Annotated in this window: 76 protein-coding genes, 1 tRNA gene and 1 pseudogene (1 of these 78 cut by a window edge); 43 read left to right on the forward strand and 35 right to left on the reverse strand. The window is 65.8% G+C overall.

The annotated features are described in order from the left end of the window. The 12 genes from PSK12I2_RS0104675 to PSK12I2_RS0104735 form a co-directional block, all read left to right on the forward strand. Positions 1 to 699, forward strand: the end of a protein-coding gene (locus tag PSK12I2_RS0104675) for an acyl-CoA dehydrogenase C-terminal domain-containing protein (RefSeq protein ID WP_027597499.1). 1,071 nt of this gene lie to the left of the window's left edge; the window shows 699 of its 1,770 coding nt (coding positions 1,072-1,770); its start codon lies beyond the left edge, outside the window; it ends in the stop codon at positions 697 to 699. A 359-nt stretch (positions 700 to 1,058) separates the two neighbouring features. Further along, positions 1,059 to 1,217 carry a YqaE/Pmp3 family membrane protein gene (locus PSK12I2_RS24500; RefSeq protein ID WP_007159763.1) on the forward strand — a complete coding sequence of 53 codons (159 nt, stop codon included), beginning with the start codon at positions 1,059 to 1,061 and terminating at the stop codon, positions 1,215 to 1,217. A 263-nt stretch (positions 1,218 to 1,480) separates the two neighbouring features. Further along, entirely contained in the window at positions 1,481 to 5,017 is a 3,537-nt protein-coding gene (locus tag PSK12I2_RS0104685; protein WP_027597500.1) for a response regulator, read from the forward strand. A 3-nt stretch (positions 5,018 to 5,020) separates the two neighbouring features. Further along, positions 5,021 to 5,839, forward strand: coding sequence for a protein-glutamate O-methyltransferase CheR (locus PSK12I2_RS0104690; RefSeq protein ID WP_027597501.1), 819 nt, complete (start codon positions 5,021 to 5,023; stop codon positions 5,837 to 5,839). Between the two features lies 1 nt (position 5,840). Next, positions 5,841 to 6,428 carry a chemotaxis protein CheB gene (locus PSK12I2_RS0104695; RefSeq protein ID WP_007159760.1) on the forward strand — a complete coding sequence of 196 codons (588 nt, stop codon included), beginning with the start codon at positions 5,841 to 5,843 and terminating at the stop codon, positions 6,426 to 6,428. After that, positions 6,421 to 7,617 carry a hybrid sensor histidine kinase/response regulator gene (locus tag PSK12I2_RS0104700; protein WP_027597502.1) on the forward strand — a complete coding sequence of 399 codons (1,197 nt, stop codon included), beginning with the start codon at positions 6,421 to 6,423 and terminating at the stop codon, positions 7,615 to 7,617. Before PSK12I2_RS0104695 ends, PSK12I2_RS0104700 begins: the two co-directional genes overlap by 8 nt. Positions 7,618 to 7,713: 96 nt before the next feature. Beyond that, positions 7,714 to 8,532: an NAD(P)-dependent oxidoreductase gene (locus PSK12I2_RS0104710; RefSeq protein WP_027597503.1), complete on the forward strand. Its 819-nt coding sequence runs from the start codon at positions 7,714 to 7,716 to the stop codon at positions 8,530 to 8,532. An 11-nt stretch (positions 8,533 to 8,543) separates the two neighbouring features. Further along, complete coding sequence (locus PSK12I2_RS0104715; RefSeq protein ID WP_027597504.1) at positions 8,544 to 9,422, forward strand: SMP-30/gluconolactonase/LRE family protein; 879 nt, start codon at positions 8,544 to 8,546, stop codon at positions 9,420 to 9,422. Between the two features lie 161 nt (positions 9,423 to 9,583). Next, positions 9,584 to 10,843 (forward strand): acyltransferase, encoded by a 1,260-nt coding sequence (locus PSK12I2_RS0104720; protein ID WP_177324636.1) that lies wholly within the window; start codon positions 9,584 to 9,586, stop codon positions 10,841 to 10,843. A gap of 58 nt (positions 10,844 to 10,901) precedes the next feature. Then, positions 10,902 to 11,483 carry a DUF4337 domain-containing protein gene (locus PSK12I2_RS0104725; protein WP_027597506.1) on the forward strand — a complete coding sequence of 194 codons (582 nt, stop codon included), beginning with the start codon at positions 10,902 to 10,904 and terminating at the stop codon, positions 11,481 to 11,483. 135 nt (positions 11,484 to 11,618) lie between these two features. Further along, positions 11,619 to 11,870, forward strand: a complete 252-nt coding sequence (locus PSK12I2_RS0104730) for a helix-turn-helix transcriptional regulator (protein WP_026083668.1) — start codon at positions 11,619 to 11,621, stop codon at positions 11,868 to 11,870. Continuing rightward, a complete protein-coding gene (locus PSK12I2_RS0104735) occupies positions 11,870 to 13,057 on the forward strand; it encodes a type II toxin-antitoxin system HipA family toxin (RefSeq protein ID WP_027597507.1) in 1,188 nt (395 codons plus the stop codon). Before PSK12I2_RS0104730 ends, PSK12I2_RS0104735 begins: the two co-directional genes overlap by 1 nt. Positions 13,058 to 13,138: 81 nt before the next feature. On the opposite strand, the gene PSK12I2_RS0104740 is transcribed toward PSK12I2_RS0104735, so the two are convergent. The 4 genes from PSK12I2_RS0104740 to rpsU form a co-directional block, all read right to left on the reverse strand. Next, positions 13,139 to 13,215 (reverse strand) — tRNA-Ile (locus PSK12I2_RS0104740). Positions 13,216 to 13,319: 104 nt separating this feature from the next. Further along, positions 13,320 to 15,173: an RNA polymerase sigma factor RpoD gene (rpoD, locus tag PSK12I2_RS0104745; RefSeq protein ID WP_027597508.1), complete on the reverse strand. Its 1,854-nt coding sequence runs from the start codon at positions 15,171 to 15,173 to the stop codon at positions 13,320 to 13,322. A gap of 76 nt (positions 15,174 to 15,249) precedes the next feature. Then, entirely contained in the window at positions 15,250 to 17,157 is a 1,908-nt protein-coding gene (gene dnaG / locus PSK12I2_RS0104750; protein WP_027597509.1) for a DNA primase, read from the reverse strand. 151 nt (positions 17,158 to 17,308) lie between these two features. Continuing rightward, positions 17,309 to 17,524 carry a 30S ribosomal protein S21 gene (rpsU, locus tag PSK12I2_RS0104755; RefSeq protein ID WP_007159750.1) on the reverse strand — a complete coding sequence of 72 codons (216 nt, stop codon included), beginning with the start codon at positions 17,522 to 17,524 and terminating at the stop codon, positions 17,309 to 17,311. Positions 17,525 to 17,729: 205 nt separating this feature from the next. Here rpsU and tsaD point away from each other — a divergent pair, with 205 nt between their 5' ends. Beyond that, entirely contained in the window at positions 17,730 to 18,755 is a 1,026-nt protein-coding gene (gene tsaD / locus PSK12I2_RS0104760) for a tRNA (adenosine(37)-N6)-threonylcarbamoyltransferase complex transferase subunit TsaD (RefSeq protein ID WP_027597510.1), read from the forward strand. Positions 18,756 to 18,800: 45 nt separating this feature from the next. On the opposite strand, the gene plsY is transcribed toward tsaD, so the two are convergent. Next, complete coding sequence (gene plsY, locus PSK12I2_RS0104765) at positions 18,801 to 19,370, reverse strand: glycerol-3-phosphate 1-O-acyltransferase PlsY (RefSeq protein WP_007159748.1); 570 nt, start codon at positions 19,368 to 19,370, stop codon at positions 18,801 to 18,803. Positions 19,371 to 19,480: 110 nt separating this feature from the next. Between plsY and folB the strand changes: the two genes are divergently transcribed. Both folB and folK (PSK12I2_RS0104775) read left to right on the forward strand, forming a co-directional pair. Continuing rightward, on the forward strand, positions 19,481 to 19,834 hold the full coding sequence (gene folB, locus PSK12I2_RS0104770; protein WP_007159747.1) for a dihydroneopterin aldolase: 354 nt from the start codon (positions 19,481 to 19,483) through the stop codon (positions 19,832 to 19,834). Further along, positions 19,831 to 20,364 (forward strand): 2-amino-4-hydroxy-6-hydroxymethyldihydropteridine diphosphokinase, encoded by a 534-nt coding sequence (gene folK / locus PSK12I2_RS0104775; protein ID WP_027597511.1) that lies wholly within the window; start codon positions 19,831 to 19,833, stop codon positions 20,362 to 20,364. The genes folB and folK (PSK12I2_RS0104775) overlap by 4 nt, the downstream gene beginning before the upstream one ends. Positions 20,365 to 20,607: 243 nt before the next feature. On the opposite strand, the gene PSK12I2_RS0104780 is transcribed toward folK (PSK12I2_RS0104775), so the two are convergent. The 11 genes from PSK12I2_RS0104780 to PSK12I2_RS0104830 form a co-directional block, all read right to left on the reverse strand. After that, entirely contained in the window at positions 20,608 to 21,735 is a 1,128-nt protein-coding gene (locus PSK12I2_RS0104780) for a multifunctional CCA addition/repair protein (protein ID WP_027597512.1), read from the reverse strand. Positions 21,736 to 21,787: 52 nt separating this feature from the next. Beyond that, positions 21,788 to 23,329: a SpoVR family protein gene (locus PSK12I2_RS0104785; RefSeq protein ID WP_027597513.1), complete on the reverse strand. Its 1,542-nt coding sequence runs from the start codon at positions 23,327 to 23,329 to the stop codon at positions 21,788 to 21,790. Continuing rightward, positions 23,326 to 24,597, reverse strand: coding sequence for a YeaH/YhbH family protein (locus PSK12I2_RS0104790; protein WP_007159743.1), 1,272 nt, complete (start codon positions 24,595 to 24,597; stop codon positions 23,326 to 23,328). Before PSK12I2_RS0104790 ends, PSK12I2_RS0104785 begins: the two co-directional genes overlap by 4 nt. Before the next feature lie 76 nt (positions 24,598 to 24,673). Beyond that, positions 24,674 to 26,596: a PrkA family serine protein kinase gene (locus PSK12I2_RS0104795; protein WP_007159742.1), complete on the reverse strand. Its 1,923-nt coding sequence runs from the start codon at positions 26,594 to 26,596 to the stop codon at positions 24,674 to 24,676. A 378-nt stretch (positions 26,597 to 26,974) separates the two neighbouring features. Then, positions 26,975 to 27,301, reverse strand: coding sequence for a thiosulfate sulfurtransferase GlpE (gene glpE, locus PSK12I2_RS0104800; protein WP_027597514.1), 327 nt, complete (start codon positions 27,299 to 27,301; stop codon positions 26,975 to 26,977). Next, positions 27,298 to 28,119 (reverse strand): symmetrical bis(5'-nucleosyl)-tetraphosphatase, encoded by an 822-nt coding sequence (locus tag PSK12I2_RS0104805; protein WP_027597515.1) that lies wholly within the window; start codon positions 28,117 to 28,119, stop codon positions 27,298 to 27,300. The genes glpE and PSK12I2_RS0104805 overlap by 4 nt, the downstream gene beginning before the upstream one ends. A gap of 8 nt (positions 28,120 to 28,127) precedes the next feature. Continuing rightward, a complete protein-coding gene (gene apaG / locus PSK12I2_RS0104810) occupies positions 28,128 to 28,514 on the reverse strand; it encodes a Co2+/Mg2+ efflux protein ApaG (RefSeq protein WP_007159739.1) in 387 nt (128 codons plus the stop codon). Positions 28,515 to 28,548: 34 nt separating this feature from the next. Next, positions 28,549 to 29,340 (reverse strand): 16S rRNA (adenine(1518)-N(6)/adenine(1519)-N(6))-dimethyltransferase RsmA, encoded by a 792-nt coding sequence (rsmA, locus tag PSK12I2_RS0104815; RefSeq protein WP_027597516.1) that lies wholly within the window; start codon positions 29,338 to 29,340, stop codon positions 28,549 to 28,551. A 231-nt stretch (positions 29,341 to 29,571) separates the two neighbouring features. After that, positions 29,572 to 30,567, reverse strand: coding sequence for a 4-hydroxythreonine-4-phosphate dehydrogenase PdxA (pdxA, locus tag PSK12I2_RS0104820; protein WP_027597517.1), 996 nt, complete (start codon positions 30,565 to 30,567; stop codon positions 29,572 to 29,574). 50 nt (positions 30,568 to 30,617) lie between these two features. Continuing rightward, positions 30,618 to 31,913 carry a peptidylprolyl isomerase gene (locus tag PSK12I2_RS0104825; RefSeq protein ID WP_027597518.1) on the reverse strand — a complete coding sequence of 432 codons (1,296 nt, stop codon included), beginning with the start codon at positions 31,911 to 31,913 and terminating at the stop codon, positions 30,618 to 30,620. Continuing rightward, on the reverse strand, positions 31,894 to 34,698 hold the full coding sequence (locus tag PSK12I2_RS0104830) for an LPS-assembly protein LptD (protein ID WP_027597519.1): 2,805 nt from the start codon (positions 34,696 to 34,698) through the stop codon (positions 31,894 to 31,896). The genes PSK12I2_RS0104825 and PSK12I2_RS0104830 overlap by 20 nt, the downstream gene beginning before the upstream one ends. A 119-nt stretch (positions 34,699 to 34,817) precedes the next feature. On the opposite strand from PSK12I2_RS0104830, the gene PSK12I2_RS0104835 reads away from it, so the two are divergent. From PSK12I2_RS0104835 to PSK12I2_RS0104845, 3 genes are read left to right on the forward strand one after another with little or no spacing between them, the layout of a single operon-like run. Further along, positions 34,818 to 35,840, forward strand: coding sequence for an aminoglycoside phosphotransferase family protein (locus tag PSK12I2_RS0104835; RefSeq protein ID WP_027597520.1), 1,023 nt, complete (start codon positions 34,818 to 34,820; stop codon positions 35,838 to 35,840). Next, positions 35,837 to 36,502, forward strand: coding sequence for an N-acetylmuramate alpha-1-phosphate uridylyltransferase MurU (murU, locus tag PSK12I2_RS0104840; protein ID WP_027597521.1), 666 nt, complete (start codon positions 35,837 to 35,839; stop codon positions 36,500 to 36,502). The genes PSK12I2_RS0104835 and murU overlap by 4 nt, the downstream gene beginning before the upstream one ends. Beyond that, positions 36,499 to 37,263, forward strand: coding sequence for a DnaJ domain-containing protein (locus PSK12I2_RS0104845; protein ID WP_027597522.1), 765 nt, complete (start codon positions 36,499 to 36,501; stop codon positions 37,261 to 37,263). The genes murU and PSK12I2_RS0104845 overlap by 4 nt, the downstream gene beginning before the upstream one ends. Here the strand turns inward: PSK12I2_RS0104845 and PSK12I2_RS0104850 are convergent. Then, complete coding sequence (locus tag PSK12I2_RS0104850; protein ID WP_027597523.1) at positions 37,238 to 38,248, reverse strand: DUF3530 family protein; 1,011 nt, start codon at positions 38,246 to 38,248, stop codon at positions 37,238 to 37,240. The two genes, PSK12I2_RS0104845 and PSK12I2_RS0104850, sit on opposite strands and share 26 nt — an antisense overlap. 138 nt (positions 38,249 to 38,386) lie before the next feature. Here PSK12I2_RS0104850 and rpe point away from each other — a divergent pair, with 138 nt between their 5' ends. The 7 genes and pseudogenes from rpe (at position 38,387) to PSK12I2_RS23685 (ending at position 45,992) form a co-directional block, all read left to right on the forward strand. Next, the gene (gene rpe / locus PSK12I2_RS0104855) at positions 38,387 to 39,064 is read left to right on the forward strand and encodes a ribulose-phosphate 3-epimerase (protein WP_027597524.1); all 678 of its coding nucleotides are present in this window, start codon (positions 38,387 to 38,389) and stop codon (positions 39,062 to 39,064) included. Further along, positions 39,061 to 39,911, forward strand: a pseudogene (locus tag PSK12I2_RS0104860) (phosphoglycolate phosphatase). The gene rpe and the pseudogene PSK12I2_RS0104860 overlap by 4 nt, the downstream one beginning before the upstream one ends. Before the next feature lie 72 nt (positions 39,912 to 39,983). Next, positions 39,984 to 41,462, forward strand: a complete 1,479-nt coding sequence (gene trpE / locus PSK12I2_RS0104865) for an anthranilate synthase component I (protein ID WP_027597526.1) — start codon at positions 39,984 to 39,986, stop codon at positions 41,460 to 41,462. 10 nt (positions 41,463 to 41,472) lie between these two features. Next, positions 41,473 to 42,066 (forward strand): aminodeoxychorismate/anthranilate synthase component II, encoded by a 594-nt coding sequence (locus PSK12I2_RS0104870; RefSeq protein ID WP_027597527.1) that lies wholly within the window; start codon positions 41,473 to 41,475, stop codon positions 42,064 to 42,066. Continuing rightward, positions 42,067 to 43,116, forward strand: coding sequence for an anthranilate phosphoribosyltransferase (gene trpD / locus PSK12I2_RS0104875; protein WP_027597528.1), 1,050 nt, complete (start codon positions 42,067 to 42,069; stop codon positions 43,114 to 43,116). Then, positions 43,113 to 43,940: an indole-3-glycerol phosphate synthase TrpC gene (gene trpC / locus PSK12I2_RS0104880; protein ID WP_027597529.1), complete on the forward strand. Its 828-nt coding sequence runs from the start codon at positions 43,113 to 43,115 to the stop codon at positions 43,938 to 43,940. Before trpD ends, trpC begins: the two co-directional genes overlap by 4 nt. Positions 43,941 to 44,210: 270 nt before the next feature. After that, positions 44,211 to 45,992, forward strand: coding sequence for a BCCT family transporter (locus tag PSK12I2_RS23685; protein WP_037007509.1), 1,782 nt, complete (start codon positions 44,211 to 44,213; stop codon positions 45,990 to 45,992). A 58-nt stretch (positions 45,993 to 46,050) separates the two neighbouring features. Here the strand turns inward: PSK12I2_RS23685 and crp are convergent, their stop codons facing one another. Then, positions 46,051 to 46,695, reverse strand: coding sequence for a cAMP-activated global transcriptional regulator CRP (gene crp / locus PSK12I2_RS0104890; protein WP_027597530.1), 645 nt, complete (start codon positions 46,693 to 46,695; stop codon positions 46,051 to 46,053). Positions 46,696 to 46,904: 209 nt separating this feature from the next. On the opposite strand from crp, the gene PSK12I2_RS0104895 reads away from it, so the two are divergent. Then, a complete protein-coding gene (locus PSK12I2_RS0104895) occupies positions 46,905 to 47,327 on the forward strand; it encodes an OsmC family protein (RefSeq protein WP_007159722.1) in 423 nt (140 codons plus the stop codon). Positions 47,328 to 47,591: 264 nt separating this feature from the next. Continuing rightward, positions 47,592 to 48,386 (forward strand): adenosylmethionine decarboxylase, encoded by a 795-nt coding sequence (gene speD, locus PSK12I2_RS0104900; RefSeq protein ID WP_007159721.1) that lies wholly within the window; start codon positions 47,592 to 47,594, stop codon positions 48,384 to 48,386. A 55-nt stretch (positions 48,387 to 48,441) separates the two neighbouring features. Here the strand turns inward: speD and PSK12I2_RS0104905 are convergent, their stop codons facing one another. From PSK12I2_RS0104905 to PSK12I2_RS0104915, 3 genes are all read right to left on the reverse strand, one after another. Beyond that, positions 48,442 to 49,701 (reverse strand): sodium:proton antiporter, encoded by a 1,260-nt coding sequence (locus PSK12I2_RS0104905; protein ID WP_027597531.1) that lies wholly within the window; start codon positions 49,699 to 49,701, stop codon positions 48,442 to 48,444. Between the two features lie 202 nt (positions 49,702 to 49,903). Then, on the reverse strand, positions 49,904 to 50,095 hold the full coding sequence (locus PSK12I2_RS0104910; protein ID WP_027597532.1) for a hypothetical protein: 192 nt from the start codon (positions 50,093 to 50,095) through the stop codon (positions 49,904 to 49,906). A gap of 88 nt (positions 50,096 to 50,183) precedes the next feature. Beyond that, on the reverse strand, positions 50,184 to 53,690 hold the full coding sequence (locus PSK12I2_RS0104915) for an EAL domain-containing protein (RefSeq protein WP_027597533.1): 3,507 nt from the start codon (positions 53,688 to 53,690) through the stop codon (positions 50,184 to 50,186). A 368-nt stretch (positions 53,691 to 54,058) separates the two neighbouring features. On the opposite strand from PSK12I2_RS0104915, the gene PSK12I2_RS0104920 reads away from it, so the two are divergent. Both PSK12I2_RS0104920 and PSK12I2_RS0104925 read left to right on the forward strand, forming a co-directional pair. Continuing rightward, on the forward strand, positions 54,059 to 54,418 hold the full coding sequence (locus PSK12I2_RS0104920) for a BON domain-containing protein (RefSeq protein WP_007159717.1): 360 nt from the start codon (positions 54,059 to 54,061) through the stop codon (positions 54,416 to 54,418). A gap of 78 nt (positions 54,419 to 54,496) precedes the next feature. Beyond that, entirely contained in the window at positions 54,497 to 54,949 is a 453-nt protein-coding gene (locus PSK12I2_RS0104925; RefSeq protein WP_007159716.1) for a PA2169 family four-helix-bundle protein, read from the forward strand. A gap of 54 nt (positions 54,950 to 55,003) precedes the next feature. Here PSK12I2_RS0104925 and acs read toward each other — a convergent pair whose 3' ends face one another. The 9 genes from acs to PSK12I2_RS24800 form a co-directional block, all read right to left on the reverse strand. Then, complete coding sequence (acs, locus tag PSK12I2_RS0104930) at positions 55,004 to 56,947, reverse strand: acetate--CoA ligase (protein ID WP_027597534.1); 1,944 nt, start codon at positions 56,945 to 56,947, stop codon at positions 55,004 to 55,006. A gap of 125 nt (positions 56,948 to 57,072) precedes the next feature. Then, positions 57,073 to 58,737: a glucose-6-phosphate isomerase gene (gene pgi / locus PSK12I2_RS0104935; protein WP_027597535.1), complete on the reverse strand. Its 1,665-nt coding sequence runs from the start codon at positions 58,735 to 58,737 to the stop codon at positions 57,073 to 57,075. Between the two features lie 181 nt (positions 58,738 to 58,918). Next, the gene (gene panC, locus PSK12I2_RS0104940) at positions 58,919 to 59,776 is read right to left on the reverse strand and encodes a pantoate--beta-alanine ligase (protein WP_027597536.1); all 858 of its coding nucleotides are present in this window, start codon (positions 59,774 to 59,776) and stop codon (positions 58,919 to 58,921) included. Then, positions 59,773 to 60,573, reverse strand: coding sequence for a 3-methyl-2-oxobutanoate hydroxymethyltransferase (panB, locus tag PSK12I2_RS0104945; protein ID WP_027597537.1), 801 nt, complete (start codon positions 60,571 to 60,573; stop codon positions 59,773 to 59,775). The genes panC and panB overlap by 4 nt, the downstream gene beginning before the upstream one ends. Positions 60,574 to 60,702: 129 nt before the next feature. After that, entirely contained in the window at positions 60,703 to 61,206 is a 504-nt protein-coding gene (folK, locus tag PSK12I2_RS0104950; protein WP_371100301.1) for a 2-amino-4-hydroxy-6-hydroxymethyldihydropteridine diphosphokinase, read from the reverse strand. Further along, positions 61,203 to 62,594, reverse strand: coding sequence for a polynucleotide adenylyltransferase PcnB (locus PSK12I2_RS0104955; protein WP_027597539.1), 1,392 nt, complete (start codon positions 62,592 to 62,594; stop codon positions 61,203 to 61,205). Before PSK12I2_RS0104955 ends, folK (PSK12I2_RS0104950) begins: the two co-directional genes overlap by 4 nt. A 698-nt stretch (positions 62,595 to 63,292) precedes the next feature. Further along, positions 63,293 to 64,711: a sigma-54 dependent transcriptional regulator gene (locus PSK12I2_RS0104960; RefSeq protein ID WP_007159709.1), complete on the reverse strand. Its 1,419-nt coding sequence runs from the start codon at positions 64,709 to 64,711 to the stop codon at positions 63,293 to 63,295. 115 nt (positions 64,712 to 64,826) lie between these two features. After that, positions 64,827 to 67,775, reverse strand: coding sequence for a sensor histidine kinase (locus tag PSK12I2_RS0104965; protein ID WP_027597540.1), 2,949 nt, complete (start codon positions 67,773 to 67,775; stop codon positions 64,827 to 64,829). Further along, on the reverse strand, positions 67,759 to 67,935 hold the full coding sequence (locus PSK12I2_RS24800; RefSeq protein WP_007159707.1) for a hypothetical protein: 177 nt from the start codon (positions 67,933 to 67,935) through the stop codon (positions 67,759 to 67,761). The genes PSK12I2_RS0104965 and PSK12I2_RS24800 overlap by 17 nt, the downstream gene beginning before the upstream one ends. Before the next feature lie 104 nt (positions 67,936 to 68,039). On the opposite strand from PSK12I2_RS24800, the gene PSK12I2_RS0104975 reads away from it, so the two are divergent. Then, positions 68,040 to 68,456 (forward strand): VOC family protein, encoded by a 417-nt coding sequence (locus PSK12I2_RS0104975; protein ID WP_027597541.1) that lies wholly within the window; start codon positions 68,040 to 68,042, stop codon positions 68,454 to 68,456. Here PSK12I2_RS0104975 and gluQRS read toward each other — a convergent pair. Further along, positions 68,453 to 69,343 (reverse strand): tRNA glutamyl-Q(34) synthetase GluQRS, encoded by an 891-nt coding sequence (gene gluQRS / locus PSK12I2_RS0104980; RefSeq protein WP_027597542.1) that lies wholly within the window; start codon positions 69,341 to 69,343, stop codon positions 68,453 to 68,455. The two genes, PSK12I2_RS0104975 and gluQRS, sit on opposite strands and share 4 nt — an antisense overlap. 84 nt (positions 69,344 to 69,427) lie before the next feature. After that, positions 69,428 to 69,871 carry an RNA polymerase-binding protein DksA gene (dksA, locus tag PSK12I2_RS0104985; RefSeq protein WP_007159704.1) on the reverse strand — a complete coding sequence of 148 codons (444 nt, stop codon included), beginning with the start codon at positions 69,869 to 69,871 and terminating at the stop codon, positions 69,428 to 69,430. A gap of 291 nt (positions 69,872 to 70,162) precedes the next feature. Here dksA and PSK12I2_RS0104990 point away from each other — a divergent pair, with 291 nt between their 5' ends. The 6 genes from PSK12I2_RS0104990 to deoA all read left to right on the forward strand — a co-directional run bounded on the left by PSK12I2_RS0104990 (position 70,163) and on the right by deoA (position 76,246). Then, positions 70,163 to 71,338: a pyridoxal phosphate-dependent aminotransferase gene (locus PSK12I2_RS0104990; protein WP_027597543.1), complete on the forward strand. Its 1,176-nt coding sequence runs from the start codon at positions 70,163 to 70,165 to the stop codon at positions 71,336 to 71,338. Next, entirely contained in the window at positions 71,335 to 72,060 is a 726-nt protein-coding gene (gene sfsA / locus PSK12I2_RS0104995; RefSeq protein WP_027597544.1) for a DNA/RNA nuclease SfsA, read from the forward strand. Before PSK12I2_RS0104990 ends, sfsA begins: the two co-directional genes overlap by 4 nt. Positions 72,061 to 72,147: 87 nt before the next feature. Then, complete coding sequence (locus PSK12I2_RS0105000; RefSeq protein ID WP_027597545.1) at positions 72,148 to 73,410, forward strand: NupC/NupG family nucleoside CNT transporter; 1,263 nt, start codon at positions 72,148 to 72,150, stop codon at positions 73,408 to 73,410. Between the two features lie 151 nt (positions 73,411 to 73,561). Further along, complete coding sequence (locus PSK12I2_RS0105005; protein ID WP_042138292.1) at positions 73,562 to 74,497, forward strand: nucleoside-specific channel-forming protein Tsx; 936 nt, start codon at positions 73,562 to 73,564, stop codon at positions 74,495 to 74,497. 13 nt (positions 74,498 to 74,510) lie between these two features. Beyond that, positions 74,511 to 74,924, forward strand: coding sequence for a cytidine deaminase (locus PSK12I2_RS0105010; protein WP_007159699.1), 414 nt, complete (start codon positions 74,511 to 74,513; stop codon positions 74,922 to 74,924). Between the two features lie 11 nt (positions 74,925 to 74,935). After that, positions 74,936 to 76,246: a thymidine phosphorylase gene (deoA, locus tag PSK12I2_RS0105015; RefSeq protein WP_027597547.1), complete on the forward strand. Its 1,311-nt coding sequence runs from the start codon at positions 74,936 to 74,938 to the stop codon at positions 76,244 to 76,246. Between the two features lie 179 nt (positions 76,247 to 76,425). On the opposite strand, the gene PSK12I2_RS0105020 is transcribed toward deoA, so the two are convergent. Together PSK12I2_RS0105020 and PSK12I2_RS0105025 are read right to left on the reverse strand one after the other, a co-directional pair. After that, on the reverse strand, positions 76,426 to 77,238 hold the full coding sequence (locus tag PSK12I2_RS0105020) for a cyclic nucleotide-binding domain-containing protein (protein WP_027597548.1): 813 nt from the start codon (positions 77,236 to 77,238) through the stop codon (positions 76,426 to 76,428). A gap of 130 nt (positions 77,239 to 77,368) precedes the next feature. Next, positions 77,369 to 78,916 (reverse strand): bifunctional aminoglycoside phosphotransferase/ATP-binding protein, encoded by a 1,548-nt coding sequence (locus PSK12I2_RS0105025; RefSeq protein WP_027597549.1) that lies wholly within the window; start codon positions 78,914 to 78,916, stop codon positions 77,369 to 77,371. A gap of 153 nt (positions 78,917 to 79,069) precedes the next feature. Between PSK12I2_RS0105025 and mrcB the strand changes: the two genes are divergently transcribed. The 3 genes from mrcB to PSK12I2_RS0105040 are packed head-to-tail and all read left to right on the forward strand — an operon-like array spanning position 79,070 to position 82,526. Further along, on the forward strand, positions 79,070 to 81,412 hold the full coding sequence (mrcB, locus tag PSK12I2_RS0105030; protein WP_027597550.1) for a penicillin-binding protein 1B: 2,343 nt from the start codon (positions 79,070 to 79,072) through the stop codon (positions 81,410 to 81,412). Between the two features lie 35 nt (positions 81,413 to 81,447). Next, entirely contained in the window at positions 81,448 to 82,200 is a 753-nt protein-coding gene (locus PSK12I2_RS0105035; RefSeq protein ID WP_037007511.1) for a M48 family metallopeptidase, read from the forward strand. Further along, a complete protein-coding gene (locus tag PSK12I2_RS0105040; RefSeq protein ID WP_027597552.1) occupies positions 82,200 to 82,526 on the forward strand; it encodes a YqcC family protein in 327 nt (108 codons plus the stop codon). Before PSK12I2_RS0105035 ends, PSK12I2_RS0105040 begins: the two co-directional genes overlap by 1 nt. 1 nt (position 82,527) lies before the next feature. Here the strand turns inward: PSK12I2_RS0105040 and PSK12I2_RS0105045 are convergent, their stop codons facing one another. Beyond that, positions 82,528 to 82,992 carry a DUF4124 domain-containing protein gene (locus PSK12I2_RS0105045; protein WP_007159692.1) on the reverse strand — a complete coding sequence of 155 codons (465 nt, stop codon included), beginning with the start codon at positions 82,990 to 82,992 and terminating at the stop codon, positions 82,528 to 82,530. Positions 82,993 to 83,390: 398 nt separating this feature from the next. On the opposite strand from PSK12I2_RS0105045, the gene PSK12I2_RS0105050 reads away from it, so the two are divergent. The 4 genes from PSK12I2_RS0105050 to pssA all read left to right on the forward strand — a co-directional run bounded on the left by PSK12I2_RS0105050 (position 83,391) and on the right by pssA (position 87,672). Then, positions 83,391 to 85,115 (forward strand): acetolactate synthase 3 large subunit, encoded by a 1,725-nt coding sequence (locus PSK12I2_RS0105050; RefSeq protein WP_027597553.1) that lies wholly within the window; start codon positions 83,391 to 83,393, stop codon positions 85,113 to 85,115. Between the two features lie 2 nt (positions 85,116 to 85,117). Then, positions 85,118 to 85,609: an acetolactate synthase small subunit gene (gene ilvN / locus PSK12I2_RS0105055; protein ID WP_007159690.1), complete on the forward strand. Its 492-nt coding sequence runs from the start codon at positions 85,118 to 85,120 to the stop codon at positions 85,607 to 85,609. A gap of 26 nt (positions 85,610 to 85,635) precedes the next feature. Continuing rightward, on the forward strand, positions 85,636 to 86,652 hold the full coding sequence (ilvC, locus tag PSK12I2_RS0105060; protein ID WP_007159689.1) for a ketol-acid reductoisomerase: 1,017 nt from the start codon (positions 85,636 to 85,638) through the stop codon (positions 86,650 to 86,652). A gap of 165 nt (positions 86,653 to 86,817) precedes the next feature. After that, on the forward strand, positions 86,818 to 87,672 hold the full coding sequence (gene pssA / locus PSK12I2_RS0105065; protein WP_007159688.1) for a CDP-diacylglycerol--serine O-phosphatidyltransferase: 855 nt from the start codon (positions 86,818 to 86,820) through the stop codon (positions 87,670 to 87,672). Positions 87,673 to 88,240 lie beyond the last annotated feature (568 nt).

Raw genomic sequence — 88,240 nt, forward strand, 5'->3', positions numbered from 1 at the left:
AACGAAGGTGGCCGGCTGTTCTCCAGCTATGTGGCCCTGCAACTCGACACCGCCAAGTACAGCCCCGAGCCGGCCGAACGCGAGCGCGCCGAAGCCCTGGTGGCGCTGCTCACCCCGGTGGCCAAGGGCTTCCTCACCGATCTCGGCCTGGAACTCTGCGTCGCCGGTCAGCAGGTGTTTGGCGGCCACGGCTATATCCGTGAATGGGGCCAGGAGCAGCTGGTGCGCGACGTGCGCATCACTCAGATCTACGAAGGCACCAACGGCATCCAGGCCCTCGATTTGGTCGGCCGCAAGCTGGCCGGCAGTCGTGGCGCCCTCTACCGGCCCTTCAGCGAAGAGGTCCATGGCTATCTCGCCAGCCTGCCGGCGGACAACGAATTCGCCGCGCCCCTGCGCCAGGCCCTGGATCAGCTGGACGGCGCGACCGAGTGGCTGCTGCAGGCCGGCGCCAGCGACCCCCATGAGCTCGGCGCCGCCTCGGTGGACTACCTGCACCTGTTCGGCTATGTCGCCTATGCCTATCTCTGGGCACGGGCCGCGGCTGCCGCGGCGGAGCAGGACGCGGCCTTCGCCGAAGCCAAGCTGGCCACCGCACGCTTCTATTTCGCCCGCCTGCTGCCGCGCACCCTGAGCCTGGCGGCCGCCGTGCGCAGCGGCGCCCAGCCGCTCTACGCCCTGGCCGAGGAGGCCTTCTAAGCTGTTGACGGAAAAGGTGAAAAGCCATGTCGTGTAAGCTTTGGCTTACATGACATCGCCGCGATAAGCCATCGCCTACACCCGGGTAGCTGCGTAATCTACACCCATCGGATCGCGGTACAGGATGTACCCAGCGCTCCAGATGACTTCAAGGAAATGTGGCCAGGATGGCCCCCCGGCAAGGATGTCGGGCAGAGACTTACAGGGATAGATGGCCAAGGATTGGCGGCCCGACAAGGATGTTGGGTCAAGTCTGCGAAACCCCGCTTCGGCGGGGTTTTTTATTGCCTGCCGGAACCTGATTCAGGCCCTGCCAGTCTTAGAGGCATCTTCTTGCCTGCCTGCTACTGGAGCCTGAAATGGACCTCATCCGCCTCATCTTCGCCATCATCTTGCCGCCCGTGGGCGTCTTTCTCCAGGTCGGCTTCGGCGGCGCCTTCTGGCTGAACATCCTGCTGACGCTGCTGGGTTACATTCCGGGTATCATCCATGCCGTCTGGGTGATTGCTCGTCGCTGAACCCACGGCCGGATCGCGGCCCCGGTGCCGCAATCGACTGGCTGACCTAGGGGTCAGCGCCAACCGAAGCGGCAGGGGCTTGAGGGCAAGAGGTCCGCGCTAGGCGAGGGCGCTTCCTGCAGCCCTGTTCGAGGCCTGCCGGTCCATCACGCCGGTATCCTTGATCGACCGCCGGTGGTGCCACGGTCAGTGACGACACCCCTCCGCAGGCCGAGGCTTTGCCGTCGCCGACCGTTTTGTCCCGTACAAGGCTTTCAGACCCCATGAATCGCGAGTCGCCCCTCGATCAGAAGCATTTCAGCCAGATCCTCAAGCGCAATCTCTCCCTGCCTCTGAGCATCGGTGTCTTCAGCGCGATCTTCTTTATCGCCATCATCTATTACCTGCTGAAGGTCACCCAGTGGGTCGAGCATACCGACCGCGTCATCAGCGAGGCCAATGCCAACTTCCGCCTGGTGGTCGACCTGGAAACCGGGATGCGCGGCTATCTGCTGAGCGGCAATACCGCGTTCCTGCAGCCCTATGAACGCGCGCTGCCCAATGTCGAGCCGCAGCTCGATGAGTTGAAGAATCTGGTCAGCGACAGTGCCGTGCAGATCCGGCGCCTGGAACGGATCGAAGCGGTGCATCGCGAGTGGCGCGACTATGCGAGCCGGGTGATCGATGCGCGGCGGTTGGGTGGCGATTTCCAGACGCCGCTGAACGATGGCCAGGGCAAGAACCGCATCGACAGCATCCGCCGCGACTACACCGATTTCATCGCCTACGAAGAGCAGATGCGCGCCGAGCGCACCGAGACGGCCAGTCGCATGACGGTGATCTTCGTCGCCGCCTTCCTCATCGTCAGCCTGCTGCTGTCGGGCATCATGGCCTTCTTCGGGCGCCGTGAGCTCATGCGACTCTCCGCGACCTATACCCGGCTGCTCGATCAGCAGGCCGAGCACACCGACAATCTGGAACGCCAGAGCTGGTTCCGTTCGGGCCAGAATCAGCTGTCGGAAGCCGTCATCGGCCAGGCGTCACTGGCGCCCTTGGGCCAGAGCATCCTGCAATTCCTGGCGCGCTATCTGGGTGCCGCGGCCGGCGCCCTCTATGTGCGACTCGACGACGGCAGTCTGGAGCGCGTCGCCGACTACGCTCTGGACGATGAGGGCCGTCGTCGGCGCCAGCGCCTGGCGCCGGGCGAGGGTCTGGCCGGTCAGGCGGTGCTGGACGGTCGCGTCATGGCGCTGGAGCAGTTGCCCGCCGACTACCTCAAGGTCAATTCGGCCCTGGGTGAGCGCCAGGCCAGTGCGGCGCTCATCGTGCCCATCGAGAACGACGGCCGGGTGAATGGCGTGGTCGAGCTGGGCTTCCTGCGTGCCCTGCGGCCGCAGGATGAGGAGCTGCTGACCCTAATCGCCGATTCCATCGGCTCCTCGGTGGAAGCCGCGCGCTATCGCCAGCGCCTGCAGCAGGTCCTGGCGGAAACCCAGCAACTCAACGAAGAACTCCAGGTGCAGCAGGAAGAACTGCGCACCGCCAACGAAGAACTGGAAGAGCAGTCCCAGGCGCTCAAGGAATCCCAGGTCCATCTGGAGCAGCAGCAGGCGGAGCTGGAGCAGACTAACGAGCAGCTCTCCGAACAGGCCCAGGAACTGCTGCAGCAGCGCGACGTGCTGGATGACCGCAACAACCGCCTCAACGAAGCCCAGCAGATGCTGGAAGATCGGGCGCGCGAGCTGGAACGGGCCAGTCAGTACAAGTCCGAATTCCTGGCGAACATGTCCCACGAATTGCGCACACCGCTGAACAGCTCGCTGATCCTGTCCAAGCTGCTGGCCGACAACCCGGCCGGTAACCTGAGCGGCGAGCAGGTGCGCTACGCCGAATCCATCTATTCGGCGGGCAATGACCTGCTGACCCTGATCAACGACATCCTCGACATCTCCAAGGTCGAGGCCGGCATGCTGGAGATCCGCCCGGAGCAGATGTCCGTGCGCCGCCTGGTGGAAGCCCTGAAGACCGCCTTCGAGCCGGTGGCCCAGAACAAGGGTGTCGCCTTCGTGGTGGAGCTGGACGCGCGGATGCCGCCGGCCTTCTTCAGCGATCGCCAGCGGGTCGAGCAGATCCTCAAGAATCTGCTGTCCAACGCCTTCAAGTTCACCGAGCACGGCCAGGTGACCCTGCGCCTTTCGCTGGAAGACGGCCAGCCCAGCTTCGCGGTGAGCGATACCGGCATCGGCATCGCCGCCGAGCAGCAGGAGCTGATCTTCGAGGCCTTCCGCCAGGCGGATGGCGCCATCACCCGGCGCTATGGCGGCACCGGCCTGGGGCTGTCGATCTCCCGTGACCTGGCACTGCTGCTAGGCGGCACCCTGAGCGTCACCAGCCAGCCGGGGGAGGGCAGCACCTTCACCCTGCGCCTGCCGCTGGAGTATCAGGAAGCCGTTGCGCCTGCTCTACCCATCACCCCGGTTACCGCCCCTGCCGCGAACATTGCGCCGGCCGCGGCATCCGCGCCCCTGCCGGCCCTGGCCGCCACCCCGCGTCCGCCGGCTGCACCGCCGATCACCGAGGCGGCGGCTCCTGTGGGAGCGGCCTTCGCCGACGACCGGGACGACTGGCCCTATCCGGATCGCCGGGTCCTGGTGATCGAAGACGAGGTGCCCTTCGCGCAGATCCTCTTTGATCTGGCCCACGAACTGAAATACAGCTGCCTGGTGGCCCATCGCGCCGAGGAAGGCTTCGCCGCGGCCCTGGAATACCGTCCGGACGCCATCCTGCTGGACATGGGCCTGCCCGATCATTCCGGTCTCACGGTGCTGGAACGGCTCAAGGAAAACCCGCTGACCCGCCACATCCCGGTGCACGTGGTCTCGGCCTCGGATCGCATCGAGACGGCCATGCACATGGGCGCGGTCGGCTACGCCATCAAGCCCACCACCCGCGACGAACTCCGCGAGGCCTTCAATCGCCTGGAAGCCAAGTTCGCCGCCGGCATCAAGCGGGTGCTGCTGGTGGAAGACGACGCCCTGCAGCGCGACAGCATCGCTAAGCTGATCGGCGATGTGGACGTGGAGATCACCGCGGTGGAGATGGGCAGTCAGGCCCTGGAGCTGCTGCGCGACGAGGTCTACGACTGCATGGTCATCGACCTCAAGCTGCCCGACATGGAAGGCGGCGAGCTGCTCCAGCGCATGGCCAGCGAAGACATCTGCTCCTTCCCGCCGGTGATCGTCTATACCGGGCGCAGCCTGACCCGCGACGAAGAGGCGGCGCTACTCAAGTATTCGCGCTCCATTATCATCAAGGGCGCGCGTTCGCCCGAACGGCTGCTCGACGAGGTGACCCTGTTCCTGCACAAGATCGAGGCCGACATGCCGCTCGATCGCCAGCGCATGCTGGAAAGCGCCCGCAGCCGCGAGAAGGCCTTCGACGGCCGCACCCTGCTGCTGGTGGACGACGACGTGCGCAACATCTTCGCCCTCACCAGCGCCCTGGAGCAGAAGGGCGCCAAGGTGGAGATCGCCCGCAACGGCCTGGAGGCGCTGGAAAAGCTCGACAACAGCGACACCATCGACCTGGTGCTGATGGACATCATGATGCCGATGATGGATGGCTACGAAGCCATGCGTGAGATCCGCAAGCGGCCGCACATGAAGAAGCTGCCGATCATCGCCATCACCGCCAAGGCCATGAAGGACGACCAGGAGCGCTGCCTCGCCGCCGGCGCCAGCGACTACCTGGCCAAGCCCATCGACCTGGACCGGCTGTTCTCGCTGATCCGCGTCTGGATGCCGTCGCTGGAGCGGCTGTAGGTCATGAGCGAACGGCTGCAGGACATCGAGCTGAGGTTGCTGCTGGAAGGCATCTTCCTGAGATACAGCCACGACTTCCGCAACTACTCCAAGGCCTCGCTCAAGCGTCGGGTGCTGCAGGCACTGACGCGCTTCGACTGCCCGAGCATTTCGGCGCTGCAGGAGCGTGTGCTGCGTGATCCGGCGCTGTTCGCTGAGTTGCTGCAGTTCATCACCATCCCGGTCAGCGAGATGTTTCGCGATCCGGGCTACTTCCTCGCCCTGCGCCAGCAGGTGGTGCCGGTCCTGCGCACCTATCCCTCGCTCAAGGTGTGGATCGCCGGCTGCAGCACCGGCGAGGAAGTCTTCTCGATGGCCATCCTGTTCCAGGAGGAAGGGCTGCTCGACCGCACCCTGTTCTATGCCACCGATATCAATCCGCGCTCCATGGAAAAGGCCCGCCAGGGCATCTTTCCGCTGGAGCGGATGCGCGCCTATACCGCCAGCTACCAGAAGGCCGGCGGCACCCGGGCGTTTTCCGACTACTACACCGCAGCCTATGATGGCGCGCTGTTCGACAAGTCGCTGATCGCCAACGTGACCTTCGCCGATCACAGCCTGGCCACCGACAGCGTCTTTTCCGAGACCCAGCTGGTGTCCTGCCGCAACGTGCTCATCTACTTCAACAAGAATCTGCAGAATCGGGCGCTCGGGCTGTTCCACGAGTCCCTGAGTCACCGCGGCTTTCTCGGGCTGGGCAGCAAGGAGTCGCTGGACTTCTCCGCCTATGCCAACCACTTCGAGCCGGTGGTGAAGCAGGAACGGCTGTTCCGCAGGCTCTAGCATGTTCCCGCCCCGCAAGCCGTTGCGCCTCATTGTCATCGGAGCCTCTGCCGGCGGGCTGCAGGTCCTGCTGCGCCTGCTCTCGACCCTGCCGGCCAGCTACCGCCTGCCGCTGGCCGTGGTGCTGCACCTGCCGGACGATCGCACCTCGCGCCTGGCCGAGCTGTTCCAGGCGCGCTTGGCCCTGCGGGTGCGCGAGGCCGAGGACAAGGACGCTATACTGCCGGGCACCCTGTATTTCGCGCCGCCGGGTTATCACCTGCTGGTAGAGGATGACTTCACCCTGTCGCTGTCCCGCGACGAGCCGGTGCAGTTTTCCCGGCCGTCCATCGATGTCCTGTTCGAAAGCGCGACCGACGCCTTGGGCGAGCAGGTCTGCGGCATCCTGCTGACCGGTGCCAACCATGACGGTGCCAGTGGCCTGCACGCCCTGGCGCAGAACGGCGGGGTCACCGTCGTCCAGTCGCCGCAATCGGCCGAGGTGCCGACCATGCCCGAGGCGGCCTTGAAGAGATTCCACCCGGATTTCGTGCTGGATGTGCCGGGCATCCATCTATTGCTCATCGAGCTGGAACGCGACCATGGCTGAAGTACCCGTCGAACAGGCGAAGCTCCTGCTCGTAGACGACCTGCCGGAAAATCTCCTGGCGCTGGAAGCCCTGCTGCGCAGCGAGGCGCTGGAGATCTTCCAGGCCAGCTCCGCCGAGGCCGCGCTGGAGCTCCTGCTGATGCACGAATTCGCCCTGGCGATCCTCGATGTGCAGATGCCGGGCATGAACGGCTTCGAACTGGCGGAGATGATGCGCGGCCTGGAAAAGACCCGGCACATCCCCATCGTCTTCGTCAGCGCCGCCGGCCGTGACCTCAACTATGCCTTCAAGGGCTACGAGAGCGGTGCGGTGGATTTCCTGCACAAGCCCCTCGATGTCCATGCGGTGAAGAGCAAGACCCGGGTGTTCGTCGACTTTTACTGGCACCGCAAGCGCCTGGCCGAGCAGCTGGTGGCCCTGGAGCAGAGTCGCCAGGAGCAGGAGATCCTGCTGGCCGAGTTGCGCCAGACCCAGGTCGAGCTGCAGCAGGCGGTGCGTACCCGCGACGACTTCATGTCCATGGTCTCCCACGAACTCAAGACGCCGCTCAACACCTTGATGCTTGAAGCCCAGCTGCGCCGCATGTACCTGGACAAGGGCAAGCTGGAAGCCTTCACCCCCGACAAGCTGGCCGGCATGGCCGAGCGCGACGAGCGGCAGATCCAGCGCCTGGTGCACCTGATCGACGACATGCTCGACATCTCGCGCATCCGCACCGGCAAGCTGTCGATCCGCCCCTCGCAGTGCGATCTCGCCGCCCTGGTCAACACCGTGGTCGACAGCTTCGCCTCGCAATTCGCCGCGGCCGGCTGTCCGGTGGAGTTGCACGCCGAAGGCCCGGCGCCCGGCTACTGGGACGAATTCCGCATCGAGCAGGTGATCACCAACCTGCTGACCAATGCCATGAGATACGGCGCCGGACGTCCGGTGGAGATCTCCCTGCGCAGCGACGGCGCCGACGTGGAGCTGAGCGTCAAGGACCACGGCATCGGCATCCCGGTGGAGCACCAGGCCCTGATCTTCCGCCAGTTCGAGCGCGCCAGTGGCACCGAGAACATCGCCGGCCTGGGCCTGGGCCTCTATATCGCCGACCAGATCGTCAAGGCACACCACGGCAGCCTGCACGTGGAAAGCATCGCCGGGCAGGGTGCGACCTTCCGCCTGCGGCTGCCCTGTCTGCCGGCCTAGGTAGCATTGACAGGACCCCGGGCGCCCGCGAGAATCGCGAAAAGAGGTGAGATGTCGTACCTCTTGCCAGATAACTCCATAAGAAGGCGCCCGCTCATGTCCGAAGTCTCCTCGTCACCCTTCCATCGACTCCTGCTCACCGGTGCTGCCGGTGGCCTGGGCAAGGAGTTGCGCCAGCGGCTCAAGCCCCATGCCGAGATCCTGCGGCTGTCCGACATCGCGCCGATGGCTGCGGCCGAAGGCCCGGCGGAAGAGGTGGTGACCTGCGACCTGGCGGACAAGGCCGGCGTCCATGCGCTGGTGGAAGGCGTCGACGCCATCCTGCACTTCGGCGGGATTTCCACCGAGCACGCCTTCGAGCCCATCCTCGAAGCCAACATCCGCGGCACCTTCAACCTCTATGAGGCCGCGCGGCGCCACGGGGTGAAGCGCATCGTCTTCGCCAGCTCCAACCATGTCATCGGCTTCTATCGCCAGGATCAGCGCATCGACGCCAGCGTGCCCCAGCGTCCGGACAGCTACTACGGCCTGTCCAAGGCCTTTGGCGAGGACCTGGCGTCCTTCTATTTTGATCGCTATGGCATCGAGACGGTGAGCATCCGCATCGGCTCCTCCTTCCCCGAGGCGCAGAATCGCCGCATGCTCGCCACCTGGCTGAGCTACGAAGACCTGACCGATCTCATCCTGCGCAGCCTGACCACGCCGGACGTCGGCCACACCATCGTCTATGGCGCCTCCGCCAACCGTGACAGCTGGTGGGACAACCGCCTGGCCGCGCACCTGGGCTTCCAGCCCAAGGACAGCTCCGAGCCATTCCGCGCCAAGGTCGAGGCCCAGCCCATGCCGGCAGCGGACGATCCGTCGATGGTCTACCAGGGTGGTGCCTTCGTCGCCACCGGTCCCTTCGACGACTGAGGAGGGCCGCCATGACTGCCGAATTGCTCGTCGATGCCCGCAACGCCACCGGTGAGTGTCCGGTCTGGCAGGTCGCCGAACAGGCCCTCTACTGGGTCGATATCCCGGCCAAGCGGCTGCACTGCTGGACCCCGGCTGGCGCCCTGGACAGCTGGAGCGCACCGGAAATGCTCGCCTGCATCGCTGCCCGCGAGGGTGGCGGCTGGCTCGCCGGTCTGGAAAGCGGCCTCTTCGCCCTGCAGGCCGAGGCTTCCGGCCAGCTGAGCGGCGAACGCCTGGTCGCTCTCGACCATGCCCAGCCGGCCATGCGATGCAACGACGGTCGCTGCGATCGCCAGGGCCGGTTCCTGGTGGGCACCATGGTGCAGGACATGGCGCAGGGCGCGCCGGCCGGACGGCTCTACAGCCATGCGGCGGGCGAGGGCGCCCGACTATTGCTGGACGACCTCATCGTACCCAATGGCCTGGCCCTGAGCCCCGATGGCCGCACCCTCTATCTGTCCGACTCCCATCCCAGCCGTCAGCTGATCTGGGCCTTCGACTACGATCCGGATACCGGCACACCCAGCAACCGGCGGCTGTTCGTCGACATGAACGCCCATCCCGGCCGACCCGATGGCGCCGCGGTGGATGTCGACGGCTGCTACTGGATCTGCGGCAACGATGCCGGCCTGATCCACCGCTTCACCCCCGACGGCCGCCTGGATCGCTCCCTGAGCGTACCGGTCAAGAAGCCGGCCATGTGCGCCTTTGGCGGGCGCAATCTGGATACCCTGTTCGTGACCTCCATCCGTCCGGGTGGAGATCTCAGCGACCAGCCGCTGGCGGGTGGACTCTTCGCCCTGGACCCCGGGGTGCAGGGATTGCCGGAGCCTGCGTTCGCCGGGTGAATCAATCCCGGTTTCAGGGACCGCAGGGCTTCCAGGCTGCGGAGCCCTGAGCGGTGCATGGCAACCTTGGGAAACCAGTTGTCATGCTTTTGTCATGAAGATCGGCAGGGGTCCCGCCCGGGCGGCTTATAATCAGATTCTATCCGCCGTAATTCGCCGCCATGACCTCTTCAACCGCAAGCCGCCCCACCGCCCGTTACTACGGCCTGGAATGGCTGAGATTCCTCATGGCGCTGTACATGGTCGTCTACCACCTGGGCGGGCTCTACAGCGATCTGCCGGACGCCTTTCGCCGGCTGGCCGGCATGGGCTTCTTCGCCACCAGTACCTTCTTCCTGCTGTCGGGCTTCCTGCTGGCCCATGTCAGCCTGGATCGCCAGGGCGCGCTCAAGGGCAGCTCCCGTGGCTTCGTCCTGCGGCGGCTGTGCAATCTCTATCCCATCCACCTGCTGACCCTGCTGGTCGCGCTGGGGCTGTCCTACTGGCTGTCCCAGGATTCCTGGCTGGAACACGGGGTGCCGGTCTACTACAACCAGCACCCCTATCTGCAGCTGGAAGAGGGCAGCGAGCTGGACGAGATGCTGCCGCTGTCCTGGCTGGCCGCCACCACCCACGTGCTCCTGCAACTGCTGCTGTTGCAATCCTGGGAGCCACGCTTCCTCTGGCTCAACGGCGCCGCCTGGTCGATCTCGGCGCTGCTGTTCTTCTACCTGCTGTTTCCGCTACTCGGTCCGCGGCTGATGCGCCTGCGCCGCTGGGCCCTGGCCGCCGCCGCGCTCTGGGGGCTCTATCTGCTCGGTCCGCTGGTGGCCACCTGGGCCCAGGCCTTCGATACCGTGACGGTGGGCGTCATCCACCGCAATCCGCTGATCCGCCTGCCGGAATTCCTGCTCGGCATCCTGCTCTATCGCGCCGTGCAGGATCCCTGGGTGGCCGAGACGACCCAGCGCCTGCGCCTGCCGCTGCTGCTGTTCGGCCTGACCGGCCTGTGGCTGGGCGCCCTGCTGCTGGAAGGCGATGGCCGCCGCTGGTTCTACCTGGTCCACAACGGCCTGCTGACACCCTTCCAGGCCGCGGTGCTGCTGGCCTGCGCCACCTTCGGCGAACCCGGTCGCGCCGGTGTGCGCCGCCTGGCCCAGCGTCTTGGCGAGGCCTCGCTGTGCATCTTCGCCGTCCACACCCCGCTGATCGGCGTGCTCGAACCCTGGACCCGCACCCTGCTGGGCTGGATGCACCTGGCCGGCGACAGCCTCGAAGACCTGGCCGAAGACGTCGGCGAGGCGCTGGCGCTGCCCATCCCCATTCCCGGCTGGATGCTGCCGCTGCACCTGGTGCTCATCGTCCTGCTCGGCCTGGCCATGCAGCGCTGGGTGGCCGGTCCGCTGCGCCGCTGGCTGCAGGCGCGCTTGCCCCAGTCTTAAGGAGGCGTTAAGTAGACCCGGCTAGCCTCGCCGCAGGAATCCGCAGCGGAGCTGAGCCTTGTCCAGCGAATACGAAGTCCACGGCCCCCACGACCACGAGGTGGAACACGCCGCCCATGGCGCCCATCGCCGCGACAGCCTCACCGGCCGCATCGCCGTCACCACCGCCATCCTGGCGACGCTAGGCGCCCTCTGCGCCTACCAGGGCGGCAATGCCGAGAGCCTGGCGCTCTACTACAAGAACGAAGAAGCCATCGCCAAGACCGAAGCCGCCAACCAGTGGGGCTACTACCAGGCCAAGGGCGAAAAGCAGAACCTTGCCGACCTCGGCGCCGCGCTTGCGACCAACCCCGACACCGCCCAGCGCTTCACCCAGGACAGCCAGCGCTACGCCCAGCAAAAGGCCGAGATCCGCACCAAGGCCGAAGCCCTGGAAGCCAAGGTCAATGCCAACGAAGCCCTGAGCGAAACCCAGCTCCACCGCCACCACCGCTGGGCGCAGGCCACCATGCTGATGCAGGTCGCCATCTCCCTGGCCGCCATCACCCTGCTGACCCGGCGGCGCTGGTTGCAGGCGGCGGTGTATGGGGTGGCGGGGGGAGGAGTGGCGGTTGGGGTGTTGGCGTTGCTGCACGTCTAGCCATTTAGGTGATGCCAGAGAGCGACCACCAGGCACGCAAAAGGCACGTCTTGCCACAACGATAGAATTGGCTTTACTGGAAGCTTCAGGTTCCGTATACGTTACAAACCATCAAATTTGTTACGTATGCAGAACATGGATAGCGAGCTGATCAGCCAACGTCTCGGCAGCCAACTCCGCCAGCGGCGTCTTAATCGAGGCCTTACGCAAGCGAGCCTCGCCGAGCTGGCAGGCCTTACCCGGCAAAAGATCATCGCCGTGGAGCGAGGAGACTCCCGTGTCGGTATGGCAGCCTACGCACGAGCGCTCGCAGCCTTGGATTGCGAGCTGGCAATAATCCCTGCCGCCTTGCCGACCTTGGACGAGATTCAGGGGGTATTCGACTGATGAAGACTCGGCTGCGCGTCGCAACCCCTGCAGGCGGGAGCGGAGCGCTCATGGCTCAGGATGGCGACTACCTGTTCCGCTACCAGGACGATGCTTCGGCAAGGGCTGCCATCAGTCTGCTGATGCCGGTGCGCCTGGATGACTATCGCCGCCGCGAACTGCATCCGATCTTCCAGATGAATTTGCCGGAAGGCTATGTACTGGAGCAGCTACGCAACAGGTTGGCCAAGCTGGTACCTCTGGATCCCATGGCTCTGCTGGCCCTGACAGGCAGTAGTTCGCCCATCGGTCGCGTGACGGTGACATCGCCTGAGATCGATACACTGCTGGAGCGCCAGCGCTTTCCAGGCGAACGGCTCAGCGAGATTCTCGCCTGGGATGGCACGGAAGACCTGTTCGTCGAGTTGGTGGATCGCTACATCCTGCGCGCCGGTATCTCCGGCGTACAGCCCAAGGTCTTGGTGCCCGAGCGGGAGGATGCCCGCTTCACCTCGAGAACCGCCGAGTTGATCATCAAGAGTGGTCGAGACGAATTTCCGGGCCTGGCGATCAACGAATACCTCTGCATGTCCGTGGCCCACGAGTCAGGCATTCCGGTGCCGGAATTTCACCTTTCCAGCAACGCCAAGCTATTCGTCATGCGCCGGTTCGACCGCGACGAACATCTTGAACCTCTCGGCTTCGAAGATATGGCTGCCCTGATGGGGCTGACAGCAGAGCAGAAGTACAGCAAGAGCTATTCGGCGATCGCCAAGGCCATCCGCCTGTTCTGTGCGCCCGAACATGTCCGCTCTTCGCTGGCGCAACTCTTCGCCACGGTGAGCCTGAGCTGCATCCTCGGCAATGGCGATGCGCATCTGAAGAACTTCGGATTGCTCTATGCCGACCCTGCCCAGCGCGATGCACGGCTGGCGCCCGCCTATGACATCGTCAACACCACCGCTTACCTTCCCGAGGATGTTCTGGCGCTGGAGTTGATGGGCAACAAGTCGCTGTTTGCCTCGCGCCAGGGTTTGCTGGATTTTGCGGAAGTCTGCGATGTGGAGCGACCCACCGAGATGATTCGCTCCCAGTTGGAGGCGCTGGAGCGGGTCCTAATGCGTGCAACTGACCTTTGCGAGCAGGCGCCACAGATCGTCGCTGCCATCCGGCACAGCGCTGCGCCCTTCGTGCAGACGTTCGGCTAAAGCACGAGGACTCGGAAAAGGCAGGGCAAAAGCCCAAAATCCAGGCACAAAAAAGCCGCGCAACGCGCGGCTCCTGAAAACTGGTGGGCCCACACGGACTCGAACCGTGGACCAAAGGATTATGAGTCCTCTGCTCTAACCAACTGAGCTATAGGCCCTATAGCGCGGTGGAGTATACCGGGGGTGGCAGGGATCGCCAAACCCTTGTCGGGCATAAAAAAACCGGAGCCTGGGCTCCGGTTTTCTGTACTGCGCTGGCGCCTTACTCGTCGAGGAAGGAGCGCAGGTGTTCGCTGCGGGACGGGTGGCGCAGCTTGCGCAGGGCCTTGGCTTCGATCTGGCGGATACGCTCGCGGGTGACGTCGAACTGCTTGCCCACTTCCTCGAGGGTGTGGTCGGTGTTCATGTCGATGCCGAAACGCATGCGCAGGACCTTGGCTTCACGGGCGGTGAGGCCGGAGAGCACGTCGCGGGTGGCTTCCTTGAGGCTTTCGCTGGTGGCCACTTCGATCGGGGACTGCATGGTGCTGTCCTCGATGAAATCGCCCAGGTGCGAATCCTCGTCGTCGCCGATGGGCGTCTCCATGGAGATCGGTTCCTTGGCGATCTTGAGCACCTTGCGGATCTTGTCCTCGGGCATCTCCATGCGCTCGCCCAGCTCTTCCGGGGTCGGCTCGCGACCCATCTCCTGCAGCATCTGGCGGGAGATCCGGTTCAGCTTGTTGATCGTCTCGATCATGTGCACCGGAATCCGGATGGTGCGCGCCTGGTCGGCGATGGAGCGGGTGATGGCCTGGCGAATCCACCAGGTGGCGTAGGTGGAGAACTTGTAGCCACGGCGGTATTCGAACTTGTCCACCGCCTTCATCAGACCGATGTTGCCTTCCTGGATCAGATCGAGGAATTGCAGACCGCGGTTGGTGTACTTCTTGGCGATGGAGATCACCAGACGCAGGTTCGCCTCGACCATTTCCTTCTTGGCACGGCGGGCCTTGGCCTCGCCGATGGACATGGCGCGGTTGATGTCCTTGATCTGCGAGACCTTCAGCTCGTAGTCACGCTCCAGCTCGGCCAACTGGGCCTGCTTGGCCTGGATGTCGGCCTGGAAGCGCTCGAGACCTTCGGCGTACTTGGGCTTGCCCTTGAGCAGGCCGGCGGTCCACTCGGTGTTGGTCTCGTTGCCGGGGAAGTGGCGCAGGAAGTCGGCACGCGGCATGCGCGCATCGCGCACGGCCAGCTGCATGATGGCGCGCTCGAGGCCGCGCACACGCTCCAGGGACTCGCGCACGCGGGTCACCAGGGCTTCGTACTGCTTGGGTACCAGCTTGATCGGCGAGAACAGCAGCGCCAGGGCGACGAATTCCTCCACGGCGCGATCGTCGTCGCGGCCGTGCTTCTTCAGCACCTTCTGGGTCTTTTCCAGCTGCTCGGCGACCGCGCCGAAACGCAGGCGAGCCTCTTCCGGATCCGGGCCGCCGTCGCCTTCTTCCTCGGCGTCGTCGTCGCTCTCTTCCTCGTCGTCCTTCTCGTCGTCCACGGCCTTGGCATCGGCGGCCTTGTTCGGGACGGGCAGCTCGTCGCTCTCGTTCGGCAGGCTGCCGTCGTCGGGATCGATGTAGCCGGCGAGGACGTCGGACAGGCGACCGCCTTCGGTGGTGACGCGGGTGTATTCGCTGAGGATGTAGTCGACGGTGCCCGGGAACTGGGCGATGGCGCCCATGACTTCGCGGATGCCTTCCTCGATGCGCTTGGCGATCTCGATCTCGCCTTCGCGGGTCAGCAGTTCCACGGTACCCATTTCACGCATGTACATGCGCACCGGGTCGGTGGTGCGGCCGACATCGCTCTCGACTGCGGCCAGGGCGGCAGCGGCTTCTTCGGCGGCGGCTTCGTCGGTATCCGTCTCGGCCAGCAGCAGGGCATCGGCGTCCGGCGCGGTCTCGAATACGTTGATCCCCATGTCATTGATCATGCGGATGATGTCTTCCACCTGTTCCGGATCTGAAATATCCTCCGGTAGGTGGTCATTGACCTCCGCGTAAGTCAGGTAACCCTGCTCACGACCGCGGGCGATCAATTCTTTCAGACGGGATTGCTGTTGCGCTTTTCCGGACATAGGTACCCTTCCACTGAAGGCTTAGGCGGGCAAAAATAGCTGAACATTATAGCCGGTTAGACGGTTGTCGTGCCAGTTAGGTCACGGACCCCGCCGGACGGCTGAGGAGTTCACGTAGGCGGTCCTTGTCTTCGGAGCTCAGTTCGCTCTGTCGCGCCTTGCGTAGGAGTTGCTCCAGCAGGCGATCACGCTGGCTGGCGGCTAACCTCGTTATGGTGTCGAAAAACTGTTGTTCAAGGTTGTCCCCGGCAATCAGCCATTCTTTTTCCGCCAGAGCGCGCAGCAGTCGACCCTGTTCGGTGCCGTGCCAGCGAGCGATGAGCGCCAGGGTGCTCTGCCCGGGCTTCTTCTGCAGCGCCTCGACCAAGGCAACCAGCAACTGGGCGTACTGATCGCTTTCCTCGGCCAGGTTGCGGGCGTCCTGCACCGCCTGGGCCAGGGTCGGGTGGTGCAGCAGGCTGCGCAGCGCGGCCAGCACCGGGGTCTCCACCTTGACCGGTGGCTGACGGGGAATACGCTCGCCGCCGCCCTTGCCGTTGAAATCCTTTTTCCAGCCCTTGCCGTCACGCCCCCCCTTGCCTTCGCGGCGGGGCGTCCACTGCTGCTGCGCCGGGGCTTCCTCGGCATGGGCATAGGCGTAGTCGCCATAGTCCGGGGGCGGGGCATCCTGCGGCGGGGCGGACGGCGCCAGCTGGCTCAGCGCATCGTTGCCGAGGCCGGTGAGTTCGCTCAGGCGCTGGCGCATCAGCAGGCGCAGGTTGTTACCGGGAATCTTCTCGATCAGCGGCGCCGCCAGGGTGGCCAGGTGCGCCTTGCCTTCCAGGGTGGCCGGATCGGCCTCGATCATCAGTTGCTGGAAGAAATACTCGGCCAGCGGCTGGGCCTGCTGGACGAAGCGCGCCTGGAAGGCGTCCGCCCCCTCGGCGCGCACCAGGGTGTCCGGGTCCTCGCCCTCGGGCAGGAACAGGAAGCGCACCCGGAAGCCGTCCTTGAGCACCGGCAGGGCCGATTCCAGGGCGCGCCAGGCGGCGCTGCGACCGGCCTGGTCGCCGTCGAAGCAGAACAGGATGCTCGGCACGATGCGGAACAGCCGCTTGATGTGCTCTTCGCTGGTGGCGGTGCCCAGGGTGGCCACGGCATTGCGGATGCCTTGCTGGGCCAGGGCGATGACGTCCATGTAGCCTTCCACGACCAGGATCTCGTCCAGGTCGCGGTTGTGCTTGCGCGCCTCGAACAGGCCGTAGAGTTCCTGGCCCTTGTGGAACACCGGGGTCTCCGGCGAGTTGAGGTACTTGGGCTTGTCGTCGCCCAGTACCCGGCCGCCAAAGGCGATGACCCGGCCCCGGCTGTCGCGGATCGGAAAGATCACCCGGTCGCGAAAGCGATCGTAACGCTTGCCGCTCTCGGCGTTCTCCACCAGCAGGCCAGCGTCGAGCATGGCCTTCTGCTGCAGGTCGTCGCCGCCCAGGTGCTTGCTCAGGTTGTCCCAGCCCGGCGGGGCGAAGCCCAGGCCGAAGTCCCGGGCGATCTCGCCAGTGAGGCCGCGCTTCTTCAGGTAGTCGACCGCTGCCTGGCGCTTGGGGTGGTTGCGCAGCGCCAGGCGATAGTATTCGGCGGCAGCGGCCAATAGCGGGTAGAGCGGGGAGTCCGTGGGTTGCCGCGGCTTGCGTCGACCACCGCTCTCTTCGCGCGGCACGTCCACGCCGGCCTTCTTGGCCAGCTCCTCGACCGCCTCGGGGAATTCGAGGTTGTCGTGGTCCATGATGAAGCCCAGGGCGTTGCCGCCGGCACCGCAGCCGAAGCAGTAGTAGAACTGCTTGTCGGGGCTGACGCTGAAGGAGGGCGTCTTCTCGTTATGGAAGGGGCAGCAGGCCATCCAGTTCTTGCCGGCCTTCTTGAGCTTCACCCGCGCGCCCACCACCTCGACGATGTCGGTGCGATTGAGCAGGTCGTCGATGAAGCCTTGCGGGATGAGTCCGGCCATGGTCAGCGTCTGGATAGAGGGGCGAAGAGCGGAGGATGAAGCGAGGAGGGCAGTCTAGCGCCAGAGTGCGCCAGGGCGAAGCGGGAAGGCCAGAAACAGACAACCCGACCAGAGGTCGGGTTGTTTGATGACGCCAGAGGAGCGCTGTAACTCAGTACAGACGCTCGCGACGGCGCTGCTCGCGCTGTACTTTCTTGGCGTGGCGCTTGACCGCGGCGGCAGCTTTACGCTTGCGCTCGGCGGTGGGCTTTTCGTAGAACTCGCGGCTACGCACTTCGGCCAGTACACCGGCCTTCTCGCAGGAACGCTTGAAACGACGCAGCGCTACGTCGAAGGGTTCGTTTTCTTTGACTTTGACGTTGGGCATCCAGGTCGTACCTTCAAATTTACCGAGGTTTAATCCAACGCTAGCGGCAAAAGGGCACGGGAAGCGTCGGTTTTTAAGGGTTGCGGATAGTAACGCTTCAACTGCCCCGCTGCCAAGCCCCGGCGGACGAAAAGCGCTGGCCGGTGCTGGAAGCGGCGCTTATCATGCGCAGCCTGACATTCTATACCCTCGAAGGCTTATCTCCATGCGTGTTCTGGGACTGGAAACGTCCTGCGATGAAACCGGCGTCGCCCTCTACGACAGCGAGCGCGGCCTGCTGGCCGATGCGCTGTTCAGCCAGATCGATCTGCACCGCGTCTACGGTGGCGTGGTACCGGAGCTGGCCTCGCGCGATCACGTCAAGCGCATGCTGCCGCTGATCCGCGAAGTGCTGGACGCGGCGGGCAGCCGTCCCGCGGATGTGGACGCCATCGCCTACACCGCCGGCCCCGGCCTGGTCGGCGCCCTGCTGGTGGGCGCGGCCTGTGCCCAGGCGCTGGCGCTGGCCTGGGGCGTGCCCGCCCTGGGCGTCCACCATATGGAAGGTCATCTGCTGGCGCCCATGCTCGAAGAGCAGCCGCCGCAATTTCCCTTCGTCGCCCTGCTGGTCTCCGGTGGCCATACCCAGCTGGTGCAGGTCGATGGCATCGGCCGCTACAGCGTGCTGGGCGAGTCCCTGGACGATGCCGCCGGCGAAGCCTTCGACAAGACCGCCAAGCTACTAGGCCTGAGCTATCCCGGTGGACCGGAGATCGCCCGCCTGGCCGAGCGCGGCGTGGCGGGGCGCTTCGTCTTTCCGCGCCCCATGACCGATCGGCCCGGCCTGGAATTCAGCTTCAGCGGCCTCAAGACCTTTACCCTCACCACCTGGCAGCGCTGCCGGGCGGCCGGTGACGACAGCGAGCAGACCCGCTGCGACATCGCCCTGGCCTTCCAGACGGCGGTGGTCGAGACCCTGGCGATCAAGTGCAAGCGCGCGCTGAAGCAGACCGGGCTCAAGTCGCTGGTGATCGCCGGTGGCGTCAGCGCCAACCGCGCGCTGCGCGAGAACCTGGAGCAGATGCTCGGCGAACTGGGTGGTCACGTCTTCTATGCGCGGCCGCGCTTCTGCACCGACAACGGTGCCATGATCGCCTATGCCGGTTGCCAGCGGCTGCTGGCCGGCCAGCAGGAAGGCCCGGCCATCGCCGTCAAGGCGCGCTGGCCCATGGAGCAGCTGGCGGCGCTCTGAGACGGGCGGAGGGCGCCAGCGGGCAATCCCCGGACGGCGCCAGGGTCAAAAATGACGCTCGGTCCCCTGGCGCAGGGCGCGCAGGTTGTGGCGGTGGCGAATCAGGATGAGCAGGGCGAGCAGCAGCATCGGCGCCAGCAGGTCCGGACGTTGCCAGGCGAACAGCGGCAGGATGCCGAGCACCGCGACCAGGGACGCCAGGGAAGCGATCCTCAGGCTGGCGAATACCGCGGCCCAGAGCACCAGCCCTAGCAGCGCCGCTGGCGGATAAAGGCCGAGCAGCAGCCCGGCCGCCGTGGCGACGCCCTTGCCACCGCGGAAATGGAAGTACAGCGGATAGAGATGGCCGACCACGGCGGCCAGCCCGATCCAGGCCTGCTGCAGGGGTGCAAGCCCCAGTTGCTGGGCGATCAGTACGGGGATCAGGCTCTTGCTCAGGTCGCCGGCGAGGGTCAGCAGGGCCAGCTTGCGTCCGGCTAGGCGCAGCATGTTGCTGGCGCCGGGATTGCCGGAGCCGTCGTGACGCGGGTCGCGGGTGCCGAACAGGCGACTGAGCAGCACGGCGAAGGACAGCGAGCCCAGCAGATAGGCCAGCAGGAGCAGCAGCCAGAACATGGTAGGGTTCCGCGCCAGGAGAAGGCTCGATTCTACCGACAGCCCGCCGCCCGACGATAGGCCGGCGGTGACGATCACACAGAGCACGACAAAGGTGCGAGGCAAAGGCAGTGGACAAGGTTTTCATCGAGGGACTCGAGGTCGACACCGTGATAGGGGTGTACGACTGGGAGCGTGACATCCGCCAGTGCCTGCGCATCGATCTCACCATGGGCTGGGACATCCGCGCGGCGGCGGCGAACGACGAACTCGAACATACCCTGAACTACGCGGCAGTGGCCGAGCGCATCACCGCCTTTGCCCACGAGACCGCCTTCGAATTGGTCGAGACCTTCGCCGAGCGCCTGGCCGCCCTGCTGCAGGCGGAATTCAAGCTGCCCTGGCTGCGCCTGCGCATCACCAAGCCCGGCGCGGTGCCGACCGCTCGTGGCGTGGGCGTGGAGATCGAGCGGGGGCAGGCGTGACCCGGGTCTATCTGGGGCTGGGCAGCAACATCCAGCGCGAGCAGCACCTGGGCATGGCCCTGGACGAACTCGCCGAGCTGCTGACCGATCTGCACTGCTCGCCAGTGTTCGAAAGCGAGGCAGTAGGCATCCGCAGTGCGCCCTTCTTCAATCTCGTCGTAGCCGGCGACACCGACCTCGATCCCGCCACCTTGAGTCAGAGACTCAAGGCCATCGAAACCCGCAGCGGGCGCTATGCACCGGATCGCCAGGGTCTGCCACTGGACATCGACATCCTGCTGCACGGCGACCTGACCGGCGAGTTCGCCGGCCTGACCCTGCCGCGCGCCGAGATCCTGCGCAACGCCTTCGTGCTCTGGCCACTGGCCCTGCTGGCCGGCGAACGACGGCATCCGGACAACGGTAGGCGCTTTGACGAGCTGTGGCAGGTGATGTGTGGCCAGACCCCCCAGGTGCTGCGGCCGGTGGCGTTCCGCTGGAAGGGTATGGAACTGACGCCAGACGCGTTGCTGGGCGCCGATCGAGTGTAGCGCGACGGTCGTTGGGCTTCGCTGCGCTCAACCCAACCTGCGGGAACTCTTCTCCCTCTCCCTTTGGGAGAGGGCTGGGGTGAGGGCACGCCTCGCGAAGGCTCCCCAGTGGAAAAGGCTGCGCCGTTTTCCACGCTACGGCTCTAGCACAGGCTTCGCTTCGCTCGGACAACCCCCTCTCCCTCAGGGAGAGGGTTGGGGTGAGGGTCGCTGGGGAAGAGCTGCGCTGTGCTCAGCGCCAACCTACGAAAGCTGCGCCAGGGCCTCGATGCGGGCTTGCTTGAGGGCCTCGCCCAGGGCGGCACCCTTGAAGCCCTGGGCGACCAGCGGCTGGACCGCGACCCCGCGCACTACCTCGGCCGCCTGACGCAGCAGCGCCAGCGGTGGCTCGCCCTCGGCGGGCCTGACCGCTGCGGCACAGGCGCAGGCCTGGAGGAACTCCTCGAAGCGCGCCGGGCGGCGCAGCACGTCGAAGCCCTGCAGCAGCTCGAACCAAGCCTCCGGGGTCAGCTGTCGGGCCTGCAGCGCCGTGGGCCAGTGGCGCGCCAGCAGCAAGGCCAGCTCGGCGGGATCGCGTGGCACCTTGAGGCGGGCGTTGAGGGCGGCGTGCTGCTCTTCCGGTACGTCCAGCAGCAGGCAGGCCCAGCGCACGTTCAGCGAGGCCTGGACCTCGGCGCTCTGGCGCAGGATGGCATAGACCCGGGCACCCGGCTCGGGCTGCTCGCCGGCGAAGCTGGCAGTCACCTCCGGCAGCAGCGCGGCCAGGGCGCCGCAGTTGTGCAGCACCCGAATGAAAACATCGGGTCGCTCTTCGAGCAGGGCGCGGGAGATTTCCTTCCACAGTCGTTCGGCGGTCAGGGCATCCAGCTCGCCACTGGCGACCATGTCCTGCATCAGCAGCAGCGTCTCGGGCGCCACCTGGAAACCCAGGCTGCAATAGCGGGCGGCGAAGCGGGCGACCCGCAACACGCGCAGCGGATCTTCGGCGAAGGCGGGAGAGACGTGGCGCAACAGGCGCGCCTGGAGATCCGCGCGTCCACCGTAGGGATCTATGACCTGGCCATCGTCGTCTTCGGCCATGGCGTTGACGGTGAGATCGCGGCGGATCAGATCCTGCTCCAGGGTGACATCGGGCGCGGCATGAAAGGTGAAGCCGCCATAGCCACGCCCGCTCTTGCGTTCGGTGCGGGCCAGGGCGTATTCCTCGCCGGTCTGGGGATGCAGAAAAACCGGGAAGTCGGCGCCCACCGGGCGATAGCCCTGGGCAGCGAGGGCTTCGGCGGTGGCACCCACCACGACCCAGTCGACCTCCGTTACCGGGCGACCGAGCAGGCGATCCCGTACGGCACCGCCCACCTTGTAGATTTGCATAGAAAAAGACCTCCTTTCGGAGGTCTAGGATAGCCCGAAAGATTGGCTCGGCTCAGATCGGCGAAGCCAGATCCAGACGCCGGTCGTGATCGCGGCTCTCGTGGCGGGGTGGAACCTGGAAGCTCTGGGCCACGTCGTCGCCCCTCATGCTTTCCAGGCGGATATCGAAACCCCAGAGTCGGTGCAGGTGCTTGAGCACCTCGTCCGTGGAGTTGCCCAGCGGCTTGCGGTCATGCTGGAAGTGGCGAAGGGTGAGCGAACGATCGCCACGCCGATCGACATTCCAGATCTGCACATTGGGCTCGCGATTGCCCAGGTTGTACTGGGCGGCGAGTTGCTCGCGGATCAGCCGATAACCGCCGTCGTCGTGGATGGCCGCCACTTCCAGTTCGTCGCGCTGGTCGTCATCGAGGATGCTGAACAGCTTGAGGTCGCGGATCACCTTGGGCGAGAGGTATTGCAGGATGAAGCTCTCGTCCTTGAAGCTCTTCATGGCAAAGGTGACGGTGGCCAGCCAGTCGCTGCCGGCGATCTCGGGGAACCAGCGGCGGTCTTCGTCCGTGGGGTCCTCGCAGATGCGGCGGATGTCGCGGAACATGGCGAAGCCCAGGGTGTAGGGGTTGATACCGCTGTAATAGGGGCTGTCGAAGCCCGGCTGGTAGATCACCCCGGCGTGGGATTGCAGGAATTCGAACATGAAGCCTTCGGTGACCAGGCCCTCGTCGTATAGATCGTTGAGCAGGGTGTAGTGCCAGAAGGTGGCCCAGCCCTCGTTCATCACCTGGGTCTGGCGCTGGGGATAGAAGTACTGGGCGATCTTGCGCACGATGCGGATCACTTCGCGCTGCCAGGGCTCCAGCAGCGGCGCGTGCTTTTCCACGAAATAGAGGATGTTTTCCTGAGGTTCGCTGGGGAAGCGCGCCCCTTCGTCGTGGGCTTCCTTGCCGGCCATCTTGGGAATGGTCCGCCAGAGGTCGTTGACCTGGCGCTGCAGCTGCTCCTCGCGCTCCTTCTGCCGCTGGCGTTCCTCGGCGGCGGAGATGGGATAGGGCCGCTTGTAGCGGTCCACCCCGTAGTTCATCAGCGCATGGCAGGAATCCAGCAGTTCTTCCACGGCATCGATGCCATGGCGTTCCTCGCACTGGGTGATGTACTGCTTGGCGAACACCAGGTAGTCGATGATGGAGCTGGCATCGGTCCAGGTGCGGAACAGGTAGTTGCCCTTGAAGAAGCTGTTGTGGCCGTAGCAGGCGTGGGCGATCACCAGCGCCTGCATGGTCATGGTGTTCTCTTCCATGAGGTAGGCGATGCAGGGATCGGAGTTGATCACGATCTCGTAGGCCAGCCCCATCTGGCCGCGGCTGTAGTGCTTCTCGGTGTGGAGGAAGTGCTTGCCATAGGACCAGTGGTTGTAGCCGATGGGCATGCCGACGGAAGCGTAGGCGTCCATCATCTGCTCGGCGGTGATCACCTCGATCTGGTTGGGATAGGTGTCCAGCGCATAGCGCTTGGCGATCCGGGCGATCTCCCGGTCATAGGTCTGGATCAGCTCGAAGGTCCATTCCGAGCCGGTGGAGATGGGCTCACGTTTCATGACACGAGTCTCCGCTGGAACAGTTCGCGGAACACGGGATAGATATCCCCCGCCGAGACGATCTGCTGCTGCGAGAAGGAATCCGGGAAGCTGCCCCGGACGTTCTCGTATTCGTACCACAGCGCCTGGTGCTCGCGTGGGGTGATTTCCACATAGGTGTAGTACTGCATGAACGGCAGGATCTGCTTGGTCAGGATCTCCCGGCAGATGGGCGAGTCGTCGTTCCAGTTGTCGCCGTCGGAGGCCTGGGCGGCATAGAGATTCCATTCGTTGACCGGATAGCGCGCGGCCATGACCTCCTGCATCAGCTTGAGGGCGCTGGAGACGATGGTGCCGCCGGTTTCGCGGGAGTAGAAGAACTCTTCCTCGTCCACTTCCTTGGCGCTGGTGTGGTGGCGGATGAACACCACCTCGATGCGCTCGTAGTTTCTCTTGAGAAAGAGGTAGAGCAGGATGTAGAAGCGCTTGGCGATGTCCTTGGTCGCCTGGGTCATGGAGCCGGAGACGTCCATCAGGCAGAACATCACCGCCTTGGAGCTGGGGCTGGGCTGCTTGGAGAGTAGGTTGTACTTGAGGTCGAAGGTGTCGAGGAAGGGCACCTTGTCGATACGCGCGCGCAGCCGTTCGATCTCGGCTTCCAGCGCCTGGATGTCACCGAGGTTGTCGGGCTCCTCCACCCGCAGCCGCGCCAGTTCGGCCTTGGCCTCGCGCAGCTTGTTGCGGCTGCCGCCGGAGAGGGCGATGCGCCGGGCATGGGAGGCACGCAGGGTGCGGATGATGTTGATCCGGGCGGGGTTGCCCTCGTTGCTGATGCCGGCGCGGACCGTCTTGAAGGTGTCGGTGCCGGTCAGCTGCTTCTTGACCAGGTTGGGCAGCTCCAGATCCTCGAACATGAAATCGAGGAATTCGTCCTGGGTGATCTGGAAGGCGAATTCGTCCATGCCTTCGCCGCTGTTGCTGGCCTTGCCCTGGCCCTGACCACCGCCGCCGCCCTGGGGCCGCGGGATGCGCTCGCCGCTGACGAATTCCTTGTTGCCCGGATGGACGATGGTCTGGCGTCCGCCCTTGCCCTGGTACAGCGCGGGTTCGTCGATGTCGCGGGCAGGAATGCTGATCTGCTCGCCGTGCTCCATGTCGGTGATGGAGCGCCGACTCACGGCTTCCTCGACCGCCTTCTTGATGTGCTCACGATAACGCCGCAGGAAACGCGTGCGGTTCACCGTGCTCTTGTTCTTGCCGTTTAGACGCCGGTCGATGACATAACTCATACAGGCCCTCCGGGCTATTGCAGGACGCCACGACGACGCGGCAGGCGCGTCGTCGCGGGTTCAGCCTCAGGCTGCCTTACTGCGACTTGCGTACCCGTGAATACCACTCGGACAGCAGTCGCACCTGCTTCTCGGTGTACCCGCGCTGGACCATGCGGGTCACGAAGTCGCTGTGCTTCTGCTGGTCTTCCTTGCTGGCCTTGGCATTGAAGCTGATGACCGGCAGCAACTCCTCGGTGTTGGAGAACATCTTCTTCTCGATCACCGCACGCAGCTTCTCGTAGGACAGCCAGCTCGGATTCTTGCCGTTATTGTTGGCACGGGCGCGCAACACGAAGTTGACGATCTCGTTGCGGAAATCCTTCGGATTGCTGATGCCGGCGGGTTTTTCGATCTTTTCCAGTTCCTCGTTGAGGGAGGCGCGATTGAGGATCTCGCCGGTTTCCGGATCGCGGTATTCCTGGTCCTGGATCCAGAAGTCGGCATAGAGCACATAGCGGTCGAAGATGTTCTGGCCGTATTCGCTGTAGGACTCGAGGTAGGCGGTCTGGATCTCCTTGCCGATGAATTCCACGTAGCGCGGCGCCAGGTATTCCTTGATGAATCTCATGTAGCGCTCGCGGGTCTCGGCCGGGAATTGCTCGGCTTCGATCTGCTGCTCCAGCACATAGAGCAGGTGCACCGGGTTGGCCGCGATCTCGTTGGCGTCGAAGTTGAACACCCGCGAGAGGATCTTGAAGGCGAAGCGGGTCGAGAGGCCGTTCATGCCCTCGTCGACCCCGGCGCTGTCGCGGTATTCCTGGATCGACTTGGCCTTGGGATCGGTGTCCTTGAGATTCTCGCCGTCATAGACGCGCATCTTCGAATAGATGTTGGAGTTTTCCGGTTCCTTGAGGCGCGAGAGCACCGAGAACTGGGCCAGCATCTTCAGGGTATCCGGCGCGCAATGGGCGCTGGCCAGGGAGCTGTTGACCAAGAGCTTGTCGTAGATGTGGATCTCGTCGGAGACGCGCAGGCAGTAGGGCACCTTGACGATGTAGATCCGGTCGATGAAGGCCTCGTTGTTCTTGTTGTTGCGGAAGGTGTGCCACTCGGATTCGTTGGAGTGGGCCAGGATGATGCCGCTGTAGGGCAGGGCGCCGAGGCCTTCGGTGCTGTTGTAGTTGCCTTCCTGGGTCGCGGTCAGCAAAGGGTGCAGGACCTTGATCGGGGCCTTGAACATCTCCACGAATTCCATCAGGCCCTGGTTGGCCCGGCACAGGGCGCCGGAATAGCTGTAGGCGTCCGCATCGTTCTGCGGGTATTCCTCCAGCTTGCGGATGTCCACCTTGCCCACCAGCGCGGAGATGTCCTGGTTGTTCTCGTCGCCCGGTTCGGTCTTGGCGATGGCGATCTGGTTGAGGATGGAGGGGTAGAGCTTGACCACCCGGAACTTGCTGATGTCGCCGCCGAATTCCTGCAGGCGCTTGGCCGCCCAGGGCGACATGATGCTGCGCAGGTAATGACGGGGGATGCCGTAGTCCTCTTCGAGGATCTGGCCGTCTTCGTCGGGATTGAACAGCCCGAGAGGCGATTCGAATACCGGCGAGCCCTTGATGGCGTAGAAGGGGATCTTCTCGATCAGGTGCTTGAGTTTCTCCGCGAGGGACGACTTGCCGCCGCCCACCGGGCCGAGCAGATAGAGGATCTGCTTCTTCTCTTCCAACCCCTGCGCCGCATGGCGGAAGTAGGACACGATCTGTTCGATGCAGTCTTCCATGCCATGGAAGTCGGCAAAGGCCGGATAGCGGCGGATGACCTTGTTGGAAAAGATGCGCGACAGGCGTGAATCACTGGTGGTGTCCACCAGTTCGGGTTCGCCGATGGCCATGAGCATGCGCTCGGCGGCACTGGCAAAGGCGGTACGATCCTTCTTGCAGATCTCAAGGTATTCCTGAAGGGAATACTCTTCCTGGCGAGTCGCTTCAAAACGCCCCTGGAAGTGACTGAAAATGCTCATGACGTCTCCTCGCTGGATACCCTGGACCAGCTTGGAATCGATGCCTGGAGCCTTGCCTTGCTGCCGGTGGGGAGCGGTCATGCCGGGCGACGAAAGATAACGTCTCTAATACCTTCGCGGTCGTCTTGCCTAATCGATCCTTACACGCCTGCAGAATTAGGGGCGGGTTTCGAGAGACGCACGAAGGAGACCGATGGAAACGGTCCCCCTGGAATTCCCCCGAATCTCCAGTGGTTACACCGATGGTCCAAAGCCGGTTATCGAGCCCGCCGTTTCCGGAGGGCCTGATTCCAGAATAGTCCTATCTGCGAGATGTGGAAGAGCCAATTCGGTTTATTCTTGTAACGACAGCGTCAATCGGCTGTGCTAGAGGCCCGCTCAGGCCTGGCCGCTGGCGGTCTCGTCGGGATAGCGGGTGCGCCAGTTTTCGAAGCCGCCGTCGACGCTGTAGACCTGGCTGAAGCCCTGGCCGGCCAGGAAGGCGGCCGCACTCTGGCTGGAGTGACCGTGGTAGCAGAACACCAGCAGCGGCGCGTCCAGATCGGCGGCGGCTATGAAGTCGTGGATGTTCTGGTTGTCGAGCCGCTGCGCCCCGGCGACGTGCAGGGAGGCGTAGCTGTGCGGATCGCGGATGTCGACGATCTGGGCGCCCTGGCTGCGCAGCTCCAGGGCCCGCTCGGGGGAGATACAGGTGAATTCGCTCATTTCTTCTCCTTGCAACTGCAGAGATGACGGCGGTTGCCGTCGACGTCGAGCAGGGTCATGTCGCCGCCCCAGACGCAGCCGCTGTCGAGGGCCTCGACATTGGGTGCTGCGCAGCGACCCTTGAGCGCGGCCCAGTGGCCGAACAGGATGCGCACGTCGCGGGTCAGCCGGTGCTCATGGCTGAACCAGGGGGCGAAGCCGGCCGGTGCGCTGTCCAGGCCTTCCTTGCTCTTGAATTCCAGACGACCTTCGGCGCTGCAGAATCTCATGCGCGTCAGGTAGTTGGTGATCAGGCGCAGGCGTTCCTGGCCTTGGAGATCATCTTGCCAGAGCGCCGGCTCGTTGCCATACATCTGCTCGAGAAAGGGCACATGGGCCTGGTCATCGCGCAGCACGGCTTCCACTTCGCCGGCCAGACTCAGCGCCTGACCCAGCGTCCACTGCGGCGGCAGGCCGGCGTGGACCAGCACGCAATTGCGCTCCGCATCTTGCTGGATCAGCGGCAGATGGCGCAGCCAAAGCAGCAATTCGTCGCGATCGGGGGCGGCGAGGATGTCGCTCAGGGTGTCCTGTTTCTTCAGCCGGGCGCCGCCCAGGGCCACCGCCAGCAGGTGCAGGTCGTGGTTGCCCAGGACGCTGACCAGCGAATCGCGCATCGCGTACAGGTATCTCAGGGTTTCCAGGGACTGAGGTCCGCGGTTGACCAGATCCCCTACCAGCCAGAGGCGGTCCTGCGCAGGATCGAAGCGGACCTCGTCGAGGAGGCATTTGAGCGGGTCGAGGCAACCTTGCAGATCGCCAACGGCGTACAGCGTCATCGGGACTCCTAGTGCAGCGAGCCGGGTACGGCCAGGCGGAAGGTGGGGATGGCGGCTTCGAAGAGATGGCCATCGCTGGCGACCATCTGGTAGCTGCCCCTCATGCTGCCGACCTGGGTCGGCATCAGGGTGCCGCTGGAGTAGCTGTGGGTTTCGCCCGGGGCGATCAGCGGCTGTTCGCCCACCACGCCCGGTCCGCGCACTTCCTGCGCCTCGCCATTGCCATCGGTGATGATCCAGTGGCGGCTGAGCAGCTGCGCCGGGAGCTGGCCGTCGTTGCGGATGCTCACGTCGTAGGCGAAGGCGTAGCGCTCCTGGCTGGCACTGGATTGCTCGGGCAGGTAGCGGGTGGTGACCTGCACGGTGATGAGATAGCGCGGATCGGGCTCGGTCACGGGAGAATTCTCTGCGGAGGCGGGTGGAAAGGCTTCAGCTGGACGCCAGCTGGTTGGCCAGGCGCACATAGGCGGCCAGGTCCAGCTGCTCGGGGCGCAGCCCCGGATCGACGTCGGCGGCCTCGATGGCGGCGCTGTCCAGGGTACCCTTGAGGGTGTTCCTGAGGGTCTTGCGGCGCTGGCCGAAGGCCTCGCGGACGACGCGCTCCAGCAGCACCGGATCGCGGGCCACATGGGGCCGCTCGGTGTGGGGCACCAGGCGCACGATCGCCGAATCCACCTTGGGCGGCGGATTGAAGGCGCCTGGACCGACGTTGAACAGGTGCTCCACGCGGCAGTGGTACTGCACCATGATCGACAGCCGTCCCCAGTCGCCATTGCCCGGCACCGCGGCCAGGCGTTCCACCACTTCCTTCTGCAGCATGAAGTGCATGTCGGCGATGATGTCGGCGAAGCTGAGCAGGTGGAAGATCAGCGGCGTGGAGATGTTGTAGGGCAGATTGCCCACCACCCGCAGTCGATCGCCGGCGGCGATGCTGGAGAGGTCGTATTTCATGGCGTCACCCTGGTGCAGGGTGAACAGCGGATTGAGGCCGAACTTGAGTCGGAGCAGGGGAATCAGGTCCTGATCCAGCTCGATGACGTCGAGCCGGGCGCCGCTGCCGAGCAGGCCCTCGGTCAGGGCGCCCTGGCCCGGACCGATTTCCAGCAGGCGCTCGCCGGATCGCCCGTGGATGGCGCGCAGGATGCGATGGATCACCCCGGCGTCGTGCAGGAAATTCTGGCCGAACCTCTTGCGGGCGCGGTGTTGGTAGAGCTCGGTCATCAGGTGCTCCGGCGCAGGCAGCGGGCCTGCGATTTCAAGACGGCAAAGACCCACCAGTTTAGCAGACCCTTGGCCGTCACCGGAGCGCTCAGAGTCTCTTCATAACCTGCTGCGCGTCGGCCAAACTGCGTTGAAAAGACCTTCGGAATGCTCATTTACCATTCGTAAACTCCGCTTCCTCAGGGCTTTTCGCCTTGTTTGGCTCTAGCTCGCGAGGTTATGAATAGCCTCTTAGGTCACCGAACGGCGATGGGCCGCCATGCTGTAGGCGGTCTCCAGGGCCACCTTCAGACTGCCGGTGTCGATGCGTCCGCTGCCGGCCAGGTCGAGGGCGGTGCCATGGTCGACCGAGGTGCGGATGATCGGCAGGCCCAGGGTCACGTTGACCGCCGCGCCGAAACCCTTGTGCTTGAGCACCGGCAGGCCCTGGTCGTGGTACATGGCCAGGACGGCATCGCAGTGCTCGAGGTGCTTGGGGGTGAAGAGGGTGTCGGCGGGCAGCGGTCCGACGAGATCAAGGCCTTCGGCGCGCAGGCTGTCCAGCGCCGGCTCGATGATCTCGATCTCTTCCCGGCCCAGATGACCGCCCTCGCCGGCATGGGGATTGAGACCGCAGACCAGGATGCGCGGCCGGGCCACGCCGAAATAGCGCTGCAGATCGCCATGCAGGATGCGGGTCACGTCCAGCAGCGTCTGGTGGTCGATGGCATCGGCCACTTCGCGCAGCGGCAGGTGGGTGGTGACCAGGGCCACTCTCAGGCCGGCGGTCGCCAGCAGCATCACCACCTGCGGGGTGTGGGTCAGTTCGGCGAGGAATTCGGTATGGCCGGAAAAGGCCACGCCCCCGTCGTTGATCACGCCCTTGTGCACGGGCGCGGTGATCATGCCGGCGAAGGTGCCGTCGAGGCAGCCCTGGCCGGCGCGCGTCAGGGTGTCCAGGACATAGGCGGCGTTGGCGGTGTCGAGCTGGCCGGTCACCACCGGCGCACCCAGCGGGGTGTCCCAGACATAGAGGGCACCGGCGGGTGCCGGGCGGTCGGGCCAGGCCGCGGGGGCGACCTTGATGAGCTCGATGGCGAGTCCCAGTTCGAGCGCGCGGGCGGCCAGGAGGTCGCGGCTGGCGATGGCGATCAGGGCGTGGGGCTGGGCCACGCGGGCCAGCAGCAGACAAAGGTCGGGACCGATACCGGCGGGCTCACCGGGGGTCAGGGCGAAGCGCAGGGCCATGGCGGGCTCCGGAAACAAGAAGGCCGCAGGGGGTGCCTGCGGCCTCGGGGTTACTGCTTGATCTCGACGTAGGCTTCGTCGCGGATCTGCCGCAACCAGGTCTGCAGCTCCTGGTCGTACTTGCGGCTACGCAGGAGATTCAACGCCTGCTGCTCGCGGGCCTGCTGGGTATTGTCGGTGGCCCGACGACCCAGGACTTCCAGGATGTGCCAGCCGAAGGCGGTGCGGAACGGCTGCGACAGCTGGTTGACCGGCGAGTTGTTCATGACCTCGCGGAATTCCGGGACCAGGGATTCCGGATTGATCCAGCCCAGGTCGCCGCCATTGAGCGCCGAGCCCGGATCTTCCGAGAAGCTCTTGGCCAGGGTGGCGAAGCTCTCGCCGTTCTGGATGCGCTCGCGCAGGCGCGCGGCCAGACGCTGGGTCTCGGCATCGCTGCGCACGGCATTGGGCTTGAGCAGGATGTGCCGGACGTGCACCTCGTCGACGATGCTGGCCTCGCCTCCGCGCTTCTCTTCCACCTTGAGGATCACGAAGCCGCCAGGTACGCGCACGGGCTGGGTGATGCCACCGACGCCGACACTGCCGATCAGGCGGTCGAAGGGCGGGGGCAGTTGGGCAGCCTTGCGCCAGCCGATCTCGCCGCCGTCGAGGGCGTTGTCCCCGGCCGAGCGGGCGATGGCCAGCTGGTTGAAGTCGGCGCCCTGACGCAGCTGGTTGTAGGTGTCCTGGGCCTGGCGCGCGGCGGCGTCGAGACCGGCATTGCCGGCGTTGTCGGCCACCGGGATCAGGATGTTGGCCAGCCGGTATTCTTCGGACAGCTGCAGCTTGCCCAGGTCCGAGGCGAGGAAGTTCTGCACCTCCTGCTGGGTGACCTGCACGCGCTGACCGACCTGGCGCTGGCGCACCCGGCTGATCATCATCTCGCGACGGACCTGCTCGCGCGCGGCATCGTAGGAGAGACCGTCGCGGGCCAGGGCCTGGCGGAATTCGGCCACGCTCAGGCCATTGCGCTGGGCGATGGTGGCGACGGCCTGATTGAGTTCCTCGTCGGAGATCTTCACGCCCATGCGGCCGGCCAGCTGCATCTGGATGTCTTCCAGGATCAGCCGCTCGAGCACCTGCTGGCGCAATTCGCTTTCCGGCGGCGCCGCGGCGCCGCGGCGGGTGATGTTCTGCTTGACCTCGTTGAGTCGCTGATCGAGCTGGCTCTGCATGACCACGTCGTTGTCGACGATGGCCACGACCTTGTCCAGCGGTACCACGGCAGCCTGAGCCAGGGGGGTGAGGGCGAGCGCCGCGCCCAGGGCGAGCGGGCGCAGGGCGTTACATAGCTTGGTCTTCACGTTCACGATAGCCTTGAATGCCTCTGTCCAGGAAGCCTTCGGTCTTGCCGCCGAAGACGTTGCCGAGTCCCTTGAGCACGATCTGCAGGAAGATCCCGCGATCGGCTTCGGAGCTCTGGGCGGTGTAGAAGACGTCGTCTTCGCTCTTGAGCCAGTAGCGGCTGATCAGGCGCAGCTTCCAGCAGCAGTTGTCGTACTCGAAGCCACCGAAGGCTTCCAGGGTACGGCTCTTGTTGTAGTCGAACTGCCAGCGGGCGATGGCGGACCACTGGGGTACGATCGGCCAGATGAAGGAGATGTCGTGCTGGTCGACCTTGTAGTCGTCGCTGTTGTAGGTGAAGCGGCCGAAGTTCGGATCGAACACCCGGACGTTGTCACGATAGCGATAGCCGACGTTGAGGATCTTGCCCGGCTCGGCTTCCGGCTGGTAGTGGAACATGACGCTGCCGGAGTCGGTCTGGTGCAGGGTCGGATCCCAGTTGAATTCGCCGTTCACGCGCCAGTCGCGGTTGAAGCGATACATGCCGGCCAGGGCATAGGGCGAACGCGAGGTGGTGGCCTGGGGATTGTCGATGTTCTGACCCAGGCTGCGGGCATAGGCCAGGTCGTCCTTGGTCAGGCCGGGCAGCTGGACATCGCGGTCGCGGAAGTAGAACAGCTGGCCGAAGCTGACGTTGGCGCGCTCGAAGCCGTTGGGCTCGATGAAGCGGCTGGTGGCACCCAGGGCCAGCTGGTTGGCGTCGCCGATGCGGTCGCGACCGGTGAAGCGGTTGTCGCGCCACAGCGAGCTGTAGCTGAAGGTGTATTCGCCGGTATCGAACACTGGCAGATCGTCTTGGTCGCGATAGGGTACATAGAGGTACTTGGCGCGGGGTTCCAGGGTCTGCTTGCCGCCTTCGCCGAACAGATTCGAGGTGCGGTCGAAGTAGAGGCCGCTGTCGAGACTGAAGATCGGCACCGAACGGGTCGGGCTGTCGTTGAAGCTGGTCACGCTGGAGCCGGCCGAGGCGCGACGACCACCGCCGACCAGCGGCGAATTCAAGTCATTCTGGCCGGTGCTGTCCAGGTCGAGGTCGTAGCGGGTGTAGGCATAGCGCACCGACGGCGTCAGGAAGCCCCAGGACGCGGTCATCGGGCGGGCGATGCCCGGCTCGACGTGGTAGCGATTGCCTTCGGCGCGGGTCAGGCCGAAGAGATTGACGTCCGGGCGGTTGCGCACGTTGGTGCGATTGCCGTTGTCGTCCAGGTCGAAGTAGGTGTTGTCGTCGAAGCTGCGGGTGAAGCGCACCGCCTCGGTGTCGTAGGTGAAGTCCAGGCCGCCCGGGTTGTAGGGCAGGGCGCCGGTCAGGGTCAGCTGTGGCAGGCGGTTGTAGGGCGTCACGTCGGAGACCGTGGCCAGCTGGTAGGCCTGGGCGTTGAGGCCGGCGACAAAGGTGTCGCCACGGTAGGTCAGGCGGCCCTGCTGGTTGACGTAGGTCGGCTTGTTGATGCCGAGGTCGGTGTCCAGGTCCTGGAAGTAGTAGGGATCGCTGATGCGGGTGTAGTCGACCTCGGCCATCAGGCGCGAATCCAGGCCGCTGCGGTTCTTCCAGCCGTACAGCCAGCGGTTGTCGGTGGCTTCCGGTTCGCCCTCGTGCTCCGGATCGGTGTCCTTGAGGTAGGAACCGTAGACCTCGCCTTCGCTGCTGCGGGTCAGGTAGCGGAAGTCACCCTCGGTCTGCAGGCCATGCTTGGCCATGTAGCGCGGATAGAGGGTGGCGTCATAGTTGGGCGCCAGGTTGAAGTAGTAGGGCGTGGTGATCGCGAAGCCGGTGTCGCTGGAGGTGCTGATCGAGGGCGCCAGGAAGCCGGACTGCCGACGGTCGTCGATCGGGAAGTAGATGAAGGGCGTATAGAGGACCGGAATGTCCTTGACCCGTAGCGTCGCGTTGGTCGCATAACCCAGGCCGGTGGCCGGGTTCAGGGTCACGGTGTTGCCCTTGACCTGCCAGGCGTTGCTGCCCGGTTCGCAGGTGGTGTAGGTGCCATCCTTGAGGCGGATGATGGCGTCGTCGCCACGCTTGGCATAGAGCGCGCTGCCGCGGGCGCGGCTCTGGTGCATGACGAATTCGGCGTTGTCGACCTGGACCTGGCCGTTGTCCAGCTGCAGATCGGCCTTGTCGCCGACCATCAGCAGGCCGTTGTCGCGGAATTTGACGTTGCCCTTGAGCTCGCCGCGATTCTCCAGCTGGTGCAGGTTGGCTTCCTGGGATTCCACCTGCATGCCGCCCTGCCGCAGTACCACGTCGCCGGCCAGGGTGGCGACCTGCTGCTCCTGCTCGTAGCGCGAGGCCTTGGCCGAGACGTAGGTCGGGGCCTTGGACGTCGGGGTGTCGTCGTACATGCCCGGGCGCTGCGGCTCGACATAGGCGCCACTGCAGTAGGGGCCGGTCTCGGCCAGCTGGGCCGGGGTCAGCTGATCGCGCGGGACCCAGTCCAGGTGACTGTAGTCGGCGCTGCGGGACTTGAGGGCACGACCCTTGCTCTCGGTCACCAGCACGGCATCGTCGCCCTTGCGGGCGGCCGGCTCGGCGGCGACGCCCTGGGTCTCGCCCTTGCTGGGACGGGGCGGGATGGCCGCGGTCGGTGCCTGGGTGTTGCACGACCAGCCACCACCGGCGCCGGCACTGCAGCTGAACTGCTCGGCGGGTGCGGCGATAAGGGCGGTGACGGGCTGCATGGCGAGCAGGCTGCCGGTTACCAAGAGGGGGAATTTTCTGCGAAACGCGGGGGTTTTCACGGCCATCCTTAAAGTCGTCCTGCACGCCGGCCATTAAGGGGCCGCGGCCTCTCGATGGGCTCAAAAAGATAGCGGATAATAAAACATGACCTGCGCATCGGCTAGGGCCGGGGGATCCGCTGTAAATGACTGAAGATGTTCGCTTAAACCAGATAGAAGACTGGCTGACCACCGTTCTACCGGAAATTTTCCGGGAGCAGGCCTGGGGTGAGGTGCCCGCGGGCAGCCTGACCGCGGCCAGCAGCGATGCCAGCTTTCGCCGTTATTTCCGCTGGGCGGGCGAGGGCCGCAGCCTGATCGTGATGGATGCGCCGCCGCCGCAGGAGGACTGCCGTCCGTTCGTCCAGGTGGCCGCGCTGCTGGCCGCCGCCGGGGTCCATGTGCCGCGCATCCTGGCCGAGGATCTGGAGCGGGGATTCCTGCTGCTGAGCGACCTCGGCACCCTGACCTACCTGGAGGTGATCAATGCGGCCAATGCCGACGATTATTTCCAGGCGGCCATCGACGCCCTGCTGGCGTTTCAGGGCAGGCAGCCGACGAACGGCAGCCTGCCGCTCTACGACAGGGCTCTGCTCGCCCGCGAGTTGAGTCTGTTTCCGGAGTGGTACGTGGGCCGCGAGCTGGACACGACCTTGAGCGCCAGCCAGCTCGATCGCTGGCAGGCCATCTGCGAGGTGCTGATCGACAACGCCCTGGCGCAACCCCAGGTGTTAGTCCATCGGGACTTCATGCCGCGCAACCTGATGCTCAGCACGCCCAATCCGGGGGTGCTGGACTTCCAGGATGCGGTCATCGGCCCGGTGACCTATGACATCACCAGCCTGTTCAAGGACGCCTTCCTCAGCTGGCCGGAGCCGCTGGTGCAGCGCTGGCTGCTGGGCTACTGGGAGCAGGCCCGCGCCGCCGGCATTCCGGTGCAGGCCGAGTTCGCCGATTTCCAGCGGGCCTCGGACCTGATGGGCGTGCAGCGCCATCTCAAGGTAATGGGCATCTTCGCCCGCATCTGGCACCGCGACGGCAAGCCGCGCTATGTCGCCGACACCCCGCGCTTTCTCGCCTATATCCGTACCGTGGTGGCGCGCCGCCCCGAGCTGGCCGACCTCGGCGCCTTGCTCGACGAGCTGCATGCCGAGCGGGCCGAGGCATGAAGGCCATGATCCTGGCGGCGGGCAAGGGCGAGCGGATGCGACCCCTGACGCTGAGCCTGCCCAAGCCGCTGATCGAGGTGAACGGCCGGCCGCTGATCGAGCACCACATCCGGGCCCTGGCGGCGGCGGGCATCACCGAGCTGGTGATCAATCACGCCTGGCTGGGCGCCCAGCTGGAAGCCGCCCTAGGCGATGGTAGTCCGCTGGGGGTCGCCATCCGCTTCTCCCCCGAGGGTGAGCCGCTGGAAACCGGGGGCGGCATCTTTCGCGCGCTGCCGCTGCTGGGCAGCGCGCCCTTCGTGCTGGTCAACGGCGACATCCGTACCGACTTCGCCTTTGGCAGCCTGACCCTGCCGGCCGGTTGCCTGGCGCATCTGGTGCTGGTCGACAATCCGCTGCATCACCCGAGCGGCGACTTCGGCCTGGTGGACGGGCGGATCACCCTGGACGCCCCGGAGAAGCTCACCTACAGCGGCATCGCCGTGCTTCATCCGCACCTGTTCGCCAGTTGCACGGCCGGAGCCTTCAAGCTGGTGGACGTGCTGCGGCCGGCCATTGCCGCCGGGCAGGTCTCGGGCCAGCGACTGGACGGTCGCTGGGTGGACGTCGGTACCCTGGAGCGGCTGGCGGAAGCGGAGCGGCTGTTCGAGGCGGCTTCTTGAAGATCTGGTTCTGGCCGCTGACGCTGCTGGGTTTCCTGGCCGGCTGGGCGGTGGCCAGCATTCCCGGTGCGCTGCTGGTGGCGCTGCTCGCCCATGCCGGCGAGCGGCAACTGGGACTGACCTCCCTGGCGGGCTGGAAGGCGCGCTGGCAGGGGCGCCCCGGGCGCTTCGAGCACCAGGCGCAATTCCAGATGCTCGGCCGGCTGGCCAAGCGCGGCGGGCGGGTGCTGACCGCCCACATCCGCCAGGCCGAAGGCGAGATCGAGCGTCTGGGGCTGGGCGCCGACGACCGCAAGAAGGCCATCGCCGCCTTCGAGCAGGGCAAGGGTGGCACCCTGCCGTCGACGGCCGATCTGCAGCGCCTCAGCGAGCGCAGCGAAGGCATCCTGCGCGCCTGCTGGCGCATGGTCTGGATCAGCGGCAGCGTGCGCCCCGGCGATCGCGACGAGATCCTCGGCTGGGGCCAGGCGATGGGCCTGGCCCCAGCCGAGGTGCTTGCCTTGCAGCCACCGGTACAGACGGCGCCACGCCAGCCCAGCAACGAAGAAAAGTATCGCAAGGCGCTGCAGTTGCTCGGCGTCACCGATGACGCCGACGCCGCCACGGTCAAGCAGGCCTATCGGCGGCTGCTCTCGCGCCATCACCCCGACAAGAAAGCCGGCGCCGGGGCCGGCCAGTCGGCGGTCTATGCCGCTGCCCAGCGCACCGCCGAGCTGCATGCCGCCTACCAGGTGATCAAGACGCGGCGGGGCTTCCGCTAGCGGCCGGTGGCAGCCGATCCAGCCAGGCGCGCAGGCGACGGACGGTCTGTTCCTGCTCGGCGGCCCGGTCGCCGGGAATCACCGGCAGATCGATCTGCCGATAGCCCTTGTTGGCCTTTTGCGCCGCGCGTTCCTTGCGCCGCTGGGCGGCCGCTCCGGGGGCGTGCACCAGATCGGCGATCTGCAGGTCGGTCTTGCCCATGGTGGCGTCCAGCCGCGGCGGCATGCCCTGGGGTTCGCGGGCGTCGATGAGCACCAGTTGCTTGACCTCGGCCGGTTCCTTTTCCGCCAGATAGCGCGCCGCCCAGTAGGCGCCGGTGCCGTGACCGACCAGCACGATGGGGCTGGCGCCCTGTTGCAGCGCCAGGTCGATGCCGGCGGCGATCCGCGCCAGTACCCGGGTGGCCTGGGCATTGGCCGCGGCTTCGGGATCCACCGGTGCGACCGCCGCCTGGGCCGGTTCGCCGCTGCCGGCTTCGGCCTGGGTCGGGGCGGCGGGCGCCGTACCGCTGCCGCCGGTCACCGGCGGTGCCGCCTGCTCACTGTTGGCCTGGGCGTCGGTGTCCGCCGGCGCGGTGTCCCGCTCGATCGCCACCACGGGGTCATAGGGATCGGGCAGGCTCAGGCTGATGGTCTGCCAGCCGAAGGTGGGCAACTGCTGGCGCACGGGCGCCACCACATTGGGCCAGTCGGCCGATTCGCCATCGCCCGGCACCAGCACTACCGTTCCTGCCGCCTTGGCCCGGGCGGCGGGCATCAGCAGGGCGAGAAAGGATTCGTCGCCGGCCTGCAGGGTCTTCTGCTGCTCGGCGGGCAGTTGCCGCATCAGCGCCTGCTGCTGCTCCTGGCTGCGCTCCAGCGCCGGGGCCACGGCGGCCGGCGCCGCCGGCGTTTCCGGTGCCGGGGTGGGCGCCTCTTCGGCAAGCACCGGGGCGGCAAGGCCGAGCAGGAGGAGGCAGAGCGGCAGCAGGGCGGGCGACGACATCGACGGGAATCCTCGACAGGGGGACGGTTGACCCTGGCGAGCCTACCGCCGTTCGCCCCGTCGGGGCAGCGGGAACGCCCGAGCCGCAGACGGATCTCCGTTACAATACCGCCACTTAACCTTCGCCGAGGCTATCCCATGCAACCCTTCGCCATCGCCCCCTCGATCCTGTCCGCCGATTTCGCCCGCCTGGGCGAGGAGGTCGACAAGGTCCTCGCCGCCGGTGCCGACATGGTCCATTTCGACGTGATGGACAACCACTATGTGCCCAATCTCACCATCGGCCCCATGGTCTGCAAGGCGCTGCACAACTACGGGGTGACCGCGCCCATCGACGTGCACCTGATGGTCAAGCCGGTGGATCGCATCATCGGCGATTTCATCGAGGCCGGCGCCACCGACATCACCTTCCACCCCGAGGCCTCCGAGCACATCGATCGCTCGCTGCAGCTGATCAAGGACGGCGGTTGCCGGGCCGGCCTGGTGTTCAATCCGGCCACCTCGCTGGATGCCCTGAAGTACGTCATGGACAAGATCGACATGGTGCTGCTGATGAGCGTCAACCCCGGCTTCGGCGGCCAGAGATTCATTCCCGGCACCCTTGACAAGCTGCGCGAGGCGCGCGCCCTGATCGACGCCTCCGGCCGGCCGATCCGCCTGGAGATCGATGGCGGGGTCAACGTCAAGAACATCGGCGAGATCGCCCGTGCCGGGGCCGACACCTTCGTCGCCGGCTCGGCCATCTTCGGCCAGCCCGACTATGCCGCGGTGATCCAGGCGATGCGCGCCGAACTGGCCAAGGCCCGCTCGGTATGAGCGCTCTGGTACGCCTCGGTGGCGGGCATCCGCCCGCCCTGGTGATGTTCGACCTCGACGGCACCCTGCTGGATTCGGCGCCGGACCTGGCCGCCGCGGTGGATGCCATGCTCGAACGCCTGGGCCGCGCGCCGGCGGGGCTGGACAAGGTGCGGCTGTGGATCGGCAATGGCGCCCGGGTGCTGGTACGCCGAGCACTGGCGGATGACATGCGGCATGACGCGGTGGACGATGCCGCCGCCGACGAGGCCCTGGCGCTGTTCATGGCGCTCTATGGCGGCAGTCACGCCCTGACCCGCGTCTATCCCGGCGTGCTGGACAGCCTGGCGCTGCTGCGCACCCTGGGCGTGCGCCTGGCGGTGATCACCAACAAGCCGGAGCGCTTCGTCGCGCCGCTCTTGGCCGACATGGGCCTGGGCGACTTCGACTGGATCGTCGGTGGCGATACCCTGCCGCAGCAGAAGCCCGATCCGGCGGGCCTGCTGTGGGTCATGCAGCAGGCGGGGGTGGCGGCCGGCCAGGCGCTGTTCATCGGCGATTCGCGCAACGACATCCGCGCCGCCCGCGCCGCCGGGGTGCGCTGCGTGGCCCTGAGCTACGGCTACAACCATGGCGAGCCCATCGCCAGCGAGCAGCCGGATCTGGTCGTCGACGATCTGCGCGAACTGTTCATCTAGCACGCCGAGGTGGCCGGCCGGTTGCCATGCCGCGCCGGCTAGGCTAACGTGGCCCTTCAACCCCCGCCCCAAGAGCAAGAGATCGCATCGTGGTGGTCACCCGCACAGGCTCCTCGCGAGCATGGATGAAAGTCATCAAGGCCCTGGCCCGTTGGCGCTGGCGCGCCTGATTTCGTCCCTGCCGGTATCAGACCGGCACGCTGTGCACCCGACCTTTCGTTTTCCTCGCCACGAGGCTGATCATGACCCGCGACGATTTCCTGCGCCTGGCCGCTCAAGGCTATAACCGCATTCCCCTGGCCTTCGAAACCCTGGCCGACTTCGACACCCCGCTGTCCATCTACCTGAAGCTGGCCGACGGCCCCAATTCCTATCTGCTGGAGTCGGTGCAGGGCGGCGAGAAATGGGGGCGTTACTCCATCATCGGCCTGCCGTGCAGCCGCGTCCTGCGTGTCCATGGACACCGCGTGGTGGTCAGCGACGCCGGTCGCGAGGTCGAGGTGATCGAGCACTGCGACGATCCCCTGGCCTTCGTCGAAGCCTTCAAGGCGCGCTATCGCGTGCCGACCCTGGACGGCCTGCCACGCTTCAATGGCGGCCTGGTGGGTTATTTCGGCTACGACAGCGTGCGCTATGTGGAGCGGCGCCTGGCGGCCTGCCCCAATCCCGATCCGCTGGGGACGCCCGACATCCTGCTGATGGTGTCCGATGCCGTGGTGGTGTTCGACAACCTGGCTGGCAAGATCCACGCGATCGTACTGGCCGATCCGGACGAGGCCGAGGCCTTCGACGCCGCCCAGGCACGCCTGGCCGACATCCTCGACCGCCTGCGCCAGCCCATCGTGCCGCGCCGCGGCCTGGATCTGTCCGCCCCGGCCGGTCCGGAGCCGAGCTTCCGTTCCAGCTTCAGTCGCGAGGATTTCGAAGGCGCGGTGCAGCGCATCAAGGACTACATCCTGGCCGGCGACTGCATGCAGGTGGTGCCCTCGCAGCGCATGTCCATCGCCTTCCAGGCGGCGCCCATCGACCTCTATCGGGCGCTGCGCTGCTTCAACCCCACGCCCTACATGTACTTCTTCAACTTCGGCGACTTCCATGTGGTGGGCAGTTCGCCCGAGGTGCTGGTGCGGGTGGAGGACGGCGAGATCACCGTGCGCCCCATCGCCGGGACCCGTCCGCGCGGCGCCACCGAAGAAGCCGATCTGGCGCTGGAGCGCGATCTGCTGGCCGATGCCAAGGAGCTGGCCGAGCACCTGATGCTGATCGACCTGGGGCGCAACGACGTGGGCCGGGTTTCCAGCACCGGCAGCGTGACCCTGACCGAGAAGATGGTCATCGAGCGTTATTCCAATGTCATGCACATCGTCAGCAATGTCACCGGCCGGCTCAAGCCCGAGCTCTCCGCCATGGACGCCCTGCGCGCCATCCTGCCGGCCGGCACCCTGTCCGGGGCGCCGAAGATCCGCGCCATGGAGATCATCGACGAACTGGAACCGGTCAAGCGCGGCATCTACGGCGGCGCCGTGGGCTACCTGGCCTGGAACGGCAACATGGACACCGCCATCGCCATCCGCACCGCGGTGATCAAGGACGGCGAACTGCACGTGCAGGCCGGGGCAGGCATCGTTGCCGACTCGGTGCCGGCGCTGGAGTGGGAAGAGACCCTCAACAAGCGTCGCGCCATGTTCCGCGCCGTCACCCTTGCCGAACAGTCCGTCTGAGGAATCCACCATGCTGCTGATGCTCGATAACTACGATTCCTTTACCTACAACCTGGTGCAGTACCTGGGCGAGCTGGGCGCCGAGGTCAAGGTGGTCCGTAACGACGAGGTGCCGGTCGAGGCGCTGGACGACCTGGCGCCGGAGCGCATCGTCGTCTCCCCCGGTCCCTGCACGCCCAACGAGGCGGGCATCTCCCTGGCCACCCTGGAGCGCTTCGCCGGCAAGCTGCCGGTGCTGGGCGTCTGCCTGGGCCACCAGAGCCTGGGCCAGGCCTTTGGCGGCGAGGTGGTGCGGGCGCGCGAGCCGATGCACGGCAAGACCAGCCCGGTCTACCACAACGGCGAGGGCGTTTTCGCCGGCCTGCCCAATCCCTTCACCGTGACCCGCTACCACTCGCTGGTGGTCAAGCGCGAGACCCTGCCCGAGTGCCTGGAGATCACCGCCTGGACCCAGCATCCGGACGGCAGCATGGACGAGATCATGGGCCTGCGGCATCGCGAGTTCATGATCGAGGGGGTGCAGTTCCACCCCGAGTCCATCCTCACCGAGCATGGGCACGACCTGCTGGCCAACTTTCTCCAGCAACAGGGAGGACGGCGCTAGATGGACATCAAGCAGGCCCTGAACCGCATCAGCGGACAACTCGACCTCAATGTGGTCGAGATGCAGGCGGTGATGCGCCAGATCATGACCGGTGGCGCCGACGAGGCGCAGATCGGTGCCTTCCTCATGGGCATGCGCATCAAGAGCGAGACCATCGACGAGATCTGCGGCGCGGTCAGCGTGATGCGCGAACTGGCCACCCCTGTGGTGCTGCCGAGCCTCGATCATGTGGTCGACGTGGTGGGCACCGGTGGCGATGGCGCCAACATCTTCAACGTCTCCTCGGCCTCGGTGTTCGTGGTCGCGGCGGCCGGCGGCAAGGTGGCCAAGCACGGCAATCGCGCGGTGTCCGGCAAGAGCGGCAGCGCCGATCTGCTGGAGGCCGCGGGCATCTACCTGGAGCTGACGCCCGAGCAGATCGCTCGCTGCGTCGAGCAGGTGGGCGTCGGCTTCATGTTCGCCCAATCGCACCACAGCGCCATGCGCCATGCCGCCGGGCCGCGTCGCTCCCTGGGGCTGCGCACCCTGTTCAACATGCTCGGCCCCCTGACCAACCCGGCCGGCGTGCGTCACCAGGTGGTCGGGGTGTTCAGCGCCGCGCTGTGCCGGCCGCTGGCCGAGGTGCTGCAGCGCCTGGGCAGCCACCACGTGCTGGTGGTGCACTCCCGCGACGGCCTGGACGAATTCAGCCTGGCCGCGGCGACCCAGGTGGCCGAACTCAAGGACGGCAGCATCAGCGAATACCAGGTGCTGCCGGAGGATCTGGGCATCAAGAGCCAGACCCTGGTCGGCCTGACGGTGGACGGCCCCGAGGCCTCCCTGGCGCTGATCCGCGACGCCCTCGGCCGACGCAAGACCGAAGCCGGGCAAAAGGCCGCCGACATGATCGTGCTCAACGCCGGCGCGGCGCTCTACGCCGCGGATCTCGCCCATAGCCTGCATGAAGGGGTACTCTTGGCCCACGACGCGCTCTACAGCGGCCTGGCCCGGGAAAAGCTGGACGAGCTCGCCCATTTCACATCCGTCTATCGCGAGGAGGGTCGCCCGTGAGTGTGCCAACCGTGTTGCAGAAGATCCTGGCCCGCAAGGCCGAGGAAATCGCCCAGCTCAAGGCCCGGACCAGCCTGGCCGAACTCGAGGCCCAGGCCCGTGCCGCCGACGCCCCGCGCGGCTTTGCCCGCGCCCTGCAGGCCCAGGTGGCGCGCAAGGAGGCAGCGATCATCGCCGAGGTGAAGAAGGCCTCGCCGAGCAAGGGCGTGATCCGTGAAAACTTCGTGCCGGCCGAGATCGCCCACAGCTACGCCCTGGGCGGCGCCACCTGCCTGAGCGTGCTCACCGATGTGGACTTCTTCCAGGGTGGCAACGCCTATCTGCAGCAGGCGCGCGCCGCCTGCCAGCTGCCGGTGATCCGCAAGGACTTCCTCGTCGATCCCATCCAGGTGGTGGAAGCCCGGGCCATTGGCGCCGATTGCATCCTGCTGATCGTCGCGGCGCTGGACGACGGCCTGATGGGTGAACTGGCCGCCACGGCCAAGGACGTTGGCCTGGACGTGCTGGTCGAGGTGCATGACGGCGCCGAGCTGGAACGCGCCCTGACGGTGCTGGATACCCCGCTGGTGGGGGTCAACAACCGCAACCTGCACACCTTCGAGGTCAGCCTGGAAGCCACCCTCGATCTCCTGCCGCGCATCCCCCAGGATCGCCTGGTGATCACCGAGAGCGGCATTCTCAATCGCGCCGACGTGGAGCTGATGGAAACCAACGAGGTGCGCGCCTTCCTGGTCGGCGAAGCCTTCATGCGCGCCGACGAACCGGGCCAGGAGCTGCAGCGTCTGTTCTTCCCGGATCGCCGCTTCCCGCTCAGAGACGCCTGAGACCAAGGTCGTCCGCACGAGGCCCCGGGGACCACCCCGGGGCCTTTTTCTTTCCACAGGGTGATCCAGGTCGACTCGCGCCCACCCTGGGCGGCGGGAACGACCTCCGTGTGCCCGCTGCCGACGCAGGGCTTTGTTTCTGTAGGGATAAACCCGGTTAATGGCCTCCGACTCGTTGCACCGTGGCGAGTCGCGGAGGCGGCTGGCCGTCGCAGGACGAGCCAGGACTCCGCCGTACCAGGCCATCCATAACCAGGGCATGCGAGAACCATGGCAACGGAAGAAAAAAGCGAAACACTTGATATCAGCGTCACCGATCCTTCCCGGACCGAGGAGGCGCGACGGGATCGGCGACTCGCCGGCACCACCGACTGGGTGGTCTTCGGCGTCACCAGCATCGCCGCGCTGGCCTTCGTGATCTGGGGCTTCGTCAGCCAGGCCAGTCTGGCCAGCAGCGCCTCGACCGCCCAGGGCTGGGTGATCACCCATTTCGGCTGGCTGTTCGTGCTCACCTCCACCGGCTTCGTGGTCTTTGTCATCTGGCTGGCCGCCAGTCGCTATGGGCGGATCCCCCTGGGGCGCGACGACGAGCAACCGGAATTCCGCACCCTTTCCTGGGTGGCGATGATGTTCAGCGCCGGCATGGGCATCGGCCTGATGTTCTTTGGCGTCGCCGAGCCGCTGTCGCACTATCTCAATCCGCCGCCCGGCGGCGCCGCGGGACAGAGCAGCGCCGCCCTGCAGGTGGCCATGGCGACCACGCTGTTCCACTGGACCCTGCATCCCTGGGCCATCTACGCCGTGGTCGGCCTGGCCATCGCCTATGGCACCTATCGCCGCGGCCGCTGCCAGCTGATCTCGGTGGCCTTCCGCCCGCTGATCGGCGAGCACGCCAACGGCCCCCTCGGCCGCGTCATCGACATGATGGCGATCTTCGCCACCCTGTTCGGCTCGGCCGCTTCCCTGGGCCTGGGCGCCCTGCAGATCGCCGGCGGCCTGGAGCACAACGGCTGGATCGAGCAACCGGGAAAGATGCTCTACATCAGCATCATCACGGTACTGACGGTGGCCTTCGTCATCTCCGCCGTGTCCGGGGTCGAGAAGGGCATCCAGTGGCTGTCCAACACCAACATGGTGCTGGCGGTGGCCCTGGCGGTGTTCGTCTTCGTCGTCGGCCCGACCCTGCTCATGCTCAACCTGCTGCCCACCGCCATCGGCGACTACATCGACCTGCTGCCGGAGATGATGGCGCGTACCAGTGCCAGCGGGGGCGAGGCCATGGGCAACTGGCTGTCCAGCTGGACGGTGTTCTACTGGGCCTGGTGGATCTCCTGGACACCCTTCGTCGGCATGTTCATCGCCCGCATCAGTCGCGGCCGCACCATCCGCCAGTTCGTCACCGGGGTCCTGCTGGTGCCGAGTCTGGTCAGCGTGGTCTGGTTCGTCATCTTTGGCGGCGCGGCCATCGATGCCATGCGCCAGGGCGCCTTCACCCTGGTCGACGGCGCGGTGAACAGCAACTTCGCCCTCTACGACCTGCTGGCCAGCTATCCCTGGGTCTCGGTGACCTCGGTGCTGGTCATGGTGCTGGTGGCGATCTTCTTTGTCTCCGGCGCCGACGCCGCCTCCCTGGTGATGGGGACCCTGTCCGAGCGCGGTACCACCGAGCCCTCGCGGCGCACGGTGATCTTCTGGGGCGCCCTCACCGGCGCGGTGGCGGCGATCATGCTGGCCATCGGCGACCCGGGCAATCCGGGCGCGGCGCTCAACGGCCTGCAGAATCTGACTATTGTGGTCTCGCTGCCCTTCGTGGTGGTGATGGCGCTGCTGTGCCTGGCGCTCTATCGCGATCTGCGCAGCGATCCGCTGATGCTGCGGCATCTGCGCGGTACCGAGCTGATCGAGAAGGCGGTGCTCTATGGCGCGGTCAAGCACGGCGAAGAATTCCATTTCGTCGTGGGTGAGCCCAAGGCCAAGGGGAGCGAAGAGAAGACCGTCGACGGGAAGGCCACGGTGCGGGTGGAAAAGGTGTCGCGCAAGGTCGAGGGTTGAAGCCCTGGACGGGCGGGGGCCGTGGCCCCCGCCAGCAGGCAGGGGCTAGCAGAGGGGCTCAGCGGGTGCCGAACACCACCATGGTCTTGCCCTTGACGTGGACCAGACCCTGTTCTTCGAGGGACTTCAGGACCCGACCGACCATCTCGCGGGAGCAACCGACGATGCGGCCGATCTCCTGGCGGGTGATCTTGATCTGCATGCCGTCCGGGTGGGTCATGGCATCGGGCTGCTTGCACAGGTCGAGCAGGGTGCGGGCCACGCGACCGGTGACGTCGAGGAAGGCCAGGTCGCCGACCTTGCGGGTGGTCTGGCGCAGGCGCTCGGCCATCTGGCGACCCAGGGAGAACAGCATGTCCGGATCCTGCTGGCTCAGTTCGCGGAACTGGCTGTAGCTGATCTCGGCGACTTCGCACTCGGTGCGTGCGCGGACCCAGGCGCTGCGCTCGGGCTCGCTGCCTTCCTTGGAGAACAGCCCCATCTCGCCAAAGAAGTCTCCGGCGTTGAGATAGGCGATGATCATTTCGCGGCCTTCATCGTCTTCGATGAGGATGGTCACCGAACCCTTGAGGATGAAGAACAGGCTTTCGCTGTTGTCGCCAGCGTAGATGATGGTGGTTTTTGCCGTGTAACGGCGACGCGAGCAATGCGCTAGCAGCTTGTCGATGTGCTGTAACTTCGCGGGTGGGATGATAGCGGCCATGCTGATTCCTGAGGTTGAAAGCTAACCTGAGTCGGGGGCACCGATGTCCGAACCGGTGCATGCACAGGCTGCGCCGGTTCCAATTCAAAGACCGGATAAGAACATGCGCAGCTTAAATGCGAGCTGAATAACCCTTCACTGCTTACCAGTTTACGCCATCCAGCATGTTAAGCTGATCACCATTTGTATATATAAGTAGGACGAAAGCGATGAAAGCGCGCATCCAGTGGGCAGGCGAGGCCATGTTCCTCGGTGAATCCGGCAGCGGCCATGTGGTGGTCATGGATGGCCCGCCGGAAAGCGGCGGGCGCAACCTCGGCGTACGGCCGATGGAAACCGTGCTGATCGGCCTGGGCGGTTGCGCCAGCTACGACGTGGTCAGCATCCTGCGCAAGGCGCGGCAGCCGGTGGAGAGCTGCGAGGCCTTCCTCGAGGCCGACCGGGCCGACACCGAGCCCAAGGTGTTCACCCGCATCCACCTGAAGTTCGTGGTCAAGGGCCGCGGCCTCAAGGAAGCCCAGGTCAAGCGCGCCATCGAGCTGTCGGCGGAAAAGTACTGCTCGGCCTCCATCATGCTCGGCCGCGCCGGCGTCGAGATCAGCCACAGCTACGAACTCGTCGACCTCGCCTGACCCCCGCCCGCGACGCCCGCCCGGGCGTCGCTGTCCGCCTCGTCTCCCTCCTGCCGACATCAATTCATCACCTGGGCCCGGCAGACTCTGGCCCCAACCGCTGCCGATCTGCATAATGCGCCGCTCTTAAGGGGCAAGGGCCCCGAAAGCACAGCCAATCGCCATCGCGAAGAGGTGTTCGCCGCCCTACGCAGCTTGCGCAATCCGCAACTGACGGGCATTCAGGACCGCGGTCAGAGACCGCACGACGGGAGCTTTACCACCGTGAAAAGCAAACTCAGGCTCCATGGTTTCAATAACCTGACCAAGACCTTGAGCTTCAACATCTACGACATCTGCTACGCCGAGACGTCGGAAGATCAACAGGCCTATGTCCAGTACATCGACGAGGAATACGACGCCGAGCGTCTGACCCAGATCCTGACCGACGTGGTCGACATCATCGGGGCCAACATCCTCAACATCGCCCGCCAGGATTACGATCCCCAGGGTGCCAGCGTGACCATCCTGATCTCCGAGCAACCGGTCGAGCCGACCGAGAGCCAGATCGAGGAGTCGCCCGGTCCGCTGCGCGAGACCATTCTCGGCCACCTGGACAAGAGCCATATCACGGTGCATACCTATCCGGAGATCCATCCGGACGACGGCATCGCCACCTTCCGCGTCGATATCGACGTCTCCACCTGTGGCGTGATCTCTCCGCTCAAGGCCCTGAACTACCTGATCCACCAGTTCGACTCGGACATCGTCACCGTGGACTACCGGGTGCGCGGCTTCACCCGCGACATCGAAGGGCGCAAGCACTTCATCGACCACGAGATCAATTCGATCCAGAACTACCTGTCCGAAGACACCCGCGCGGCCTACCAGATGACCGACGTGAACGTGTACCAGGACAACCTGTTCCACACCAAGATGCTGCTCAAGGAATTCGAACTGGACAACTACCTGTTCGGCGACGCCTCCCGCAGCCTCTCGTCCGAGCAGCGTCAGCAGATCACCCAGCGTCTCAAGCACGAGATGCGCGAGATCTTCTCCGGCCGCAACCTGCCGCGCTGATCGCTCGGCTGTTGCCCAGAGAACCCCGCCACGGCGGGGTTCTCTCGTTTTGGAGTCAGTGGTGGTCGTCGCGTGCGACCGGGGCGCCACCGGTGACGCTCTTGACCACCCGGCCGATGGTCAGGCCCTGGCCGAGGATGGAGACCAGCACCACGATGTAGGTGAGAGCCAGGATCAGATCCCGCTCCGGACCGGCCGGCAGACTCAGCGCCAGGGCGACCGAGACACCGCCGCGCAGCGCGCCCCAGGTGAGGATGCGCGCCGTGCCGCGGGTCATGTTGCGCCAGTGCGGGCTGAGCAGCACCACCGGCGCCACGCTGATCCAGCGGGCGAAGAGGATCGCCAGGGTCACCAGCAGCGCCGCGCCCAGGTGGGTCCAGCTGAAGGGCAATACCAGCAGCTCCATGCCGATCAAGGCGAACAGCAGGGCGTTGAGGATCTCGTCGATCAACTCCCAGAAGCCGTCCAGGTAGCGCCGGGTGAAGTCGTTCATGGCCTTGGTACGACCCAGGTTGCCGATGATCAGACCGGCCACCACCATGGCGATGGGACCCGAGACGTGCAGGTGGCTGGCCAGGGTCGAGCCGCCGATCACCAGGGCCAGGGATAGCATCACCTCGATCTGGTGCTGCTCGATGCTCAGCATCAGCCAGTAGCAGACGAAGCCGATCAGCAGGCCGAACAGGATGCCGCCGCCGGCTTCCTCGACAAACAGCCAGAGCGCGGCGTTGACCGTAGGCGTCTCGCCCAGCTGGATCACCCCCAGCAGCACCGAATAGACCACCACGGCCACGCCGTCATTGAACAGCGCCTCGCCGACGATGGTGGTCTCCAGCGACTTGGGCGCCCCGGCCGAGCGCAGGATGCCGAGCACGGCGATGGGATCGGTCGGTGAGATCAGGGCGCCGAAGATCAGGCAGTAGAGAAGGTCGACGTGCCAGCCCAGCCAGCCGAAGATCCAGTGGCTGAGATAGCCGATCAGCACCGTCGAGATGATCACCCCGAGGGTGGCCAGACCGCCGATGGCCCATTTGTAGTCGCGCAGGTCCTTGAGATTGACGTGCAGGGCGCCGGCGAACAGCAGGAAGCCGAGCATCCAGTTCATCAGCAGATCGTTGAAGTCGATCTGCCCGAGGAGTTCGCCGATGCGGTGTTCCAGACCGGGAAAGCCCAGCCAGGACAGACTCTGCAGACCGACCGAAAAGATCAGGGCGATGACCATGACGCCGATGGTCGGCGGCAGGCCGACGAAGCGGTAATTGAGGTAGGTGAGCAGGGAGGTGAAGCAGATGAAGGCAGCAGCGAGTTCAAGCATGGGCGTTCCAGATCCATCAGACAGCGAGTCCCTGCGAACGCAGGGCCTAGAGGTAGGATGGGGCGGACGCCGCAAAAGTTACATGTTCGATAGCTGCCTAGCCAATTGTTCGCGCAAGCAGCGCTGTGAATCACCCTGGCCCGCCGCTGAACGGGCGGTGCCAGGGCGATCCGCAAGACCAGCGGTCAGGGCGGCGTGAAGCCTAGAGCGGCGCGGCCAGGCCTGTTGCAGCTTCGCGCAGGGGCAACGGATGGGGTGCGGCGATGCGCGCCTCCAGCGTCGCGACATAGCTGCGGGCGTCGGCTTCGCTGAGAAAGGTGATGGCCTGCTTGTCGATGCAGACCTGCCAGGCACTGGTGGTGGACTTGCGCAGGGGACGAACCACGATCTTCATGCTGATACCCTCGGGGACAGACGAAAAGTGGAAGCCCGAGTCTAGAGCGGTTTTGATTACAGTACAGTGACATTCGTCGGTCAGGGCGCTAGGCGCGCGCCTTCTGCCGTTCGGCGTACCAGACCTCGAACTCCTCCGGCGGCAGCGGTGGGCTGAACAGGAAGCCCTGGCATTGCTGACAGCCCAGCTTGCGCAGGATGTCCCACTGTTCGGTGGTCTCCACCCCTTCGGCCAGGACGTCCAGGTCCAGACCCTGGCCCAGGGCGACGATGGCCGCGGCGATGGCCTGGCTGCTGTGGGTACCGCTGTCACTGCGCAATTCGTGCATGAAGCTCTGGTCGATCTTGAGCTTGTCCAGCGGAAAGCGGCGCAGATAGGCCAGCGAGGAATAGCCGGTGCCGAAGTCGTCCACGGCGATGCGCACCCCCAGGGTCTTGAGGGTCGCCAGGGACAGCAGCGCCTCCTCGACATTGCCCATCAGGGTGCCTTCGGTGATCTCCAGTTCCAGGTGCTCGGCCGGCAGGCGACTGCGCGCCAGGGCGCGGGAAATGGTGCTGGCCAGGTCGCGCTTGGCGAATTGCCGGGGCGAGATGTTGATCGCCAGGGTTTCCAGTTCCAGTCCCTGGGCGAGCCAGCTGTGCATCTGCTGGCAGGCGCTCTCGATGATCCAGTCGCCCAGGGGCACGATGAGCCCGGTTTCCTCGGCCAGCGGAATGAATTCGGTGGGCGGGATGAGACCCAGCTCCGGATCCTGCCAGCGCACCAGGGCTTCCACGCCAATGGTCTGGGCGGTGCTGACGCTCATCAGCGGCTGGTAGTAGAGGACGAAGTCGCCGCGCTTGAGCGCCGTACGCAGCCGCGACTCCAGATTCAGCCGCCGGCGCGACTGCTCGGTAAGGGCCTGGGTATAGAAGCGGAAGGTGTCGCGGCCCTGATCCTTGGCCTGGTGCATGGCCGTGTCGGCATTGCGGATGAGGTCATCGGCGGTGGCGCCATCGTCGGGAAAGAGGCTGATGCCGATGCTGGCGTTGAGATAGATGTCGTGTTCGCCGAGGTGGAAGGGCTGTTCCAGCTTGCCCAGCATGGCCTGGGCGATCTGGGCGGCGAATTCGGGTCGATCCAGCCGCTCGATGATGACCAGGTACTCGTCGCCACCGATGCGCGCCAGGGTGATGTCCTCGCTGAGCAGGGCGCGTAGCCGGGCGGCGAATTCCACCAGCAGTTCATCGCCCAGGGCATGGCCATGGCTTTCGTTGACCGTGCGGAAGTAATCGAAGTCGAGGATCAGCACGGCGACCAGATATTCCTGGGGCTCGGCCAGGGCCAGGGCATGTTCCAGATGGGTGCGCGCCAGCAGGCGATTGGGCAGGTCGGTCAGCGGATCGTGATGCGCCAGATGACTCAGGCGCGCCTCGCTCTCGCGCAGGCGGGTGGTGTCGCTGACGGTGACCGTGTACTGCCGGGTCTCCCGGGGGTAGAGGGTGTCGATGGCGGTCCAGGCCGGAAAGGTGCTGCCGTCGAGGCGCGGCCAGAGCAATTCGCCTTCCCAGCGGCCCTCGCGGCGCACGGTGCGCCAGAGATCGCGATAAAAGCGCTGGTCCTGGCGACCGCCACCGGGCAGTCCCAGGCGCTGGCCGAGCAGGATGCCTTCCTGGGTGCCCAGCAGGCGGGCGAAGGCCGGATTCACCGCCAGGATCCAGCGGCGCTCGTCGAGCAGCAGCAGGCCGTCGCGACTGTTCTGGAACATGGCCGCGGCCTGGCGCAGGCTTGCCTCCTGCTGCTTGCGCAGGGTGATGTCCTGGGCGGTGCTGATGAAGTACTGGGGCACGCCTTGATCGTCGCGGATCAGGCGGGTGGTGACGTTGGTCCACACCGGCGTGCCGTTGCGGTGCAGATAGCGTTTTTCCAGGGTGTAGCGGTCCTGGCCGGTGTCGACCAGCTGCTTGCGCAGGGCGGCGCCCAGGGCCCGCTCTTCCGGATGCGTCACCGAGGCGGTGTCCTTCTGCAGCAACTCCGGTTGCGAGTAGCCGAGCATCTGGCAGAAGTGGTGGTTGACGCTCAGCCAGCGGCCATCCAGATCGCTGAGCATGATGCCGGTATAGGCCTGCTCGAAGATGCCGCGGTAGCGCGCCTCGCTGGCGCGTTGCGCCTGGACCACGCGCTGTTGCCGGATGGCCAGCACCGCCAGGCGGGTGAATTCGGTGATCAGCGCCTGGGTCTCCGCTTCGGGCAGTCGCGCCTCGCCGTAGTAGATGCCCAGGGCGCCCACGGCGCGCTGCTGCTCGTCCTGCAGCGGCAGGGCCCAGGCGCCGCGAATGCCGGCTGCCTGGGCGACCGGCAACAGCGGCTGCCAGGCCGGATCCAGTTCGACATCGATGGTGAACACCGGGGCATTGGCGGCGACGGCGCTGCAGCAGCCCTGGTCGTGGCGACTGCGCGGCACGCTTTCCAGCGCTGCCTGGAAGGCGGGGGGCAGACTGGGCGCCGCGGCGACCCGCAGATGCTCGCCCTGGTCGTCCAGCAGCAGGGCGACGCGCATCTCCGGGTAGATACGCTCCAGCCGCAGGGCGATGCCCTGCTGGATTTCCGCCAGCGGCAGGCCGGTGAGCAGGTCGTCGAGGACATCGCTGCGGGCCTGCTGCAGTTGCTGCGCCTGGTAGTCGTGGTGGATGTCGGTCAGGGTACCCTGGATCTCGCCATCGAGGCCGGCGCGCAGCTCCATCTGCATCCAGCGATGACTCTCCACCGACAGCCGCAACCGCACCACGCCGTTCCAGTGCAGGCGCTGACCCGCGGCGAATTCCGCCACCAGCTGGCGCAGTCGGGCGCCGTCCTGGGGATGGAAAGCCTGATCCAAGGGATGGTTTAGGGGTTGGGTGGCGGGTTGGCCGGTCAGGGCTTCCCAGGCCGGATTGAGAAATTGCCAGCGACCACGGTGGTCGCTGGCGAACACCACCAGCGGCAGGTGCTGGACCAGCTCGCGATAGCGTCGCTGGCTGTCCTGCAGTGCCTGTTCGGCCAGCTTGTAGCTGGTGATGTCGACCAGGGCACCGCGAGTGATGCCGGCTTCGTCGAAGTCGCTCTGCCAGTTGAGCCAGCGCCAGCTGCCCTGGCCGTCATCGAAGTGCGCGGAGAAATTCAGCGGGCCCTGCATGTGCTGCAAACGCTCCAGCATGCTGCGCACATGGTCACGGTCGTCGACCCGAGCGCAGGCGGCGATGGTGGCGAAATCCAGCGGATCGCTGCCCTTGGGCTGGTGCAGCATCACCAGGGTGCGTTCGGAGCAGAGCAGACGGCCATCGTCCAGCAGCTGCCAGTCACCGGTATTGGTCAGCCGCTGGACGAAATCCTGGGTGGCGCGCTGGTTCTGCAGCTCGCCGATGAAGCCTTCGCGATAGCTGGCCTCGCGCCGCAGCAGGCCATAGAGCACCAGCGACAGCAGGCTCATGAAGGCCAGGCCCTTCAGGGTGTGCCACAGATAGGCGTTGTCCCGATCGCTGAGCAGCAGATACAGCAGCCCATCGCTGCCGATCACCCAGAGGGCGCTCAGCAACAGATAAACCAGGGCAATGCGCGCGGGAGAAAGAGGCCGCATCCCGGATCCTCAAGGCCCGATCGCAGGTGTCGGGTTCAATTCAGCATTGACCGGATAAAGGTACGGCAGTTCGGGTCGGGTCACCTGGAAACCTACTTCTTTCGTCCGCCTTTATCGGCTTTGGCACCCTGGACGACAGGGCGTCCAGGCTTGGGCTCAAGAGTCGTCTGACCTCGTGCAAATTACCAGGCCTATTCGCCAGGAAGTTGCATTTTGCCCGCCCTTCACTCACGTCGAATTTATATAAGTCATTGATTTTTACAGTCTTTAACAAGTCTTGGAATTCGGCGCAGCCGTTGCGCTCTACATCTAGGTCGCTGCTGCCAGGACCTGGGCGCAGTACAACCAAGGAAAACAGGAGTCATCTCATGAAAAAGACTTTCGGTACCTTTGCCCTCGCTGCCGTCACCGCTTCCGTACTGAGCCTGCCGCTGGCCGGCGGTGCCTTTGCTGCCACCAGCCAGAACATGACCCTGGCCGCCAACAACACCGTGGACAAGACCGAAGAAGCCGCGTCCGACACCTGGATCACCAGCAAGGTGAAGGCGTCCTTCCTGGCCGACGAACACATCAAGGGCACCGCCATCAAGGTCGAGACCAACAAGGGCGTCGTGTCCCTGTCCGGCACCGTGGCGACCGAAGCCCAGCGCGACCTGGCGATCAAAGAAGCCAAGGCCATCAAGGGCGTGAAGGCCGTATCGGCTGACGCCCTGAAAGCGGCTCAGTAACGACGCCCGCTAATACCCGGCACGATGGCGGCGCCAGATGCCGCCATCACCCCTTGCCCTTCGCCCCGGAGAACTGCCATGACCAGCACGACCGAAACCCTCAACGATCTGATCGAGATCGCCCGTGACGGCAAGAATTTCTACGAGCACGCCCTCACCGAAGTGAAGAACCCCGAATTGAAGGCCCTGTTCACCGAGATCGCCCAGAGCAAGGCCGAGATCATCAGCGCCCTGAGCAGCCAGGTGTCGGCTGCCGGTGAGAAGCCCGCCGAGCAAGGCACCTTTGCCGGCAGCTTCCGCAAGTACTACACCGACGTCAAAACCTCCTTTGCCAGCAAGGAAAAGGAAGAGGTCACCTACGTCAGCGAACTGGAAGAGCAGGAAGACCGCCTGCTGCACGCGCTGGAGCGTGCCGTCAACGAACACGCCACCCCGGATGCCCAGGCCAATCTGCGCAGCCAGCTGGAAAAGGCCCGTGCGACCCACGATCGCATGCGTGACCTGAAGCACCGCATGCAAGCCGCCCACTAAGGTCGGCAGCAGCAAAAAGCCCCGCCTAGGCGGGGCTTTTCTTTGGGTCCCCGGCTAGCCGTGCGGGGCGCGATTGAGGCGGGCGTCGATCAGGCTGTCGACCACCGATGGATCGGCGAGGGTCGAGGTATCGCCCAGGCTGTCCAGCTCGTCGCAGGCGATCTTGCGCAGGATGCGTCTCATGATCTTGCCGGAGCGGGTCTTGGGTAGCGCCGGCGCCCATTGCAGGAACTCCGGCTTGGCGAAGCTGCCGATCTGGTCGGCCACCTGCTGGCGCAGTTGCGCCTTGAGTTCGTCGCTCGGCGTCACTCCGCCCTTGGTGGTGACGAAGGCATAGACCGCCTGGCCCTTGACCTCGTGGGGGCAGCCCACCACCGCCGCCTCGGCCACGTCCGCATGCTCGGTGAGCACGCTTTCCACCTCGGCGGTACCGATGCGGTGACCGGAGACGTTGAGCACGTCATCCACCCGCCCGGTGATCCAGTAGTAGCCGTCTTCGTCCCGGCGCGCCCCGTCACCGGTGAAGTAGTAACCCGGGTAGGCGCTGAAATAGGTGTCGATCAGGCGCTGGTGATCGCCATAGACGGTGCGGATCTGGCTTGGCCAGCTGGATTTGATCGCCAGCACGCCGCTGCCGGGCCCGTCGATTTCCTGGCCCTGCTCGTCCAGCAGCACCGGCTGCACGCCAAAGAAGGGCAGGGTGGCCGAACCCGGCTTCAGCGCCAGGGCGCCGGGTGGCGGGGCGATGAGGATGCTGCCGGTCTCGGTCTGCCACCAGGTGTCGACGATGGGGCAGCGCCCTTCGCCCACCACCCGGTGATACCACTCCCAGGCCTCGGGATTGATCGGCTCGCCGACGCTGCCCAGCAGCTGCAGACTCTTGCGCGAAGTGCGCTGTACCGGGCCGTCGCCTTCGCGCATCAGGGCGCGCAGGGCGGTGGGGGCGGTATAGAAGATGTTGACCTGGTGCTTGTCCACCACCTGCCAGAAGCGACTGGCATCGGGATAGCTCGGTACCCCTTCGAACATCAGGGTGGTGGCGCCATTGGCCAGGGGGCCGTAGACGATGTAGCTGTGGCCGGTGACCCAGCCGACATCGGCGGTGCACCAGAAGACCTGACCCTCGTGATAGTCGAACAGGTACTTGAAGCTCAGGGTGGCCCCCAGCAGGTAGCCGCCGGTGGTGTGCAGCACGCCCTTGGGTTTGCCGGTGGAGCCGGAGGTGTAGAGGATGAACAGCGGATCCTCGGCGTCCATGGGCTCTGGCGGGCAGTCGGGCGAAGCCGCGGCCACCGCCTGGGCATAGGGCAGGTCGCGCCCCTCCTGGCGGGCCACGGCGGTGCCGGTGCGCTCGACCATGATCACGGTATGGACCTCCGGGCACTTGGCCAGGGCCTTGTCGACATTGGCCTTGAGCGGGACGCGCTTGCCCCCGCGCACGCCTTCGTCGGCGGTGATCACCACCCGGCAGTCGGAATCGAGGATGCGGTCGCGCAGCGCCTCGGGCGAGAAGCCGCCGAACACCACCGAATGCACCGCGCCGATGCGGGCGCAGGCGAGCATGGCGTAAGCCGCCTCGGGGATCATCGGCATATAGAGGCAGACGCGGTCGCCCTTCCTGACCCCACGCTCCTTGAGCACGTTGGCCAGGCGGCTGACCTGCTCGTGCAACTGGCGATAGCTGATGGCCTGGCTGTCGGCGGGATCGTCGCCTTCCCAGAGGATGGCGGTCTGCTCGGCCCGGGCCCCCAGGTGGCGATCGATGCAGTTGTAGGCGACGTTGAGCTGGCCGCCGCTGAACCAGCGGGTCTGGCCCTGGCGCATATCGCCGCTATGGACTTCGTCCCAGGTGCGCGACCAGTCGAGCAGGGCGCTGGCCTGTTCGCTCCAGAAGCGTTCCGGCTGCTCCACCGAGCGCTGGTAGAGCTCGCGATAGCGGGCTTCGTCGAGGTGGGTACGGGCACTCAGGCTCTCGGGCACGGGGTAGCGTTGGCTCATGGCCGGCTCCTTCTTGGTGTTGTTGTGCTCCCAGTTTAGGCCGCGGATGCCCTGCCGGGGTTCAGCGAGGCGACAAAACGAAAAAGCGCCGCAGAGCGGCGCCTTTCGGAACGGACCGGAGACGATCAGCCGCGATGACGACCGCGGAAGTAGTCGATCAGGCCCTGGGTGGAGCCGTCGTCGGCCTTGCCTTCGCTGCGGCCGATGATGTGCTGGTAGACGTCCTTGCCGAGCTCCTTGCCCAGCTCGACGCCCCACTGGTCGAAGCAGTTGATGCCCCAGATGACGCTCTGCACGAACACCTTGTGCTCGTAGAGGGCCACCAGCGCACCCAGGCGCCGCGGCGAGATGCGCTCCAGCACCAGGGTGTTGCTCGGGCGGTTGCCTGGAATCACCTTGTGCGGCGCCAGCTTGGCGATCTCGGCTTCGCCCAGGCCCTTCTCGCGCAGCTCGGCCTCGGCTTCCTCGCGGGTCTTGCCCAGCATCAGTGCCTGGCTCTGCGACAGGCAGTTGGCATACAGCCACTGCTGGTGATCGGCCACCGGGTTGTGGCTCACCACCGGCACGATGAAGTCGCCGGGGATCAGCTGGGTGCCCTGGTGCAGCAGCTGGTGGTAGGCGTGCTGACCGTTGCAGCCGACGCCGCCCCAGATCACCGGACCGGTCTCCAGGCTCACCGGCGAGCCGTCCTGGCGCACGCTCTTGCCGTTGGACTCCATGTCCAGCTGCTGCAGGTGCTTCACGAAGTTTCGCAGGTGGTGGTCGTAGGGCAGGATGGCGTGACTGGTCGCGCCCCAGAAGTTGCCGTACCAGACCCCGAGCAGGCCCAGCAGCACCGGCATGTTCTCTTCGAAGGGAGCGCTGGTGAAGTGCTGGTCCATGGCATAGGCGCCGGCCAGCAGGTCCTTGAAGTTGGACATGCCGATGGCCAGGGCGATGGGCAGGCCGATGGCCGACCACAGCGAATAGCGACCGCCGACCCAGTCCCACATCGGGAAGATGTTCTCTTCGGCGATGCCGAATTCCACCGCCACCTTGACGTTGCTGGAGACGGCGATGAAGTGCTTGTGCAGCTCCGGCTCCGGGCAGCCCTGGGCCAGGCACCAGGCACGGGCGGCCTGGGCGTTCTTCAGGGTCTCCAGGGTGCCGAAGGACTTGGAGGAGACGATGAACAGGGTGGTGTCGGCGGCGAGCTTGGAGGTCACCTCGCGGAATTCGCTGCCGTCGATGTTGGCCAGGTAGTGGCAGCGCACGCCGCGCTGGGTGAAGGGCACCAGCGCCTCGGAGACCAGCTGCGGACCGAGGAAGGAGCCACCGATGCCGATGTTGACCACGTCGGTGATCGGCTTCTCGGTGTAGCCGCGCCAGAGGCCGTTGTGGATGCGGGTGACCAGCTGGGTCATCTGGTTCAGGACCCGGTGCACCTCGGGCATGATGTCCTGGCCGTCGATCCGGACGCTGTCGCCCACCGGGCGGCGCAGCGCGGTGTGCAGGGCGGGGCGGTGTTCGGAGGAGTTGACGTAGGCGCCATCGAACAGGGTGCGGATGGCCCCTTCCAGGCCCGCTTCCCGGGCCAGATTCACCAGCAGGTCACGGGTCTGCTCGGTGATGAGGTTCTTGGAGTAGTCGAGGAACAGACCACTGCTGCTCAGGGAGAACTGCGAGAAGCGCTGCGGATCGGCGGCGAAGGCATCGCGCATGCGGAAGTTCTGCATGGCCTTGCGGTGTTCCTGCAGGGCTTTCCAGGAGGCGAGCTGGGTCACGTCGAGGGGGTGTTGAAAGTACTCCATGGCTAGGCTTTTCCTTGGTGGCTCTTGTTTGCTGTTGTGCCCCACAAGCCGCTGGCTTGCAAGAGAAAGTCGGTGACCGCGAGACGCCGGTCGTGGCGCCGCGCTTCGAGCATGAAAAAGCCCGGTATGTTCCGGGCTTCCAGGGTTCAGGCGGGGTCGGGTGAGCTAACCTTCGGTTGCGTCACACTCGGACCCTGCGGCGAAAGCTCAGATTGTCGATCAGGCGGGTCTGGCCGAGGTAGGCCGCCACCAGCAGGACCAGCGCGGTGGTGTCCGTCCCGGCCGGTTGCAGACTCAGTTGCTCGCGCAGTTCCAGATAGTCGACCTTGAGCCCCTGAGCTTGCAATTCGGTGACACCGGCGGCGAGGGTCGGCTCGACCGCGGCGCCGGCGGCGAGCTGATCGGCGAGGCGCCTGAGCAGGCTGTACAGGCAGGGCGCACTGGCCCGCTGGTGGTCATCGAGATAGCCGTTGCGCGACGACAGCGCCAGGCCGTCGGTGGCCCGTACCGTGGGCTGGGCGACGATCTCGATGGGCATGTCCAGGTCCTGGACCAGCTTGCGGATCACCGCCAGCTGCTGATAGTCCTTTTCGCCAAACACCGCCACGTCCGGTTGCGCCATCTGGAACAGCTTGGTGACCACCGTCGCCACGCCTTCGAAATGCCCGGGCCGGCGCGCACCGCACAGGCCTTCGGACACTACGGGGACATTCACCCGGGTCAGGCCGTCCATGCCATTGGGATACATCTCGGCCACCGCCGGCGCGAACAGCAGGTCGCAGTGGGCCTCGTTCAGCTGGCGACTGTCTTCCGCCAGGGTGCGCGGATAGGTGTCCAGATCCTCGGTGGGACCGAATTGCAGCGGATTGACGAAGATGCTCGCCACCACGAAGTCGGCGTGACGCCGCGCGGTGTCGACCAGGGCGATATGCCCGGCGTGCAGATTGCCCATGGTGGGCACCAGGCCGATGCGCAGGCCCTGGCGGCGCGCGGCGGCGACGGCGGCGCGCAGTTCGCGGACGCTATGGACCGTTTTCATGCGGAGAATCCGTGTTCGGGAGCGGGAAAGCTGCCGTCCTTGACGGCAGCGACATAGGCCGCCAGGGCAGCCTGGATGCTGTCCTGGCCGGCCATGAAGTTGCGCACGAATTTCGGCGTGCGCCCGCGCAGGGCGAGGCCGAGCATGTCGTGCAGCACCAGTACCTGGCCATCGGTGGCAGCCCCGGCGCCGATGCCGATCACCGGCACCCGGGCGGCCCGGGTGATTTCCTCGGCCAGCGCCGAAGGCACGCATTCCAGCAGCAGCATGGCCGCGCCGGCTTCCTCCAGCTCACGCGCCGCCTCGCGCAACTGCTGCGCCCGGGCCGGATCGCGGCCCTGTACCTTGAAGCCGCCGAAGACATTGACCGACTGGGGCGTCAGGCCCAGGTGGGCGCAGACCGGCACGCCATTGGCGGCCAGGCGGCGAATGGGGTCGGCCAGCCAGGCATCGCCCTCGAGCTTGACCATCTGCGCGCCCGCCTGCATCAGGCGACCGGCGCTGGTCAGGGTCTGCTCCAGGGTGGCATAGGTCATGAACGACAGGTCGGCGACGATGAAGGCACCCGCGTGGCCGCGCTTGACGCAGGCGGTGTGGTAGACCATGTCGTCGAGGGTCACCGGCAGGGTGCTGTCGTGACCCTGCAGCACCATGCCGAGGGAATCGCCGATGAGCAGCATCTCGACGCCGGCCTGACTGGCGGCCTGGGCGAAGGTGGCATCGTAGGCGGTCAGCATGGCGATCTTTTCGCCGCGCTGCTTGAGCCCCTGAAGGGTCGTGAGGCTGATATCAGGCATGCAAGGGGTCCTCGTGGGACGGCGCTATGGTTATTGTCTGGGCGCCGCGGGCGCGGGGTGGCCGCGCGCAAACGGCTGCTATAGTCCCGGCGCATCCGGCGCAAGTCAATGCTCGGTGTTACGGCTGTGTTACCGCGTGGATGACGACGGTAGCAGCCGCTCCAGGCCTTCGAAAGGGCAGGCGGACAGCAGGTCCGGCAAGCGGCGGCCATCGGGCAGGTGCAGCGCGGGGGCGAGATCGGCCAGCGGATAGAGGACGAAGGCACGGGCCTGGAGGTGGTAGTGCGGCACCTGCAAGCGTGGCTCGTCGATCAGTCGCTCGCCGAATAGCAGGATGTCGATGTCCAGGGTCCGCGGACCCCAGCGTTCATCCTTGCGCACGCGGCCCTGCTGCTGCTCTATGGCCTGGGTGGCGTCGAGCAGCGCCAGGGGCTCGAGCCCGGTGTCCAGGGCGGCGACGGCGTTGACGTAGCGCGGCTGATCGGGTGGTCCCAGGGGATCGCTGGCATAGAAGGCGGAGACCGCCACCAGCTCACTGTGGGGCAGCTGGGCCAGGGCCTCGAGGGCCGCGTCCAGCTGGCGCCGCGGCTCGGCCAGGTTGCTGCCCAGGCCGAGATAGACCCTTTCCATCATTCGTCGCCGGCGGTGGGCGCATCCGAGGTGCGCCGCTTGCGATTGCTGCCGCCGCGGCGGCGCCGCTTGGCCGGTGCGCCTTCGTCGCGGCTGAGGTTCTTGATCATCTCGCGCCGCTGGCTGTCGCCGACCTCCTGGTAGCGGGTCCACCAGTCGCCCAGGCCACCGGTTTCCTCGCCGGCGCTCTCGCGCAGCAGCAGGAAGTCGTAGCCGGCGCGAAAGCGCGGATTCTCCAGCAACTGATCGGCGCGCTTGCCCTGGCGGCGTGGCAGGCGTTCCTGCATGTCCCAGATCTCGCGCATGGGCATGGTGAAACGCTTGGGGACGGCGGTGCGCTGGCACTGCTGCTGGGTGAGGTCGTGGGCGGCTTCCTGCATGGCCGGAATCGGCGGCAGGCCGAGGTCCTGATGATGACGGACGCGCTCGGGCAAGGCCGGCCAGAGCAGGGCGGCGAAGAGGAAGGCCGGGGTGACCGGCTTGCCTTCGCGGATGCGGGCATCGGTGTTGGCCAGGGCCTGGCGGATCAGGCTGCCGGCGTAGTCGGGATCGCGTTCCAGGGCTTCGCCACTGGCCGGAAACAGCGGGGCGAACAGCCCGTACTGGCAGAGCAGCTCGAAGGTGCGCTCGGCCTTGCCACCCAGCAGCAGCTTGATGACCTCGTCGAACAGCCGCGGTGCCGGAATGTCCCGCAGCAGCGGCGCCAGGCGGCTGATGGGTTCGGCGGTGGCGGCCTCGATCTCGAAATCCAGCTTGGCGGCGAAGCGCACGGCGCGCAGCATCCGCACCGGATCTTCCAGGTAGCGCTGCTCCGGATCGCCGATCAGCCGGATCTGCCGCAGGCGGATGTCTTGGGTGCCGTTGGCGTAGTCGAGGATGCGTTCGCCGCTGGCGTCGTAGTAGAGCGCGTTGATGGTGAAGTCGCGCCGCTGGGCATCCTGCTCCTGGTTGCCATAGATGTTGTCGCGCAGGATCCGGCCGCTTTCATGGCGCGAGCCCTGGGTCTCGTCCTCGGCATCCCCGGTAGGGTGATTGGCGCGGAAGGTCGCGACCTCGATGATCTCGCGGCCGAAATGCACATGGACCAGCTTGAAGCGCCGCCCGATGACCCGCGCATTGCGGAATTCGGCCCGCACCTGCTCGGGCGTGGCGCTGGTGGCGACGTCGAAGTCCTTGGGCTCGAAGCCCAGCAGCAGGTCCCGGACGCAACCGCCCACCAGGTAGGCCTGATAACCCGCCTTTTCCAGCCGGTCGACGACACTCAGGGCGTAGCGACTGATGCGCTCTCGTTCCAGAGCATGCTGACTGCGGGGCAGTTCGATGGGCAAGGCAGGCGCGGGCGGAGTACGCCGCAGGGGCGAGCGCAGAGTCTGGATCAGCTTCTTCAGCATGCGAGTTTCTGTTCGGAGAGACGGCTATACGCAATCTGGACCACAGCGGGAGCCGTTGCGCAATAGATAAGGAGGGGATCTTGAACGAGGGAGGGGAGGCTGTCAAAGGCACTGGGGGAGCCGAAGCTCCCCCCCAAAGTGGTACGTGCTTTGTTTTTATTGTCTATCCAGACCTCTTGTTTTTCTTGTGTGGTCTGTCCCGTGCGGATACCGGCCGCCGGAAAGGCTCTGAAGTCTAGAGCCAAGAGCAAACGGATTACTTTGGAAGCTGATGTCGTCAGGATCATTCCTGCTCTGCCTGGTACGGGTGCTGCCTCGGGGCAGTTTTATTGTTCTCTGGCCTGACATCGCGGGACCATCCCGCAAGACGACTCTTCTCCAAAATGATCAGTTAGCTACGCCTCCGCCTGCTTGTTCTTGTTGTGCTGGAGTCGCTACGTCTTGTTTTTGTTATGGAGGGGGTACGTTTTTATTGTTCTTGTGCCAGAACATAAAGCAGATGCCGTGCCAGTTTTGAAAAATCCTTTTATTTCAGTGGCTTACGAAAAATGTAGCCTTTTTACCTGGTGGCTACAGAGAGATTTTCGTTACCGCTGAACCCGCCTCCTGTTACGGCGGTAACACATTGCAAAGGATGGGGAGGCGCGGCGGGAGGGTGTTACCGCGGGACGTGCAGGGCTGCCGCGTCCCGGCGTGGATCAGCTGGCGTCGCTGCTGGCGCTGGCCTTGCGCCGTGGAATGCCCAGGCGCTGGCGACGTTCCCACAGGCACTTGCGGCTGACGCCGAGCTTGCGCGCCAGCTCGGTCTCGGTCATGTGATCCTGATGCTCGAGCACGAAGTGCTGGAAGTAGTCCTCCAGCGAGAGGTCCTCGGTGGGCTCGTGGGCGCCGTTGCCGTTCCCCAGGCCCGCGCTGGGCAGCGGATCCAGGTAGCTGTCGGCCAGCTCCAGCTCGCCGAGCTCGACGTCGATGCCCAGCTGGTCGGCATTGATCTCCTGGCCTTCGCTGAGGATCACCGAGCGCTCGATGGCGTTCTCCAGCTCGCGCACGTTACCCGGCCAGCTGTAGTGGCGGATGGCGGCCTCGGCTTCGGCGCCGAACTTGAGCCCCGGGCGACTCATGCGCGCGGACTGACGGGCGAGGAACACCCGGGCGATCTCCATGACGTCGCCACCGCGCTCGCGCAGGGCCGGCAGGCGCAGGGAGATGACGTTGAGGCGATAGAAGAGGTCTTCGCGGAACTGACCGATCTTGGCCAGGCCCTTGAGATCCCGGTGGGTCGCGGCGATCAGGCGCACATCGACCTTTTGCGACTGCACCGAGCCGACCCGGCGGATCTCGCCCTCCTGCAGCACGCGCAAGAGGCGCGCCTGGGCTTCCAGCGGCAATTCGCCGATCTCGTCGAGAAACAGGGTGCCGCCGTCGGCCGCTTCCACCAGGCCGGTACGGCTGGCGCTGGCGCCGGTGAAGGCGCCCTTCTCGTGGCCGAAGAGTTCGGATTCGATCAGGGTTTCGGGAATGGCCGCGCAGTTGACCGAGATCAGCGGTGCCTTGGCTCGGCGCGACAGGTTGTGCAGCGCCCGCGCCACCAGTTCCTTGCCGGTGCCCGACTCGCCCTGGATCAGCACGGTTGAGTCGGTGGGGGCGACCTTGCGGATCTTGCCGAAGAGGTCCTGCATTGGGGCGCAGTTGCCGATGATGCCGATCTCGCCGGTGGCCGGCGGCGGCGCGACGCTTTCCTCGACGGCGGCAGCCGGCTGGCGCTGTTCACGCTCGACCAGGATGCGCGCCACGGCCTGCAGCATCTCGTCGTGATCGAAGGGCTTGGCGATGTAGTCCACCGCGCCCTGCTTCATGGAGTCGACCGCCGATCTCAGGCTGGCGTAGCTGGTCATGATCAGCACCGGCTTGCCCTTGGCGAGATCGATCATCTCGGTACCGGGGGCGCCGGGCAGACGCAGATCGCTGATGACGAGATCGAAGCTCGAGACATCGTAGAGATCCTGGGCTTCCTGCACGGAGCCGGCTTCGCTGACGCGGAACTGGTTGCGCTCCAGCAGACGGCGCAGCGCCGAACGGATGATCTTCTCGTCTTCGACAATCAGGATATGGGCCATCAAGTGCGCTCTCTTACGGGAAGGCAAGACGACCCACGCCAGGCAGCGTGTCTTGTCGCGGTCGTCTGGACTTCCGAATGCTTTAGCAGATCCATCCAGCAGGCGGATGGGTCCGTCACGGCGCCTCCGGCAACCCGAGATAGCGCGGCAGCAGTACCCGGATGCGGGTGCCCTGGCCGGTCACGGGGTCGGTAGGACTATCGATCATTATCTGACCATAATGCTCTTCTACGATGGAATAGACCAGCGCCAAGCCAAGCCCCGTCCCCTTGCCCGGATCCTTGGTGGTGAAGAAGGGTTCGAACAGCCGGCTGACGATGGCCTTGGGAATGCCGCTGCCCTCGTCCTCGACGCTCAGGGTCACGGTCTGGCCCTGGGCCTCGCTGCGCACCCGGATCGGCGCACCGGGCGGCGAGGCGTCCCGGGCGTTGGACAGCAGGTTGATCATCACCTGCACCAGCCGCTGGGGATCGCCCTGCACCAGGTGTTCGGGATCGCAGAGATTGAAGAAGTCGACGTCCACGCTCTGGCGGTTGAGGGAGAGCAGGGCGATGGCCTCCTGGGCCGCCTCGGCCACGCACACCGGTTCGTGGGCCTGCTGGCGACCGCCGGCATGGGCGAAACTCATCAGCGACTGGACGATGCGGGTGATGCGCCGGGTCTGCTCGATGATCTGGCTGCTGATCTCGTCGATCTCTTCGTCCGCCTCGCGCTCCTCGCGCAGGTTCTGCGCCAGGCAGGCGATGCCGGTGACCGGATTGCCGATCTCGTGGGCGACGCCCGCGGCCAGCCGGCCGATGGAGGCCAGGCGCTCGGAATGGATCAGGCGGTCTTCCAGCAGCTGGGTCTCGCTGATGTCTTCCACCACCAGCACCGTGCCGTTGCTGCCCACCGCCAGGGGTTCGTCGATGGTCGCCTTGTGCAGGTTGAGCCAGCGTTGCTCGTGTTCCTGGGGCAGCCGCTGCTTGTAGAGGTGCTGCTGCGCCGGTTCGGCGAGAAAGCGCTCGAACAGGTCCTGCCAGGGATCGGGCAGGGCGCTCAGGCGCGAACCCACCACCCGGGCGCCGTCGATGCCGGTGAGTTCTTCCATGGCGCGGTTCCACATGAGGATCTCGCGGTCACGCGCCAGGGAGCAGACGCCCATGGGCAACTCCTGCAGGGTCTGGCGGTGATAGCGGCGCAGGGCGTCCAGCTCGGCGGCCAGGCCGGTCAGGCGCGACTGGTAGTCTTCCAGGCGATTCTCGATGAAGTGGATGTCTTCGGTGGCATAGGCCTCGCTTTCCGCCTTGAACGGCAGAAAGGTCTCGACGATGTCCTGGGCGACCCGCGGACCCATCAGGCCGGAGAGGTTGGCCTCGATGCGATCGCGCAACCGGCGCAGGGCATAGGGGCGGCGTTCGTCATAGGGCAGCAGCAGATCGGCCAGGGCGCGCTCGACTTCCTTCTGCGCGGTCTTGGCGCCCAGCGGCTTGGCCAGCTGGGCGGCGAAGTCCTGGGGCGAGCTGGCCGCCAGTTCGCGGCGCTGCGGACGGCGGACGTTGTCCACGGCGCAGGCCTCGGCGGCGCTCTTCTCTTCTTCGCTGGCCTCGGTGAAGAGCGAGACCAGGGCGAACACCAGCACGTTGACGGTCAGCGAGGCCACGGCGGCGAGGTGCCAGTTGCTGGCGCTGATGCGATAGCTGAAGACGCCGATATGCAGCGGATTGATGTCGGCCACCAGCGGCATGAGCATGCTCAGGAACCACAGGCCCAGGCCGCACAGCAGGCCGGCGATGAAGCCCTTGCGATTGGCCGTCTGCCAGTAGAGCACCGACAGCGCACCGGGCAGGAATTGCACGGTGGCGACAAAGGAGACGATGCCCAGGCTGGAGAGATCGCCATGGCCCTGCAGCAGGCGATAGAAGCCATAGCTGCCGAGGATGATGGCGGCGATCAGCATGCGCCGGGTCATGCGCAGCCAGCGATAGATGTTGCCGTCGGTGGGCGGCTGGTAGAGCGGCAGCACGATGTGGTTGAGCAGCATGCCCGACAGCGCCATGGTCACCACGATGATCAGGCCGCTGGCCGCCGACAGCCCGCCGACGAAGGCCACCAGCGCCAGCAGCGGATTGTCCAGCGCCAGGCCCACGCCCAGGGTGAAGTACTCCGGCGGCGTCGGCGAACCCAGCGCCAGGCCACCCCAGAGAATCGGCGGCACCGCCAGGCTGATCAGCAGCAGGAACAGCGGCAGGCCCCAGCTGGCACTGACCAGCGCCTGGGGACTGAGATTCTCGGTGAAGGCCATGTGGTACATGTGCGGGGTGACGATGGCCGCGGCAAAGAACACCAGCAGCAGGATCCGCCAGGGACCTTCCTGCAGCGGGGTGTGCAGGGTGGAGAGGGCGCTCTGGTTCTGCTGCAGCCAGGTCTCCAGGCCGTTGGGGCCGCCGAACACGGTATAGAGGGTGACACCGCCGACGATGCCCAGGGCCAGCAGCTTGACCAGGGACTCGAAAGCGATGGCCACCACCAGGCCTTCATGGCGCTCCTTGGAATTGATCTGGCGCGCGCCGAAGAGCATGGCGAACAGGGTGATCAGCAGGCAGAAGCCCAGCGCCGGGGCGTCCTGGGCGCGGGCCTGCACCAGGATGCCGGTGCTGGTTGCCACCGCCTGGATCTGCAGCGCCAGCAGCGGCAGCACGGCGATCAGCATGCCCAGGCTGGTGAGGGCGCCGGCCCAGGTGCTGCGGAAACGGAAGGCGAAAAGATCGGCCAGGGACGCCAGCTGGTAGGCACGGGTCAGGCGCAGGATGGGATAGAGCAGCACCGGCGCCAGCAGGAAGGCGCCGCACAGGCCCAGGTAGTAGGCGAGAAAGCCGTAGCCGTAGTCGTAGGCCAGGCCCACGGTGCCATAGAAGGCCCAGGCGCTGGCGTAGACGCCCAGCGACAGGGTGTAGATCAGCGGATGGCGCACCAGCCGGCGCGGCACCCAGCCCTTCTCGGTCATCCAGGCGACGCCAAAGAAGATCAGCAGGTAACCGGCGCTGATCAGCACCAATTGGGACAGACTAAAGCTCGTCGGCATCGCGCTGGCTCTGCAGGATAAAGGTCACCACGATGAGGATGAGCCACAGCAGGTAGGGGCGATACCAGGCGCCGCTGGGAGCGATCCACCAATCCATGATGGCGGGGGAGAACAGATAGATGCCTACCACGAGGAGCAGGACCAGCCGGTAGATGTACATGCGCGGTTCCCGAACGGCGATGGCGCCATGGTAATGCAAAAGCGCTGTACCCCGGAGAGGGAGGCCTCTACCGTGAAGGCTTCTTTCCCCGCCGGAGTTCGCCGATGACCAGGCCCCGTCTCGCCGCCGTGCTGGAAACCGCGCTCTATGTCGCCGATCTGCCCCGGGCCCGGCGCTTCTATGAAGAGCTGCTGGGGCTCACGCCGATGTTCGCCGACGAGCGCCTGGCCGCCTATGCGGTGGGCGCCAGCGTCCTGTTGCTGTTCCAGCGGGGTACTACCGAACAGCCCGTCAGGCTGCCGGGCGGCTGCATTCCGCCCCATGGCGCCCAGGGCTGTCAGCACCTGGCCCTGGCCGTGGCGGCGGATGAACTGGAAGCCTGGGCCGCACACCTGGTGGCTGCCGGGGTCGCCATCGAAGAACGCACCCGCTGGCCGCGTGGCGCGATCAGCCTGTATTTCCGCGATCCGGACGGACATCTGCTGGAACTGGCCACGCCCGGCCTCTGGCCCAACTACTAGTCCGGCAATCGGGCTTCGGCCAGGTGCGGCACCCGCGGGATCAGCGCGGCATCCCAGTGAGCGACACCCCAGGCCAGCACCCCGGCCGGGGTTTCCCGGGCCAGCTCCGCATGCGTCGGCTGGCCCAGGGTGCGCAGGGCGCGCACCAGCAGGGCGCCGGCCTGCTCGGGTGGCAACGGCGGCGAGCGGTAGCTCTTGCCCAGCTTGTGGCCATCGGGCTGGATCAGCAGCGGCACGTGCAGATAGCGCGGCGCCGGATGACCGAGCAATTCCTGCAGATAGAGCTGGCGGGGCGTCGAGTCCAGCAGGTCGGCGCCCCGCACCACGTCGGTCATGCCCTGCAGGGCATCGTCCATCACCACCGCCAACTGGTAGGCGATCAGGCCGTCGCGGCGCTGGATGACGAAGTCGCCCACCTCGCGGCCCAGGTGCTGGCGGAATTCGCCCTGCACCCGGTCGACGAAGCGGTAGTCCAGCTCAGGGACACGGATGCGGATGGCGGCGTCCGTCGCCGGCAGGCCGCGATTGCGGCAGTATCCGGGGTAGAGGCCGCCACTGCCTTCGAGCTGCTTGCGCGAGCAGTCGCAGGCATAGGCCAGGCCGCTGGCCAGCCACTGCGCGATGACCGCGCGATAGGCGTCCAGGCGCTCGCTCTGGCGCAGCACCGGGCCGTCCCATTCGAAGCCGTAGGCCTCCAGAGTGGTGAGGATCGCCGCCTGAGCGCCGGGGACCTCGCGCGGGGGGTCCAGGTCTTCCATGCGCACCAGCCACTGCCCGCCCGCGGCGCGGGCATCCAGGTAGGAGGCGAGGGCGGCAACCAGCGAGCCGAAGTGCAGATAGCCGCTGGGCGTGGGGGCGAAACGGCCGACATAGGGGCGCCTGGACATAGCTCATCCTGTGAATGCCGGAAAAACCGAAGTCTGGAAAGAACAAAGGGCGCCGTAGCGCCCTCGTCGGTGAGGCAGCAGGACTCAGGTCCCGGTCTGCTTCTCGCGGATCTCGGCCAGGGTCTTGCAGTCGATGCACAGGCTGGCGGTCGGACGGGCTTCCAGGCGACGGATACCGATTTCCACGCCGCAGGAGTCGCACCAGCCGTATTCGTTGTCTTCGATCAGCTGCAACGTCTCGTCGATCTTCTTGATCAGCTTGCGCTCGCGGTCGCGGGCACGCAGTTCCAGGCTGAATTCCTCTTCCTGGGTCGCGCGGTCGGCCGGGTCGGCGAAGTTGGCCGCTTCTTCCTTCATGTGGTGCACGGTGCGATCGACTTCTTCGCGCAGTTCCTGCTTCCACTTGTTCAGAATGCCGGTGAAGTGGGCGCGCATGCGCTCACTCATGTATTCCTCACCCTTGGCAGGCTGGTAGGGTTCGTAGCCACGGGCCAGATGATTGTTCTGCTGATTTGCTTCGCTGGGCATGATTGACCCTCTCACTTTCGCTGATCCTGTCCACAGGCTGGATGCGTTTCCAGGCCTCTCCATGTTGGAACGCCCGGGGTCTGTGGCTGCCGATGGCGTCCCGCGCAATGCCGACGCCAGGCTGAATATGTTCTCGACTGGCCAGTCGCCCTGCGGATGCAAGCCGGCGAACTTACCAGAAGCTTCCAGGGGGCGCTACTACTGGCCTCCCGCTCCTTGCCGACGCGGCGGATGCCGGTCTGCGAAGCCTTGGTTAGAATCCCGCCTTCGCCACAAGTTCGGACCCCCTCCATGTCCAATTCCTACAGCGCGCGCAGCCAGGCCATCGAGCCCTTCCATGTGATGGCCCTGCTGGAGCGCGCCAACCAGCTCCAGGCCGCCGGGCACGACGTCATCCACCTGGAGATCGGCGAGCCCGATTTCACCACCGCCGCCCCGGTGGTCGCCGCTGGCCAGGCCGCGCTGGCGGCCGGTCAGACCCGCTACACCGCGGCCCGTGGCCTGCCGGAATTGCGCCGCGCCATCGCCGCCTTCTATGGCGAGCGCTACGGCGTCGACCTGGATCCGGAACGGGTGCTGATCACCCCCGGCGGTTCGGGTGCCCTGCTGCTGGCCAGCGCCCTGCTGGTGGATCCCGGGCGTCACTGGTTGCTGGCCGATCCCGGCTATCCCTGCAATAGACACTTCCTACGCCTGGTGGAAGGCGCGGCCCAGCTGATTCCGGTCGGCGCCGAGACCCGCTACCAGCTCACCCCCGAACTGGTCGCGCGGCACTGGCAGGCGGACAGCGTCGGCGCTCTGGTGGCCTCGCCGGCCAATCCGACCGGCACCCTGCTGAATCGCGACGAACTCGCCGGGCTGTCGGCCGCCCTCAGGGCACGTGGTGGTCACCTGGTGGTGGACGAGATCTACCACGGCCTGACCTACGGCCTGGACGCCCCCAGCGTGCTGGAGGTGGACGACTCGGCCTTCGTGCTCAACAGCTTCTCCAAGTATTTCGGCATGACCGGCTGGCGCCTCGGCTGGCTGGTGGCGCCGCGCGCCGCGGTGCCGGAGCTGGAAAAGCTGGCGCAGAATCTCTACATCAGTGCCTCCACCGTGGCCCAGCAGGCGGCCCTGGCCTGTTTCACCCCCGAGGCCATGGCCATCTTCGAGGAGCGTCGCGCCGAATTCGCCCGCCGTCGCGACTACCTGTTGCCGGCGTTGCGCAACCTGGGCTTTGAGATCGCCGTCGAGCCCCAGGGCGCCTTCTACCTCTATGCCGACATCGCCGCCTTTGGCGGCGACGCCTATGCCTTCTGCCAGTTCCTGCTGGAGACCGAGCACGTCGCCATCACCCCCGGCCTGGATTTCGGGCGCCACCGCGCCGACACCCATGTGCGCTTCGCCTACACCCAGTCGCTGCCGCGCCTGGAAGAGGCCGTCGCCCGCATCGCCCAGGGATTGCAGCGCTGGAGCGCCCGGTGAGATTCGAGCCGCCCCTGGAAGAGGGTCGCCTGCTGCGCCGCTACAAGCGTTTTCTCGCCGACATCGAGACCGCCAGCGGCGAGGTGCTAACCCTGCACTGCCCCAATACCGGCTCCATGCTCCACTGCCAGCCGGCGGGCGCCCGCGTCTGGTTCAGCCGCGCCAGTGGTCCCAAGCGCAAGCTGCCCGGCACCTGGGAGTTGGTCGAGACGGATCACGGCCGGCTGGCCTGCATCAATACCGCCCGTGCCAATCGCCTGGTGGAGGAGGCCTTGCTGGCCGGTGGCATTCCCGAGCTGGCCGGCTTCACCGCCCTGCGCCGGGAGGTGGCCTACGGCCTGGAGAACAGTCGCGCCGATTTCCGCCTGGAGTACCCCGCGGGGCCGCTTTACCTAGAGGTCAAGAGCGTCACCCTGGGCTTTGCCGACACCGCGATCGCCGCCTTTCCCGACGCCGTGACCACCCGTGGGGCCCGCCATCTGCGCGAGCTGGCGGCCCTGGCCGCAGCCGGTGAGCGGGCCGTGCTGCTCTATTGCGTATTGCTCGACGGCATCGAGGCGGTACGCCCGGCCGCGGAAATCGATGCCGCCTATGCCCTGGCCCTGGGCGAAGCCCGTCGCCAGGGTGTGCAGGTGCTGGCTTATGGGGCACGGCTCTCGCCTGCGGGCCTGGAGTTGGACCGACCGTTGCGCCTCGCTGACCAGGCAGTCACAAAAAGCTGATCGCCCGGACAGGATCTGGCAGGCGCCTTGCTTACGGATATCGCCCATCGATCGCCGCTATCGGGCGATCCTGTCAGGAGTCTCTTGATGATCTCTGTGTTGGGCATGCTGTTGCTGGTGGCCATCGCCATCCTCTTTTCCCGCCAGCGGCGCGCCATTCGCGTGCGTACCGTGCTCGCGGCCTTTCTGTTGCAGGCGGGGCTCGGCCTGTTCGTCCTCTACATTCCCTGGGGCCAGCAGGTGCTCGGCAGCGTCTCCGGCGCCGTCTCTTCGCTGCAGCTCTATGCCGACAAGGGCATCGAGTTTCTCTTCGGCGGTCTCGCCGGACCGAAGATGTTCGAGTACTTCGGTAACGGTGGCTTCGTCTTCGCCGTGCGGGTGCTGCCCCTGATCGTCTTCTTCGGCAGCCTGATCGCGGTGCTCTACTACCTGGGCATCATGGGCTGGATCATCCGCCTGGTGGGCGGAGCGCTGCACGCCCTGCTCGGCACCAGTCGGGTGGAATCCACCACGGTCACCGCGACCCTGTTTCTCGGCCAGTCGGAAATGCCGCTGGTGGTGCGGCCCTTCATCGCCGATCTCACCCGCTCTGAGCTGTTCGCCATCATGGTTGGCGGTTTCGCCGCGGTGGCCGGTTCGGTGCTGCTGGGCTACGCCGGCATGGGCGTGGAACTCAAGTACCTGATCGCCGCCAGCTTCATGGTCGCTCCGGGCGGACTGCTGATGGCCAAGCTGATGGAGCCGGAGACCGAACAGCCGCGCGACCAGGCCATGAAGACCCTGGGGGAAGGGGAGGAGCGCCCGGCCAACGTCATAGACGCAGCCGCCGAAGGCGCCCAGGTCGGGCTGCGCATCGCCCTGGCGGTCGGTGCCATGCTGCTGGCCTTCATCGCCCTGATCGCCCTGCTCAACGGCATCCTCGGCTGGTGCGGCGCCTGGTTCGGCGTGCCGCAACTGAGCATGCAGCTGGTGCTGGGCTATCTGCTGGCGCCGGTGGCCTTCCTTATCGGGGTGCCCTGGAACGAGGCGGTACAGGCCGGTGGCTTCATCGGTCAGAAGCTGGTGCTCAACGAATTCGTCGCCTATGCCGACCTCTCGACCTATCTGGACCCGGTCAAGTCGGCGGCGGCGGGCGTCCAGCCGCTCTCGGCGCATACCCAGGTCATCGTCACCTTCGCCCTCTGCGGCTTCGCCAATCTCTCTTCCATCGCCATCCAGCTCGGCGGCCTGGGCGGCATCGCGCCCCAGCGGCGTCACGAACTGGCTCAGCTGGGCCTGCGCGCCATGCTCGGCGGCACCCTGGCCAACCTGATGAGCGCGGCCCTGGCCGGCTTCTTCATCGGCCTCTAGGTCGATGTCGATTGGACCATCCGGTCCACTTTATGGTGCACCGCTGGCCTGGGTGCGCCAAAACGTAACAGCGGATGACCGTGGCGTGCGCCTGCTTCGCCGCCACGGGTTGTCCGCGGCTTCTCAAGGCTTTCGCTCAGGAACCCTCCTCATGACGTTTTCCCGCCTCCGTCGCGTGCGCTTCGGCGCGCTACCGCTCCTGTTCTGCTGCAGCGCCCAGCTGTTGGCCGCTCCCGCCGTCGCCACCGACAGCGCCCAGGGCGAGACCGCCAGTCCCGCCGCGCAACAGACGGACAGTCGCTCGCCCTATCTATCGTCCTGGTACAACCAGGATCTGACCCTGATCGGCAGCAAGGACATCAGCTTCGGCCCGCAGCCCGTGGACGACGTCTATCTGGAGTACGAGTACTTCGGCCGCAAGGGGCCCTTCGAACTCTATGGCTACATCGACGTGCCCAGGGTACTGGGCATCGGCAACAGCCATGACTCCGGCGTCTGGGACCGCGGTTCGCCCCTGTTCATGGAGCACGAACCGCGTATCTCCATCGATCAGCTCAGTGGTCGCTCGCTGGCCTTCGGGCCGTTCAAGGAGTGGTACCTGGCCTTCGACTGGATCTATGACCACGGCAGCAGCCGGGCCAGTCGGCAGAACACCCTCTACGCCGGCTTCGGCACCGACATCGAGACCCATACCCCGGTGCTGCTGTCCGCCAACCTCTACGGCCGCCGTCAGTGGGAAAACTATGGCGCTGCCAACGAGAATTCCTGGGACGGCTATCGGGCCCAGCTCAAGTACATCTGGCCGCTGGCCAAGTTCGACAACGGCGCCTCCCTGACCTATGTCGGCTTCACCAACTTCGATTTCGGCTCGAAGCTGGGCGACGAGCCGGGACGTACGGCCAATGCCACCGTGTCCACCAATGTGCTGCTCTATGCCTTCACCCACCTGCGCTTCATGTTCGCTGCGCGGCATTTCCACAATGGCGGCAACTGGCGCGACGGCACCGAGCTGAACTTTGGCGAGGGTGATTTCGAGGGCCGCTCCAACGGCTGGGGCTACTATGCGGGGGTGGGTTATCAATTCTGATCTGGAGACTGTCATGAGCACCAACCTGCCTGCGCACCTGGCCGCACTGCTTCCGCAAGCGGTCGCTGCGGCCGAGCGCGCCTACTGTCCGCATTCGGAATTTCCCGTGGGCGCCGCCCTGCTGACCGCCGAGGGCGAAGTCATCCATGGCTGCAACGTGGAAAACATCTCCTATGGCCTGACCAACTGCGCCGAGCGCAGCGCCCTGTTCGCCGCCATCAGCCGGGGCCTGCCGCCGCGCAGTTTCACCGCCATGGCCATCCATGCGCCGGGCGTTCCCCTGATCAGTCCCTGCGGTGCCTGTCGCCAGGTGCTGCTGGAGTTGATGGCGCCCGACGCGACCATCGTCTGCAGCGGCAGCGAACCCGGCCGTACCCGCACCTGGACCCTGGCCGAGCTGCTGCCCGGCGCCTTCGACGACTTCTAAGGAGTCCGCCCATGTGGCTTGCCCAGGAGGTGATCCGCCAGAAGCGCGATGGCCTGGAACTCACGGCTGCGGATCTCCAGCGACTGGTCCGCGGCATCGTCGACGACAGCCTCAGCGAAGGCCAGATCGCCGCCTTCGCCATGGCCACCCTGCTGCGCGGCATGACCGCCGCCGAGCGCACCGCCCTGACCCTGGCCATGCGCGACAGCGGCCAGGTGCTGCACTGGGAGCTGCCCGGGCCGGTGGTGGACAAGCATTCCACCGGCGGCGTGGGCGATCTCACCAGCCTGGTGCTGGCGCCGCTGCTCGCCGCCTGTGGCTGCCACGTGCCGATGATCTCCGGGCGCGGCCTGGGCCACACCGGCGGCACCCTCGACAAGCTGGAGAGCATCCCCGGCTATCTCATCCGGCCTGGCCTGGCGCGCTTTCGCCAGGTGGTGGCCGAGGTGGGTTGCGCCATCGTCGGTCCGGACGCCGATCTGGCCCCGGCCGACCGCCGCCTCTATGCCATCCGCGACGTCACCGCCACGGTGGAATCGGTGGACCTGATCACCGCCTCCATCCTGGCCAAGAAACTGGCCGCCGGCCTGGACGTGCTGGTCATGGACGTCAAGACCGGCGGCGGCGCCTTCATGGCCGAGCGCGACGCGGCTCTGCGCCTGGCCGACAGCATCGTCGAGGTCGCCGAAGCCGCCGGGGTCCGGACCCGCGCTCTGGTCACCGACATGGGCCAGCCCCTGGCGCGCAGCGCCGGCAACGCTCTGGAAGTGGAGGAGGCCATCGCCCTGCTGGCGGGCGAGGTACGCAGCGAGCGCCTCTGGCAGGTGATCCGGGCGCTGGCCGAGGAAACGCTGCAACTGGCCGGACTGGCCAGGGACGCCGCCACCGCCGAGCGCCTGGTGCTGGAGGCCTGGCAGAGCGGCGCCGCCCTGGCGCGTTTCGCGGCGATGAACCTGGCCCTGGGCGGCCCGTCCGACCTGACCGAGCGGCCCTGGCAGCATCTGCCCCGGGCTCCGGTGGTGCGCGCCGTCCATCCGGCCCGCCCGGGCTGGGTGCGGCAGGTGGATACCCGCGCCCTCGGTCTGCTGGTGGTTGAACTGGGCGGCGGGCGGCAACGTCCGGAGGATGAAGTGGATCCGGCGGTGGGTCTGGCCGGCCTGGCACTGCCCGGCGAGTGGGTCGACGCGCACCGGCCCCTGGGGGTGATCCATGCCGGCGACGCCCAGAGCGCCGCGCGGGCTGCCCAACACCTGCAGCTGGCCTATGGCCTGGGGGAGGAGCGGCCGGCCGATGCCGTGCCCGTCGTGCTGGATCGGCGCTAGCGCCGGATTCCAGACAAAAAAAGACCCGGCAGAGCCGGGTCCAAAACCGTGATTAGCCTGATGAGGAGATAACCCGAAAGACCAACTGCTGGACCTTCAGTTATCGACCGGTCTCGCGACCGGCTGAGTTGAATAATAACAATTCTCATTCCATCGTCAAGCGTATTCGAGAATATTTCTTAATTACCGCTGGAAGGTCGCTCTTGGGCACCGCGCAGGCGGGTGACCTCCTTGTTCAGGGTGTCGATATGGCGCGCCATGTTTTCGATCAGGCTGTGGGCGATGCGCGGGGTGGTCTCCATCAGGGAAACGAACTGATCCTGGGGGATCACCAGCACGGTGCAGACGGTCTTGGCGATGACGCTGGCGGTACGAGGCGTATGGGTGAACACCGCCAGGGCGCCGACGATCTCGTCCTGGCAGACCTCGCCGACCTTGCAGCCATCGACCCAGGCCTCGGCATGGCCTTCGGTAATGACGAAGACATGCTCGGCGGAATCGCCCTGGCGGATGATGACCTCGCCGGCGGCATAGCGACGAAAGCCGGTGGCCGGCTGGGTGACCGGCGGCTTGAGCCGGATCAGCGCCTGGGCCAGCAGCGATTGTTGACCCAGCATGTACCTCAGCAGGGCATCGCGCTGGACCGGCGTGGCGGTGGCCGCCGCGAGAAAGGTCTCGCGGTCGTAGGGCAGCACCCGCACGTCGGCCTCGCTCTCGTAATTGAGGATCGGCAGATCAAGGGTGCGCCCCAGGCCGATCAGGTCGCCCTCGCCGAGCTGGAACAGCGCCCGCTGATCCAGGACCACCCGCAGCGGGCCACGCTGGATCAGATAGACCTCGTCATTGCGCATCCAGTCCTGCAGCAGGGCGGCGGGACTCAGCTGCAGGGGCTGCCGACTCGGCGCCACACCACTGACCAGTCGCGCCGGAATGGCCTGCAGCGCCTGACGCAACTGATCGACATAGGGAGGCTGATCGCCGATGAGGTACATGGTGCCAATTCCTTCTTGTTACGCAGAGGTTGTGACGTGGGTCGCACGATAAGCCGCTCGTCGGCGACCGTAAATCCACAACTCCACGAGCTGTGACGGAACGCTTGTTCTGCCCCCCAGGAGGTCGTGGTCAGGCCGGGGCGCGACCCAGGCGACGCAGCAGGCGAGCCGGCAGGGCCTCCAGCTGTCCGGCGCGACCCAGCTCCACCACCAGCGCCCGATCCTGCTCGGCGGGTTCGAGCGGATCCTGGGCCTGGCGCTGGGCTGCCACCACCGCGAGGGTGGCCTCGGAAGGATCGGTCCCCTCGGCCTGGCGCTCCTGCAGCCAGCGGGAGATGAGTTCGTCGTCCGCCTGGCAGTCGATGATCAGCAGGGGCGCGGCCTGGGCTTCGGCCAGGGCCTGGGCCGCGGCGCGCTGGGCCTGCTTGAGGTAGGTGGCGTCGAGCACCAGCGGATAGCCGGCCGCCAGCACCTGGGCGCCGATCTCGTGCAGGCGCGCATAGGTGGCTTCGCCGGCTGCCGCGCTGTAGCGGGTGGCCTCGTCGCTGTCGACATAGAGGCGCTGGCGCTCGACATCGGATCTCAGGCGAATGGCGCCGAGCGCCTCGACCAGGGCCAGGGCCACGGTGCTCTTGCCGATCCCCGACACCCCGTGCATCACCGCCGCGAAGGGCTGGGGCACCTGGGTATAGCCTTCGGCCAGGGCCGTGTAGCTGCGATAACTGGCAAGGATCTCGGCCCGCAGCGCCGGCTCCTCGGCCTGGCCGAGGCGGAAGAGGGCGATCTTGGCGCGCACCATGGCGCGATAGGCCTTGTAGAAGTCGAGCAGGGCGAGGCCGCTGTAGTCGCCGGTGGCCTCGAAGTAGGCATTGACGAATCTGTTGCTCAGGGTCTTGAGGCCGCGGTCTTCCAGGTCCATGGCCAGGAAGCCGGCATCGCCCATGGTGTCGGTCAGGCGGAAGGGCTCGTTGAATTCGATGCAGTCGAACAGCACCACCTCGCCGTCGAGCAGGGTGGCGTTGGCCAGGTGGATGTCGCCATGGCATTCGCGGATGAAGCCGTCACGGCAACGCGCCTCGAACAGCGGCAGCAGGCGCGCGTAGCTGGCTTCGGCCCAGGCTTCCAGCTGGTCGAGCTGTCGGAGATCGGCCGCTTCGCCGAGCATGGCGCGGATCTGCTCGAAATTCTGCCGCACCGGCGCCATGGCGGCGTCCGGGGTGCACAGCGGATGCTCGGTCCCTACCTGGGGTGCGGCCAGGTGGAAGCGGGCGATCTGTGCAGCCAGGGCGTCGATGTGCGCCTCGGTCAGCTCGCCGCGCTGCTGCACCTCGCTGAGCAGCTGGCTCTGGGGGAATTCGCGCATGCGCAGGGCGTATTCGATCACCGGACCGCTGCCGCCCAGCTCGGGAGCGCTTTCGCTGCCGGTGATGGCCACCACGTCCTGGTAGAGATCGCGGGTCAGGCGCTGGTTGAGGCGCAGCTCCTCGCGGCAGAAGTGGCCACGGGCTTCCAGGTCGGTGAAGTCGAGGAAACCGAAATTCACCGGCTTCTTGATCTTGTAGGCGACCTCGCCAGTCAGCACGACCCAGGAAATATGGGTTTCGATGACCCGGAACGCCGAGGTGGGATGGGGATAGAGCGCCGGGTTCTGCAGGGCGGAAATCAGGAGCTGGCTCACGGGCGGTCCTTGTAGGGAATGGATGGCGGCATTATCGCTGCCAGGGCGGTCCACGCAAGCCGCGACACCGGGAAGGGGCGTCCTTGAACCCCAGCTGACGAAGCGCTGGCAGGCCGCTGTCGGCCACCGGGCAAGTGCGTATAATGCGCCGCCATGAAGCGACCCCGATCCTCTCGTTCCCGCAAGCGCAAGACCTTTGACTGGCGCCGCCTGTCCGGCTGGGCAGTCAAGCTTGGTCTGGTCGCGCTGGTAGCCCTGGCTGGCGTATGCATCTATCTGGATGCCGTGGTCCAGGAAAAATTCTCCGGCAAGCGCTGGACCATTCCGGCCAAGGTCTATGCCCGGCCGCTGGAATTGTTCAATGGCGTCAAGCTCAGCCGTGACGACTTCCTCACCGAACTCGATGCCCTCGGCTATCGCCGCGAGAAAACCGTGGACGGCCCCGGCAGCGTCTCCGTGGGCGCCTCCACGGTCGAGCTGAACACCCGCGGCTTCCAGTTCTACGAAGGCGTCGAGCCGGCGCGGGCGATCCGTGTGCGCTTCGCCGGCGGCACCGTCTCCGGCGTCAGCGCTCTGGATGGCAGCAATCTGGCCGTGGCCCGCCTGGAACCGCTGATGATCGGCGGCATCTATCCGGCACATAACGAGGATCGCATCCTCATCAAGCTCGACCAGGCGCCGCCGCACCTGGTCGATGGCCTGGTGGCCGTCGAGGACCGCGAGTTCTGGCATCACCACGGCGTCTCGCCCAAGTCCATCGCCCGGGCGGTCTGGGTCAACGCCACCAGCGGCCAGGTGCGTCAGGGTGGCAGCACCCTGACCCAGCAGCTGGTCAAGAACTTCTACCTCACCAACGAGCGCAGCATCACCCGCAAGGGCACCGAAGCCCTGATGGCGCTGCTGCTGGAGCTGCACTACAGCAAGCAGGAGATCCTCGAGGCCTACCTCAACGAGGTGTTCCTCGGTCAGGACGGCTCGCGCGCCATCCACGGTTTCGGTCTGGCCGCCCAGTACTTCTTCGGCCAGCCCTTCAGCGAGCTGAAACTGCATCAGGTCGCCCTGCTGGTCGGTCTGGTGAAGGGCCCGTCATACTACAACCCGCGCCGTTATCCCGAGCGCGCCATGACCCGCCGCAACCTGGTGCTCGACCTCATGGCCGAGCAGGGCGTGGTCAGCGCCACCGAGGCCGAAGCGGCCAAGGCTCGGCCGCTGGGCATCACCAAGGCCGGCAGCCTGACCAACAGTTCCTTCCCGGCCTTCGTCGACTTGGTCAAGCGCCAGCTCAAGCAGGACTACCGCGACGAAGACCTCACCGAAGAAGGGCTGCGCATCTTCACCAGCTTCGACCCCATCCTGCAGACCAAGGCCGAAGCCGCCATGGGCGAGACCATGAAGCGCATCGACGGCCGCAAGGGTGCGGAAAACGTCGAGTCGGCCATGGTGGTGACCAATCCGGAAACCGGTGAGGTCCAGGCGCTGCTGGGTGGCCGCGATCCACGCTTCGCCGGCTACAACCGCGCCCTCGACGCGGTGCGCCAGGTCGGCTCGCTGATCAAGCCGGCGGTCTATCTCACTGCCCTCGAGCGCCCCAGCAAGTACACCCTGACCACCCTGATCCAGGATGAGCCCTTCTCGGTGAAGGGCGCCGATGGCCAGGTCTGGCGGCCGCAGAACTACGAGCACAAGGCGCACGGCACCATCTTCCTCTATCAGGGGCTGGCGCATTCTTACAACTTGTCCACCGCGCGCCTGGGCCTGGATCTCGGGGTCCCCGAGGTGCTCAAGACCGTCGCGCGCCTGGGCGTGAGTCGCGCCCTGCCGCCCTATCCGGCGACCCTGCTCGGCGCCGGTGCCCTGACGCCCATGGAAGTGGCGACCATGTACCAGACGCTGGCCAACGGTGGCTTCAACACGCCGCTGCGCAGCATCCGCAGCGTGCTCGACGCCAATGGCGAGCCGCTCAAGCGCTATCCCTTCCAGATCGAGCAGCGCTTCGATACCGGCGCCATCTACCTGGTGCAGTACGCCATGCAGCGCGTCATGCGCGAGGGTACCGGGCGCTCGGTCTACAACCAGATCCCCACCAGCGTGAACCTGGCGGGCAAGACCGGCACCACCAACGATTCCCGCGACAGCTGGTTCTCCGGCTTCAGCCAGGATCTGCTGGCGGTGGTCTGGCTGGGTCGCGACGACAACGGTAAGACACCCCTGACCGGTGCCACCGGCGCCCTGCAGGTCTGGAGCAACTTCATGCGTCGCGCCGATCCGGTCTCCCTGGACATGCCGGTACCGGACAACATCACCCAGGCCTGGGTCGATGCCACCACCGGGCGCGGCACGGATCCCTCGTGTCCCAACGCCGTGCAGATGCCTTATATTCGCGGCAGTGAGCCGCCACCGGGCGCCTCCTGTGGCGCGCCGGCCGCACCCGCCGCCGGCGGCAACGGCAACGGCGGCAATCCGGTCATGGATTGGGTCAAGGGTTGGTTGAATTGAGAGGTCCCAAGGTGACGAAAGCAGTCTGGCCGGTGATGATCGCCGGTGTTCTCCTCGCCGGTTGCGCCGCGCCGCAGCGTGGCGCCATCCCCGTGGTCGATTCCGGCGGTCCGGTGTCCAACGGCGAACTCTATCGCCAGGGCAACAACCGGCCCCTGCCGGCGCAACGTCAGGCCCCCGTGGCCGCCGCGCCCAGCGCGCCGGCCGATTCCGGGGTGACCGTCATGGTGCCGGGTGGTAGCTCCGCACCCCTGGAAACCTATGCCGCGCCGGCGGCCTCGGCGCCGCTGATCACCTCGTCCAGCCCCAGCGCACCGCCTGCCCAGGCGCCGGTGCAGCCGAGCTATTCGCAGCCGGTCTATCCGCCTGCCACCCCGGGCGGCTCCGCGGCTGCCAGTACGGCGCCGACCGGCATTCCCGCCACCAGCAATTCCAGTGGTGGTGGCCTGGCTGCCGACGAACAACTCGACGGTCCGGTGCTGGCCCTGCTGACCACCGCCCAGCAACAGCAGAGCGGCGGCGATCTCAACGGCGCCTCCTCGAGCCTGGAACGCGCCCAGCGCATCGCCCCGCGCGAGCCCCAGGTGCTCTATCGCCTGGCCCAGGTGCGCCTGGCGCAGAACGATCCGGCCCAGGGCGAGCAACTGGCCCGGCGCGCCCTGACCTACGCCAATGGCCGCCCGGCCCTGCAAGCCAGTCTCTGGCAACTGATCGCCCAGGCCCGCGAGGCCCAGGGCGATGCCTCCGGCGCCGCCCTGGCCCGGCAGAAGGCGCAGGTGGGTACCTGATGGACGAGCGCCTGCCCGCCCTGGCCGATCAGCTGCTGCAGATCGAGCGTGAATTGCGCCTGCTCGGCTGGTGGTCGGCGCAGGCGCCCAGCGCAGAAGCCCTGGCCAGCCAGGAGCCCTTCTGCGTCGATACCCTGAGTTTCGCCCAGTGGCTGCAGTGGATCTTCGTGCCGCGGATGAAGCTGATCATCGAGAGCGATGCGGCCCTGCCGGCGCGCTCGGGCATCCGGCCGATGGCCGAGATGGTCTACCAGGGCAATCTCGACCCCGTCCTGCCCCTGCTCGCGTCCCTGGCCGAATTCGACCGCATCATCGAAAGCGCCTGAGTTACTTGCCGCAGTTCTGCTCGATGGACAGCTGGGTCTCGGCCAGCCGCTGCTGACGTTCCTCTTCACTCAGCCGCCGCGTCTCGCCCCGCCCGGACTGCACCAGGATGCGCGGATTGTTGCGCAGTTGCGCCAGATTCTGGCGCGCCTGATCGCACTGCTCCTTGAGCTTGTTCTGCTCCTCGCGCACCTGCGCCTTCACCCGGCGATCCAGTTCCTGCTGCTGGGCATCATTGGACACCGATGGCTGCTGGGCACCGTTGGGCATCTTGTAGGTGGGTGCAGTGCCACTGCCATTGATCTGCGGCGCCGTCTTCACGTCCACCTCGTTGGCCTTCTGGCCCTCGGGCGGCTGGGCACTGAAGTGGGTGACACCCTTGTCATCGGTCCACTTGTAGACCTGCGCGGCCTGGGCGGACAGGCTGCAGGCGAAAGCCAGGGCGGAAAGCCAGAAGATCGAGCGCATGGGAATCCTGGAAGGGGAGAGGACAGGGCTTCACTATAAGAGGAGACGTCGACCTTTTCATCACGACTGATCGCCCACGACCGATTGCGCCCGGTTGCACCTTTCGGCTTGACTTGCACGGGTCGAATGCGAACAATCCAAAGTTCGCTGTAGCGAGTCGGCCCAAAGCTGACTGCTCGGCAGACCATGAGGTGCCTACCCGCGCCGCCACAGTCAAATACCCTGCACCGCGTTACCTCGCGTCGGGTGGAAGCTCCAGCATTCATCGGAATCTTCCAACAAGGCTTTCTAGGCAGCTGAATCGTCGGTGACCACCGTCGCCCATGCTCTGCCTTGCAGTCAACCGAACCTTGAGCGTCCACCAATGGGCGCTCGCCATGCGTGGAATGAGGTGATACGTGGAGCTATTAACTGGCGCTGAGATGGTCGTCCGCTTCTTGCGCGACGAGGGCGTGAAACACATCTACGGGTACCCGGGCGGTGCCCTGCTGCACATCTACGACGCCCTGTTCAAGGAACCGGCGCTCAACCACATCCTGGTTCGTCACGAGCAGGCCGCCACCCACATGGCCGACGGCTATGCCCGCGCCACCGGCAAGGCCGGCGTGGTCCTGGTGACCTCCGGCCCCGGCGCGACCAATGCCATCACCGGCATCGCCACCGCCTACATGGACTCCATCCCCATGGTGGTCCTGTCCGGCCAGGTGCCGAGCAACATGGTGGGCACCGACGCCTTCCAGGAAACCGACATGGTCGGCATCTCCCGGCCGATCGTGAAGCACAGCTTCATCATCAAGCACCCCTCCGAGATCCCCGAAGTCCTCAAGAAGGCCTTCTACCTCGCCGAGTCCGGGCGTCCTGGTCCGGTGGTGGTCGACATCCCCAAGGACATGGGCGATCCGACCAAGAAATACGAATACGTCTATCCGAAGAAGATCAAGCTGCGCTCCTACAATCCGGCGCAGCGCGGTCATTCCGGGCAGATCCGCAAGGCCGTCGAGATGCTGGTGGCGGCCAAGCGCCCCATCCTCTATGCCGGTGGTGGCGTCATCCTCGGCGGTGCCTCCGCGGCCCTCACCGAGCTGGCGCGCCTGCTCAACCTGCCGGTCACCAATACCCTGATGGGTCTGGGCGCCTACCCGGGCAGCGATCGCCAGTTCCTCGGCATGCTCGGCATGCACGGCAGCTACCAGGCCAACCTGGCCATGCACCACAGCGACGTCATCCTCGCCGTGGGTGCGCGCTTCGATGACCGCGTCATCAACGGTGCCACGCGCTTCTGCCCGAACGCCAAGATCATTCACGTCGACATCGACCCGGCCTCGATCTCCAAGACCATCAAGGCCGACGTGCCCATCGTCGGTCCGGTCGACAGCGTCCTCGCCGAGATGGTCGCCGTGGTCCGCGAACTGAGCGAGAAGCCCCGTGCCGAAAACCAGGCCGCCTGGTGGAAGCAGATCGAGGAATGGCGCGGCGGTCGCGAGATGTTCCCCTACGACAAGGGCGACGGCAGCATCATCAAGCCGCAGACCGTCATCGAGACCCTGTACGACGTCACCGCGGGCGATGCCTACATCACCTCCGACGTGGGTCAGCACCAGATGTTCGCTGCCCAGTACTACCGCTACGACAAGCCCAATCGCTGGATCAACTCCGGCGGCCTCGGCACCATGGGCTTCGGCTTCCCGGCGGCCATGGGCGTCAAGCTCAACTTCCCGGACGCCGACGTCGCCTGCGTCACCGGTGAAGGCAGCGTGCAGATGAACATCCAGGAGCTCTCCACCTGCATGCAGTACGACCTGCCGGTGAAGATCGTCTGCCTCAACAACGGTGCCCTGGGCATGGTCCGCCAGTGGCAGGACATGCAGTACAGCAGCCGCTACTCCCACTCCTACATGGAATCCCTGCCGGACTTCGTCAAGCTGGCCGAGGCCTATGGCCACGTCGGCATGCGCATCGAGCGTCTGGAAGACCTCAAGCCGATGATGGCCGAGGCCTTCGCCATGAAGAATCGCCTGGTCTTCCTCGACATCGCCGTGGACAACACCGAACACGTCTACCCGATGCAGATCAAGGATGGCGCGATGCGCGACATGTGGCTGAGCAAGACGGAGCGGACCTGAACATGAGACACATCATCTCCCTGCTGCTGGAAAACGAGCCCGGCGCCCTGTCCCGCGTGGTCGGCCTGTTTTCCCAGCGCAACTACAACATCGAAAGCCTCACGGTCGCCGCGACCGAAGACCCGACCCTGTCGCGCCTGACCCTGACCACCATCGGCCAGGAAGAGACGGTCGAGCAGATCACCAAGAACCTCAACAAGCTCATCGAGGTGGTGAAACTGGTCAACCTGTCCGAGAGCGCCCACATCGAGCGCGAACTCCTGCTGATCAAGGTCAAGGCCACCGGCGCCCAGCGCGCCGAGGTCAAGCGCACCACCGATATCTTTCGCGGCCAGATCGTCGATGTCGGCAGCAGCGTGTATACCATTCAGCTGGCGGGCACCAGCGAGAAGATCGACAGCTTCATCCAGGCGATCGGCGCCGCGTCCATCCTCGAGGTGGTGCGTAGCGGCGTGACCGGAATTTCCCGTGGCGACAAAGCCCTGAGCATCTGATACCCCCTTTTCCAGGAGAACCTGCAATGCGCGTTTACTACGACAAAGACTGTGACCTTTCCATCATCCAGGGCAAGAAGGTCGCCATCATCGGCTACGGCTCCCAGGGCCACGCCCACGCCTGCAACCTGAAGGACTCCGGCGTCGACGTCGTCGTCGGTCTGCGCAGTGGCTCGGCCACCGTGGCCAAGGCCGAGGCCCATGGCCTGACCGTCAAGCCGGTCAAGGACGCCGTCGCCTCCGCCGACGTGGTCATGATCCTGACCCCCGACGAATTCCAGTCCAAGCTGTACAAGGACGAGATCGAGCCGAACCTGAAGCAGGGCGCCACCCTGGCCTTCGCCCACGGTTTCGCCATCCACTACAACCAGGTCGTGCCCCGCGCTGACCTGGACGTCATCATGATCGCTCCCAAGGCCCCGGGTCACACCGTGCGCTCCGAGTTCGTCAAGGGCGGCGGCATCCCTGATCTGGTCGCCGTCCACCAGGACGCTTCCGGCAATGCCAAGAACGTCGCCTTGTCCTACGCCTGCGGCGTCGGCGGCGGCCGTACCGGCATCATCGAAACCACCTTCAAGGACGAGACCGAAACCGACCTGTTCGGCGAGCAGGCCGTGCTGTGCGGTGGTGCGGTCGAGCTGGTCAAGGCCGGTTTCGAAACCCTAGTCGAAGCTGGCTACGCGCCGGAAATGGCCTACTTCGAGTGCCTGCACGAACTCAAGCTGATCGTCGACCTCATGTACGAAGGCGGTATCGCCAACATGAACTACTCGATCTCCAACAACGCCGAGTACGGCGAGTACGTGACCGGCCCCGAGGTCATCAACGCCGAGTCGCGCGCAGCCATGAAGAATGCGCTCAAGCGCATCCAGAACGGCGAATACGCCAAGATGTTCGTGGCCGAGGGCGCGTCCAACTACGCTTCCATGACCGCCTACCGTCGCAACAACGCGGCTCACCCGATCGAGCAGGTCGGCGAGAAGCTGCGGGCGATGATGCCCTGGATCGCGTCAAACAAGATCGTCGACAAGACCAAGAACTGATCGGGCAGGGCGCCAGCCCTGTAACGAGCGGTAAAGGACGCGGCTTCGGCCGCGTTTTTTATTGCACTGCCCACGACCCCGGCAATGCCTTAGCATGGGAGGTTAGGCTGAACCCTATCCTCAAGAGGTCAGTCCAATCCGTCAGGTAATGCCCAAGGAAAATCCATGAGCGAGCGTCCCGAAGAAACCCCGTCCAACACAGCCACCGACGGCCTCATCCCCGTGGATGAACACATCGAGGAGACGCAGGACGCCCAGGGGCGCAAGATCAGACGCCGTGGCGTGTACCTGCTGCCCAACCTCTTCACCACCGCGGCGCTCTTTGCCGGCCTCTATTCGATCATCAAGGGTGTCGCGGCTCAGACCGCCTTCATCCAGGGGCAATACGACATCGCCTCCGCCGGCTTCTCGGCCGCGGCCGCCGCCATCTTCATCGCCATGGTGCTCGATGGCCTGGATGGTCGCGTCGCCCGCATGACCAATACCCAGAGCGCCTTCGGCGAGCAGTACGACTCGCTCTCCGACATGGTCGCCTTCGGTGTCGCACCGGCGATCCTGGCCTTCCAGTGGGCCTTGAGTGGTCTGGGTAATGTCGGCTGGGCCGTCGCCTTCATCTATGTAGCCGGCGCCGCCTTGCGTCTGGCCCGCTTCAACACCCAGATCGGCTCGGTGGACAAGCGCTACTTCATCGGCCTGGCCAGTCCTTCCGCGGCGGCCCTGGTGGCTGGTACCGTCTGGTGCTTCAGTGACTTCGGCATCCAGGGCTCCAAGCTGTCGCTGCTGGTCGCCCTGATGGTCGCTGCAGCCGGCATGCTTATGGTCAGTAACTTCAAGTACTGGAGCTTCAAGACCCTGGGCCTGAAAGGACGCGTCCCCTTCGTGGTCATCCTGATCGCCGTGCTGGTCTTCGCCGTGGTCTTTACCGACCCGCCGCGCGTCCTGCTGCTGGGCTTCCTGGCCTATGCGGTCTCCGGACCCTTCACCACCCTCTGGCGCAATCGCCGTATCGGCCGTGCCTAGCGGCATCGAGAGGGCTATAAGAAAGGGGCTGCGCGAGCAGCCCCTTTCTTTTTTTGGCCTTTCTGAAAATAACCTGTTGACCTGCCCTAAAACTCCCCTATAATGCGCCCCACTTCCGGCGCAGACGCTGAAGCGGCTTGAAAATCAAGCACTTAGGTCTGAGCCGGGTGAGGAGTCCACGGATTCTTCGCCATTTGGCTCTCACCTTCGGGTGATGACGAAATGAAACGGAGGGGGTTGACAGCATCTTGGGATGCTGTAGGATTCGCCTCCCGCTGCCGAGATTGGTTCGACCGGTCAGGCAGGCGCAAGTGGTTGAGTTGAAACGAAAAAGTTCAAATCAACGCTTGACAGGATGTGAGGACAGCGTAGAATGCGCGCCTCGGTTAGCGACACGGTCGCAACCAACTGCTCTTTAACAAGTTGAATCAAGCAATTCGTGTGGGTGCTTGTGAGATAAGTCTGATGTCGCAAGATTATCAGCAACACAAGTAACTCGTGAATTCATGAGTTTTTTGCGATTGCTGAGCCAAGTTTAGGGTTTTCTCAAAACCCGATCAGTCTACTT

Origin of the sequence: Pseudomonas sp. MOIL14HWK12:I2, from assembly GCF_000510745.1 — a bacterium.
Taxonomy (GTDB): domain Bacteria; phylum Pseudomonadota; class Gammaproteobacteria; order Pseudomonadales; family Pseudomonadaceae; genus Chryseomonas; species Chryseomonas oryzihabitans.

Coding starts and splice junctions, on each gene's coding strand:
- PSK12I2_RS24500 (WP_007159763.1), top strand. CDS start 1,059: ATGGACCTCATCCGCCTCATCTTCGCCATCATCTTGCCGCCCGTGGGC.
- PSK12I2_RS0104685 (WP_027597500.1), top strand. CDS start 1,481: ATGAATCGCGAGTCGCCCCTCGATCAGAAGCATTTCAGCCAGATCCTC.
- PSK12I2_RS0104690 (WP_027597501.1), top strand. CDS start 5,021: ATGAGCGAACGGCTGCAGGACATCGAGCTGAGGTTGCTGCTGGAAGGC.
- PSK12I2_RS0104695 (WP_007159760.1), top strand. CDS start 5,841: ATGTTCCCGCCCCGCAAGCCGTTGCGCCTCATTGTCATCGGAGCCTCT.
- PSK12I2_RS0104700 (WP_027597502.1), top strand. CDS start 6,421: ATGGCTGAAGTACCCGTCGAACAGGCGAAGCTCCTGCTCGTAGACGAC.
- PSK12I2_RS0104710 (WP_027597503.1), top strand. CDS start 7,714: ATGTCCGAAGTCTCCTCGTCACCCTTCCATCGACTCCTGCTCACCGGT.
- PSK12I2_RS0104715 (WP_027597504.1), top strand. CDS start 8,544: ATGACTGCCGAATTGCTCGTCGATGCCCGCAACGCCACCGGTGAGTGT.
- PSK12I2_RS0104720 (WP_177324636.1), top strand. CDS start 9,584: ATGACCTCTTCAACCGCAAGCCGCCCCACCGCCCGTTACTACGGCCTG.
- PSK12I2_RS0104730 (WP_026083668.1), top strand. CDS start 11,619: ATGGATAGCGAGCTGATCAGCCAACGTCTCGGCAGCCAACTCCGCCAG.
- PSK12I2_RS0104735 (WP_027597507.1), top strand. CDS start 11,870: ATGAAGACTCGGCTGCGCGTCGCAACCCCTGCAGGCGGGAGCGGAGCG.
- rpoD (WP_027597508.1), bottom strand. CDS start 15,173: ATGTCCGGAAAAGCGCAACAGCAATCCCGTCTGAAAGAATTGATCGCC.
- dnaG (WP_027597509.1), bottom strand. CDS start 17,157: ATGGCCGGACTCATCCCGCAAGGCTTCATCGACGACCTGCTCAATCGC.
- rpsU (WP_007159750.1), bottom strand. CDS start 17,524: ATGCCCAACGTCAAAGTCAAAGAAAACGAACCCTTCGACGTAGCGCTG.
- tsaD (WP_027597510.1), top strand. CDS start 17,730: ATGCGTGTTCTGGGACTGGAAACGTCCTGCGATGAAACCGGCGTCGCC.
- plsY (WP_007159748.1), bottom strand. CDS start 19,370: ATGTTCTGGCTGCTGCTCCTGCTGGCCTATCTGCTGGGCTCGCTGTCC.
- PSK12I2_RS0104780 (WP_027597512.1), bottom strand. CDS start 21,735: ATGCAAATCTACAAGGTGGGCGGTGCCGTACGGGATCGCCTGCTCGGT.
- PSK12I2_RS0104785 (WP_027597513.1), bottom strand. CDS start 23,329: ATGAAACGTGAGCCCATCTCCACCGGCTCGGAATGGACCTTCGAGCTG.
- PSK12I2_RS0104790 (WP_007159743.1), bottom strand. CDS start 24,597: ATGAGTTATGTCATCGACCGGCGTCTAAACGGCAAGAACAAGAGCACG.
- PSK12I2_RS0104795 (WP_007159742.1), bottom strand. CDS start 26,596: ATGAGCATTTTCAGTCACTTCCAGGGGCGTTTTGAAGCGACTCGCCAG.
- glpE (WP_027597514.1), bottom strand. CDS start 27,301: ATGAGCGAATTCACCTGTATCTCCCCCGAGCGGGCCCTGGAGCTGCGC.
- PSK12I2_RS0104805 (WP_027597515.1), bottom strand. CDS start 28,119: ATGACGCTGTACGCCGTTGGCGATCTGCAAGGTTGCCTCGACCCGCTC.
- rsmA (WP_027597516.1), bottom strand. CDS start 29,340: ATGACCGAGCTCTACCAACACCGCGCCCGCAAGAGGTTCGGCCAGAAT.
- pdxA (WP_027597517.1), bottom strand. CDS start 30,567: ATGGCCCTGCGCTTCGCCCTGACCCCCGGTGAGCCCGCCGGTATCGGT.
- PSK12I2_RS0104830 (WP_027597519.1), bottom strand. CDS start 34,698: ATGGCCGTGAAAACCCCCGCGTTTCGCAGAAAATTCCCCCTCTTGGTA.
- PSK12I2_RS0104835 (WP_027597520.1), top strand. CDS start 34,818: ATGACTGAAGATGTTCGCTTAAACCAGATAGAAGACTGGCTGACCACC.
- murU (WP_027597521.1), top strand. CDS start 35,837: ATGAAGGCCATGATCCTGGCGGCGGGCAAGGGCGAGCGGATGCGACCC.
- PSK12I2_RS0104850 (WP_027597523.1), bottom strand. CDS start 38,248: ATGTCGTCGCCCGCCCTGCTGCCGCTCTGCCTCCTCCTGCTCGGCCTT.
- rpe (WP_027597524.1), top strand. CDS start 38,387: ATGCAACCCTTCGCCATCGCCCCCTCGATCCTGTCCGCCGATTTCGCC.
- trpE (WP_027597526.1), top strand. CDS start 39,984: ATGACCCGCGACGATTTCCTGCGCCTGGCCGCTCAAGGCTATAACCGC.
- PSK12I2_RS0104870 (WP_027597527.1), top strand. CDS start 41,473: ATGCTGCTGATGCTCGATAACTACGATTCCTTTACCTACAACCTGGTG.
- trpD (WP_027597528.1), top strand. CDS start 42,067: ATGGACATCAAGCAGGCCCTGAACCGCATCAGCGGACAACTCGACCTC.
- PSK12I2_RS23685 (WP_037007509.1), top strand. CDS start 44,211: ATGGCAACGGAAGAAAAAAGCGAAACACTTGATATCAGCGTCACCGAT.
- crp (WP_027597530.1), bottom strand. CDS start 46,695: ATGGCCGCTATCATCCCACCCGCGAAGTTACAGCACATCGACAAGCTG.
- PSK12I2_RS0104895 (WP_007159722.1), top strand. CDS start 46,905: ATGAAAGCGCGCATCCAGTGGGCAGGCGAGGCCATGTTCCTCGGTGAA.
- PSK12I2_RS0104905 (WP_027597531.1), bottom strand. CDS start 49,701: ATGCTTGAACTCGCTGCTGCCTTCATCTGCTTCACCTCCCTGCTCACC.
- PSK12I2_RS0104910 (WP_027597532.1), bottom strand. CDS start 50,095: ATGAAGATCGTGGTTCGTCCCCTGCGCAAGTCCACCACCAGTGCCTGG.
- PSK12I2_RS0104915 (WP_027597533.1), bottom strand. CDS start 53,690: ATGCGGCCTCTTTCTCCCGCGCGCATTGCCCTGGTTTATCTGTTGCTG.
- PSK12I2_RS0104920 (WP_007159717.1), top strand. CDS start 54,059: ATGAAAAAGACTTTCGGTACCTTTGCCCTCGCTGCCGTCACCGCTTCC.
- PSK12I2_RS0104925 (WP_007159716.1), top strand. CDS start 54,497: ATGACCAGCACGACCGAAACCCTCAACGATCTGATCGAGATCGCCCGT.
- acs (WP_027597534.1), bottom strand. CDS start 56,947: ATGAGCCAACGCTACCCCGTGCCCGAGAGCCTGAGTGCCCGTACCCAC.
- pgi (WP_027597535.1), bottom strand. CDS start 58,737: ATGGAGTACTTTCAACACCCCCTCGACGTGACCCAGCTCGCCTCCTGG.
- panC (WP_027597536.1), bottom strand. CDS start 59,776: ATGAAAACGGTCCATAGCGTCCGCGAACTGCGCGCCGCCGTCGCCGCC.
- panB (WP_027597537.1), bottom strand. CDS start 60,573: ATGCCTGATATCAGCCTCACGACCCTTCAGGGGCTCAAGCAGCGCGGC.
- folK (WP_371100301.1), bottom strand. CDS start 61,206: ATGATGGAAAGGGTCTATCTCGGCCTGGGCAGCAACCTGGCCGAGCCG.
- PSK12I2_RS0104955 (WP_027597539.1), bottom strand. CDS start 62,594: ATGCTGAAGAAGCTGATCCAGACTCTGCGCTCGCCCCTGCGGCGTACT.
- PSK12I2_RS0104960 (WP_007159709.1), bottom strand. CDS start 64,711: ATGGCCCATATCCTGATTGTCGAAGACGAGAAGATCATCCGTTCGGCG.
- PSK12I2_RS0104965 (WP_027597540.1), bottom strand. CDS start 67,775: ATGCCGACGAGCTTTAGTCTGTCCCAATTGGTGCTGATCAGCGCCGGT.
- PSK12I2_RS24800 (WP_007159707.1), bottom strand. CDS start 67,935: ATGTACATCTACCGGCTGGTCCTGCTCCTCGTGGTAGGCATCTATCTG.
- PSK12I2_RS0104975 (WP_027597541.1), top strand. CDS start 68,040: ATGACCAGGCCCCGTCTCGCCGCCGTGCTGGAAACCGCGCTCTATGTC.
- gluQRS (WP_027597542.1), bottom strand. CDS start 69,343: ATGTCCAGGCGCCCCTATGTCGGCCGTTTCGCCCCCACGCCCAGCGGC.
- dksA (WP_007159704.1), bottom strand. CDS start 69,871: ATGCCCAGCGAAGCAAATCAGCAGAACAATCATCTGGCCCGTGGCTAC.
- PSK12I2_RS0104990 (WP_027597543.1), top strand. CDS start 70,163: ATGTCCAATTCCTACAGCGCGCGCAGCCAGGCCATCGAGCCCTTCCAT.
- PSK12I2_RS0105000 (WP_027597545.1), top strand. CDS start 72,148: ATGATCTCTGTGTTGGGCATGCTGTTGCTGGTGGCCATCGCCATCCTC.
- PSK12I2_RS0105005 (WP_042138292.1), top strand. CDS start 73,562: ATGACGTTTTCCCGCCTCCGTCGCGTGCGCTTCGGCGCGCTACCGCTC.
- PSK12I2_RS0105010 (WP_007159699.1), top strand. CDS start 74,511: ATGAGCACCAACCTGCCTGCGCACCTGGCCGCACTGCTTCCGCAAGCG.
- deoA (WP_027597547.1), top strand. CDS start 74,936: ATGTGGCTTGCCCAGGAGGTGATCCGCCAGAAGCGCGATGGCCTGGAA.
- PSK12I2_RS0105020 (WP_027597548.1), bottom strand. CDS start 77,238: ATGTACCTCATCGGCGATCAGCCTCCCTATGTCGATCAGTTGCGTCAG.
- mrcB (WP_027597550.1), top strand. CDS start 79,070: ATGAAGCGACCCCGATCCTCTCGTTCCCGCAAGCGCAAGACCTTTGAC.
- PSK12I2_RS0105035 (WP_037007511.1), top strand. CDS start 81,448: ATGATCGCCGGTGTTCTCCTCGCCGGTTGCGCCGCGCCGCAGCGTGGC.
- PSK12I2_RS0105040 (WP_027597552.1), top strand. CDS start 82,200: ATGGACGAGCGCCTGCCCGCCCTGGCCGATCAGCTGCTGCAGATCGAG.
- PSK12I2_RS0105045 (WP_007159692.1), bottom strand. CDS start 82,992: ATGCGCTCGATCTTCTGGCTTTCCGCCCTGGCTTTCGCCTGCAGCCTG.
- ilvN (WP_007159690.1), top strand. CDS start 85,118: ATGAGACACATCATCTCCCTGCTGCTGGAAAACGAGCCCGGCGCCCTG.
- ilvC (WP_007159689.1), top strand. CDS start 85,636: ATGCGCGTTTACTACGACAAAGACTGTGACCTTTCCATCATCCAGGGC.
- pssA (WP_007159688.1), top strand. CDS start 86,818: ATGAGCGAGCGTCCCGAAGAAACCCCGTCCAACACAGCCACCGACGGC.